We start from the raw sequence: 114732 nt of genomic DNA, 5'->3' as shown, positions 1-114732 counted from the left end.
CGATGTTGGTTCTGCCGATTTAACCATGCCTGTCATTACGATGGATTCAACTTGGTCGATTGCAGCGGCTTTGGGCGTGATGTTCTGGTGTTTTGTTGGAATAGAAGCTTTTGCTCATATGGGCGAAGAGTTTAAGAACCCACAACGGGACTTCCCGATTGCCATCATCGTTGGTTGTTTTGTTGCAGGAATCACTTACTGGGCATGTTCGGTCGTCATTCTAAAATTTGGTGCTTACGGCAATGCCCAATTCGATAGTGCATCGATCCCTTGGCTGAGCGCCCACCTATTTGGTGAAAACGCTAAATGGATAATCAGCGTGGTTGGCTTTTCTGCATGCTTTGCCAGCGTAAACCTTTATACGCAAAGCCTTTCTCGAATGGTATGGGCGCAAGCAAGAGAACACAAGCCAACCAGCGCTATCGCGAGAGTGTCGGTTCGAGGCGTTCCAGCAAATGCCACTCTCGTTGTTGGTGTTATTTTGCTAGTTTCGTGCGTTATTGGGTCACTATCTGGTTTAGATCTGGAGTTTTTCCTCAAACTCGCGAATGGTATTTTTGTTCTGGTCTATCTATTGGCAATGCTTGCTGCTTACAAATTGCTACAAGGTTGGGGAAAGATCCTCGCGGGAATTTCTCTTGTACTGTGTACAGCAGTATTCATTTGTTTGGGTTGGTCTATGCTCTACGCCGTTACTATTTTTGCCGTGCTCTCTTTACCGTGGAGGCAATGGCGAAAAAAGCACACTAGACGGGTAACTGAATAAGACCCTACTCCTTATTCAAACAACTGAGAGAGTTGCTCAACCAACGCATCAATATCTACTAACGCGACATTGCCATAGCCTAGTACAGCGCCTTGCCAATCTCGCGTTCTAAAACCTGAATGCTCATAAAAACTCATCGGACGCAGCACAATACCTTTTGACTGAGCGCGCTGCGTCCATTCATGTTCATCAATTCCCTGCTGCCACTTTAAAGTAATATGGAGACCAGCAGCCTGACTGATCACCGCAACTCTATCGCCAAAGTGCTTTTCAACCCCCAAACACATTTGTTCATGCTTAATTTTGTACAGTCGGCGCATTTTTCGGATATGACGCAATAACCCACCTTCAGTGATAAAATCTGCCAACGCTTCTTGTGCGTGCGTAGGTGAATCACCACTTAACGCATCTTTAACCACCAAACATTGTTCCACTAAACGTTCAGGAACCACAAGGTAGCCAAGCCGCAATCCGTTAAACATCACTTTACTGAAAGAACCCACATACAACACGCGATCATCTCGACCCATTTGAGCCGCTAGCCCTTGTAGGCTGGTATAGGGGCGATGAGCAAACTGGAATTCGCTGTCATAATCGTCCTCGATGATCCAACGTGATTGCTCAACTGCCCAGTTGATGATCTTTCCTCTTTGCTCGGTATTGAGTGTGGTGCCCATCGGATATTGATTACTTGGGGTGATATACAGCGCATCGGCATCACTTGTGGTCACCGCTTCCACATCAAAACCTAGTTTCTCTCGTACGAACAAAGGCTCAAATTGATACTGCTGAAATTGAATCAACTTACGCATTTGTGCGTAGCCCGGTTGCTCCATCAGAACCTTATCACCTTGCTTGAGAACAACCATCGTCGCAATCGACAACGCCTGCTGCGCCCCAGAGGTAATAATGATGCGCTCTGGGGAGCAATTCACAGAGCGGCTTGATGCAAGGTAGTCAGCTAAAGCACAGCGTAATGCCCAACTGCCCTGGATATCTTGATTGCCGAGCAAACAGGAACGGGAGAGATGGCGAGCAAGTAACTTTTGCCATTGCGCCATCGGAAACGCCTCCAAATCAGGCACCCCCGGAGCAAATGCGCGGTTGATGTCAAAGTTGGTTTTCGGTGAAGAGTCCGTCTTGATTGAACTAGGCTCAGGTAAATACTGCTCCGGCAGTTCTACGGCAACATAAAAGCCTGAACCTTTTTGACTATTCAAATACCCTTCCGCCACTAGCTGCTCGTAGGCAGAAATCACGGTATTCCTGCTGAGATGAAGCTCTTGTGATAGTTTTCGTGTAGAGGGTAGCTTGCCATTCTTCGCCCACAATCCTTGAACAATCTTCTCGCGGATAGCAAAAAACAACGCTTGCTGACGCGTTCCATCACTTTCTTTTAAATGCAGGTCACCGATATCAATCAAAGACAAACTGGATCCATCCATTAGTTAAAACTGGCTCTCTTTAAGCTACCAGTTAAACGCTACATTGCAATCAAAGACTGAGGAGCAAATAAGGAGAGAAAATGTTATCCAATACTAATAGAACGGAAATTAAGAAAGGCGTACATAAAGCCGTCTCTGATGTTAGCAAACTGCACGCCATCATAGATGAAAGCCTGATCGCTCATATTGCAATAACAAACGAGTCTGGCCCTGTAGTCATCCCCATGTTGGCATGGCGTGTCGATGATTACCTGTATATCCATGGTGCCAACAACAGTCGATTGTTACGCTCACTCAAACAAGGAGTGCAAACGTGCCTTACCTTTACTTTGTTTGATGGTTGGGTATTGGCTCGAAGTGCGTTTCACCATAGCGCGCATTATCGTAGTGCCGTGGTCTTTGGGCAATTTGAGATGGTGGAGAATAACCTAGAGAAAGACAGGTTACTGAATCACTTTATCGAACAGATCGCTCCGGGGAGAACGGAAGAAGTTCGTTTGAGTAATGAGAAAGAACTCAAAGCCACCATGCTACTGCGTATTCCACTGACCGAAGCATCGGTAAAAATAAGCAATTTTGGCGTCAACGACGATTCAGAAGACATGGATATTCCCGTTTGGGCTGGCGTATTACCGTACCGAACGGTTGTAGGCCCACTTGAACCGTGTAACGATTTATATGAGGGTATTCAATCGCCCGATTACCGCCAAGCCTACCCTAATCGCTGGTCGGAATAAGCACGGTAAATCGCGCGCCACCTAAGTGACTTTCTCCAACAGAAAGATCCCAGTGGAGCAGCCTCGCGGCGCTGGTTGTTATCGCGAGGCCCAACCCGAATCCTTTGATATCAGCGTTACGGCTTTTATCCAATCGAGAAAACGGCAAAAATATTTCCTCTCTTTTCTCTTCTGGTATACCAGGCCCATCATCTTCAATATCAACTATCCAAAAATGCTCAACCTGTCTCAGCGTCACAGTCACATTACCGTCACCATATCGCTTGGCGTTTTGCAGCAAGTTATCAATAACCAAATTTCCTAGCGTCGGTTGCAAACCAATCATAGGGTCTTCTTTTGCTTCTTCAGCCAACAACAGCACTGCCCCTAAATCATGATAGTGCAGTCGATGTTTTAGCCATTGAGGTAAGTGCACCAACTCATACGTTTCGTTCATCAAATGATTATTCGAATTCAATCGAGATAACATCACAATATCGGAGGTGAGATGGTTGACTACGTCGACATACCGTTCAATATCATCATGCAATTCAGCTTGCTGCGCCCCCTCACAACGTCGTGCTAAATCGGTCGCGAGCTGAATACGGCTTAATGGTGTACGCACTTCATGAGGAATAGCTTGAGTGAAAATCACACTCTGTCGAACCTGTCTTTCAATGTCTTCCGCCATGGTATTAAAACCACAAGCCAATTCGCGTATTGGAGCGGAGAAATCCTTAAGCTCAACGCGCTTACTCAGTTCTCCCGCGCCAAACTGTTGTTGAGTCGCAGTTAAATGACGAATCTGATTTTCCAACTTTCGAACCGGAATATAAACCATCACGCCTAAGCTAAGAATCACGGCGATAATCAATGTTACGACGAAGATGATCTCTGAATCCTCGTCCCAATCTATATCGGGACTGAAAAAATCACCTTTCTCTTTAAAGACTAAGCTTTCTGATGTGTTGGGCAGAGGAAAAACGGCGGCGTACAACGTATCATCAACCAAATAAACGGGAATACCTTGTAAGTGATACAACAATTCGCAATGGTGGCACGGTGCTGAGCCATCCCAATCATGAAGCAAAGTCAGGTCGAAGATAAAGAAATCTTGTTTTCCTTTTTCGGTGAGGTTTTTGTAAAGCGAGTCTTCTGTCCCACGTTGCTCTATGTACTGATCAACAAAGTAAGCACCGTCTTCGAGAAATATCCCCACTTCCGTTTTGCGCATGAACTCTTCACCCATAAAAATGAACAAAGTGATCGTCAGAGCTAACCCAGAAATGATACCTACGTATAAACGAGTAAACGTCGAGAACATCGTTATTTACCCGTCAGCATGTAACCTCGGTTACGGACAGTTTTAATGGTAGCAGTATGAATATGGGCTTTGGAAAACTTCTTTCTTAAGGAAGAGATTCGCATATCAATCGAACGATCAGTAATGCAATACTCGATGCCTCTTGCTAATCGACAACAAGATTCCCGCGAGACAGGTTTATCAACGTTAAGCATTAACAGTTCGAGTATTTCAAACTCAGAGTCAGTTAAGTCTATATCTTGTTCCAAATAAAAAGCTTTAGAACGGCGAGTACACAAGTCAATTCCGTAACGGCTTAATTCCACGGTTTCAACCATGTCCACTTGACGACGATACCGACGCAGAGCAGCTTCAATGCGAGCGAGAAGGATATTGCCTTTAATCGGCTTGGTTAAGTAATCGTCAGCACCGAATTTGAGCAGGCTAACTTCACTCATTTCATCATCAGTTGCCGTCAACACAATAATAACGCCCTGATAAAAATCGCGCGCTTCTTGGCAAATCATCGCGCCGTCTTTACCGGGAAGCATAAGATCGAGTAAGACTAAATCAGGTTTAAACGCTTTGATGCTGTCTAACGCATTCAAGCCATCATCAACAATAGTGACAAGATAGCCTTCTGCTTCTAGATACATCTTGGTTAGTCGAGCGATCTCAGAGTCATCCTCTACGAGCAAGATTTTATTGCTAACCATGATTTATTCACTCCATCTATAAAACAGAAGAAGTATATCGTCCGATTTGTAGGGTGCAACCCACTCTATTGACACTTTTTCCTACAAGAAATGCCTTACAAACACTTACAAACCATACATTTATAAAAACACGCACAGCTAATAAAACCAGAAATGGAATTACCAACCACACAATTATGATTAAAAAGATTTTTAAGCTAAAACTTAATGCAAATTTAACACATAAATCCATTATTATTTTAGATTAGTCGAATTAAAAACCTTACAAGAATTCATTCCCAACAGTTATGACTTCATTTGCCCATATAGACAGAAATTCCTGTTACTCATAGATTCTCGGGCGAACCTTCAGTCAGTGAGTAATACAAAAAATGAAATTCGCTCAATTATCCCCTTTGGCAATATTGTGCGCGGTAAGCCTTACGGCTTGCGGTGGTAGTGACTCCAGCTCGAAAACATCGACAACGACTACGCCACCAGCCCCAGTATTGAGCACCGTTATCATCCCTAATGTCGTTTCTACAGCGTTTCCTACTGAGTTGAAGGTAGCTGCTGATGCTGGCTTCACCCACTATGTAAAAATCTCGCTTTCTGAAGCCAACAATGATGATGCATTTCATATTGTTGCGGTTGACAATGGTGTGAACAATGAAAAAATCTTTCGTGCCGCAAAAATTATCCAGCACCTACTCACAACCCAACCGAATTCTAAATACGGTACCGACAAATCTCGCATCGCTAAGACACTAGCAGCACGTGACGCGACATTGATGTTGACTAAAAACGACGATCAAAATGATGAGATGCTGACAAAAATTTTCGTCAGTGAGCTTATTCGTCAAGGCAAGTTGAACCACGCAATTGCTGATTCAGGTCTAACGCACACTTTTGATACCAGTTCTTTAGAAAAGTTTGTGGAAGACATGATGGCACTTAGCGAAGAGGACTTAGATTCACTTGTCGATTCGATTGCAACAACCTTAATGAACAGCGCAGACACACCAAACTGGTTGATGAACAGTCAATCTTTAATGTATCGCGAATTGACCGTTGAAGGCGATTGCCATTACATGAGCAACTTTGCCGATTACTGCGCTAATCTGGGTGAGCATGCTGACCGAGACGCTGCTTTTGAAGAGATTCTACATTTGGTTCAAGCGCAAGGCATTGCGCCTAACGCGTCGACTTCGTCACTGCAAAACGGCATTCAAGCACATGCACTGAGTATCTATTCCGATATGCAAGCTGGCAAGCCCACCGTGTGGCGTCCTACACAAAGAGACTGGGAAGATTGGGAGTCGGACGACTTCGACCCGGAGCGTGTTAAGCAAACCGGCCCTTCTTACTCTCATGAATATTTTGCTGCTGCTTTTGAAGCTTACATGGGTGTAGCAAAAGCAAACGGGCAAGGCCTAGACGGCTACCAAGCTTTAACGCGTGAGGAAATGCAAAGCCAAGACCCGCAAGCGGTTGATTGGATTAGCGGCTTATTCCACGGATATTTGCAATACACCGCGAACATCGACTCTGCTGGCGTCAAACTCTACACGGAGAAGACGAATCCAGGCACAGTGCCTACCTTCCGTATGGCACCAAACAAAGACGGTTTGGTAGAAGCATACACCTACAAATCTCAGTGGCTCACAAAGGTAAAGATCGTTGGCGACCAAGCAATCAATGTCATCGGTAACGATCAAGACAACACCTTCGAAGGCAACAACAAAGATAACAGTATTTACGGTGAAGGAGGCATCAACACCTACATCGTGCCACACAAACTGGCGGAATGTATCGTTATCAAAGCGAAGAATGTAACTGTTGAGTGTCCTAGCACAGGCACTGACGAGCTATACGACATTCAGAACATCCAATTCACCGACCAAACTTTAGACGTAACGAAGCTATAAACGATGAAAAACATGAAGAAACTTACTCTACTTTCTCCCCTAATCCTTGTTGGCTGTGGTGGCCTTGCCGTCATGGATCGTACTGATGCAGTAAAAGCGCAACCAGAAATGTTGGTAAAAACCGACGGCGATTTTTGGGGATTCGGAGCCGATGGTCGATTTGATTTTGCCGGTAAGTACAAAGGTAAATACTCGCGCAGTGCTTCGAACTCAAGCTGGTTCAATCGCATCTCGTTCAAAGAAGGCGCAATGGGTGCAGAAGTGACTCGCGTAGACAGCGGCGAAACCTGGTTACTGAGCTGCACAGGTGGTGGTATGTCAGTGAACTACATGGGTGTTGATTTTGGTGGAAACGACCCTTACACATGCCAAATCACCCAAGACGGTGTCAAAGTCGGTGAGTTTGCAATGAAGCCAAAATCGGCACTGATCGATATCAGTCTAGAAAAGAAAGAGACTGGCAGCGTTCGCGTTGGCAACACGCATTTCAACGTAGAAACCGTGCACACAAGCCCTGGTTCAATGATGGCGGTAGATATTCCATTGGGTTACAGCTTCAAGCAAGGCACACAAGAAATTGCTGCGGTACAAACCAACGGTACAATCGCAGTGCAAATGCTTCCCGAGCTTAGCGATCAACAAAAAGACGTGGTGGCTATTGGTGCCGTTGCGAGCGCACTGAGCTGGCGTCCAGAAGAATAAGCGCTTAACAACATAGAAGAACCAAAGTCCTCAACCTAGAGGGCTTTTTGTTAATACATGACTTGTCACGCTATTTTTCTAGGCGCGCCGCGTACTGCTTTGGCGTCAGCCCACGATGTTTTTTGAACATGCGATTGAAACTCGCCACATTGGTATAACCAAGGCGTACAGAAATATCATCAATACTCACGCGTTTGCTCAATAACCCTGCCGCAACATTGCTCAATACATAGCCTGAGACCGTCGAGTAGTTGAGCCCTAATTTGTGCAAACGGCGTTGAAACTGCTGATCAGATAAACCAAGCAGAGAAGATACTCGCTCTAACGTTGGTAACCCGTAATGACTGCTGTAGTGCACCACTTCATATATCACTTTCAGTTCATCTTCTGGATCGGGCATATTGAGCAAATCATCCAAGTCGGAAAAGCTCATCGCTAAACGGTTGTCTTCACGATGAGTTACCTGCCGAGAAGCAAGACGGTCATCACCGTTAATCCATATTTCTGTCTTAGGTTGGCTCCAATCGATATCGCACCCGAAATACTCTCGATACAAATCATGATTCTTCCTTGAACCAGAAACCAATACGCGAAGCGGTTTATAATCTTTACCTAGAAATTCTCGAAGAATTTTAATCATAAAAATGGCGCTACGAATACTATCGTGAACCTTTATATTGGTATCAATAAAGGGATTGTCGTACGTCCACTTAATGATCTTGCCCGATTGTGCTCCAGCAAAGAACGCCCCAGACTGAAGGTTACTCACGCCATAGTTCACACGTCGAATTGTGCTGGCTAGATCATTACCAGAAAACAACCAACGCCCAACAGGTCCAAGTTTTTGCAAGTCGATATCTCGGCTGACATTCAATATTACGTCTGGATCACCACTCATCCTTTCAATCCGTTGATACCATTCACTGACCGCTTTCAACGGAATCAAGGTCATAGGGTTATGGAAGACTGAAGACGGAATCCCAAGCTCATCAGACGTCAAATTGTATTTAGATAACGCAAGGTTATGCATGTTTAAAATGCCCATCGCGCGAATGAATCGAACTGTTTTCATAACCAATCACATCAAAATTCATCTTGTAGTGATTGAATGTGTCACAAAGACTCATCCATTTCAATTCCTGCTCAAAATAAGCCAACAGTTTGATAGAGGAGTGTTTAATGAGTTTACTGAGTGTCCCATTTGTCGGAACAGGCGCAGATACTGCGTTACATGTTGTCGCTGCCGTCGTTTTAATCGCGAGTGTTGCAGGCGCGTGTTACGGCTTTTGGAAAATCCATGAGTTGCCTATTAATAAGGCGCACAGCAAGGACCATCATCAGATAGGGCTTATCACTGCCCTCACCTGGATAGGATTTGTCTGGCACTGGGTATGGGTGCTAGCCGTGATCTTTGCATTCGTTGATATGGAAAAAGCCATCATCAATCTGCGTGATACATGGAAAAGTAAACCGCAAACAGAAACACAGCCACAAGAGGAGGCATAATGTTAGAAGGTTTAGCGGTATGGGCACTCTTCATCTATCTGCTCCGTTTAGTCGGTATGCCTTGGAACAAAGCGACCAAATCGTTCGCTTACCTTGGCGGTTTGGGTTGGCTGATGTTCGTATGGGTGGGCTTGATTAACTTCACTCCGATGGATTTGTCCGGCGGTTCAGTGGTGCAATCTCCTCATGTTCAATTGCGCCCAGATTCAACTAACGTGAAGGGCAAAGTTGACCACATATACATCAAGCCAAATCAACAAGTTGAGAAAGGTCAGCTCATTTACGAACTCGACCCAACGCAATATGAAATCGCACTGAATCAAGCACGTGTATCGGCGGACTCTGCCAAAGTGGCTCTGGCAACAGCGAAAGGTGACATCGCCATAGAAGAAGCGAACCATGAAGCGCTTGTTCAAGATTTAGAAACATCAAAGAGTCAGTTGGAAGCAGCGAAAGTTGACTACAAATTGCAGAAAAAGATGCTCGATCGTTATGTTGAGCAAAACCGAGTGGTGCAAAACACCATTACGGAAAGCGACATCGACAAACAGTCGAGCACGGTAGACATGGCTCGCCACAATGTGTTGACTCTGGAATCTCAAATCAAGAAGAAACAAGTCGATATTTCACGTGCGAAGCTGGCGATTCATAAAGCGGAGCTAGCGGTTGAAACGAAACAGGCTGAATTGCGTCAAGCGGAAGAGCAAATCGCAAAAGCACAATGGGATTTGAACAGCACCAAAGTGCACGCACCTAGCGATGGCTTTGTGACTAACTTTATCCTGCGTGAGGGTCAGCGTGTATCGGCGATGCCACGTATCAATATGTACACCAACGAGAAGTACGTACTAATGCGAGTAAATCACCAAGCGATTCGTAACGTCAAACCGGGTCAACCTGCGGAATTCTCCTCTTCGGTTTATCCAGGTAAGATCTTCTCAGCAACCGTCGAAGGTATTGTTGAGGCGACAGGTGAATCACAAGGTAACCTGATGGGGTTCGATGACTCTGTTCGCGTGACAACTGGTAAAAACTTGCAGAACAAACACCACTTTGTTCGTCTTAAGATTGATGAGCCAGAAGGCTACGACATCCCTGTTGGCTCTGTTGGCCTTGCATGGGTCAGCGGTGAAAAACCGATAGGCTTCATGGCCTTCTTGGATGTGATTCGCGGGATCATCATCCGAATGAAGTCTCAACTGTACTTCTTCTACTCTATCTAAACTCACAAACCGCCAGTTCCGCTGGCGGTTTTCTTTTCATTTGTATCCAAGCACGTACTTTTCCCGTATAACAATTAGTTAGTAAACAACGGAGAAGATTCATGTCGGCAAAGGAAAGAAGCCTACCTACCCATCGCATCTCAAGATTCAGCAAGTTCGCTTCACTTGCTACCCGTGTCGCAGGCAATGTAATTGCAGAAGGCACGAAGCAGATCGCCAAAGGCAACAAACCAAAAGCGAAAGACCTCTTGTTGACACCGCAGAACATCGCGCGCTTAACCGACCAACTAGCGCACTTACGTGGTGCTGCAATGAAGCTCGGTCAAATGCTGTCAATGGATGCTGGTGATGTTTTAGAACCTGAACTCGCCGATATTCTCTCACGCCTTCGCTCCAACGCAGACCCAATGCCAGCGAAGCAACTGAACGGTGTTATGGAAGGTTCACTTGGTGCTAACTGGAAAGCCGAGTTCCTCTCCTTTAACTTTAAGCCTATTGCCAGCGCCTCAATAGGACAAGTGCATCAGGCTTACAGCGATGCAGGTGATAATCTAGCCGTCAAAGTGCAATATCCAGGCATAAGAAAAAGTATCGATAGCGACGTCGATAATGTCGGCACACTACTCAAAGTCGTTGGGTTGATTCCGGAGTCCGTCGACTACAAAGGACTGCTCGAAGAAGCGAAAAAGCAACTGCATGATGAAGCCGATTACGCACGAGAAGCGCAATTTGCCATTCGTTATCATGACGCTTTGAAAGAGCACCCTCATTTTGTTGTGCCAAAGATCCATACTGAAAGTTGCTCCGATTCCGTTCTCGCGATGGAATTCATTGATGGTAGTCCGATTGAGCAAATCGAACATTATGATCAGAGTACGCGAGATTTTGTCATGCATAGCCTACTCGAATTACTGTTCAGAGAACTGTTCGAATTCAAGATGGTACAAACCGACCCAAACTTTGCTAACTACTTATATATCGAAAACACTCGTCAAATCGGCTTGCTAGACTTTGGGGCGACTCGCGAATACAGCGAACGATTTAGTACTGGCTACCGCCAAGCCTTTGCATCTGTCGTGAATAATGACGAACAAGGCTTGAATGACGCGCTTGAACAGATTGGCTTCTTCAGCCAAACCATCCTGCCAGCACAGCGCCAAGCAATTCTCGACTTAGTTAAAATGGCGTGTGAACCCATGTTGGTTGATGAACCTTACGACTTCAAAGCCAGTGGCCTAGCTCAGAAACTCCGAGAAGCCGGCACCATTCTAAGCATGAAGCAAGAGTACTGGCACACCCCACCAGCGGATGCACTATTCCTGCACAGAAAAATCGGTGGCATGTACTTGCTCGCCGCTCGTATTGGCGCAAAAGTAAACATTCGCCAACTGGTCTCACCTTACCTACAGATTATTGACGAATAGGCTATTGTTTTTCTGCTACTTTCGAGTACCTTGATCCGCTGCCTATAAGAATAATCTGACTGTCGGGGTGCTCGTTGAGTAAGTTTCAAGACCTTTCCACTCTAATTGAACAAATTGTCCAAGCAGAAGAAGCGGAGCAAATCACCGCTCTCAATGATTCTATCGAATGCGGCCTCGAACCCGGTGCGGTTGCGCTGATTCTCGAAGCCTTTCCGATCGATGATCGTGTGAGATTGTGGCGCGCATTACCTATGGAGTTGCACATCGATGTACTAACAGAAATGCGTGCAGAAGTACGTCTTTCGATCATCGAAGCACTTTCTGAAGTTGAGCTAAAGCTTACCTTAGCCAAGCTAGATAACTTATCTCTGATCGAATGGGCAGACTCTCTGCCTGAAGAGTTTATCAATGAAGCGTTAGAGTTGATTGAGAAAGATGAACTCGACCTCTACGATCAAGCCAACGAATACGAAGACGAAGAACTTGGCCGCTGGGCTGAGCGTAAGATCATCACTCTCCCTTTTAATATCACGGTTGGCAAAGCTCGACGCCTAATGGAGCGTTACAGTTACGACACACCGCAGCAGGTGTATCTCATCAACCGTAAGAAACAGTTTCGTGGCGCGGTGAACTACTATGAAATCTTGCGTAGTGAGGAAGACGTTCGCCTTAAAACCTTAGCGATAGAAACCGTCACAGTACTCGACAGTAAAATGGAATTATCTGAGGCCGTAGAAGCGTTGGAGCATAGCCCCCTGCCAGCGTTGCCAGTAACGGATACCGACCAAACCTTAATCGGTGAAGTGGATTGGCAATTCGCATTAAGCACGCAGCGTGAAATATACGAAGCGCGTTTAATGGCTGGTACGGGTATGGATGAAGGCGATGACTTATTTGCTCCGGTATTAAAAAGCTCTCAAAAGCGTGGGGTTTGGCTGGGCATCAACTTGCTAACCGCTATTTTAGCCTCTGTCACTATCGGGTTGTTTGAAGACGTAATTTCACAAGTGGTTGCTCTCGCCGTTCTGATGCCAATCGTTGCCTCTATGGGTGGTATCGCGGGCAGTCAGACACTTACTCTTATGATTCGCGCTATGGCGTTAAACCAGATCACTCCGGGTAACCGTTTTGCACTCTTGAAAAACGAGCTTGGTATTGGTTCTTTGAACGGCTTACTTTGGGCGCTGATCATCGGTGGGCTGACGGGTTTATGGTTCCAATCAACCGTACTGGGCGGCACCATCGCATTAGCTATCATCGTAAATATCATAACAGCAGCCCTATTTGGTGTTTTGATCCCTATTGTTCTGGATAAATTGAAACTCGATCCTGCTTTAGCTGGTTCCGTCATTTTGACTACCGTGACAGATGTGGTCGGCTTCTTCGCTTTTTTAGGAACAGCAAGCCTAGTAATGTTGTAAAAACGATTGCTCTAGTTAATTAATTCATCATTAGCATTATAATTACAAATTGCAAAACGAAATTGCATTTTGCAATAAGCGAGGGATTTTAGGCAACCTATGTCACAGAAACCGCGATTTTTAGGCGGTTATAAAGTTGGCACACTAACTGCATTAGTATGACTGACCCTTCTTAAGCCGAGGGTCACCTAGCCAACTGACGTTGTTAGTGAACTCAATTTGTTCACAAGTATATAAGCCAATCGCACTCTTTGCGGTTGGCTATTTTTTTATCTGTACTTTGTACATTCACCTTCACTTCCGCTCCAGCCTTTCAGAACTCAACTATCTCTCATAGAAAATACTTTCTAGGCGGGCATAAATGCTCATCAACCCAGTTCGTTTCCATTACTTTTTAACTTCTTTTGTATCAGAAAATCGCTATTTCACCATTCCACTATTGACCAACGCGCAGCCAACAAAAAAATACAACCGATTACATGAAAGAAAACACAAACAAAAACCACTTAAAACAATCAACTCAGCAGCATTTAAACACTAAGGCATCATAATTACATTCAGCTTCCATAATTTAAGTTTGATTTATGAACAAAGTAGAACGCCCACCAAAAGAAAACGGTTGCTTTTGATGCCAAAAACCCAACATTTCATACATTCATAAACAAACATATAAAATCAACTTAAATACCACCATGAACCAAATGATACCGATTTCATTACATATTTACCCACCGTAGATTGTAGAAACTGGAATTTTTTTCATTCCACAAATAAATTATAACCTCATGTTTATAAAGGACTTAAAATCATAAAAGCGTAAAGTAAACGTTTAAATGACAAAAAACTCATTGACTATGAGATTTACATCACGATAATACGCGCCGTTTGCCCAGAAATTGGGATCGATAATTAGTTTTAATTTTCTTTGCGGAGGTAAAAATGGCTGCAGACAATAACTACAGTCTAGGACCAGTTCCTAACAGTGCCAGAAAGGGCGTTGCTTCATTAACCATGGTTATGTTGGGACTCACTTTCTTCTCCGCAAGTATGTGGACGGGCGGTTCGCTCGGTACTGGCCTTTCTTTTGACGATTTCTTCCTCGCTGTTCTCATCGGTAACCTCATCCTCGGTATTTACACTTCCTTCCTCGGTTACATCGGCGCTTCTACTGGTCTCTCTACTCACCTCCTTGCTCGTTTCTCTTTTGGCTCTAAAGGCTCTTGGCTTCCTTCCGCACTTCTTGGCGGTACACAAGTTGGTTGGTTTGGTGTTGGCGTAGCGATGTTTGCGATTCCAGTGAACAAGGCAACAGGCATCGATACAAACACGCTTATCATCATTTCTGGTCTACTCATGACCGCAACGGTTTACTTTGGTATCTCTGCACTTATGGTGTTATCGGCAATTGCAGTACCAGCAATTGCCCTACTAGGCGGTTACTCGGTAGTGGAAGCAGTAAATAGCGTTGGTGGCGTAGCAGAACTTCAAAAAGTACAACCTTCGCAGCCAATCGATTTCTCTGTCGCTCTTGCTATGGTCGTAGGCTCATTTGTCAGTGCGGGTACGTTAACCGCAGACTTCGTTCGATTCGGCAAAAAGCCAAAAGGCGCAGTGATGGTCACCATGGTGGCGTTCTTTATCGGTAACTCACTGATGTTCATCTTTGGCGCAGCTGGTGCAGCGGTAACGGGTCAATCAGACATTTCAGAAGTGATGATCGCGCAAGGTCTTCTTATTCCAGCTATCATCGTTCTTGGCTTGAATATTTGGACAACCAACGACAACGCGCTTTACGCCTCAGGCCTGGGCTTCTCCAACATCACTGGTTTGCCAAGTAAATACATCTCAATGGCGAACGGTTTAGTAGGTACATTGTGTGCACTATGGTTGTACAATAACTTTGTAGGCTGGTTAACCTTCCTATCGGTTGCAATTCCACCAATTGGTGGCGTAATCATTGCGGATTTCTTCATGAACCGTAAACGTTACACAAATTTCGCAGCAGCAGAGTTCCAAACGGTAAACTGGGCTGGCATTATCGCTGTGGCGATTGGTGTTGCAGCAGGTCACTTCCTTCCGGGTATCGTGCCTGTGAATGCGGTACTAGGCGGCACAATCAGCTACCTGATTCTAAATCCTATTCTTAATAAAAAGACACTGGCACAGCAGCCAGCGTAAGGAACCATCATGACAACACTATTGATCAAGAACGCAACGCTAAAGGGACAGGAAGGTCTCCAGCAAATTTTGATTGAGGATGGTCAATTCAAGCGTATTGAAGACAATAATGTAGAGCTAAATTACACAGGTGAAGTGCTTGATGCAGAGGGCGGCATGGCTGTCGCTCCATTCTGTGAGCCTCACATTCACCTAGACACAACGCAAACAGCAGGTGAGCCAAGCTGGAACATTTCAGGTACGCTTTTCGAAGGCATTGAGCGTTGGGCTGAGCGCAAAGAGATGTTGTCGATTGAAGATGTGAAATCACGCGCGAAGCAAACGCTTAAGTGGCAAATTGCAAACGGCGTACAGCACGTTCGTACTCACGTTGACGTTTCTGACCCTACCCTAATTGCCCTAAAAGCGATGGTAGAAGTTCGTGAAGAAATGAAAGAGTGGGTAGACATTCAAATCGTTGCGTTTCCGCAAGAAGGTATTTTGTCTTACCCGAACGGCAAAGAACTGTTAGAAGAAGCGGTTCAGTTGGGTGCTGACGTTATTGGTGCGATTCCTCACTTTGAATTCACTCGTGAGTACGGTATTGAATCTCTACACTACGTTTTCGAACTGGCACAGAAATACGACCGTTTGATCGACGTACACTGTGATGAGATCGATGACGAGCAATCACGCTTTGTTGAAACGCTTGCTGCGCTAGCGCACAAGTTCAACATGGGTCACAAGGTAACTGCAAGCCATACAACGGCTATGGGCTCTTACAACGGTGCTTACGCATCTCGCCTGTTCCGTCTGCTACGCATGTCTGGTATCAACTTCGTTGCAAACCCATTGGTGAACATTCACCTTCAAGGCCGCTTCGATGATTACCCGAAACGCCGTGGTGTGACTCGTGTGAAAGAAATGCTGAATGCGAACATCAACGTGTGTTTTGGTCACGATGATGTCTTCGATCCTTGGTACCCACTAGGCACTGCAAACATGCTACAAGTGCTGCATATGGGTCTGCACGTGTGTCAGGTGATGGGTTACGACCAAATCAACAACTCACTGGATCTGATCAGCACGAATTCAGCACGTACACTGAACATTCAAGACAAGCACGGCATTGAAACAGGTAAGCCAGGTAGTTTACTGATTCTTCCTGCAGAAAATGGTTTTGACGCAGTACGTCGTCAAGTGCCAGTTCGTTACTCTGTTCGTCACGGTAAAGTGATTGCAGAAACACAGCCTGCGACAACACACATTCACCTTGGTGAGCAAGAGCAAGTGACTTACAAACGCTAATCACTGAGCTTTTAAACAAAAAAAGGGTCTGATTGAATCAGACCCTTTTTTTATTTCTTCACGCGCTGTGTTAGGTGTCTACGGCAACTAATGACATTCCTTAGCAACGAAGGCGTATTCCCTAAATAAACAACCTTGCCATCTTCATCAACAATGGCAGGTACAACCTTTAAGCCTTTCATATCTGCGCCGTATTCCACCAACTTACGTTCTAGCTCATATAAATCCTGCATATCTCGGACTCAATTTATAATTATCAATTTTCGCGTGAATGCTATCCCTCTAAAGAGATATCAATACTGATCTGGATCATGAAAGATAGATCCTAATTATGGTGGGCTCAAACTTGAGACACTTCATGGTTTGAATGTGTTTTTGAATGTGAAATTTTGTGAATTGCATTCAAATTAAATTTCATAATATAGACAATTTGCGTAATAAATATTTGCACTCCTTCGTAACAAACACTAAAGTTAAGGAGTTAGTTGAGCTTTATACTAAAATGCCGCAAATCGCCCAAACACAGATTTAACACTAACAACGTCAAAATTAGTGCTTATAAAATAAAGAATAAAATAAAACCTAGGGTCAGCAGCAATGTTGACCCTTTTCTTTGCCTCCATCAAATCGAGCCAAACAGAAAAATTTTGAGCCTTATAGCAAACAAAACTTTTGCGTGATAACTGTCGGTTATCAGCGAGATAAGTAGATTCCTAATCAAACAGCGTTCAATAATAGCTTCGAACCAAACATCTCGGAGTGAAATACATGAACATTTTCAACAAAACTACATTGGTCGCGGCGCTATCTCTTCCCCTACTTGCAGGATGCGTGACTCCGGGAGAAGATGATCCAAACGCATTAACAAAACAAGGCGCTGCAGGTGGTGCACTTTTAGGTCTGACGATGGGCGCTTTGACGGGGGATGCTGAGCTTGCCGTGAAAGGCGCAGTTGCGGGTGGTGTCGCCGGTGGTGTCGCAGGTGCGGGCGCGGATATTCACAATAACCGTGACAACATTCGCCACGACAGCCGCAATGACGCGATTAGTGGTATTAACGGTGGTCAGAACACAGCAGCAACCAATGCCCCGCAACAGTGGCAAGAGATCGATAACTTTGTAGGTGATTGGAACGTAAATATCCAGAACCACAATCGCGACTTCAAAGGCTTAGAAGGTTTGTCGGCACACGGCTCGCTAGCAAAAACAACAGAAGCAAATGTTAAGGTGACCAACTCGCAAGGTGTTGACCTTAATGCCGCGTTCACGTTCGATCCACAAGCAGGCTACCAATTGACGCTGACCAATGAAGCAAAAGATGTATCGGTTGCTTTTGCTGGCGAACAACAATCACAAAACCATCGCTACAACTTCTACCCGATGAACATTAACGACGTCATTTACCAAGGTATTCCGACGGGTGATGTGCGTGTCGAGCTAGGTTTTGCAGGTCCAAACGTTTGGACCATCGATAGCTACGCTTACATCGACGGAGCAGAACAAAAAGTACAAACGTTCCGATTCACTCGCACCCTGTAAAACAACAAGGCTTTCTTCGCAACATCTCAATAACAACGCCTCATTTGGCAATTTAATAAAGGCTTAGGCATACTCTGTCTAAGCCTTTATTTTTTAGAAGAAATCCATGTCTCAACTCAACCTAGCAGAGCTCAGCCAATTTGAGCCCCAGTTCCTACAGTTTATGCTGCAAGAGATGCAAACTGATGCCGCTCACGACCTCAGTCACGTACAACGCGTAGTCAAAACCGCTCGTCAGCTAACAGAACAAGAAGGCGCAGATTTAGCCGTTGTATTACCTGCTGCGTATCTGCACGATTGCTTTACTTACCCAAAAGATCACCCGAACCGCAAACAAAGCTCAACGATTGCGGCAACCAAAGCGATTTCGTTTCTAGAAAGCATCGACTACCCTGCTCAGTACCATGACGCTATCGCCCACGCGATCGAATCTCACAGCTTTAGCGCCAACATTACACCAAATACGTTGGAAGCTCAGGTCGTCCAAGACGCAGACCGCTTAGACGCGCTTGGCGCAATTGGTGTGACACGTTGTATTCAAGTGAGCACGTTATTTGATGCCGCCTTATATAACGAACAAGACATGTTTGCAGAGCATCGAGAATTGGAAGATAAACGATTCACCATCGATCACTTCCAAACCAAATTGTTTAAAATTGTTGAGACAATGAACACCAAAGCAGCATATGAAGAAGGTTTGAAGCGTAAAGCGTTTATGCAGTCTTACCTAGAGCAGTTGCGCCAAGAAGTAGAAGGTTAATATGTCGGAAAGTCACGACCTAATTAAAGAGCTCAAACGCCAACTCAAGCAATCTGGCTTGCACTATGTCGATGTCGCGCAGCACTTGGAACTGAGCGAGGGCTCCGTAAAACGCTTATTGGCAGAAGGCAGTCAAATCAGCCTCGACCGCTTGGAGCGTATCTGTCAGCTGATTGGGTTAGAAATGGCAGAGCTATTTAAACTGGCAGCAGCACACAACAAAGGGCTGGAGTCGCTCACGCTAGAACAAGAAAAACAGCTGGTTGATGATAAAGGCTTATTGTTGGTTGCGGTTTGTGTGGTCAATGGTTATCGCTTCGAACAAATCATCGAGCAATACACCTTTGATGAGTTAGAGCTGATACAAAAGCTCGCCCAACTCGACCGCCTCAATATCATCGACTTGCTGCCAGGTAACAAGATTCGTCTGCGTATATCCCCGACTTTCAAGTGGCACACAGGTGGCCCTATTCAGCGTTTCTTCCAGCAACAAGTTCAAGAAGCTTTCTTCCAGAGCTATTTCTCTGCTGAAGATGAAAAGCTAGTGATGGCAACGGGCTTAATGAGCTTGCCAACCAACAAGAAGATGCAGCAAAAGCTACAAAAGGTCATTGATGAGTTTTATCAGATCTGTCAGAGCGACGATTCACTGGATATGAACGAGAAGCACGGTACCTCTCTGGTGATTGCGATGCGTCGTTGGACATTCCCGTTGTTTAACCCTTGGGAACGCAAATAGGTACTACCTGATGCTCGATAAACTCAAAAGCCTATCGGTCAAGACGAGACCTATTCTCCCTTTCTTCATACTCATCGCGTTTAGTGGTTTTGCGGTGTTCATTGCCACACTCTTGCAACTTTCTGATGTTGTTAAGGAGTCTTATCTTATTCCGAGTGGCGTAACTGCGTTGTGGGCGCTTGCCGCTTGGGTGATGATCTCAAGCTTTCAGCATGTTCCTGAACTTACACCAAGCCTCGGTTTTTTCAAACGAATGAAAGCTCGCTTGGTGCGTCTGTTCTTTTATTTGGTGACATTAGGCTTTATTGGACTCTCTGGTTTCATTCTGTTTGTCACATTGAGAATGCTCAGCGTCTGGTTTCGACACTAAGCTCATCTCGTAACGCATGAGAGCACCAATCAGTGCGATATCACAAAATCATGAAACCAAAAGTATCGCAAAGTGTTACTTTTGGTTTCTCATAACGTAACTCTTTTCTTCACACTCGCTTCCTAAAACGCAACCTTTAAAGTGCTCCCATCTCAACGCGATTTTTGCAATTACGGAGCCAGCATGTTTCTCACTAAACGATTCTTCCCCTATTTCGTGACTCAGTGCCTTGGTGCACTGAACGACAATATCTACAAGAATGTTCTCTTGTTGATGGTAACCTACAGCCAAATTGACTCACTACCGATGTCGGTTGACCTTTTTGTTAACCTTGCAGCGGGCTTATTTATTCTTCCCTTTTTTCTATTTTCTGCCCACGCTGGTGCGATTGCCGACAACATGGACAAAGCCAAGTTAATCCGCCGCTTAAAACTTATTGAATTAGTGATCATGAGTTGTGCAGCGACGGCTATCATGACGCAGAGTGCCATTCTAATGCTGGTTCTACTCTTCATGACTGGTACTCAATCGGCTTACTTCGGCCCTGTGAAATACGCTCTACTTCCTCAAGCGCTAAAATCTGATGAGCTAGTGAAAGGCAACGCTTGGGTTGAGATTGGGACTTTCCTTTCTATCCTGATTGGTACATTAAGCGCAGGTCTATTGCTTGCGATTCCAAATGGTATGCTTATCGCCTCTTGCATTGTGATTACGCTGTCACTACTGGGCTTTTTAAGCAGCGCAAACATCCCTTCTCTGCCAAGTAAGAAAAGTGACCAAGTAAAATTCGAACCTGTTACTGGTTTGAAGAAAACACTCAAACTGGCACAAAAACAACGCGGTATTTGGATGTCGATTCTAGCGATTAGTTGGTTCTGGTTTATGGGTGCGACTTACCTGACTCAATTCCCCAATTTTGCTCGTGAACACCTATTTGCAGACAGCACTGTGGTTTCTCTGTTGTTGGCTCTGTTCTCAGTTGGTATCGCGACAGGCTCATGGTTATGTGAAAAGCTGTCTTTCAATCAAGTTGAACTGGGTATTCTGCCATTTGGTATTTTGGGCTTAACGATTTTCAGTGTCGACCTACTATGGGCAGTACCTGCAATCGAATCTTTCCCAAGTCAGTATTACGACGTACAAAGCTTTGTTGCCCAATCTTCACATATTCGAGTAATGATCGACTTGTTCTTGGTTGGTGTGAGCGGAGGCGTATTTATTGTTCCCCTTTATGCGTTTATCCAATCGCGCTCAGAAGAGGGCGAATGTGCTCAATCTATTGCGGCAAACAACATCATGAACGCACTGTTTATGGTCGCTTCCGCTGCTGTTTCTATCTTGGTGTTAAGTGTTTTAGAGTTCTCTATTGTTGAGCTATTTGCCATTTTGGCAGTCGGTAACTTCATCGTGGCTATCTACGTTTACCGTCAAGTACCTGAGTTTACTCAGCGCTTTGTTAGCTACTTGCTAAGCCACTGTCTGTACCGAGTTTCGGTAACCGGTCGCCAGCATATCCCAGAGCAAGGCGCTGCGCTGATTGTGGCAAACCATGTGAGCTATGTAGACGCTTTGATTCTAATGGGCACATCAACCCGTCCTGTTCGATTCGTGATGGACAAATCAATCAGTGAGCTGCCTGTTCTTAAGCACGTTTTTCGTCATGCTGGCGTTATCCCAATCTGCTCTCCACGCAAATGCGCAGAGACTTACAAAAGAGCTTTCGAACAGATTGAGCAAGCTCTTAATAACGACGAGGTAGTTTGTATCTTCCCTGAAGGTCGTTTGACCTCAAATGGTGAACTGGGCGAGTTCCGACCGGGTGTTGAGAAGATTCTAAAACGTACACCGGTTCCAGTGATTCCAATGGCGTTAAAAGGCTTATGGGGCTCTTTCTTCAGCCACAAGAATGGACACGCGTTAACGAAGCGCCCTACTCGCTTTTGGTCTCGTATCGAAGTCAATATTGGTGAGCTATTGCAACCAACCACGTTAGATCGTCATTTGTTACAAAAAGAAGTGCAAGATTTGCTAATTCGCTGACAGTAGTCTCATGGATAATTTAGTAGGATAAAATCAACATCATAAATCTAGGAGGCATTATGAAAATCATCATCTTACATGGTCTTTATATGCATGGGCTGGTCATGCAGCCTCTTAGCCAAAAGCTGAGAAAACTGGGCTACGAGACCCAAGTATTGAGTTACAACACGGTTTCAATTAACGAAGAGTCGCTGTTCGATTCCATCGACAAAGCGCTTAATCCGCTGACTGCTAATGTGTTGGTGGGTCATAGCCTAGGTGGTTTGATGATTAAACGATACCTCGCGAGCAGAAAACCATCGACAAGTCTGGTGTCCCACGTTGTGGCAATTGGCTCGCCACTGAAAGGCGCATCTATCGTCACTCGCATTCAAGATTTGGGATTCGGTGCGATGCTTGGTAATTCACCGTATCACGGCCTTAACAAGCACGAAGATGTTTGGACTTTCCCACAAAAGCTCGGCAGCATCGCAGGCACAATGGGCATTGGCGCTAGGCCGATTCTAATGCATAAAGACAACACTATGTCTGATGGCACAGTGACCGTTGATGAAACACGTTTAGAAGGCATGCAAGATCATATAGAGACGAAACAGACTCACACTAGCCTTATCTACAACACCTATGTACCTGCGCAGATTGATCACTTTATCAAAACTGATCACTTCAGCCGATAGCGCACTTTTCCATCAAGTAGTTGCAATCTACTTTTCAAGCCAAGGCGTTCGCAGTACTATCTCTACTCCGACCACTCATTTGAGTGTCGGAGTTTTTTACTTCTAACCATATTGGTTGGATTCAATGTTCTCAGGGCGGGGCGAAATTCCCCACCGGCGGTATACTCTTTTGAGTGAGCCCGCGAGCGCTCGATTCGTCGAGGTCAGCAGATCTGGTGAGATGCCAGAGCCGACGGTTATAGTCCGGATGAAAGAGAATAAGAAAACATCAGCGGTTTCCTCAACGTTCTGTGTTGATGAACACTGGTGCACTTCTTTTTGGATCGCATTTTTATTGCGCGGGTTGTGCCGTCTTACAGTCGGTGGCTCAGTGCATACATAAAATGTGACGATCCCTCATACCGCCCTGATTCTGGTGATATTTAGGAGTTAACCATGAATCAGTCATCACTACTTGCCGAATTTGGCGACCCAATTACTCGCGTTGAAAACGCACTTATCGCATTAAAAGAAGGCCGTGGCGTGCTTCTTCTTGACGATGAAGATCGTGAAAACGAAGGCGACATCATTTATTCCGTAGAGCACCTGACTAATGAGCAAATGGCTCTGATGATCCGCGAGTGCAGCGGCATTGTGTGCCTATGCCTGACAGACGCTCAAGCAGACAAATTGGAACTGCCACCAATGGTTGTGAACAACAACAGCGCAAACCAAACGGCTTTCACGGTTTCTATTGAAGCGAAGCAAGGCGTAACAACTGGCGTTTCTGCCGCTGACCGTGTAACAACCATCAAAACAGCAGCAAACCCAAATGCAAAACCAGATGACTTAGCTCGTCCTGGTCATGTATTCCCTCTACGTGCTCGTCCTGGTGGCGTAATGACTCGTCGTGGCCACACAGAAGGCACTATCGATCTGATGCAAATGGCCGGTTTGCAGCCTGCAGGCGTGCTATGTGAGGTGACAAACCCAGATGGCACTATGGCAAAAGCACCAGAGATCGTCACGTTTGGTCGTTTACACAACATGCCAGTACTCACTATCGAAGACATGGTTACGTACCGTAATCAATTTGATTTGAAGCTAGCGTAATCAACACGCATTTGCCCTAGTCAAAAGCCGCTGAACTCAGCGGCTTTTTTTGATCGGTTTGATTCCTTTGCGAGTAGCTATACTTAGTAAAAACAAAAGGAATCAACACCATGAAGGGAATCACTCGCAGCGCACTTGCCACAACACTACTCTCCGCTAGCTGTTTGGCTTTTGCATCGAGCTGTCCAGATATCTTGCAAGGAAAGCAAAGGCTTCTCAATTCAACGGAAGAAATAGAGCTTTGTGACGCCTTCAAAGGCAAAACGCTACTGGTCGTGAACACCGCAAGCCAGTGTGGCTTTACCCCTCAATTCGAGCAATTAGAGCAGTTGCATCAAACTTACAAAGACCAAAACTTTGCCGTTGTGGGCTTTCCAAGTAACGACTTTCGTCAAGACCGTGGCAGTGAAGAAAAAACCGCTAAAATTTGCTATCTCGACTACGGTGTTACCTTCCCTATGATGGCGCGAACCTCTGTTCTTGGCGAGGATGCAAACCCAGTATTTGCCGAGATCAGTACTCAAGCGGGCATTACTCCGAAATGGAACTTCTACAAGTTCTTGATCAACAAAGAAGGTAAAGTCGTTGCGACCTTCCCAAGTTCAACCTCTCCAACAAGTACTACGCTTACTAACATGATTGAACAGCAACTGTAAGGAAGGCTGCTATGACGACCACACGTACGACAATGCTGCAATTGGGTTATTTAGGACTGCTGCCCTTTCTGTTCAGCTTGGTTCTCATCGTTACAGAAAGGACTTTGTTTAACTTATCTGGGGAGCAGTTTTTTATTGCTTACAGTGCGGTGATTTTGAGTTTTCTTTCCGGGGTACTTTGGGGCAACGCCATTGATCATTTCTACCATCGATTGAGTCGAAATGCCTTGGTGCTAAGTAACTTATTCGTATTGCTTGCTTGGGGAGCATTGCTGCAAGGTAACAAGCATTATGTCACCGCGACTCTGTTATTGGCAGCTGGCTACATTGCCGTTTGGTACGCGGAAAAGCTGATTCGAAGAGTAGAAAAAGAAGCGGAGCCAAAAGGTTATCAGATGATGCGAGGCAAGCTCACGACAGGTGTGGTACTTATGCATGGGTTGGTTTTAATCGTTTAAACTGGTCTGTCCACCTACCAGATCACAAAATTAACCAAGTTATATAAAACAATGTTCATTTCGTGAAGTGCGCGTAATTTTGAACACCGTTTTGTTTTAATTATGAATGGATGGTCATATAAGTATCTCAAAAGCATTCACAAAGGATATGAATATGTTTTTTCGTAAACTTCTTTTTAGTACCGCAGTTATCAATGCAACAGCAGGTTGTGTGTCTTATCAAGCACAACAGGCTGCGGTCAATACGGTGAATACCACTGGAGTGGTTCTTAACAACGTAGTGAAAACCACCATCGCTCAGCCTTGTAACGTTGCCGTCACTGTTGCCAGCTTGTTTTATCCAAATGCGATCTTTATGACTGATATGCCAACCGCAGCTTGTACGGCTGTTCTCCGCTAACGCAAAATGAACATAAAAAATGGCGACCTCGATGGTCGCCATTTTTATTTTTCTCAAAAACTATAGTGTCAGTAGGTAATTCACTAACTCGTTGTATTCATCATAAGTACGAATCTCATTAGGGATAACGATGTACTTATCGTTGACCAATACACCTGGAACACCCGTTAATGTGCTTTGTTTGAACTGCTTATCAAAGCCCTTCTGCATTGAGTTAACGGCAAAGCTGTTGTAAGCCGCATCAAACTTCTTCGCATCGACGCCGTTATCAACGAAAATCTGCTTGAGTTCAGATTCATCTTTTGGCGCTTGGCGCTTTTGATGAATTTGAGCAAACATCGCCGGTACCATCGTCTTCTCTACGCCCAAAGACACCATTGTTGCGTATGACTTAGCCATTGGAACGGCCATATCGCTGCCCATAAAAGCAACATGAACTTTCTCAAAACTTGCATCTTTCGGTAATGCTGGCTTCATGTTGTCAATCACTGCTTCAAACTTGTAACAATGGGGGCAATAAAAAGAGAAGAATTCCGTCACTGTCGGTTTGCTGGCCTTGTCTACATCTAAGACCTTGTAGTGCTTACCTTCTTCAAATTGTGCTGCGTGGGCAGTAAATGCCAATAAAAGGGTGCTGCATAGCGCGAGTAGCTTTTTCATGTTTGATTCCTTTAGGCACACCTGTGCCATTCTCATTAATAAATAAAACGCCAGTTGGGCTGGTCAATGATTGAGGCTGGAATCAAACAATTGGAGGACGGTAAGGCTTATAAATAACGAGCACCGCTTTCGGTGTGAGCGCTTTGTCGATCAAAGCAAGACGATGAGGGAGTTGTATCTGTTCATCTTGCAAAAGGTTCGTGGGAATTTTAACGAGGCATGAAGAGGTACAACTGGTATGTGGTTGCTGTCCTTTCTCTAAGACATGCACATCTTGATGAGACTCAACACAATCCGTTCGTTCAGTACCTAATGGATGATGAAAGTCATCAGAAGCCGTTTGTAACGTATGATGTTCAATCGGTGCCGTAGCCGCACGTACACTTGACGCAAAACCAGTTAGCAGCATGGCCAACAAGCAAAGCATTGTCATCATTAATGTACGATTAAAACTCAACATACAACTTCTTTAAAATATGGTGAATACTCATCATACAGAATCCACTCTTTCATACAAGTTATCCGATGAGTAACACCCTCATAAACCAGAAGATTCTTACTTTCGTTACCGACTACGATTCCAATAAAACTTGAAATCACTATGAAACCTGAGTAATAGTTAGATCAGTTTTTGTACAAACAAGGAAAGATTAATGCTTAAAAAGAGATTCTTTAAAACAAAAGATGAAGTCGAAGTCACGTTCGAGCTAGACAAAAATCAGTGGGAGTCGATTCAAATTGCAGGCGATTTCAACAACTGGCAACCAGAACCAATGAAGCTCGTGAAGAAAAGTGGCCAATTTAAATTTAAAACGCGCTTGCCGACGGAACAAAATATCCAGTTCCGTTATCTATTTGACGAAGCTGAATGGGAAAACGATCCGCAAGCAGACGCATACGTGCCTAATGGCTTTGGTAGCGACAATAGCGTCGTTTGTACCCAAGAGCAGCCAGCTTAATCACTAAATACACAAACTAAGGTGCACTAGTGCACCTTTTTTATTGCCTAATTTTCATAAAGTTACCACCAATTGTTGTTATATGGAAACAGTGTTTTACCTAAAGCGATATATATCAACAAACACCATTTCCTTAATATATCCACATCGCAGCGAAACAGGTGTTCTTGACTAAAAGCTGCTCTCAAACGAAAGCAATTCTTAAAAAATTAAGGAAACAAAAGATGAAAAAACTGATTGTAATCACAGGTGCAAGTTCTGGTATTGGTGAAGCTATCGCACGCCGTCTAAGCGATGAAGGTCACCCACTTCTTCTTCTTGCTCGTCGTGTAGAGCGCTTAGAAGCACTAAACCTGCCAAACACGCTATGTGAAAAAGTAGACGTTACTGAAAAAGCTTCATTTGAAGCGGCAATTGCTAAAGCAGAAGAGAAATTTGGCCCTGCTGACGCACTAGTAAACAACGCAGGCGTGATGCTACTTGGTCAAATTGACACACAAGATGCATCAGAGTGGAAACGTATGTTCGACGTGAACGTACTTGGTTTGCTAAACGGCATGCAGTCTGTGCTAGCACCAATGAAAGCGCGTAACAGCGGTACTATCATCAACATCAGCTCAATCGCAGGTAAAAAGACGTTCCCAGACCATGCGGCTTACTGTGGTACTAAATTCGCGGTTCACGCAATTTCTGAAAACGTTCGTGAAGAAGTAGCAGCATCAAACGTTCGCGTAACAACAATCGCACCAGGCGCTGTAGAAACTGAACTGCTTTCTCACACTACATCGCAAGAAATCAAAGATGGTTACGGTGCATGGAAAGAAGACATGGGCGGCGTGCTAGCTGCTGATGACATCGCACGTGCGGTTCTGTTTGCTTACCAACAACCACAAAACGTTTGTATCCGTGAGATCGCTCTAGCACCAACTAAGCAACAGCCTTAATCTGTGCAATTTTAAGACGAACAAATTCAAAAAGCGGCTCAATGCCGCTTTTCTTGTTGCTGTAATCAAACGGACCCAAACGGCATTATTTCCTCGGTTTAATCGTTCGATAAGCCACATCAGTTAGGTAGTCATTGAGACGATGTGATGCCGCGACCGCTTCCTCGCCATCAGTATGGCTGACAGCACGTAAAACTGCAGCATGAAGAGAAGATGCTTCAACCAAATCTGAGTCTTGGTTTTTAAATGCAAACCAAAAGCGGCGGGATAAGCCTTGTAGTGGTGCCATTGCTAGCTGCAGATACTCATTACATGCAGCTTTGACGAGCAAGGTATGGATTTCTTTAAGTAAAGACGCGTAAAGCAGATCATCTTTGTTTTCTGCACAAGCTTCTAACTGCTCAGCCAACATTAACATCTGCTGTTTCTCTTCAACACTTGCTCGCGAGGCAGCGTAGTTGACACATAAGGCTTCAATGTCGCGACGGACTTCTAAGATCTTTAGTTGGCTCTCGACAGAGATTGCTGGGATTTGAATTCCACGTCGCGGGTGGATCTCAACCATACATTCATAAGCCAATCTTTGTAACGCTTCTCGAACTGGCGTTCGCCCAAGTTCTAATTCTTCTGCCAACTGTTTTTCACTGACCATACTCCCTGGTTCTAATTCGCGGAAGATGATCATTTTTTCAAGTTTGCTGTATGCAACTTCTGTCTTATTGACTGAATTTACGGTCATTCTCGTTCCTATTCCATTGATCAATCTTTTAGTGAGCAATCTCACGATAAGAAGTTTTGCCATTGTACCAAAAAAAGAAATCCGAATATATTAAAAACATACAACTGATATATCAGATGAACATCAGTAATCTATTAGTGAGGTAAGAATGAAATCTTGGAACATTATCCGTCGTTATGAACACACTCCTGACCTACCTGTTTTGGCTGAAGTAGAAGTGTTAGTTATTGGCGGAGGTCCTGCTGGTGTTGCCGCAGCTGAAACGGCAGGTCGTCTAGGTAAGAACACTTGGCTGATTGAGAAATACGGTTTTTGCGGTGGTGCTGCCGTCGCGGGCTTATCTGGCACTATCTGCGGTATGTACATGGCATCAGATGATGAAAATGCACAACCAGAACAAGTGGTATTCGGTTTTACAGAACGTTTTCGTCAAGCATTAGAAAACAAAGGTGGCGTCACTGCTCCACAGCGTTACGGTAAAACGTACACAGTGACTCACGATCCTTTGATGTGGCGTGAAGTTGCTGATGATTTCCTAGAGCAAGCAAATGTCAAAACTCTATTCCATACGTCAGTCACTGGCGTGATCATGGAAGGCGATGCATTTAAAGGCGTGATCATCGAATCAAACGCAGGTCAAAGTATCATCTTAAGTCAACAGATCATCGACGCTTCTGGTGATGCTGCTGTGGTAGCTCGTGCGGGTATGGATTATTACTTTGGCGACAATGGTCGTATTCAAAACCCAACCATGTTCTTCCGTTTTGGCGGTGTCGATATGGACACTTATCTCGACTACTACGGCAACGACACGATCTGCCCTACAAAAGTCACCGAAAATATTCTTGCAGCCAACCAGAGCGGTGAATACCAGTTGCCACGTCATAAGATTTGGATTTTTCCGACCACACGCGCGAATGAGCTGATGGTTAATGCGACACGCCTTGCAGGTCAAGATGGACGCATGCTGAACGTCATTGATCCTGAAGATTTCACAGAAGCCGAAGTGTTCGGTCGTCGCCAAGTTCGTGAATACGCCCGTTTCTTGAATAATTTTGTTCCTGGTTGTGAACAGGCATTCGTTGTCGACACCGGTGTAGAAGTCGGCATTCGTCAAACGCGTTCTATTGTTGGTATCGAAACGCTAACTAATGAAGACGTTGTTAACTGTCGCAAGCGTGAAGACGGTATTTGCCGTACCCCTTGGCCTATCGAATTGCACTCCGGCGACAAACCAAAACTGCACTGGCTAATTAACGATTACTACGACATCCCATTCCACACGCTAGTGCCAGTGGTTGGTGAAAATATCATTGTTGCTGGTCGATGCTTGAGCGCCGAACACGAAGCCCTTGCTTCTGCTCGCGTCACCGCGCAATGCTTTGAGCTTGGTCATGCAGCGGGCATTGCTGCTGCACAAGCGATTGATACAAATACGGCGATTCGTGACCTAAATGTCGCGGAGATTCGCGCCACCATGATTAAAAATGGCTCACGCCTGTAAGGACAGAAAAATGACCGATCTAAAAATTGAACGTGTAGAACTTTACGCTGTAGCAGACCGCGATGCAGCACCTGTACCATGGGCAGATAACCAAGAACCTTTGTTATACACCAATAACATCATCCGTCTAATTTGTAACGATGGTACAGAGGGGTTAGGCGCAACAATCAGCTATACAGAGAATGATTTTGACCGTTGCATTATCGAATCTCAACGCACCATAGTTCCAGGTTTACTGGGTAAAAATCCATTGGCAACTCAAGAGCTCTACAACTGGTTAATGGCGCGTTGTACTTGGGGTGGTCTGCCAGCTAAAGCGCCAATTGATATCGCAGCATGGGACATCAAAGGCAAAAAAGCGGGCATGCCTCTTTACATGCTTTTAGGTGGCGCTCGAAACAAAATGTTGTCTTATGCATCGACGCCAATGTTCGACACCGTAGATGAGTACTTCCCGTACCTAGACGACTGTATTGCACACGGCTTTAAAGCAATCAAGCTTCACTGCTACTGCGTGTACGAAAAGGACGTTGCCCTTGTTGACGCAGTTCAGGCTCGTTACGGGAAAACTGGCATTCGATTCATGCTTGATACGGCAACCTTCTACACGCCAGAACAAGCAATGGCAATGGCAAAACGTCTAGAAAGCTACCACTGGGAGTGGTTAGAAGCACCGGTTTCTGATTACGACTACAACACTTATAAACGCCTAGTTAAAAATACCGACCTTGAGATTTCTAGCCATGGTAACTGCTTGTTAACACTGCAAGAAGTGACCTATGCCTTATCACAAGAGATGTGGTCTGACATTCGCCAAGACGCGACGGTTTGTGGTGGTATTACGCCTCTAAACAAATGCTTCCACATTGCAGAGGGCTTCTCTAAGAACCTAGAGATCCAATCAATGGGTTACACGCTAACGCAAGCCGCAAACCTGCACGTCGCTCTTGCGCATAACAACTGTAAATTCTTTGAACAATTCTACCCTTACGAAGACTTTGAGCTAGCGTCGAAAACCGTTATCCGCACCGACAAAGAAGGTTATGTCCGTGCTCCTGAAGGCAACGGCTTAGGTGTTGAAATGGATTGGGACAAAGTGAAAGAAATGTCTGTGGCATCGTACGTGTTCGAATAAACCGCAGCTTCAAGACAAAAACAATTAATACAGAGACAGCAAAAGACTGACATCCCTCTAACCCTACACTGTCTGCCTTTCTAATTACTCGTATGGGAACGGGAGAAAGGCAGACGCCCTGAGTGTCAGTGACAATAAACAAGGCCGTCCGAGTATTCTCATTAATAGACAATATTGGAAAGTCACAATGAAATTGAATACTTCAGAAATCGACTGGAAACTTACTTTTGGCAGTTTTGGATTTGTACTGCTTCTAGGTATTCTTGCAGTGGTATACCCAGAAGCCGTAAAAAGCACCATGAGCGGCATGCTAGATTTTACCGTCATTAACTTCGGTTCTGGTTTCCTTTGGTACACACTTTTCGCAACAGGTGCCCTATTGTTCCTCGCCTTTTCTAAATATGGCGATATTCGTATGGGCGACACCAAACCTAAGTTTACGAAATTCCAACTGTTCGCAATGGCATTGTCTGCGGGCATGGGCGCAAGCACCATGTACTGGGGCTTTATTGAAGCGGTATACTACTTCATGGACCCTCAGTTCGGTATTACAGATAAAGCCATGGCAATGGAATACGCTACGGCTTACAACATGTTCCACTGGGGCGCTGCAGGCTGGTTTATCTACCTCATTGTAGCCATCCCATTCGCCGTCGTATTCTACCTAAAGAAAAGCCGACGCATGAGCCTAAGTGGTGTTATCAACTCACTTTTTAATGATCGCCTTCCAGTTTGGGCTCAGAAGTTTATTGACCTACTGTTCATCATCACCACGCTTGCCGCAACCGCATTAACATTAGGTTTGGGCATCCCGATGATTTCCTCTAACCTAGCGAGCTTAACAGGCATTCCAGACAATTTAATGTTGGGTATTGGCGTTATCCTTGGATTGTCAGTGATCTTCTCTCTCAGCTCTTACATCGGCATTGAGAAAGGCATGGCCCGCCTATCTAGTGCAACCATTTATATCTGTGCAGCGTTTGTTGGTATCATCTTCATCATCGGGCCATCAGCTCTGATCATGAACAACTTAACCAATGGCATTGGTATCATGTTGACTGAATACATCCGCATGAGCACCAACACAGATCCATATGGCACAACGTTGTTCCCTCAATACTGGACGGTATTTTTCCTAGCGAACTGGATTTCTTACTCACCGGGTGTAGGTGTCTTCATCACTAAGATCATCCAAGGTCAGAAGCTAAAAGACGTGGTTCTAATCCTAGTGATTGGCGGCACAATGGGCTCTGCGGTTATCTTCGGTGTATGTGGCACCTTCTCAATGGATCTTGTAAACAACGGCGTCGTTGATGGTGTCAAACTGATTGGAGAAGGTCAGCCAACTGAGTTGGTGAAGCAAGTATTTGACTCAACATCTATTCCAATGTTGCTAACTGCTATCTACCTAGTCACGATGATTCTGTTTACAGTAACAACACTAGATGGCACCTCGTATTCACTAGCAGGCATCGCAACTAAACAGCTAGATGAAGAAGCAAACGTAAACCCAATGTTTCGTCTGTTCTGGTGCTTATTGCTAACAGCACTACCAATCATCTTCTTACTGATTAATGCTGACTTGAATATCCTTAAAGCGTTCCCTGTACTGATCATCGTATTGATCGTGCCAGTGTTCTTCATCGCGGCGGTTAAAACACTCCAATACCTTAAGCAAAACTACGAACAAATTATGGAGCATCAACGCAAACAAGATGAAATCCTTGCCAAGGAAGTACAACAAGAACAAACCGAGGTTACCAACCAGCAACCTGCTCCACAGGCTAGTTAGTCACCTTTAGGCAATTAAAAAAGCTCCGAGTAATCTCGGAGCTTTTTTGTTTTGACTGACCCGTCCTGAAATGTGTCTTCACATTGTGTGACGAATTACAACTACTTCACCCAGATCCTTGCAGCTTTATCATTGTAGTGACTTGAAGAATGCCAGATTCGTGTCCATCGGTAACAACCATAGTAATGGTGTTTACCGCGTTTTTTACCCAACTTGATTTTGTAGCCACGAGTTAGACGTGGAGATATTGTCATCGCGGAAAACATGTAGATGTAATTATCACTCAAGTCGTATACCGCTTTCTTTGGTGCAACGCATAAACGCTTACCTGTAAAGTCATCATTTTCGTAAAAACAGGCAAGATTATCATCAGGTTCAATCAATATCATAGATGTCTTATCATTCAGATACTTAACAAACCTTTCATCCTTGTAATAAGTCCTATATTTAGTTTTTCGACCAAATTCATAGTCAGAAACTAAAGTCACACGATACCCATTACGAATAGTGAAAGATGACGTGATGTCGTTAAAGTCAGCAGGAAGTTTCAAAGGTTTGTTTATATCTTTGGTGGAGTAGCAAAGACTTCGCCCTTTATAGTGTGCATGCTCGTAAAGACACAAGGCTGTCTCACCTACCCCATCATCAACTTGATACGAAGGAGAACAATCACTTACAAGAGTCGGATTACCAATTGAAAAACCACCCACAGCACAAGCTTTAATAGAGCTTGTTTCGTTAGTAACAGCTTTGCCTATCAATGTTTGTTCATCGACAAAATAACTAATCGTATTGTCCAGTACGCGTTCATTTTGATCCAAGTGCTCTTGGTAAATGAACGAAAACACTCCCGCCCCATCAATAGACTGAGAGTAGGACTCTGGTTGTACACCCACCATAAGGTTATCACTGTCAACAAAATCGATTTCAATACCGCCTGTATTCTCAATGATCTGTCTAGTACTTACAGGACTGCTCACATACTCAGAACACTGAACCTTCAAGTTGTTATCAATACAAAATCGTACTTTATTGGTTTCAATAGTGTTACTGGTTAAGTAAACTTTGCTACTCAGTTTGACACCATTCTCAGCTTGCCAGTAGATATCTTGAGAGTTCCCTTGTTTATCAAAGTTCGTCGCCAACTCACCATCAACATAGGAAAAAAGTACATACTGCCCAGATGTACCCATGCTTTGTCGCGTTATAGAGAAGCTTTCGGAGACTATTTCTAGATTACCTAAATTGTCTAGCGCTGATGCTGACGTTCCGGATAGTGCTTTCTGGGGTATTGAACCCACTAATATATAAAACAAAATAAATGAAAACTTTTTCATAATACCTTTCCGTTTGTTCGTTACCTTATTTCATTAAGTAATAGGTTTTTAAATCTTCTGATGAGTTATAATTAAGAAGCTCAGTTTCCTATGTTAAATGAAACAGATTAAAATTGGTTAGCAAGAGTTTAAAAAGTAAAAAATCTCGCTAACCAACACTTATTAAATAGAACAAACTATTGCTAGCATTTCTTGTAAAAATAAAGCAATAGTGCTAACAATAAATATTAATCCGTATTTTTCTTACAGATATAATATCCTTTATAGAAAGAGCGAGGTGCTTTTTGAACGGAAAGATCATCACTTAGCATAGTGACTTCTCCCCACCCACCAGTGACAGCGAAACCGGATTCGATGTGATTGCTTGACCAGTACCCTGTTTCTCCAGGCCAAGTCGCATCAATCTCATCCATATCTTCATTGACAAGGGTTTGCATATCGGCCGCAGAAAGTGCACTTATCTTGCCACCTAGTGCTTTACAATATGAATTTAGAAGATGCTCATCTCCTTCAAAAGACGGGGCTGCTGTGTAAGTTTTTTTCGCAGTTTTATCTGCATTCCAAACATCCTCTTCATGTTTGAACGATGTCGAAGGGAAAAGAACATCAAACTGTTGTTTAGTAGGTGGACGGCAGTACGGATCACAATCAGATTCAGCAACAATCCTCGTAGTACACGCATTCCAAGTTGTGTTACCTACATCAAAGTAAACATCCTCACATATCTCTACCACATTTACTGGAGCCAAATTAAGGCTCTTCAATTCGTAATATGCTTGAACGTCTACCTTTTTCCCACTTAGAGCCGGAGTATTGGTGCCCTCACTTACCTGAGTTGCTATAACTTTTTTATCAACTTTATCTTGTATCAGACTCAACCATAAGCCAATACCAACTTTTGAACCTTCTTCGTCATCCCCAGTAGGTCCGATATATGAAAAATCCACGGTAATGCCGATATCGCTATCTGCATTTAGTACAACATTATCTTGAACTGTTTGACTCACAGACCACCAGTCTCGATAATCAATAAAATCATTAGCAGTTCTTAACCGATCAGGAGAGTTCACATAAACGGAAGCAGAACACGATGAGTCTAAACATAGAGAAATGCTTCTCCCAGCATCAACTTGTTTCGGTGTATACAAGATACCATTCATCAATCGTTCGTTACTTGTAGCGTCAATCCAATAGTAATTGTTCCTCTCCCCCGTTGCAGAATAAAGGTTCAATCCCATGCTTCCATTAACGCTTCCCGTAATACTTTGCCCAACGTTAACAACTCCACTTTGATGCAAAGTCGGTATTTCAATTTTTTCAACTGACGCATTACTTTTCAGTGGTAAAAAAGAAGCTAAGAATAAAACTGGGACACTATACTTATGTTTGAATTTTTCTCTAAATAACAAATGCATTTACTAAATCTCATGTAACCAATGGAAATAGGAAATATTCATCATTACTTTATAATTTAAAAGTTCCCACCTCATAATTCTTCTTATACTATTTGATAAGAGAGCTAATTATTTTTAATTTTATGTCATTCATTCACACAATAGCTTGTCATAAATTACATATAAATGGACGAAAATCTCAGTACCATTTTTACTAATTGCATTAAATACTTTCTGATCACAATCCCATGCAGCCTAATAACGTAAATGCGCTTCCCTCTTCAAGTGATCTTACATCAAGCTCAACTTGCCAATTGATCAACGAACTAAGAAGTAAAAGAAATAGAATTAATATGAGCCAAGAAGACTTAGCGTCATTTTGTGATACATCAGCGAGCCATATCAGCAAGATCGAAAACCTTAGAGTTGTTCCTAGACTAGATACGTTTTTAAGAATGTGTTTAGCCTTAAACGTAGAAGTCACCATACTAACAAGGTAAAAAACTTTTAGGATAACAAGTCATCAATGCAAATGCGTTTATTGAAATCCCTGACAAATTTGTTTAAGTTTCAGGGATAATTCCTACAAGATGCATCACTGCTATGAACGTAATAGACACTAAGCAATCCCTTATCATCGTGGAAGATGACCCTAAATTGCAGGCTATGCTGAGCGAATACTTTGCAGAGCAGGGCTTTGACGTCAGTTGTTTCGACAATGGGACCGATGCACCCGAGGCAATTCTTGAAAGCCAGCCAGATCTCGTTCTTTTAGATTTGATGCTGCCGGGGCAAGATGGATTGAGTGTTTGCCGCCAGATCCGCGAATGCTATAAAGGCAAAGTGCTGATGCTTACCGCAAGTGATGATGATTTTGACCATGTTGCTGCGCTTGAAATTGGTGCCGATGATTTCGTAACTAAGCCGATTAAACCGCGTGTTCTGCTTGCTCGTATTCGTATGTTGTTACGCCGCAAGGAAACCACAGCTTCAGACTCCGATACCTGCCTTGAAATCGGTGTGTTATGCCTAAACCGATTACGCAAAGCTTGTAATCTAAATCATGAGCCGATTGCACTCACCGATGGTGAATTCGATTTACTTTGGGTACTCGCTAGCCATCCTGAACAAACCCTTTCTCGCGAGTGGCTTACCAAAACGTTGCGTGGAATCGAATACGATGGCACTGACCGTACGATTGACAACCGAATTGTAACGTTAAGGAAAAAGCTTAGCGATAGCACAACTCCCCCACAAAAAATCATTACTGTCCGTGGTAAAGGCTATCTCTTTATGCCTGATGCTTGGAACGTGTAATGAAACGAATTTATCTGGAAAGTTTTTTAGGTCTGATCATTCTTTTCGTCGCCAGTTTGGTTGGATATGAAGTCATTGTTTATCAACTAAATACGGACTATGACTACTTACTTGAAGAACACGAGGCACAAGCTTTCCATGAATTGATCTACCCTATTTACCAAGATAAAGGGGAAGATTACACCATTCAGCAACTAGAGAAGTTTGCGACATCAAGCCACATGTTGTTGATAGCGCAAGAGATGACGAGCCTCCCTCCTGAAGTTGAGAAAGTTTTTGATGAAGATCCTTTCGTTAATACGGCCTTCGATGATGAGAGAGATTTGTGGTTTCGCTTTGAGCCTGGATCCCCAATTTTTAAACTGAGCGAAAACCCCAACAGCCCTATCATTCAAGCCATTAACTTTGATGACAACATTGTTTGGCTTTTCTTTCTAGCTGGTTTCGCGCTTTACTGTGTCTTATTGATTTGGTTCCTAAGCCGCCGTGTTCGAGCACTTGAGAAGGTCACTGTCGATTTTGCCTCTGGTGATTTTAATGCTCGAGCTGATACGTCTAGTGCCAAATCCGTGGGTACTCTGAACAAAAGCTTTAACCATATGGCAGAGAAAGTGTCTCGCCTGATCACGACCAACAAGATGCTTACCAATGCTGTCGCGCATGAACTACGTACACCGATTTTCCGGCTACAATGGCAAGCGGATCTCTTAGCTGACTCGACACTTAACAAACAACAAGAGAAATACATCAAGAGCATCGTAGAAGACATTGATGAAATGGAAAATATGGTCGAAGAACTGCTCTACTATGCAAAAATGGAGCGACCAAATGCCGAGATTCAAACTTCCTCTGTCGCCTTATCAAGCTTTGCTAAATCGTTTTTACCCAAGTGGCAACGTGACACCCAACTTTCAATCTCGATTGACGACACAAGTTCTCAGCAGACGGTCATTGATGCTGACCCGAAACTGCTTAAACGTGCCTTAGATAACCTACTTCGCAATGCAATGCGTTATGCACAAAACCAAATCGTGCTAGAGATTGTAGAGACGCCTGAGAAGTCTTGTATTCGCATACACGACGACGGCTGTGGTGTCGAAGAGAAAGACTGGCCTCATTTGTTTGACGCGTTTTATAGTGCTGACAAATCACGTAACAAGAGCACCAGTGGCTTCGGTTTGGGGCTTGCCATCGTCAAACAGATCGTTGAATTGCAGAACGGCGAAGTCTATGTCTCACACAGCCCGTACGGCGGTGCGTGTTTTACAATCTGCTTTCCCAAATAAACTCATAAACTTATCAATACTCCCTTAAACGCCATTACAAAAGGCGACACTTCAATACAATTGGCCGACAGAGCACCACAATAAAACAGTGTACATTTAATCCATAAATTCACAGCAATAATGGATCAACGCAATGTATAAACCTCTTCTTCTCGTCACCCTTTCTTCCACACTTGCTGCTTGTGCTTACAACCAAGAACCTGTTGTCGATATGACCAATGTTGACCAAGCCCAATACGAACAAGATTTTACTTACTGCCAAGGTTACGCAGAAAAAGTAGATAAAGGTGAAGCCGCTAAAACGGAAGCACAAAATGGAGCCGTTACTGGAGCATTGGTCGGTGCCGTTGCTGGCGCATTAGAAGATGGCATTGGCGGGGCTGCTGTGGGTGCGGTTGCGGGCACAGCTGTCGGAGCAGGCGCCGGTGCTGTTGGTGGTGCTAGTGATTCAACCAAAACTCAAGCATTGGTTCTTCGTAAATGCCTAGCGAACAAAGGCTACACAGTATACGACCTTGAATCATAAAGTATAAATTCTCATCAATTGCATAAATAATTGAGTTTATAGCTGTGAATTTCACAAATGTTTCACGATCACTATTCTACTCTCCAACCGTAATTAGATGCCTTTTCTTTAAGGGGCTTGATCCCTCATTGCCCTCTCTTTTTTTGGCTTAGTCGTATAAGGCTCTCATTTTGAAACCAGGTAAAACAGGCATTCGCCGAATATTGGACGCAACCGGCTATTCACTTCAAGGATTGAAAGCAGCATGGACTCATGAAGCCGCTTTCAGACAGGAACTAGTACTCACTCTCGTACTTTCTATCTGCGCATTCTTGCTTCCTGTCACCACCTTAGAACGCATCATGATGATCAGCAGCCTTCTGTTGGTCGTGATTGTTGAATTGATTAATTCCGCCATCGAAGCGGTTGTCGATCGTGTCAGCGATGACTGGCATGAACTCAGTGGAAGAGCCAAAGACATTGGCTCCGCAGCAGTTTTTGTTGCGCTTTTTCTCGCCCTTTTTGTTTGGGCGTCGATTTTACTTTAGACCAACCGAAGAATGTCACTTATGAAGACAATTGAATCCCCAGCTAAAGGTATATCCTACATTACCTTTACGCTTTTATTAGCCTTGTATTTCGCTCTAGTCGTCAATATCCCTATCTACAAAGAGTTGGTTCATATCTTTGCGGATCTCGACCAGGTTAAGATCGGTTTCATCATTACGATTCCAATCTTCTTCTTTGCTGCGCTGAACTTCTTATTTAACCTGTTCAGTTGGCCCTGGATCGGCAAGCCATTCTTCATTTTCCTGCTTATCACGTCGGGCATGGTGAGTTACGCAAGCTACAACTACGGCACCTTGTTTGACACAGACATGATCACCAACATCGTTGAGACAGATACCAGTGAAGCCAGCTCTTACCTGAGTACCTATTCGGTCATTTGGACTGTCATCATGGGTGTCATCCCCGCTTTACTTGTTTTCAAACTGAAGTTCAAACCACTCAAAGATCAATGGCTTCGCTTTGCGCTAACCAAAATAGTATCTATGCTGGCATCGCTGGTTGTTATCGCAATCATCGCAGGGCTTTATTATCAAGACTATGCGTCGGTTGGTCGCAACAATAGTTACCTAAAAAAAGTCATCATCCCGACTCAATACGTGTACGCGATCTCTAGCTATGTAAAAGAAAACTACTTAACGACGCCAGAGCCCTATCGTGAGATTGGCACGGATGCGAAACAATCCCACCTTGCACTAGAGCAAGCAAAAGAGAAGCCGACGCTGCTTGTCTTTGTATTAGGTGAAACGGCACGAACTCAGAATTATCAAATCAACGGCTATGAACGACAGACCAACCCATACACCAGTAAGTTGGACGTTATCTCGTTCCAAGACGTTTCTTCCTGTGGTACCGCAACGGCGGTCTCTGTGCCTTGTATGTTCTCTCAATTACCACGCCACGACTTTGATCGCAGTAAAGCTGACAACCAAGATAACGCATTGGACATCATGCAGCGCGCTGGCATTGATTTGATGTGGAAAGACAACGACGGCGGCGACAAGGGTGTTGCTCATAAGATCAATAAGATGGATGTCGCACGCGGCAAACAAAACACGCTTTGCAACGGTAATACCTGCTACGACATGGCGCTGCTAGACAATTTGGACGACCAAATCGCGAGCATGAAAGGTAACCGAGTTGTTGCACTTCACCTGATTGGCAGCCATGGTCCGACTTATTTCCAGCGCTACCCGAAAGACAAAGCGTTTTTCCAACCAGACTGCCCTCGTGCAGATATTGAAAACTGCAGTGTGGAGCAAATTGTTAACTCTTATGACAACACGATCCGCTACACAGACTTCGTGTTGGATCAAACCATTGCGAAACTGAAAACGTTGGAAGATAAATACAACACGGCGATGATCTACGTCTCTGATCACGGCGAGTCTCTAGGCGAAAACGGGTTGTTCTTACATGGTATGCCTTATGGTTTAGCACCGGATTTCCAAAAGCGTGTTCCTATGATGCTTTGGATGTCACCAGGCTTTAAACAAGCCAAACATGTCAACACCGATTGCTTGGAACAAGAAGCGCAGCAAACCGCAACGCACTCACACGATAATGTCTTCCACTCGTTGTTGGGCATTATGGATGTAGAAACCAATGCATACGACGGCGCCTTAGATATCTTTAAGACTTGCAGAACATCTTAGTCGAAAACAAATACCTAAAAGCCTGACACATTAACGTGAGTCAGGCTTTTTTATGGCATTTCACTCCCAAAAATCATTCTTGTTCCAGTTATAATATTGGTCTTGCTAACAAACAAAGTAGAACCAGATGAAAATTGGCATCATTGGCTTGGGCGACATTGCTCAAAAAGCTTACCTTCCTGTTATCACTCAAATTCCCAATGTTGAGTTGGTATTTTGTACCCGCAATGCAAACGTACTCAGCGCGCTCGCTCAACAGTATCGAATCGCAGAAACCTGCCAAGACTATCAACAACTGGTTGGTATGGGCGTAGATGCGGTCATGATTCACGCCGCTACTAGCGTTCACCCTCAAATAGCGTCTTTCTTTTTAGAGCAAGGCATCCCGACATTCGTTGATAAGCCTTTGGCAGACAGCGCTGCTGAAGTAGAAAAGCTATATGAACTGGCAGAACGCGTGAAACAGCCTCTGTATGTTGGTTTCAATCGCCGTCATATCCCGCTCTACAATCAACATATGCCGAGCATCCAGAAAGGCGAACTTTCAGGCTTGAAATCTCTGCGTTGGGAGAAGAACCGTCATCAATTACCGGGGGATATCCGTACCTTCATTTTTGATGATTTTATCCATCCTCTTGATAGCGTGAACATCACGGCCAGAGCAGATCTGAAAGACGCTTACATTACACATCAAATGGATGGTGACCAACTGGCTCGTTTAGATATCCAATGGCAGCATGGTGAGACACAACTTCATGCATCCATGAACCGCCATTTTGGAATCACCACTGAACGTGTCCAAGCGTGCTATTCAAACAAAGCAATGGAGTTTGATTCGTTTGTTGAAGGGAAACTGTGGCAAGACAATCAAGAGCAGAAGTTGAGCTTAAAAGATTGGACGCCAATGCTGACCAGTAAAGGCTTCCACTCTATGCTGTTGGATTGGTTTGAAGTCATCCAGTCAGGCAAAATCGCTTCTGAAATCGTAGCGCGTAATATCGCTAGCCACCAACTTGCCGAAGCGATTTGTCAGAATATTGTACAGTCAGTGCGTCGATAATTAAGCACTAAAACGAGCGCGGAACGCTTTGGGAGCCAATCCCATAGTTTTGATAAACACTTTGCGAAACGCGCTCGCGTCTTGATACCCAACTTGATAAGCGATGACTTCAAAAGCTAAGTTGCTCGACTCTAATAAATCACACGCCTTTTGCACACGAAGATGCTGCAGATACTGATTCAAATTCAAACCTGTCGCTTTTTGGAAACGTCTCTGAAGCGTGCGCTCAGTTAAACAACTGATCTCCGATAGAGCTTGGTTTGAAATCACATGTGAGAAATGATCGGCCATGTAGTGCTGAGCACTAAGAACGGCACTATCACCATGTTGAAAGTTAGGTGTGAATTGCTGATAAAAACGCTGCTCTCTGGCACCTGTATCGACCACCAGCATCTTTCCCAACAGACGCATCACTGCAGATGTACTTAGCTGAGAAACCAGCTCCAACCCCAAATCAAGCCAAGACATCATGCCACCAGCGGTAATGATACTGCCCTCGTTGATAAGGATGGACTCGGGCTTAAGCGTCACGTTAGGAAACCTGTCTCGGAATAACCCTGCCAACCCCCAGTGTGTCGTGCACGCTTTGTTATTCAACAAATCAGCGTGAGCGAGAACAAACGCGCCTGCACATGCAGACGCCACAACCGCACCAGCTTTGTGCTGCTCAAACAACCAAGACGTTAATGCCTCACTTGGCGAAAGGTAATATTGCTCCGCACCGCTTGGCGGCAGTATGACGACCGTGAACTCATCAGCTCGAATAGCCTCTTCTTTCCAATCAATGATGTCCGCATGAAAGCGGCATTTGACATCCAGCTCAATCGAAGCACGGTTTGCCATCTCAAACAGCTCCTGCAAACCATAGACTGATGCTTTTGAAGCCCCCGGATAGTTCACAATAGCAATGTTTATCTTGTTCATTCCAATTGTCGATTTTGGCCTATTTTTTGTCATTTTAGACACTGAGCAAGATAAAAGAAAGCACGCATAATAGCTCACATACCAAAGCAACACATTCACTGAAAACAAAAGGAAAACACCATGAGCCAAGCAGCACTTCTTGTTATCGATCTACAAAACGACTACTTCCCTAACGGTAAATTCCCGCTATGGAATACAGAAGCAACACTAAACAACATCAAGAGCGCAATTGCTAAAGCGAATGAGAAAAATATTCCTGTCATTCATATTCAGCACATCGCCGACCCAGCAATGGGCATAGCGCCGTTCTTTAATGAAGGTTCTGAAGGCGCTGACATTCACCCTGAGATCTTAACGCTAGCGCCAAATGCCGATGTGGTTATCAAACACTTTGCAGACGGCTTTGAACAAACAAACCTTGAAGAAGTACTGCAAAAACATGGGGTAACAGAGCTATTAGTAACTGGCATGATGACGCAAAACTGTGTCACTCATACTGCGATTTCTAAAGCGGCAGAAAAATACGAGGTATCAATTCTTATGGACTGCTGTACAACGGTCGATGAAATGATCCACAACATCGCACTGCACGCTGTATCAACTCGCGTCCCACTAGTAACCGCAGAACAAAAACTGTAAGCCTGCGAGCATCCACTATACTGTCTTAATTAGAACGACCCGATGCGCCACTCGTCGGGTCCTGTTGGTTGGCACTGACTCTCATTAACTCTATAGGGACAGCACAATGAAGTGGATGTCAGTTTTATCAATTATCACCTTATCGAGCGCACTCTCCGGCTGTGGAGGGAGCGATTCCTCAGATCCAGAGATTGCGGTAAGAGCTCTCAACTTTCAGACCGTTAACTTCGTCAACCAAAACCCGAGCGGTGTTTCAGATATCAGTGTTCAAGCCAACTATGGCAGCCTGCAAGAAGATATTTATTCCAATCTGCCACTTTATGGTGCGACAGAAACAGGCTTGCTGTTGATTCAAGAAAACGCCAGTACTTTTGATATCACGTTTGATTTGATTGAAACCAATAGCCAGCAAACCTTAGTCAGTGAGACACGTTCAATTGCTGTCTCTAATCCTCAAGTAATCTTTGCTTTTGGTGACGCTAACACAGGATTTTATGACCTCGTCTTCCAAGACAAGCCCGACACGAGCAGCACAACCAATACTCAAGTCTCTGTATTCGTTATGGATGCTAGCCAACTACAAGGCGGTATCAACAGTGATGTTTGGGTGGATGGGTCCCAACGGATCTTTAATCTGAGCAAAAGAACCTTGTCGAGCCAGATCATCGTAGGTGCGAATACCGCAAATGTTCCGATTGAAATCAGAGAAACAGGCACTACAACGGTGATAGACACGTGCAGTATTTCTACCGAAACCAGAGCCATCATGGTGATATTGGATCCATTGGGCAACTGTCGAGTGCTGTCTGTTTTAGATTCTGTTTTTTAAGCCAATTGTTGGTATTTTGGACACTCAATAAGGTATGCATAAAACGCATACCTTACTTCACTTTTTATCATTTGTGTCATCACAGACTTATCTCTACACTTCGCGCTCTTTTTTCTACTTGAGCGCACAATGCATGCTTTTTTCTCAAACCATTTTCGCTCAGGTGCTGAGAATGTCCGTCATGTTGGGCCTGTCATTAATCATCGTCCATAACTCACCTAAGTTATTGGAAATATTGGCAGAGCAAGCCATCAACAGCGGTTGTCATCAAACCACTGGCGACGGCGAACACCAGGATCACTCTCATCACCACCATCACCATTAATAAGAGCAAATTATGAGTATTTTCCGATTTCCAATTCTTGTTTGGCTTGGAATAGGGATTTTGATTATCTGTCTAGGGATCAGACAATCGTTCGGCATTTTCATGATGCCAATTTCAGACCACTTCCAAACGGGCCGCGAGTTCTTTAGCTTTGCTATTGCCTTGCAAAACCTGTTGTTTGGTGTGTTCCAACCATTCGTTGGTATGGCGTCAGACCGTTGGGGCGCAAAGCGTATAATCATTTTAGGTGCCATTTCTTACGCTTTAGGTCTTTACCTAACTTCCATAGCGATTGAGCCAACCATGATGTATTTGTCGCTGGGTGTGCTAGTTGGCTTCGGCTTAAGCGCGACCAGTTATGTGATCGTGCTAGGCGCAGTGGCGAAAGTTGTCCCTGCCCAACACGCTGCAAAAGCATTTGGTTTAACAACAGCAGCAGGCTCATTCGGCATGTTTGCGATGATCCCCGGTGCACAAGCGTTATTAAGTGACTTTGGTTGGCAAGGTGCGCTTCAGGTGTTTGCCGTGTTGTGTAGCTTTATGGTGATGTTTGCGTTGTTCATGAGAACAGCAAAACCACAAGCCAACAACGCAGCAAATGCTCAAGAAGATACGCAAACTCTGAAAGAAGCGTTGAAAGAAGCTTTCGCACACAAAGGTTACTGGTTGATCCACGCCGGTTTCTTCGTGTGTGGCTTCCATGTCATGTTTATCGCCACTCATTTACCAAGTTACTTGGCAGATAAAGATTTACCGGCTTCGACAGCAGCGATGGCACTGGCGTATGTTGGCATCTTCAACATCTTTGGCTCTTACTTCTGGGGTGTGATGGCTGATCGCTTTAACAAGCGTCACGTTATGTCTGCACTGTACTTGATGCGCACGGTGGTGATTGGTGCTTTTGTGACTTTACCTGTCACCGAACACACTGCAGCCATCTTTGGTGGTGCTATCGGCTTCTGTTGGTTAGGCACGGTGCCACTGACTTCAGGCTTAGTACGCCAGATTTTTGGTGCTCGTTACCTTTCAACCTTGTACGGCTTAGTATTCTTCACTCACCAAGTAGGCAGCTTCTTGGGGGCTTGGGTTGGTGGTCGCATTTACGATTACTACGGCTCTTACGATCCAATCTGGTGGTCAACGGTTGTGTTGGCATTTATCGCGGCTCTTATTCACCTGCCGATCAATGACAAACCGGTACCACGTTTGAACTTGGCAACCGCGTAATCTAAGAAGGCTCTTAACGTTGTCGTTGGGAGCCTTTTCTCTTTTCTCCCTGCAACAAGCTTTCTGTATTCCCTCAATCGAATAGGCATTCTCATCAATGATTGCTTATTTAAGATAAAGTGCGTCCATTCATCCTCTGTTAAGATTCGTGTGACATACTTAACACAACGCTATAAATCAAAAAGGGTTTTAAATGAGAACACTCGGCAACATCATCTGGTTTGTATTCGGTGGCGTATTCATGGGTTTGCTATGGTGGTTCTTCGGACTACTGGCTTTCATCAGCATCATCGGCATTCCATGGGGACGCGCTTGTTTCGTGATGGGTAACTTCTCGTTCTTCCCATTCGGCAAAGAAGCGGTTTCACGAGATGAACTGACCAATGAAATGGACATCGGTACTAGCCCGCTTGGCGTGATTGGTAACGTGATTTGGTTTGTATTTGCAGGTATTTGGTTGGCAATCGGTCATATACTTTCTGCCGTAGCATGCTTCGTAACCATCATTGGTATTCCGTTCGCACTTCAACACCTGAAACTGGCGGTTATCTCTCTGGCTCCGATTGGTAAAACAGTCGTGACAACAGAAGAAGCGGCAATGGCTCGCTACAACATCAACCGTTAATTTTGTCGCCCTCTGAGCATCCTGCTTAGAGGGTTATTCCTGTCAAAAGTAAGCCCATAATCGCCACTGCATACTCAAGAATAATTGATTGAAAGTTCATACTCCCACCTTAGTTAAAAGTTAAAATTAATACCTAGTTCTACGCTGTTCTCTTCACTTATCTTGGTCGAGCCCGGCGAAACTCGATGCTCACCAAATGTGTACTTCACATAAGGCTCTACCCATTTTGGTTTTAAAGTAATACGTACTTCGTGATTGGTTCGATGACCGCCTTCTGTGAGTTTTTTATCGTAGTTATACGAATAACCAAGCCGGATAAAATCAATCGGTGTATAGCTTGCACCAACGGTGTTTTTCCACTCTCTTTCTGTCTTTTCCAATAATGGGAATGACTTACCGATTGAGCTGGTTCTCCACTCATGAGAGCTGTTGGCGAAAACCATCCAATCATCCCCTAATGCGGTTCCGGTAAATACTCCCGCATCATACACATCGAACAGATCTGCACGGCCATAGCTCACAAATGCTTCTGTATAGAACTGTCCGAGCATCACGCCATATCCCGTCCCCAATTCTAAATACCCCGTAGAATCCACTTCAGCAGAAATGTTCCATTCTTCCGTTGCTTGTAAGTACCCTGAAGCAGTCACAATCCATTCATCATCTGTATTGGACACGTCTAAACCAAACTCTGGCATTTTGTAGTCAGCAGAAAAACACGGCACGGCAAAGAGCGCGCAAAGCAGCGTCAGAGATTTATTCATTGGAATACCTATCAGAAAGATTCGAAAAGAAAAAAGGAGCCACTTAAATCAAGCGGCTCCTTGCTACTTACCCTTATGCGATTTGGTTTACGAGCGCTCAACGCGGTCGCGAATCGCTCTTTTTATTTCCTGACGTTGCTCTTGTGATAGGGATTGAACCTTTTGTTTCAATTCTGCGCGCTGTTCTTTGGTTAATTGGTTTGTAGGCAAATTAGTGACATCTTCGATTGGGTGACTAATTTCTGGTTCGATTGGGTTAATTGGCGACGGCAGTTCAATCGGATGCATTGGAACCCCTTCAATTGGGTGGCTAATATCTGGACGGTTCGTAACTCCGGCAAATAAACGACCATCCTCGTTGCGGAATACCACCTCTGTGCCATCTTCTAAGCGCACGATGTAGTTATCCCCTTCTTTTGATGTATGACCTACAATGTCACCGTCTTCATTTCTAATCTCGCTATCATTAACGGTGTAAAAAGCACCTGAATCACCAACAACAATGTTTACAGTGTCTGTTTCATCTTTACTGATGAATACATGATTCCCATTATCACCAACGATTACTGCCGCACCTTCAAGTTCAATGATGTCACCATATGTCGGAACAACACCGCCTCCAAAGTCAGGATCTACATCTTCTTCAATAGGATGTTCAATCTTAGGTTTTACTTCTTCCACCACCAATCGACCATCTTCTACACTCAAGTGCACGAAACCCTTGTCATTCACAAACACCAACTCGTTATTGCGAACTTCGATATTACCAACCACATTACCTGAAGCATCTTTCACGACATCACCGTCGGTGAAGTACAGTTCACCACCGACATTAAATACGGTGTTACCTTCTACACCACGGATTGCGACTGTGTTGTACTCACCATTGTCGCCTTGAATTGCCATTCCATCGAAATGTTCACCTTCGAAGGTTTGTACCGATGCCACACCTGCTGGCTCACTAGGGGAGTCCGAAGAACTTGATGATGAACAACCGGCTAGAAAAGATGCTGCGATAACTGCACTCAGTAATTTAACTTTCATGATTTACTCTCTTAATTTGTCGAAATTCAGGGCTGCCTCTTGCAGGTTCTGTGGACTCCCTGCCCGATGAAGAGAAGTATATTGAACAGTGTTTTTTGGTACTAATTGCTTAAAAGAAACCCGCACTTAACGGCGGGTTATTAATAAACAGAGGTATAAGGCGTGATAACTGAGGGTTATTATTGTTACGACTCTCGCTCTAGGTGTCCGGTAATAATCTCCGTTACAATATTGCGCAACCAGTGCACCATCTCATTATGTCGATTCTTGTGGTGGTAGTAAGCCAGCAGAGACGGTTCGATCACCATACCATCGAGCTCAATATCAAGCCTACGGAGCTTATACAACTTATCGACATTCACGGTTTTAGACGCCGGAAACACCATATCTGAATTTGCGACCACATCAATAATTGCTGACGGGAGTTCCGAGCGAAACGCAATGTTTGGCTCTACCCCTTTGATCTTCATTATTTTTTCTGAAAATGAGATATTAGAGTTCCAGTCAGCGGCAATCACGGTCGCAAACTCAAGATGCTGGCAATCTGACACTCGTAGGCAATCACCTTGCAAGGGGTGGTCTTTTCGAACATAAGCACAAAACGCATCTTTTACGATTTCTTTCGTCAAGAGCTCTTTGGGAGCGTGGTTGATTTCGTAGTTCACACCAAGCAGAACTTCATCCTTAATAATTTCATCCATGGTAGAGCGCGACCAGTTCAGTAAATGAATTTGCACATTGGGTGCCGCCTGTCTGATTGCTTGAAAAATTTCGCTTGCATAGGAACTAAGGATAAAAGGAGCTAACGCAATCTTGACCGTCCCGTTCATCTCTAATGGGTTAAAGTCTTTTGAGCCATTTAACGTCATCGATATCTCATCAAGTAACGGCGCTAAGCTTTCCGCTAAATCATTCGCGTACTCGGTAGCTCGCAAGCCATGATGGGTTTTCACGAACAGCTCATCTTCGAAATGGTCTCTTAAGCGCTGCAGTGCTTTACTTACAGCCGGCTGCGAGACAAATAAACGCTCAGCGGCTCTACGCATATTGCGTTCTTGATGGAGGATAATAAACGTCCTCAACAAATTGAGGTCGAGATTAGAGAAAAGATCTTTGGCCATATTCCACATCGATAATAACTTGAGGTTATTATTCAGCATAAGAACAGATTTGTGCACTTTCCAATCTCAACCTATGAATTATTTGCACTCTCTACGCCTCTATGACGAAAAAATAACAAAGATTGAGATCTAGTTGGCGTTTATAAAATTCGAAATACGCCGTTCCGATGAACACCCTGCTCTCAGTAAACGTTAATCTGCGGCATTCTTCGCTTATCACATTCGTCAAATTTATCATTTTACATGGCTTTGAAATAAGTCGTTTTGCTCATCCCTGTATCAACTCGGATGCAGGTTTCTAGATAACTTCTTTGATGCAGGTGTGAGGATATCAAGTGTTCGCTTTTATGCGTTGATTCTCAAAAAATAGAGTAAAAAACCTAGTACATTAAACGAGATAACCCACACCAAATTTGTAGATTGAGAACTTCTGTTAAGTGCATCCATCTTTCTCTAATAAAGGAGCTGCTCAAGCGTTTATTAAGGAAGATAAAAAGCAGTGAACTTTGAAGATTTTTTATATCTCATTGAAAGTGATTTTAGCTTTTCAATGTTCAATCAGTAATGTAGATAGGTTAAGGTTTATGGGTTACAGTTTGATACAGCAACCAAAAGTCTTTCATTCTTATACCAAAAATGGTTTAGACGCATAGCAAGGATTCCTATGATAAATAAAAAAGTATTGATTCTCTTTGCGCATCCTTCCCAGCATCGCTCAGAGGTGAATACTCCCCTTTTTAAAGCAGCTAATACAATTGAAGGTGTCACTTGTGTCGATCTCTATGCCGAGTACCCGCACTTCAATATCAATATTGACCGAGAACAACAGCGTTTACGCGACCACGATGTGGTGATTTTTCAATTTCCGCTGTACTGGTATTCCACGCCAGCCATTTTAAAAGAGTGGCAGGATCTGGTTTTAGAATACGGCTTTGCTTATGGTTCGGAAGGGACAGAGCTTCATGGCAAAACCATGCTTTGTGTCTTATCCGCAGGTGGTAAAGAAGAGGCCTATAAAGCCGAAGGCTACAACCACTTCACCATCCGTGAGCTATTAGCTCCTATCGAGCAAATGTCGGCTCTGACTGGGATGAACTACATTGCTCCACTTGCATTGTTTGGTTCCCGTACCGCTCAAGAAGAAGACAGAATTCCGAAACATGTAGAGCGTTACCAAACGCTGCTTAACGCATTGGTTAAAGATACGCTTGATATCAAAGCGGCGGCATCGCTCATCAAGTTAAATAGTGCATTACCACAACTGATTAAGGAAGCATCATGACAGGGATATTCTTACAAGCTTTTGTTTACCTTATTGCCGCTGTCGTCGCCGTTCCTTTAGCAAAACGTCTAGGCTTAGGCTCGGTATTAGGTTACTTGATTGCGGGTGTGGTCATTGGTCCTATTATCGGCCTCGTAGGTGAAGAAACCACAACAATTCAACACTTTGCTGAGTTTGGTGTGGTCATGATGTTGTTCCTCGTTGGTTTGGAACTTGAACCTAAAATGCTGTGGGCAATGCGCAATCGCTTAATGGGCTTAGGTGGCCTACAAGTTGGTGGTACTGCCGCATTGATCATGGCAATTGCCCTGTACTTTGGCCAATCGTGGACCATAGCATTAGCGATCGGTTTGATCTTCGCGCTTTCTTCCACCGCGATTGTTCTGCAAACCTTTAGCGAGAAAGGACTGACCAAAACAGAAGGTGGCCAGAACGCGTTCTCGGTGCTGCTTTTCCAAGATATCGCCGTGATTCCAATGCTGGCGTTTATTCCGCTATTGGCACTGCCAGAGTTGGTAGAACAAGCGCAATCGGCAGCGCAAGCAGCTGCAGAACATCATGAAGAACTTAGCTTAGTGGCTGGACTTCCTGGCTGGGCTTACGGTCTCGTGATTACGGCTTCTATTGCTATCGTCGTTGTTGGCGGACATTTCCTAAGTCGTCCACTGTTCCGCTACGTAGCAAGCTCTGGCCTACGTGAAATCTTTACTGCAACAGCATTAATGCTGGTGATCGGCATTGCGGCATTAATGAGCCTAGTGGGTCTGTCTCCGGCTCTGGGTACGTTCTTAGCGGGTGTGGTTCTGGCGAACAGTGAGTTCCGCCATGAGCTGGAATCAAATATTGAGCCGTTTAAAGGCTTGCTGCTTGGCCTGTTCTTTATCACGGTAGGTGCTGGCATCGACTTCTCAGTGCTGTTCAGCGACTTTGGTTTGATCATCGGTCTAACGCTTGGCGTGATGATTCTGAAAGCAGCGATTCTATTCACACTTGCGTTTATCTTCCGTATCAAAGGCAGTAACCGTTGGTTGTTTACTTTGAGCTTGGCGCAAGCGGGTGAATTCGGCTTTGTGCTATTAAGCTTCTCGGTACAAAACCACGTAATCCCATTCGAGCTTTCACAAACACTGGCATTGGTTGTTGCGATCTCTATGTTCCTAACGCCTGGTCTATTCATTCTATTTGATAAAGTGATTCTTCCTCGCTTTGAAAGTGAATCGAATGAGCGCGAAAGTGACACCATTGAAGAACAAGGTACCGTCATCATTGCAGGTATCGGCCGCTTTGGTCAGATCGTAAACCGCTTGTTGGTATCTAATGGCGTGGAAACGGTTGTACTCGACCACCAAGCAAGCCAAGTCGACAACATGCGACAAATAGGTACTCGTGCCTACTTCGGGGACGCTATGCGCCCGGATATGCTACATACCGCTGGCATTGAGCACGCTGCCGCGATTGTCGTAGCCATCGACAATCAAGAAGCGAGTGTTGAACTGGTCAAATACGTCAAGCACACGTATCCGAAGGTGAAAATCATTGCGCGCGCCTTTGACCGTGGACACAGTTACTTACTTCGTCAAGCAGGCGCAGATATTATTGAATCTGAAACCTATCATTCAGCTTTGGAGATGGGCGGTCATGTTATGAAATCACTGGGCATTCACCCGTTCTATGTAGAGCAACAGAAAGCAACCTATAAACGCGTGGAAGACCGAAAGTCTGACATGTTATACGAAGCATGGGCAGACGATTCTGAAGGAGAGCGTTACGATAACAACTTCCGTCAACTGTTTATCCATCTTGAAGAAAAGATGGCTGAAGAGATGCAAAAAGATCGTCACGATAAGCTCTCCCGTTCAGAACGTGGATGGACACCGCCACCAAAAGGGTATGCGGATGACTTCAACGAAGAAAACGTCCAAGAGCTGCATCCACCAAAAGAAGACGCTCAATAAACGCGAAAACCTCCCACTGGGAGGTTTTTTATTGCCGGTGAAAAAGCAGAGCTACATGAGATCACTCATCAATGTCTCATACTCTTCGTTCGCCTCATCCACTAAATGCGACAGTTCTAATGCGTCGGTTTTCGCTAGGTTGAACTGCCACGGAACGGTGTCTTCTTTCCCGCAAATACGCGTTTGAGTGCCACTACTTTCAAAAGAAAGATCATCAAACTCGGTGGTGTGGTGTTCATGAAGCTCGATAATTTCAACTTCCAATTTACCGACGGGATTGACTTCAACATGGGCGTGTAAATCTGGGCTATTCGATAAGCAATACTCTCGATGAACTGCAATCATGGCTGCCTCCTTGGTCTGCCAACTGACAACTCATCAAATAGTGTAGACGAGGCATTTTGAACGTGGGGTGAAATAATAATGAAGATTGATCCTGAATAAAAATTCATCAATTCTAATTCCAAACCAACTCTGAATGTTCGACCCGATAACCGTCAGTTTTTACATAAAATTACCTCTTCAATGCGCGATTCAATCGCCTTTATTGCTAATGTCACTGCCATCGGCACATGAGCTTGGTAGGGATGCAATACATAAATTGGGTTCACCTTTGACGCTTTCGCACCGGGAACTGGTTCAAGAAACGAGTTCGACTCCAACATAAAATCAGGCAAGAGCCCAACGCCTAACCCCATTTCTAAAAGACTGGCCACATCAAAGACGGTATTCGCTCGGTGCTTCACTGGATATTTAATTTGATGTCCCAGCTCCTTGGAGGCAAACACATGGACCACAGGTTCAAGCTGCCAATGTTGAGCAATATAAGGCGCACTTTCAAAATCAGTATGCGCTCCTTTCGCACGACACAAGACGTCACAAAACTGCCCTACTTTGCGCTGCTTAATGTTTGAATCGCCAGAAGCCCCTACTCGTATGGCAAGATCGATATCCTGCTGAACAATATCCACATGCTTATCATCACTGATCAAATTTAACTGCACATCAGAGTGAGCAGCAAAAGCACTCGTTAAAGCAGGCAACACTATCGAGCGCATTAGTGCATGTGGCGCAGTGACGGTAAGCCTTCCCGTTGGCACTTGTTTTAACTCTGTAGCTTCTAACCACGCGGCTTCTGCTTGTTTTGTCATTTGCGCGCACTGCTCGTAAAAGCGTTCGCCCGTCGAGGTCAGAGTTTGCTTTCTGGTCGTACGTTTGAGTAAACAAGTATCCAGCTCTTGCTCTAGTTGCTTCAAAGCAGAGCTCAACACTGACTTAGAAAGCTCTAACTTATCTGCAGCTTTGGAAATTGAACCACACTCGACGATATGAACGAACAGAGACATCAAACGCAGCTTATTCATCGCCCTTCCTTATTGTTCTTTTTTACAGAACATTCAATTCTTATTACTTTGTTTTTCTATCTCAATTCTAACCCTATGATCACTCCATAAACAAACACCAATCACAGGATATTCAGGATGACTCAATCAGTTTTAGAACGCGCTCAAGCAGGCATCTCAGCATGGCAAATCGCTTTCAACAATCAAGACGCTGCGGGCTGTGCAGCACAATACGCAGAAGACTGCATTATGGTAGCTAAGCCATTTGGCACTTTTGAAGGGCGCGAAGCAATCCAAGCATTCTGGCAAAACATCATAGACCAAGGCTTTAACAGCGTGGACTACACCAACACTAAATGGGAAAAAGACAGCGAAAATGGCTACATTCTTACTTCAGATTGGACGATGAACAAGGCGTTTGGTGTCGTACACAAAGAGTTATGGGAAATTCAAGAAGATGGTTTGTCTCGCCTAACTTACGATGAGTTTGAAGTGCTTGGCGAGCGATAAGCTTTAAGTCTTTCAGAATAAAAAAATCCCCAAGCCGAAACTTGGGGATTTTTGTTTTTCAGTTTACTTAATTAAATTAAGCAAAGATGAAGGTGTATAGGTAACCTGCGCCCATTGCCATCGTTAAGATAACGAATAGGAAGGCTGCAATCATTTGGTTCTTAAAGATTGATTTCAACAAAATCACTTCTGTAAGACTTGCGCCTGCGCTACCAATGATAAGTGCCATTACTGAACCCAGTGCCATACCTTTTTGTACTAGTGCCGCACTTAGTGGAATAACTGCCTCTGCACGGATGTACAATGGAATACCAATAATTGCTGCTACTGGAATCGCGTACCACTTCGCTTCACCTGCGTACTCCGCGATAAGATCCGTTGGGATGAAACCGTAGATGAATGAACCAATCGCAATACCCATCATTAGGTAAGGGAATACTTGTTTAAAGTCTTTCCAAGTTGAATGCCAAATACGTACCCAGCGGCTAGGCTCTTTTTCTTCCACGATTGTCGCTGTTGCACTGCCGTCTGATGAGCAGCAAGACACTTCTACTTTAGGCTCTGCTTTTGGCGCGCTATCACCACAACAAGATGTTTTCGCTACCACAGGCGTTGGTTCACTACAGCATGATGTTTTTGCTGCAACTGGTGCAGGTTCGCCACAAGTGCTAGTACCACAGCTTGATGCAGGTTTCGCTTGTTCTTTTTTCTTGCTTGAATCACCGCAAGATGTACCACATGAAGAGGGGCCTACTGCTTCGTACGCTTCTGGTTTTACGTAACGTTCAAAGCCTAGCTTTTCAAGTACATAGCCTGCAACCACAGACACTGTCATCGCGATAGCAAAGTAGAATACCGCTACTTTCCAACCAAAGGTCACTACAAACAAACCAATGATTACGGGGTTAAGCAGTGGACTTGCAAATAGGAACACCATCATAGGTCCAAAACCTGCTCTTGCACGCAATAGACCTTTCAAGAAAGGAATGGTCGAACACGAACAGAAAGGCGTAATCGAACCTAATAGCGCAGCAATGAAGTAACCTTTACCCTTTTTCGAGCTCAGGATAGATTGGATTTTTTCTGGCGTTAGAAAATCTTGCAACACACCCACGATGTAGCTAATCGCTAGGAATAGGATGATAAGTTCGGTTGCTAGAAACGCAAACATATCAAGCGCTTCCTTAGCCATGGTCATGATTTCTGGATTCATATTGATTCTCCTACTGATGTCACATCAGTAACTGTAAATTTCCTAATGAAGCTGAACTCTTCATTTCTACTTTTCTCGAATTATAGAATTAAAAATCGATGCGTCAACCATTATATTTCGATAAATATCGAAATATAATTTAAAGTCTTAATAATCAATTAATTAACTAAGGGATTTTTCTTGTTTGCTATTCACCCACACTTTCACTATCATCGAAATGTATTTATCGTCTGTCATTCCAAGAGGTCAGTATGGAACTCGAAGCTGTAGCAAAAGCGCTCAAAGAGCTAGGACACCCTACCCGTTTATGTATCTATAAAGAGGTGGTCAAAGCAGGCTATGAAGGAATCGCGGTTGGTGGCGTACAAGATAAACTTGGTATTCCAGCCTCTACCCTTTCTCATCACATTTCGAGCCTAGCCTCAGCCGGCTTAATCAGTCAGCGTCGTGAAGGTCGTACTTTATATTGTGTTGCCGAGTATGAATGCTTAGATACGGTTATTGGTTTCTTGCGTGACGAGTGTTGCATCAATGAAAACTGCTAACCTCGAATCAATTTGGAGCGAATACGAACACGCTATTCATGCGTTCTTGCGCTCTAAAGTCAGCAATGAAGATGATGTAGACGACTTAAAACAAGAGATCTTACTTAAGACTTATCAAAACCTTGCGGATATTCGTGATGTATCTAGCGTCAAATCTTGGCTCTTCCAAATCGCTAATAACGCCATCATCGATTTCTACCGTAAACGTGCTCGAAATCAGCGTGATAATGACCTCGTTGCTAACGATCTTTGGTTTGAAGAGCAAGAATCAAACCTGAAACAAGAACTGTCAAAGTGCATTGCGCCGTTTGTGCAAGCATTACCAGATGAGCAATCGCAACTGCTCTCTTCTATTGAGCTTGAAGGCATGAGCCAGAAGAAGTTGGCCGAAGAGCAAGGTATCAGCTACTCAACCCTCAAATCGCGCGTACAGAGAGGACGTGTCGAATTGAAAAAGCTATTTGAAGAATGTTGTAGTTTCTCGTTCGACAAACAAGGTCGTATGACAGATTGCAACCAAAACGGTACTTCTTGCGATAGATGTTAATCCCTCGCTGAATTCCCACCTCACAATGAACACCGATAGCTTGGCGGCTCGTTATTGAGTCGCCTATCCATGAACTCAATCACAGCTTTATCTCTTCATCCGCTCTCTCATTTGCTATCTTGCTGAATAGTAAGCTTTACTTTTTCTGCTTTAAGGAAGAAGGAAACTCATTTTTATGATCTCATTAAGAGAACTCACCAAAGAAAACTATCTAGATTGTATTCGTCTCAATCTTCACCCAGAACAAGAAGAAAACCTTGCCGCCAACGCGATTACGATTGCTCAGTCACGCTTTGAAACCGACTACCGATTGAAAGTGATTTATGAGCAAGAGACGGTGATCGGTTTGCTTGCGTTTTGCCATGAAGACGAGCCGCTTGATTACTCCATTTACTGGCTGTTCCGCTTTATGATCGACAAAGATCACCAGAACAAAGGCTATGGAAAGCAAGTACTTAGTTTGCTCGTTGAAGAAGTGAAACAACTTGGCGGGAAAACCTTACTCACGATGCATAAACCCTCCAATCAGCAGGCAGGCCAGCTATATCGTGCTTTCGGATTTCAAGAGAATGGCGTACTCGATGATGGTGACATCTCACTACGATTAGTGCTTTCTTAATCCAGTACGAATCCAAAATGGAGAATTCTGGCTTTTACACCTGTTTATCAAACCATTCGGTCACCAACGCCACCAGCTTTTGATGTACGGGGCTTAACGTATTGCCTCGCTTTAGTAGCACATAGCCAGCACGACCTTCGTTTGCCATAAAATCGATGTTTAACGGGACAAACTCGCCTTTCTCATCATGAGCTTGCACTAAATGATGAGGAAGCAAGGCAAAGCCATCATTTTTCAATAATCGCATCAACACATCGATGTTACTGATTCGAGAAATGTTTGGTGACATCACCTGTTGATTACCAAGTGCACTGGTGCTGAAATTCTCTGCAATGTATTGATGATGTGACGCAAGATCCTGCAGAGTCACCACGGGTTTCTGCGCTATTGGGCTTTTCTGATGCGCATAGAAGGTAAACCTTGGATAGCCCAAGTTAATAAAAGACATCCCTTCGGTTGGGAACGCTTTGCCGCTGTTAAGTACCACCGCAAAATCCGCTTGTTTCGCCATAAGCATTTCTAACGCTTCATCTCGGCTGCGATGTAACCAATGAATCGCTGTACTCTTGTATTGCTTACGCAAAGACAGATCGATGTCCGCGATGGCATCACACGGTACCGACATGTCGTGACAAATCGTTATCTCCGGAACATCCCCTTGAGAGTAGCTGTCGCAAGAAAGCTCTAAAGACTGCATTTGGTAAAGAATATGCTTGGCTTGGGTAAGTAACGTCGTTCCTACTTCCGTCAAGACTGGTGTTCTTCCTTTACGTTCAAACAAGGTCACATCCCAATCAATTTCGAGATCGCTGACTTGGTGATGCAGCGTCGCTCTGTCTTTCCCGATTACCCTTGCGGCTTGGCTAAATGATCCATGCTCTGCGACAGCGACAAATGCAGTAAGTTGGTCAAAACTGGCTCTGGGCATTGGAAGGTCCTCAAACAATAAACCTGTTTATCTTAGCTCAATCTAAACTGTCTTGTTGCAAAATCTACAACATAACTGAGATTACATGGTGAATATTAAACGTAATAATGACCTCGTATTGAAACGTTACGAGGGCAATTCAATGAAAGGTTTTAGCAAAAAAGTACTTCTAGCAGCATCAGTCGCAATGGCAGTTGGCAGCATCTCTACTGCAGCAAATGCGTGTTCACGTTTGGTTTGGGAGACTCAAGACCACGGTGTATTTGTCTCTCGTACTATGGATTGGATGGAAGCCAATCAACCAACCATTGATGTTCGTCACGCAGGCCAAACATACCGTGGCTACGATAAAGACGATGCGCTTACGTGGACATCGAAATACGCTTCTATCGGTGTAAGTATTTACGGCGTGGGCACTATTGATGGCTTTAACGAGAAAGGCTTTGCGGCGAATGCCCTGTTCTTGGATGAAGAAAACCCAGGCGCACCACAAGCTGGCAAACAACAAATCGAAAACTCGCGCTTTGTCGCCTATTTGATTGATAGCTTTGCATCCGTTGATGAAGCATTGAAGAATCTAGATTCAATCCAAATCCAACAGTTCAGCCACAATGGCATCGAAATGAAGGGGCATTATTCATTAGAAGACGCAAGTGGTGACTCTGCTGTATTGGAATACATCGACGGCGCTTGGCAAGTGCATCATGGCAAACAATATGACGTGATGACTAACAGCCCAGAGTACGCGCAACACTTGAAAAACTGGCAAGAAACGCAACCCAAAGCGAAGAGTGATGTGAATGGTGAGTTCCCGATCCCGGGTAACATTAATTCTGCTCAACGCTTTATCTGGAACAGCTACATGAAGGACCAGCTTAAAGAGCCTAGCAGCTACACCAATGGCATTGCGAAACTCGACAGTGTGACCTACAAAATCCCATTGGATGCGGCAAACCGCCCAGTAAATGGCGAAATGCGTGGCTATGCAACCATCTATGGTTTGGTGTACAACCTAGACCAAAAAGTGATGAACGTGCGTTACCAGTATGACGACAGTTACACGCAGTACTCAGTGGACTTTAACAAGTTGAATGACGGACATAACTACACCATCAAAGCCGATTTACCGGATCTGTTTGGTGACATTTCATCTCGCTTAGAAAAAGGCGATGGCGTCATGGGTCAACACTTAGTGAAATAGCTTAAACAGCAGAACTTGAAAGGTGTTTGGACAAACATCTACCAAAGGCGCCGACTTACTCGGCGCTTTTTTTATACTCACAGCACATAAATAAGATAATAACTCAATTTGGATTACATAAGTTTATGAATATGAGAACAAATGATAATTTTTGAAAGCATTGCCTTAAGGCTAATATACGTGGAACAAAATGAAGATTTCCAACTATTCTAACGTTATTAAGCCATATAACTCGGTGCTTTATGCCCTTAGAGGAAAAGAATGAAAGCGATCACTTACCAAAAAGATCAAGATACCTTTACCTATACCGACATCGACACTCCAGCGCTTGCGAGTGGGTTAGATGTGTTAGTAAAAGTTCATGCCGTTGGGCTCAACCCTGTCGATGCGAAAGTGAATCTTTGGCACGAGATGGTCGATGGCATGGACGATACTTTCGTCGGTGGCCTCGATGTTTCGGGGGAAATCGTTGCCATCGGTGACAAGGTATCGGGTTGGCAGGTAGGTGATCGCGTTCTCTATCATGGCAACATGCGTCGAATGAGCGGTGGTTTTGCCGAATACGCAATTCAAGACTCACGTACGTTAGTTGCGCACCCTGATGTCGCTCCAGAAGTCGCAGCCGCTTCACCTTGTGCGGGCTGGACGGCTTATCGAGCGCTCATTGATAAACTGAACATTTCTACACGTAAGAGCATTTTTATTGCTGGTGGTTCTGGTGGCGTGGGTAGTTTTGCCATTCAGCTCACTCGCTTCTTCGGTGTAGAAACCATCATCACTACAAGCTCTGCGGCAAACCACGAGTTTGTACGTTCGTTAGGTGCAACACACGTCATTGACTACAAACAAGAGGATGTACGTGAACAAATCATGGCTATCACTGAAGGCTTTGGCGTAGAGGTATCATTGGACTGCGTTGGTGGCGACAACGACATTCTGTGTGCTTCTGTGCTTGGTTTTGAAGGTGAAATGGTAGAGCTAGTAAGAACAACGCGTGCAACCGAATACCCAGGAGCCTTTTTGCAAGGGCTCACCTTCCACCAACTGAGCTTAGGCTCTGGTCATGTTCACGGTGAAAAAGGTTTTGCTTCTATCGTTAACGCTGGGGTGGAATTCTCCCACATGCTAGAACGTGGTGAAGTCATGGTGCCTAAATTGGAAGTCGTCGCATTAAAAGACGTCGCTCAAGCTCTAGTGTCTATTCGTCAGCAACGAACGGTCGGAAAGATCGTCGCTAAACTCGTCGACTAAATCCCAAGCGACAAATAAGGAAAAAAGAAGCGCAAACTCCAAAGCTGTTTGCGCTTCTAAGGGGTATTACTTTTCTACAAGCAGCATTGCTGATTTCGCCGCCACTTTAATCTCTTCACCGCTAGGCACTTCTTCTCCGGTCATCATATCAACCAGAACCTTGTTCACTGTCAGTTGCAGTGATTGCGCTCGCGCAGATTTGTTGAGTACCAAGATGCCCTTTTCGCCGCGCTGAAGTACCAACATATCGTCGTTACCTTCTAGTACCGTCATTGGCTCGCCATGAACAAGATTATGGAATGCCACCATCTTTGCCATACGTACGTCTTTCCACGCATTCTGCCATCTTGGTTTGCCATCCACACCCTTGATACCACTGGTATCCAAATCCGTGTAAATCAGCGGAACACCGCCATCGCGTCCCAGAATGTAGGCATACGCTAGCCATTCGTTCTCTTCATCCATGACCAAATCTAAGAACACATCATTGTTTGGAATATCATGAGTAATCGCGAAAGTAATAGCTCGACGGTTAGATAAAGCCTGACCAAAACAGTACGGGTCGATCAAAGACTTAAAACTGCCCTTCTTCGAGAACGCCTTAAAGATGGTTGAGAACAACGGAAAATCGTATGCACCTAACCGTGTTTCTTTCAAATACGGTTCTAGGAACAGCTCATATTCTTCTTCTGTCGCGCCACCATCTGTGATGATTTCACCAAAGATATGAACGTCTTGAGTAATGTCTTCGGTCCAAACCAACTTTAGGTGTTCTAGCGTCATGTGCTTTGCGGCATCAATACGGAAACCTTTCACGCCTAAAGCCTTAAGCGCTTTCAGGTAAATACGTTGCTGCTCAACAACATGCTTGCACACACGTAAAGTCGGCAACCCAGGATCGGTTGGACCGCCCGAGATTCGACCATTTTGAACTTCCCACTTGTCTTTCCAATCTTTAATGCCAAAAGCTTCAACGAAGTCATTCTCATCAAACAGCGGCTCTGACAAGTCACCGAATAGAGTCAGATTTTGATACTTGCTTGCATTTTGCTGGTAATCGTCCATCACGGCTTGGCGCGGATACTGTAAATCCGAGCGTAAATGAGCTTCGTTCGCCATGTGATTAAAGACGACATCGGCGTAAACCAATACACCTACACGGTCGAGTGCTTCAACCATGTATTTAAAATCTGTGGTATTACCGAGCGCATTGTCGATAACACGATAATCTTGAGGTTGGTAACGCTGCCACCAGCGTTCGTCTTGTGCGCTTTTCATCGGTGGAGAAACCAATACCGAGCCATAACCTAGCTCGCTGATCTCCGCCGCGCGTTGGGCAATGTCAGCATACTTCCAATCAAAAGCGTGCAAGATAACATTTGCACCTGTTGATTGTGTTTCCTGTAAGCCACTCATGTTTCTCTCCTCGTCGCGTTCGCTCACCCATTGTTACTCGTATTCTTCGTGAGCGAATCCAATAGCCAAAATTATAAGAACTATTAGCGAACCTCCCTCACCCCTTTTGCGTTTCTGCTAGGTGGAAAAACAAGGCGTAGCTCATCCCCAGTTAAGGTTTAAACGTCCGTTTAAAAGTATTCAAACGCCGAAGCCAAAACAAAGATCGCAAGGATACCGATTTAAACACCTGTTTTATAAGCATTTTGCAGATAAACCATTCTGAACGCGCCTACTCTCACTATTACGCCTTTTCTCAGTAAGAATGTGAATATGGGGCAACAATTCGATATGTAACAAATATTTAAGAAAGCGAAACTGCTGCTCACGTCACAGTTGGTGCGGTTTATAAATTGATAGGAAAGGAGAGGAAGACTCGAAATGATGACGACAGGTGCGCGAATAAAGAACGCTAGATACAAAAATAGCGCGATAAACGCGCTATTTTTTAAGTGCGGTATAACACCTTAACAACGTGCCAACCGAATTTGGTTTTGACTAGGTGTGGAGTAAGAACCTCACCAGAAAAACAAACTTTGTCGAACTGTGGCACCATTTGACCGCGGCGAAACTCACCTAGGTCGCCACCACGTTTACCAGATGGGCAAGTCGAGTATTTCTTTGCCAATGTCTGGAATTTAGCACCTTTTTTAAGCTGCTGGATGATGTCTTCAGCTTGTTCTTTATGCTTTACAAGAATGTGTAAAGCGGCTGCTGTATTTGCCATGTGTCTGTCTCTCACTGTTCGGGTGGCGCAAGTTTACCGAATCGCTTCAATATCGCAATAATTTCTCTAATGCAGTCCTTATCTTCATCTTTTGATATTCGGTTCTATCTAACAATTTGATGAAAACTTGGCCGCTCACCGATTCAATTTCACCTTTAATTTGCGCTATTTCCTAAAAAGCTCACTTTTCCACGCTCTACGGTTGAAGCGGTCGCCTTATAAGATTAGATTAGTTACATAAATCAGTGATATTGATAAGGTTATTTTCATGGCAAAAGTCGCGAGTAAAGCGAACCAATCTCAAGGCATGTTGGTGTTTAAACTCACCCTGCAACAGAACTTCGCAATTGGCACACTTAAAGTCCGTGAAATTGTACCTTACATGCCGACCACCAAAATTCCCTATTCGCACCATCATGTAATTGGCACTGTGACGATTCGTGATTTGACGGTGCCAGTCATTGATATGGCGGCAGCAATTGGATTCCGTCCTATCCAAGAGGAAGAATACAAAAATTGCTATTTGATCGTGACCGATTGTCTACGTACCGTGGTGGCATTTATGGTGCGAAGTATCGAGAAGATCATTGAATGTGATTGGAAATCTATCGAAACACCGCCATCAAGTGCGGGTCATAATATCTTTGTAACGGGTATTACTCGCTATGAAGAGAAGATCGTACAAATGTTGGATGTGGAACTTCTACTATCGAAGATCTACCCGCAATACGAGAATACCAAGATTCCAATGCTTACAGACATCGAGCGCGAGCGTTTGAAAGCCTTGAATATCCTTTTGGTCGACGACTCTTCTATCGCTCGCAAGCAATTGAGCGACGCGCTAGACCGCATCAACATCCCGTATCAAATCCGTAAAAACGGCTCAGACGCACTCGACTTGATGAAGCGAGATGCAGAAGCAAACCGCCCAATTGACCTTTTAGTGAGTGACATTGAAATGCCAGGGCTGGATGGTTATGAACTTGCGTTTGAAGTTCAAAATGATTCTGCGCTTAACAACTCCTACCGTATTCTTCACACGTCTCTATCAAGCGAAATTTGTGTTGACCGAGCTCACCAAGTTGGCGCTCATGAGGCACTAGAGAAATTCAACGCTGGGGAATTGATTGAAGCGATGCTGCGCGGTGCAAAAGAGCTAGAAGCAAAAGCGATGGCTTCTTAATCATATCTAATAAGTTTGCTTGATCTGGTATACATCAATAACTTTTTCGGCAGTGAACAAACTCGTGATACTCGCTACCGAACATGAAAACAGTGCAACAAAGACGAACATTTTGATGTGACTATTGAGCAATAGCCCTCCGCCGAAGAAATACAGTCCTATCGCGATAACCGTTGGCATAATCAATGCGGGGCGACACACCAATTCCATTGCAAGGGAGAAAAAGTAAACCTCCTCCCTTTTCGTAATCGAATACCAGTTGTAGAAAATAATAGAAGCTGTCGCCCCCACCGCTAACGCTATAGCAATCAGAACACTCGAAAAATGCTGCCCTGCAAACAACACAAACCCCGCTCTGATAGACAATACCGCGCAAAACAGCCAGACCAATAAAGGCCCCCCAACAACTAAACCCATCGTTTCTTTCCTCTGAATCAATTTTAATCGTTATTCAAACAAAGGCAGAAAGATGGGTAAAGGTAATCAAAGCACTCGAATGAGAACTCTGCGACGGCTAGCTTAAAGTCATTAAATTCAGACTATTAGGTGATATTTGGCCTATTTACTTGGCATTGTGTAGCTGCGAGACACAAACTCAGTTTCTTCGACTTGATAAATGTGGTTGATATAAGACGCAAGACTGTAGAGCACATTCGCGAGCAGGTTTGAATAGCGAAACAAAATCGGAGCGGGTTGTTTCTTACCTGAATGCTCAACGGCAACCAATGCACGAACCACCTTTTTTGCTTGGCAACGACACAAATGCAGTTGGCTTGACGTTGGGTGGCCGCCAGGAAGCACAAACCCTTTAAAGCCGCCATCGATACGAGCCTTAACTGCATCGTAATCGGCTTTTAGCTCATCGACTTCCGCTTCTGTAATCGCGAGTTTTCCGCGGATAGAGCCATTTACATGATATACGTTGGGCTGCATTCGAGTCAGTATGTCACGGCTAAAGTCATCGAGTTCCATCGATAGAACCAACCCAATTCTGCTACACAACTCATCAGCAGTGATTTCAAAGTCACATACTGGGCTGTCTTCATAGATGAATGGGTAACAAATCTCGCCAAGTTCCTTGCTTACTGGTCTCATGCTCTTTCTCTGTGCTTTGGTTCTAATAAAAAAGGGAGTCAGTATAACCTAACTCCCTTTCGGCATTCACATCCGTTTAGACGATCATAAGTTAGAAAATCGGCTTATGCGTTTTCGATTTTCTTATGACCTTCTTGAAGGTGAACGAAATCAACCAGATCATCGCCTGATACTTGGTAAGCTTGACCAAAGCCTTTTACGAATAGACCTTGTTCTGCTTTTAGGTTGAACAGAACGAAGTCTTCTAGTTGGCTCAGACCATCGATGATCTCACCAAAACGATCTTTCATTTGGCCAACTACTTGTTGCCACATTTCAGTATCACGCTCAACAACGGTTGCAACCGCATCAAACGTTAGACGCTTACGAGCGAACAACTGCTTCGACGAGTCTTCGTCTTCAATCATCATCAAAGATACGTTTGGATTCTCTAGTAGGTTGCGTGCGTGACGAGCAATCTGAGAAATAAGAACGAAGTAACCTTCCTGGTTTTGAACGTATGGTGCGTAACTTACGTTTGGACGGCCTTCCGCATCAACGGTTGCTAATTGAATGGTACGACGCTCCTGACGAAATTCCTTGATTTCTGGTCCTAGACGACCTTGTAAACGCTCTTGTTTAACTTGCTGATCCATTTTGATACCTAACTTTACTTGTTTGTTGTTCCGAGTTTTAACTCGGTTATTCTTTAATAAAATGACACTGCGCTAACGAATTAGTGCAGTGTCATGCTCATTCGAGACTACTTGTTGAACTCTGCTTGCATTGCACGGAATGCTGTTACTTGATCTTCGATTAGCTCACGCTTCTCGTTGCGGCCTAGGTAAATCTTAAAGATGTTGCTGCCACACTCAGAAAAGAAACCAAAGTAATGGCTCTCACGTCCCATAAACGGTTTACTTACTAAGGCAATGTTTTTCACGTTATCCAGTTTTAGGTGGCCATGAAGCTCACCTTCTTTGCCCATAAGGTTGTAGTAACCACGAGCAACTTTACCTTTCGGGAACGGCGCTTTTACTTCAAAGATAGAACCAAAAGAATGAACGATAGTTGTTACTGGGCCAAAACCAACAAGACCTTCTAAAATGCTTTGTGCTTGCTCACCAGGAGCTACTGCAACCATCTCTTGAGGAAGTGCAGCTACCACTTCAAACTCTGATACACCAAGGCGCTCAGCCATTGCTGCTGGAAGTAGTTGCGGTTCTTGTTCTAGTAGGGCTTCGACCTGTTGCTTAATTGATTCCATTGTTTTTTCCATTTCTTTCAGATTAATTGTTAGATACTTTTGGTACGTTTTCGTTCATTTCAGAAGTCAGTACTTGAATACATGCCTGAGCCAGAGACACAGCCCAGAAGCTACCTGCTAACGTCAGAACTAAACTGCGCTCTTGTAACTCGACCAAACCTTTGTCATGCCAAACTTTGAATAGTGGCATCAGGAAACTGAAGGTGTCTTCGCCCATAAATGCTGGCAGCTTACTCGCCTGAACAATGCCTCGATCAAAGCCGGACTTCAGTGCTGCGAATAGCGGCTCAAGTGGGCTTTGCTTCATCATCATTGCGATGGTGCTCTGCCCTTCATTTACAGCTTTAACGTAAGTGTCTAGCGTGCGGTGCTGCATCATGCCGTAACCACCGATGTTACCGCCTGCGCCACAACCGACAGGCAATACTTCTGCATAGGTCTTCGCTAAGCTGTTGTATAAGCTGCGTTCACGGTTATCGATCGCCCAGTGGTTCACGCTAAGCTGCTTCATGTGATGCTCTGCCATAAACTTAGCACCAAGCTCGTACATGCCTGCTTTTTCCGGTGTCGTTGCAGGTGGCGGCATTTTGCCTTTTTCAACCAAATTGAGCATTGGCGCTGTACCGCCAACTACTAGCTGATAAAGGTCCAAGCCATGAGCGCCTGTAGACACGAAGTCCTTAAGATCTTGCTCTAACACTTCTTTTGTTTGGTAAGGCAGGCCGTAAAGTAAATCAATGATGACAGGAACCTTGTCTTCTTTTGCCAACTCACTAACGCGATTCAATACGTCTTCGCGATCATCCAAACGCTTAGCGCTGCGACGAACTTTAGTATTAAAGCTCTGCACACCAAATGAGAAACGGTTGAATCCGCCGTCTAGCGCACCTTGATATAACTCGTCAGAGAATCGGTTGATACGACCTTCAAGTGTAATTTCGCAGTCAGCTGCTAGAGGGAAATAGTCGTGAATGGCCTGACCAAGAATGCGAACTTGTTCTGGTGCCAGATCCGTTGGCGTGCCACCGCCGATGTAAACCGCATGGAAGATGCCACTTTGCGTCCACGGCATCGCCGCTTTCTCTTTTAGCTCTTTCATCAGAGCATCAAAGTATTCATCGACTAACTTACGGCTGGCAGCATTTTGGAAGAAGTTACAGAAAGTACAGCGCACTCGACAGAATGGAACATGAATATATAAGCAGCGCTTATTGTTCTTAGTCGTCGTTTCCGAGGTGATTCTCGATAGGATGTCACCTTGTTGTGGCGGCGGAACTGGCATGCTACTGCCACCCGCATGCGCAGAGTGTTTTTTCACAAAAGCAAAGCGCAACGGATCGGGGCTATCACTCCCAAGGATTGATTCGTCAAATTTATAAATATCGACGGTCATATTTACTCACTTAAAGCCCACCACACAAAGGATTGAGGCTCATTTCAAAAAAACTGCAAAGATCATAATTTGGCCGTAATGATAATGCAATTGATAATTGATCTTATTTCTTTTGTAAGTGATAATCAGTCCAAGTTGATAATGATTAGCAATACCGAGATTTACCCGTGAACGTAAAAAGATATGTCATTGCCGGAGGCGCCTCTTTAGTGGTGCACGCTGCACTGCTTTTTGTCTCTCAAGAGACGAAGGTGTTTGCAATGCCTGCAGGGAATCCTACTAGCTCGGTTAGCCTCAATTTAGTCTCGGCTCCCAAACCAGTCCAAGCTGAACCGACACCACAAGAAGTGGTAGAAGAGAAGCAACCAGAGCCACAAAAAAAGCCTCAACCAAAGCCAGAGCCTAAACCGGTTAAAAAGACGGTAGAAAAGCCAATCGTGAAGAAAGAAGCGATCAAAAAGAAACCTGTCGAGAAAAAACCGAAGCCAGTCAAGAAGCCACAAACATCTAAGCCTGTTGCCAAGAAAGATCCACAGCCAAAAGAAAAAGTGGAAAAGAAAGTGGCAAAAGAGCCAGTACCGCAGCAAAAAGCAACGCCGACGGAACAATCAAAAGGCACAACGTCTCAGCCTGTGATGATTGATCAGCCTGCTTTTGTTTCCCAGCCTGTTCAGCCTCGTTACCCTCGTTCAGCTCGTAAGCGTGGTATCGAAGGCGTGGCACTTTATGAGGTTTGGTTGGACGAAAATGGCAACCAAGTAAAACTAGTACTTATCGAATCTTCCGGTGCAGAAATGCTCGATGTTTCAGCACTGCGTGCCATCAAACAATGGCAATTCTCACCACATATTTCTGGCGGGCAAAAAGTTGCTCACCGAGTTCAAATCCCAGTTCGTTTTAAGTTGGATGGATAATGGAACAGCTACAACATTTACAAACCCAATTTGGTCTTATGACTTGGCCTTTAGTTATTTGCTCTGCACTTACAGTCATGATCATTGTGGAAAGACTCTTTCAAGTATTCATCAGTCTAGGCGTAGGCAAACGCGCAATTCGTCAAAAGCTGAATAACCTTGATCCGACCAACAACAAAGATATCGAAGCGCTAGCGGATGAACTTTCTGGCAAACGCCCTCTTCTTTATCGTGGTGTTGCAATGTTGCTAGCGCATCACTCGTTCTCTAAATCTTTGCGGGAAGATGCGGCGGGGATTTGGCTACAAGAAAAGCGCCATCAATTGCACTCAGGTCTTCGTTTATTGACTCTGATTGGCGTGATCAGCCCGCTTATCGGATTATTAGGTACGGTACTTGGCCTGATCGATATGTTTAAAGGCATTGCTTCCTCTACAGGTAACATCACGCCAAACGACTTGGCTGATGGTCTAGGTCTCGCGATGCGCACGACCGCAGCAGGTTTGATCATTGCATTACCCGCAATTTCTGGCGCGCAACTGATTGGTCTTTGGGCTGACCGCGTTATCGCTAAGCTTGAGCACACACTGAACTATGTAAACCTCTGGCTAGAAGGCATTTCTTTGCAACACGTTTCTCCAGAAAACAACAAAGAAATCGCAACGGTTGCTGATCATGTTGAAGCGAGAAGCTCATGATTAAAGCACCTCAAGACAATAGCAGCCATGGTTTAACACCGGACCTAACCCCGTTACTGGATATTATCTTTATTGTAATGGTGTTCTTGATGTTGACTGCGGCGGTCAAGCTCGACTCTTTGGATGTCAACCTTCCAAGCACTGATTCCCAAGCCGTTGCCGAAGTTGATAAACAATCAATTACGGTCAACATCCTTAAAGACGAACCGCACTGGGCAATCAATGGCAAGTCTTACATCGATTGGGAAAACTTCACGATTGCTCTGCTAGAAGAAAGTAAATCAACAGATAAACCGATTGTGATTGGCGCTGAAAAAACCGCCGATATTCAGTCACTGGTTAAGCTTCTTGGCTTTTTACAAGAAAACGGAATTCAAGCGACTCAATTGCTCACTGAAGAGTCGCAATAAAAGAACATAAGATTGAGAACATCCTAATGAATAAAACACTATCTCCAGTTCGCACCGCCTTAACAGCAGCTGTCACTATGCTGGCAAGTGCGAGTCTTTTTGCCAATGAAGCCCCATCTTCTGAACGTGTTGTTAGCGCGGGTAGCGCTGTCACCGAATTGCTTATCGCGCTTGATGCAAAAGACAGCCTTGTTGCTGTTGATGTCACCAGCCAACTGCCAAAAGAAATGGAATTGCCAAAAGTGGGTTACCACCGTCGTCTGTCTGCTGAAGGTTTGCTAGCACTTAGCCCAACTAAAGTGATTGGTTCTGATGAAATGGGCCCGAGCACAACACTTGAGCAACTAAAGTCTGCTGGTGTAGATGTAGAGATTGTAAACACAGAAGCAAATGTTGAAGGTCTTGTGGATCGCATAGACCAAATTGCCAACATCATGCATCGTGAAACTCAAGCAACAGCGCTAAAAACAAAAGTTGAAACGCAAGTAAAAGCGCTTGAGAGCAACCAACCAGCAAAAGCTGACAAAAAGAAAGTCCTCTTCCTTCTTATTCATGAAGGCCGTCCTGCAAACGTCGCAGGTTCAGAAACCACGCCAGATGCCATCATTCAACTTGCGGGTGGTGAAAACCCAGCGGCAGGTCAGTTATCTTCATACAAACCTCTATCTACAGAGGCCATGGTTGAAATGCAGCCAGATGTGATCCTAGTCAGTGGCCGCAGTTACCAAACAATGGGTGGTGCAGATGCCATTTTGAAAGCAATGCCATTGCTTGCTGCTACGCCGGCTGGGATGAACAAAAACATCGTGACGATTGATGGCCACGCACTCGTAGGTGGTTTGGGACTAAAGAGCCTTTCTGAAGCGAAGCGCTTGAATGAGCTGCTATACCCGTAGAGAGATTCAATGCTATTAAGACGTACCCCTTTACCTACTATTCTGCTTGCTTTATCCGGCATCTTAGCCTTTATCGCAGTCGCTTCAATTACTGTAGGTCCAATGAATATCAGCTTCGCAGACAGCCTGCGAAGCTTAACAGGGGCAAGCTCTGATCTTGCTCCTCACATCCAACTGGTTATCAACGAAATACGACTTCCTCGCACCATTCTTTGCATGTTTATCGGTGCCATTCTAGCAATCTGTGGTGTCGTCATGCAGGGCTTGTTCCGGAACCCGCTCGCTGAGCCTGGCATCATCGGTGTCTCTGCTGGTGCGGCGCTGGGTGGTGCATTTGCTATCGTTGTTTTCGCGGATTTCAGCCAAAACTATCCAACATTAATGAACCTAGCAGCACTGCCTTTCTTTGCTTTCTTAGGCGGTGCAATCACTACTGTTTTAGTTTACTGGTTAGGGACAAGTAAGTTTGGTACATCCGTTACCATCATGCTTCTCGCTGGTGTTGCTATCAGTGCCTTATCAGGGGCTGCAATTGGCTTCATGAACTTCATCGCAGACGATCAAATGCTGCGTGACTTAACACTGTGGTCTATGGGGTCACTAGCAGGTGCGAATTGGTCTGGTATTGGCTTAGCGGCCGTGACATTGTTATTACTGATGTTCTGGTTCCAGAAAAAAGCGATGTCGCTAAACGCTCTCCTACTGGGCGAATCTGAAGCAAGGCATTTGGGCGTTCCCGTTCAAAAGCTAAAACGACAGCTCATTTTGTTATCTGCGGTAGGTGTAGGTATTACCGTGAGTATCTGTGGCGCTATTGGCTTTATCGGCCTTGTTATTCCTCACTTAGGTCGTATGCTCGCAGGTCCTGACCATCGAACTCTGCTTCCTATTTCTGCTTTGATGGGCGCATTACTTCTTACGGCAGCAGATATGTTTGCACGTGTCGCAGTTGCACCAGCAGAATTACCAGTAGGTATCGTTACTGCACTGATTGGTGCTCCATTCTTTATCTACTTACTGTTCCAACAAAAAGGGAAAATCCTGTAATGAATAACACCGTTTTGTCGGGCAGAAATATTTCGATGCGATACGGAAGCCGTGTCGTTCTGGACGACATCAGTATTGAGATTCGAGCTGGAGAAGTCACAGCATTGCTTGGTCCGAACGGCGCCGGTAAGAGTACTTTGTTAAAGCTGTTGTGTGGCGAAATCCCATCTCAAAATGATATCGAATTCTTTGGTACCCAAAAGAATGATTGGGAGCCTGCAGAAAGTGCAAAACACGTCGCTATGCTGCCACAACACAGCACATTGACGTTTCCTTTCTTAGCGAGGGAAGTGGTAGAGCTCGGAGCAATCCCTCTCTCTATCTCCAATAAGGAAACCAGTGAACTCGCGTTGCATTACATGCAACAAACTGATGTTCTGCATTTAGCTGATAGCCTCTACCCTGCCCTATCTGGTGGTGAAAAGCAGCGTTTGCATTTAGCACGTGTTCTCACTCAGCTTCATCAGTCTGGGGATAAGAAAATCTTGATGTTAGATGAGCCAACCTCCGCTTTGGATTTGGCTCACCAGCACAACACCTTAAAAATTGCTCGCGCAGCAGCCAAAGAGAATAATGCTGCCGTCGTGATTGTGTTGCATGATTTGAACTTAGCTTCTCAATATGCAGACCGCTTAGTCCTGCTGCATGATGGTAAGTTAGTATGTGATGACACGCCTTGGAATGCACTGACTCCAGAACGCATTGAGCAAGTCTATGGCTACCGCTCAATCGTGACTAAGCACCCAACCTTGGATTTCCCTCAAGTGCACGCAGCGGCTTAATCAGCGCGTTTTAAGCCCTTGTTTGTCCATTCCAAATGATAGGCATACAAAAAAGCCCCGCAACGTTGCGGGGCTTTTTGTTTTGGGGTTATTTGCTCATTTGAATCAACGAACGACCAATCAACCACTCTAGCTCTTTGTCGCTACCTGCACCAAATTGGCTTTCTGCCATCTTGTACAAACGGTCGATGCCATTTGCAGCAAACTCATGTGCGCTTTCTGAAGTAACAATATGGTGGAACAATAGACGCAAGATCGCTAAGAATTCAGTATCTTCTAGAGCCTTAATCCAGCTCTTAGAGAACGCATCCAGACCTTTATCAAATTCTAGATGTTCTACGAACATTTTGAAGATACGACCGTCTAACGCGGCGGTAAAGTCCGTTTTCTTAGGGAAATGGTGGCTAATACCTGTACGCGATACACCTGTTTGTTGACTTAACGTGGTGTAAGACATTTTGTCATAACCAAGTCTTAGAAGCTGATCAACAACGGCATCCATGATTTTCTGGATAGTGATTTCGGTATCTTCTTTACTACGCTTTGGCATATTTTAAGCTCTTCTCTTTGTAAATCCATCTAACTCACAATTAAATGAGGCCAGAATGAAAATCATCCTCAGCATTATGTACTGTATGCCTCTAACAACAAATCAGAGGACCAATCATAACTAAAGTGCACTGCGTAACGTGCAATTTACAGTGATATTTCTGTCAATACATGTGACTCAAAATATGGCGAAAAGTCCACTCCATCAAAACCTTGCACCAAATCATTCATCGAAACTATTCTCAGGCTAAGAATGATAATTATGTAAAAATAATTAATCCGGAAATAGTCTTATAAATTGAACCCCAGTTCAACTAACCTGACAAAAATCTCACGAATATCTAGGTTAATTGATTTTAAATATTGATACATATCACATTAATTTCCTTAAGGAAGTTCTAATAAAATTAATTAACTCACTGTTAACAACATAACATACCGTGCCTTTTTTATCCAAAATCATTCATTTTTGTAGATAGAGATCAAATACCTGATAGAATACCCACAGTATTTACAAGAGGATTCGTTATGAGTGTCGAATTAGAAGAAAACCAAGTATGTGAAGCTTGCGGTTGCGCTGGTGAAATGGGTTTTATCATCAAAGAAGGTGACGATGTTGCCGACGTAACGATTTTCGCAGAGACTAAAGCAGCACTAGAAGCTGAGTTGGCGAAATACATCGAACTAGCAACACAAGTTTGTGCTGACGTTGAATACAACGTTTCAGAATTGACAGAAGAATCTAAAGAGCTAACGGCTCGATTCAAGTTTGAAGTAAGTGCTGAAAAACTTATCTTTGAACTAAAGACTCGCTCTCTAGCGCGTTAATCGTCGATATATAATCGACATATAGATAAAAGCGAGCTCTTAGCTCGCTTTTTTAATGCTTGATTGGCTTGTTACTGGTTATCTTTTTGAAACACAACCCACTTCAGTGAACCGTTGGTTTCAAAGTCATTCTCATCGGTACACACGAGCAATACGCCATCTATGTTAAGCACTGCCCCAGTGGTGTATGCCTTATCGTCGTAGTAACAAACCCGCTGTCCTAGCTTACCGTCTGCCACTACTAGAGCCTTAGTATCTGGTGTACTGTAAGATTTTGCTAACACAACGCCTGAGAAGGCCATAGCAGTACTCGCGACCAGCATAGAAATCGTTCTTAAGTTCATGAATATCCCCTCAATGAAGACCACATAAGTTAACAAAGAAACGTTTCATGTTCTTGGCAGCATCTCATATTCTTGAGACATTGAGCTGTAGCGACCTACCAAGCTTTACGTTATCCTTTTCCACTTATCCTTAATACTGTATCGGTTATGCGCGCTTTACTTCTCTTACTCGCTCTAACGGCTTTTTCCAGCTCATCCATTGCTTATGAGCTCGATTACTATGCCAAATTTGGCCATACCGATAACTATGGCAACATTGACCTTCGTAATAAGCCCTATACCACGATACCTGATGGGTTGGTTGTTAAAGGCAACCTAAACATTTCACAAACACCAATCACCAAATTACCGAGAGGGTTGGATGTTCAAGGAAGCCTAGAAGCCACCAACAGCGCATTAAAAACGATAAGACCAGGGGTGAAAATTAAGGGTTACGCGAACTTACTCGGTAGTAAAATTGAGCGTTGGCCACGCGGTGTCAAATTAGGCGGCTATTTAAACTTAACCGATAACCCGTTAACCAGTTTGCCCGCAAGATTAAGAGTGAAAGGCGATCTAAGCGTCATTCGCACACCACTTACCGAACTGCCAGAAGGTTTAATCGTGGATGGTAACCTGTACATAGGTGGTTCCAAACTGACAGTATTTCCAGACACCATGACAGTGAAAGGCAATATCTTTTTGGGAGGAAATCGGGTTACGAAATGGCCAACGAATTTGACCCTAGGTGGCGCAGTTGCACCATAGAAAGGCTTAGATGAGAGCTCCTTCCTAAAACTAAGTACTCAGTGCTTTATTGCAAAGCACTGAGCTAAGTTTAAATCATTCTTGGTTGTTTACTGGGTTAGCGTAACTTGCCACCAAGTAACTGTGAGCACCGTTAGGCAGTTGCTCCAACTTCTCTTGTAACTGAGATTTCACCGACTCCGTAATCGATTCATCTTCACGACCCGCAGCAAGCAGGTTGATTGGGAACACACGGTAGTTATTGTGAATCTGACGATCGATTTCATTCGCGAGCTCATCCGGAGTCTCAAACTCTTGGTCAATCACATCACCAAATGCAACGTGCACTTTACCTTTGTAACCAACGATACCTTGGATGATGCTTTCGATATCTTCGAATTCGCCTTTCTCGTAACTACCATTCTCTGCTTTCTCATACAGCTCTTTGGCTTTTGCGATGTCACAAGGGTCATTCTGGTAAGAGATCGAAACAGGTACAATCTTCAATGAACGCGTATATTCACCAAAGCTTACTTTTTGCTTACGCCCTTCAACATGAAACATCTTTAAGATGGCAGGATCAGTAAAGTCATTACCGTCTTTGGCACGACCTTCTTTTTGCGCAATCCAAATCGAGTTGCCGGTATCAAGAGAGTGCTTGATGTAGCTTGATAGCAAGCCTAACGCTTTCATCATTTCACGCGGCGCTTTCGCCGAGCGTTTAACAATAAAGCTTTTGTTCAGTCTCATCAGCTCAGTCGCACAAGGCTTCTTAAGCAGGTTATCACCAATTGCAATGCGCACAGTGCGATGATCGGTCTGATGCAAACCGTAATTAACAAGCGCAGGATCCATAGCGATATCGCGGTGGTTAGACACAAATAAATAAGAAGTTTCTTTATCTAGCTTGTCCAAGCCGGAAAAGGTCACACCATCCGTCGTCGTATTCAACGTATCTTGAAGGTACTTCTTAACTTCAAGTTGAATCGCTTCTACGGAGTCCAGCTTGCTCCACTTCGCTTTTAAGTAGACGCGGATAATCGGGCTCATGAGTGTTTTGAACCAGTTCGCTTTATTTGCGAAACGGTGCTCTAAAATCGCGCTGATAAACTCATCGTCTTGGATAAGGCGGTCCAGCGCAGCTGGAATCTCTTCGTCATTATATGGACGAATTTCAATATAAGGATCGGTATTGGCTGTCATTATTCAATTCATTTCAAAAAAAGCTGGCACATTTTACGCATTGTTTTGCCAAGTAGCAGCATTTCAATCCATACTTTTAACATGGTCATACCAGTCGTATTACAATTTCTATTCGCAAAAAATTCTGTTATTCGGTTGGCATTCTAAGGGTTTAACGTTAACCTTAGCGCCCCAAGAACTCTGGTATTCACAATGAACTACGCAATTGAATTTCACGACGCAAATTACCCTTTTCTCAATGTTGCTGCGCGTAAGAAAGCGCTAAAACACACGCTACTGTTAGTAGTCGAGGGTTTGGCGATCATTAAATTGGGTAAACATGAGTATGCCATTGAACCGGGTCAGTATTTCTGGATTCCTCAGGGATGTTTGAGCTCCCTCACCTTTTTGCCTAACACGCGAGTAACTCGCTGTGACTTTTCTGTGCGCTTAACTGACGCATTTGCTCAACAAGCAGGTTACGTGAAGCCATCTGCTCTATTGTCAGCGTTGATTGAAAAGTTAGTGACAACAAAAACACGTAGCGAACACCAAATGGATTTACTGGCAGTTGTTAGACATGAAGTTCTGACACTAAAGCCGATGTTGACCAGCTCTCCACTGACAGACTCGATTAATAAGTGGAAACCGGGGTGTGATTCTTCGATTTCAATAGAGCTTTGTCTTGTCTTAACCTTAAGAGAAGCGCGTAAGATGAAGTTGTCAGGCAAAAAACAAGCGGACATCGTCGCGAAATTGTTCAACAACAACGACGAAGAATACGAACAGTTGTGTTTTTTAGTGTTTGGGGAAGCACTATAAAAACTAACGAGGCAAGAATGAAAAAAGGACGTACTCAGTACGTCCTTTTTGTTTTGAATTCGGTTAAAACGGCACTTCTATCTGCATCATCCAATCGGCGTCGTAGTATTCGTGCCAGCGGTAATCAAAACGCATTCTTGGTTCATCACCGCTCTTATCACCAAAACCAACGCTGAACATCAAGCCATGGCTTTTTAGCCACTCTTCTGTGCTCATTTTCGCCTCTTCATCCCTTAGTTCTTCTGGCATCCAAAGCCCAAGACCAAAGTAGTTACTTTCTAGATTCTGAGTAAGAATTGGCGTGTCTTCCGATTTGATTGCCCACTGATCCCAATAGCTCTCTGTAGGTCCCTCAATCGACTTTTCAGCAATGTACCAGTTGATCGTGTCCATACTTAACACACCAACGCTATCAAAAATATCTTCACAGATAGGCATGGTGTTATCAGCAAACACGACGGAACGATCAGATAAATAGTTACAAGCAGAGCTAGCCTGTGTTGCCACAAGCAGCGCGCATGCACTAAGTACCACAACTCTGACCATGAAAATCTGACCTCTTCGTTTTCAGATTACGATTGTTTGTATAAGCCTTCGCTTAGTAATAGTTCATTGACCGTTGGTGTCGTGAATGCACTGATGTCTTCACCCTCTAACAGTGCATTACGAATGTCCGTGCTTCTGATTTTGACTTTTTCAGGACACGCCATCACAGTCCAACGTTCGGTTATTTCTTCTGCTCTGTAAAATTTAGCAAATTTGAAAAAATTATCAGGACCTATGACAAAAGTTATATCGGCTTGCGTGTGGATTTCTTGAATTTTTTCTAATAACGCAAAAGTCGTCACACTTTGTCCAGGCTGGTACAAAGCTTGCTCAAGGTCAGAGCGTTGAACATTAGAAAGCCCCATGTCCTTAATGAAGGCATCAACCAGTTTGCACCGAATTGGGTAATCCAACATATTTTTGCCCCAAGCGTGTGCAATGCTTGGCTCAAGTAGCACGAGATCAAAGTGGCTCAGTGACTCGATCACGCTCTTGTGACCTAAGCTTGGCGGGTTAAATGCGCTGCCAAAAACGGCGATTTTTTTCATATCCGGTGATTACCTGGTTGAAGAGAGTTTTCTAATCCGATGATTTCGGTATGATACTACTAATCTTTAGAGCTTTTTGACACTAAAGCGACGTTTATGAACATCAACTGCATGGTTTCTCACCATTTGTGAACTATAAACGCCTGCCGCAGTATGAATTTATTCAAACTCATTTGGTGTCGTACATATTTGCAGGAAAAGGAACCCTAAATGGAACAATCCATCCGCGATGAAATGCGAGTACTCCCTTCTATCGATCCGCATTTCGAAATTGAACGCCGTGTCGCTTTTATCAAGCGTAAATTGCAAGAAGCAGGCTGTAAGTCTCTTGTTCTTGGCATCAGCGGTGGCGTTGACTCAACGACATGTGGTCGTTTGGCTCAACTGGCTGTGGACCAACTGAACGAAGAAGCTGGCGACAATAGCTACCAGTTTATCGCCGTTCGTTTACCTTACGGTGAGCAAAAGGATGAAGACGAAGCACAACTTGCTCTTGCCTTTATCCAACCAACTCATTCTGTATCTGTAAACATAAAAGCGGGCGTAGATGGTCTTCACTCTGCATCTCATGTTGCATTGGAAGGTACTGGCCTTCTGCCAACTGACGCTGCAAAAGTCGACTTTGTAAAAGGTAACGTAAAAGCACGTGCCCGCATGGCTGCTCAATATGAAATCGCAGGTTACGTAGGCGGCCTAGTTTTAGGCACTGACCACTCGGCTGAGAACATTACCGGTTTTTACACTAAGTTTGGTGATGGCGCTTGTGATATGGCACCACTATTCGGCTTGAGCAAACGTCAAGTACGCGAAGTCGCGGCAACGCTGAGTGCACCGGAACAACTAGTAAAGAAAGTACCGACTGCAGATTTAGAAGAACTTGATCCTCAAAAAGCAGATGAAGACGCACTGAATCTCTCTTACGAACAGATTGACGACTTCTTAGAAGGCAAACCTGTTTCGGAACAAGTGAGTGACCGTCTGGTGTCAATTTACAAGGCCACGCAGCACAAACGTCAGCCGATCCCAACGATCTACGACTAAATTGCAATTTTATTTCTGAGCGACTCGTTTCTGAAACCGCTCTGAGATAGATAAAAACGCCGCTACGTTAGCGGCGTTTTTTTACTGGTTGCGATCCGTCTTTATGGCAATTAGTCTGTGATTGTCACGTCCGTCTGCGGAATAGCGCAACATGCGAGCACTTTACCCATCGCACGCTCCTCAGCACTTATCGCAGGGACATCCGGATGATCGACCTGCCCTGATTCCATTTGAACCTTACAAGCACCACACAAGCCCGCTCGACAGCTGTTGCTAATGCTTTTGCCTGCATTTTCAACTTGTTCAAGCAATGTCTGCTGGTTGTTTCCCATCAACTTAAAGCCGTTGAATTCAATCTCAACACTTTTCTCTGGCTTGGCTGTGATAGCCGCAACGCCGAATGCTTCTTGATGATAGTTATCTTCCGGTAGCCCTTTCTTGAATAGGAGGTTTTTCGCCTTTTGCATAAAACCATCAGGACCACAAACAAACACCTGTCGCTTCTCAACGTCTTTGATCTGCTTGATATGAGACAGGCTAATGCGTCCTTTCAGGCCAAACCAATCCACTGCTGGCTGAGTTAAGCAAATCTTCACATCCAACCCCGGATGCTGACGTTTTAGTTCATCGAGCTCCTCTTTGCATGGAATATCAATCTCACTGCTGCACTGATGGTAGAACACCACATCATCGAGTTGGTTGTGATCAGCCAAGTAACGAACCATCGACAGCATAGGTGTTACGCCGCTACCAGCAGACAACAAGAGTAGAGGTTGAACTGAATGCTCTTTTAGGTGGAATTGGCCATCTGGCGTTTCCGCTTCCAGCACATCTCCAACTTGCAGATTATCAAGCAGTGAATTAGACACACGCCCACCAGAAACGCGCTTAACCGAAATCGCGTAGCGACCCGGGCGAGATGGGCTAGATGACAAGGTGTAGCGACGCCCTACTTTCTTACCTTCTATATCCACTTCAATAGGTAAATGCTGACCCGGTAAGTACGTTGGTAACTGACCTTTGCTTGGCTCAAGCCATAAGGTGACGAAGTCGCGCGCAATCTCTTCTCGTTCGACACAAGTTAGCGTCATTCGATTAGGAGAATTGTCTGGATAAAACTCTGGCTCTTTGTATTCCAGTACTTCAACTTTGTCACCAGAACGAATAATGCCTTCATTCAGAGCAACAAGGTTTTGACCAAAGAACACTCCACCACGCTCGTTCGCACGGAACTCTTGCAGTGTTTTAAGTGGTTCTTTGCTTTCTCGGAATGTACCGCGCTGAGTGTTAACGGTGGTTAAAATGCAACGCTCACAAGGTTTTACTGATTCAAATTCCACTTCGCCAATACGAATACGCTTCCATGAGTCTTCTTCAAATGGCTTGGTATCAGATACCACTAGGTTGGTTCGGAATTGATCCATTGAGTGCTGTTCAGAGCTTCTGCGATTTAACTCTTCCAGTGACGCTTCACTGATAACAAGCACCGGATAACCATCGGCAAAGCTAACGTTGTGCCCCAACTTCTCTCTTACACGATTGGATTGCTCACCAGTAAAAAGTAACTCAACGCGAAGGCCTAACACTTTGCTAAACCAATCATCCGCTTCGTCAGTGGTGGTATATGCCGTAAAACTGTCTTTCCAAACCGTTGCGGGCGCTTCCTGCATTTTGAAATCTTGATAACGGATCTTTAGTGGCTCTTCGCCAAGACTGGTAAACACCACTCCGTCTGGCAGCAGCGCGGACTTGATGGTCACCATTTGAGGGAATTTTCGAGCGGTCACCATTGAGCCATCTGACGTCGCAATCATAAATCGACGATCAAAACTCAATCCTTGTTTTTCTACCCAAGCGGAAGATAAGGCAACACCTCCGACGGATTTGACTGGAAAAACATTAATTTGGGACAAAACTGATTGCGACATAGCCTTCTTCCTACAGGTACTTTCTCATTATTGGACTATCATATCCTCATAAGAGTAATGACCCAAGTGCCTATAAAAACTCAATTTTTATAAGGTATCTTCCCAAGGCGGTTGGCGCTGTCCCTCTTTAGCGTTCTTTTTTGTCTCACTTTATGAACAGAGTTCCATAAATTTGCACAGTATTGACGAAATAAGGATTGCCAAAACGTGACATCGCACACATAATTCGCCAACTTTTTGACACTATACATAACCTATCCGGAGCATAGACCATGGATACTAATAAACTGATTCTAATTCTACTTTGTATCTTCCTTCCACCAGTGGCGGTTTACATGGAAAAAGGTCTAGAGAAAGACTTCTTCATCAACCTGATCCTAACGTTCTTCTTCTTCCTACCAGGCACAATTCACGCGCTTTGGTTGACGATGAAGTAACCAACTGAGCTCCTGCCGAAAAGAAATGTGAAAAATGGGATGAAATGAAAGTGCAATTCCACTATCATCCTGTCGCCTAAGCGCAAGCGTTTGCTCTTGAGGTAAATGCAGCGTTTAGGCTCCAAACATAACTTTTAAATGGTGGGAGCAATTAATGACAACACTGACTATTACTCGTCCTGACGATTGGCACGTTCATTTACGCGATGGTGAAGTTCTAAAAGATACCGTTCGCGATATTAGCCGTTATAACGGCCGCGCACTGATCATGCCAAACACCGTCCCACCAGTGACTAATACTGAAATGGCGCTAGCCTACCGTGATCGCATCCTTGCTGAACAACACGGTGAGCAATTCGAACCTCTTATGGCGCTGTACCTAACAGACAACACCACGCCAGACGAAATCCGCAAAGCGAAAGCGACAGGCAAAATCGTTGCAGCAAAGCTTTACCCAGCAGGCGCAACTACCAACTCTGATTCTGGCGTAACCAACGCAAAGAACATCTACCACGTTTTTGAAGCGATGGAAGAAGTTGGCATGCTGCTTTTGGTTCATGGTGAAGTCACTCACAACCACGTTGATATTTTTGACCGTGAGAAGGAATTCCTAGACACGGTTCTTGCTCCTATCGTCAACGACTTCCCTAACCTAAAAATCGTTCTTGAGCACATCACGACTGCGGATGCGGCTAATTTCGTCAACAACGCTTCTGATAACGTTGCAGCAACTATCACCGCTCACCACCTGCTGTTCAACCGTAACCACATGCTAGTCGGCGGCATTAAGCCACACTTCTACTGCCTACCAATTCTTAAGCGTAATACCCACCAACAAGCGCTTATCGAAGCAGCAACAAGCGGCAGCAAGAAATTCTTCCTAGGTACGGATTCAGCGCCACACGCAAAAGGCGCAAAAGAGTCGGCTTGTGGTTGTGCTGGGTCTTACACTGCACACGCAGCGCTAGAGCTTTACGCTGAAGTGTTTGAGAACGAAGGCAAGCTAGAAAACCTAGAAGCATTCGCAAGCTTGAATGGCCCTGATTTTTACGGCATAGCTCGTAACACAGATACCGTCACGCTAGAAAAAGCAGCGTGGGATGTACCAGAAACGATGCCATTTGGCAGCGACATCGTTGTGCCAATCCGTGCAAATGAAAAAATTGAGTGGGAAGTGAAGTAATCACCCTCAAGAAATGAAAAAGGGTCATGCCACCATATTCGATATGGAAAGGCATGACCCTTTTCTTTTGGCTTTAATACAGCCTCAACAAACTGAACTCGCGCTTATTTACCGCGAACCTTTTCAACCACAGTCCAAGCAGCAACCACAATCAAGCCAGCAATGACACCAATCACGCCGTTAAGCAGTGTCGGTACGATCGCAGTAGCAATGGTGTGACCACGGAAATCCATAATGATAGGTTCAATCAGGTGATGAATCGCAGGGACGTTATGAACAACAATACCGCCGCCAACCAAGAACATTGCTGCAGTACCAACAATCGCAAGCATCTTCATCAATTTCGGTGCGAACGCCACTAACGCACCACCAAGTTTGGCTTTCAGACCTTCGCCATTGGATTTACGCTCTAGATAGAAGCCCAAATCATCGAGCTTAACAATGCCAGCCACTAAACCGTAGACACCAATGGTCATCAAGATCGCAATCAGGCTTACTACCAAAATCTGCGTCACGATACTTGTTCCTGTGACGGTGCCTAAAGCAATCACGATGATCTCAGCAGACAAAATAAAGTCAGTACGGATCGCGCCCGCCACTTTTCTCTTTTCGTACTCTTCCACGGATTCACCCGTATCAGAGGACTCTTCCGCGTTATCTTCATGCTGATGAGCGTGAGGGAATAGTTTCTCTAAGATCTTCTCTGCGCCTTCAAAACAGAGAAACAAACCACCAATCAAGAGTAATGGCATGATCAACCAAGGAATAAACGCACTAATGAGCAACGCCGTAGGCACCAGTATCAACTTGTTTTTAAATGAACCTTTCGCGACCGCCCATACCACTGGAATTTCTCGTTCGGCAGCAACACCCGATACTTGTTGCGCATTTAGCGCCAAATCGTCGCCCAATACACCAGCGGTCTTTTTCGCCGCTACCTTTGACATCAATGCGACATCATCCAATACAGCTGCAATGTCATCCAACAGTGTCAGTAAACTTGCTCCAGCCATTTATTTATCTCTTTTATGGAATTGAATAAGTAACAAAATGTAACATCATTAAATCACTCAGCAAAGTTATGATTCTGCAAAGAATAAGGTCACAAATTGTGTTTTGTGTTGATGTGGCTTTGAGACAGGACTAGTCTTGTCTTACCTTTCAAGCACACAAAAGAAAAGTATAGATGAAAAGCGGATACACTTACCCAATCGGTACCCCAGGTCAGCCATGGGGCGAAGCAGAACGCAAAGCTTGGTGTGAGCAACGTGACGTAAAACGTAGCTACCAAGAAGAAGTCGTGACCAAAATTGACGCCCTTCGCAAGCGTTTTGATGTTGAGCAATATGGCGCACTTTCTTACGACGAGGCACGTTTCCCTCTATTTTGTATCAAGACTCATAACTGGGACACAACAAAGCCTGTTGTTTTGGTCACTGGCGGCGTACACGGCTACGAAACAAGTGGTGTGCACGGCGCACTGAAGTTTGTTGATACGCAAGCAGAACGCTACGCAGAACACTTCAACATTGTCGTTGCGCCATGTGTTAGCCCTTGGGGTTACGAAGTGATTAACCGCTGGAACCCAAATGCGATCGATCCAAACCGCTCTTTCTATGCAGATAGCCCTGCGGAAGAATCAGCAAACTTGATGAAGCTGGTTGCGACCTTGGGTGATGTTCTAATGCACATCGACCTGCACGAAACCACCGATTCTGATGAAACTGAATTCCGCCCTGCACTTGCGGCGCGTGATGGCCTTGAATACATCGAAGGCATGATCCCAGACGGTTTCTACACGGTCGGTGATACAGAAAACCCGCAACCTGAGTTCCAAAAAGCGGTCATCAAGTCAGTAGCGAAAGTAACGCACATTGCACCTGCTGACGATAAAGGCGAAATCATTGGCTCGCCAGTGGTGCAGTTTGGTGTGATTAATTACCCAATGGTGAAACTGGGTCTGTGTGGCGGCGTGACCAACTGCACTTACGGCACCACTACAGAAGTTTACCCAGACAGCCCGAAAGTAACTGATGAAGAGTGTAACGACGCTCAAGTTGCAGCAGTTGTAGGCGGTTTAAACTACGTGCTCGCTCAGCTATAACAAGCGGTTCTTATATTGCTCCGGTGTAATGCCGGAGTATTTCTTGAACATGGCAATAAATGGACTGGCTTGGTTATAGCCTAACGTCAACGCCACCTCTTTCACGGTTTGTCCTTTTCTTAATAGCTCCATTGAGTGCAGATAACGAACTCGCAATCGCCATTCAGTAAAACTCATCCCTAACTCACTTTGGCAATGACGAGCTAACGTTCGTTCAGTGGTATGCACCTTTTCCGCCCACTCCCCCAAACTAATTTCATCCGTTGGCGCTTCTTCAACGGCTTTAAGAATGGGTTCCAGATATTTGTTATCTGTGGTTGGCAAGAAATGATGCTCAACCTCTTGCTTCGCTAACTGATCAAGCAGTACCTGTACGATGCGTTTGTCTTCTTCACTTTTTGCCACGTTAATGTCGCGCTGACGAAAGTCTTCCACAATTGCAGACACTATTGGCGTTACCTTGATCAGACTGGTTTTAGACGGGAAGTGCTGCGTCAGCTCTGGTGCGATATTTAAAGAGCAGTATTCCAATGGTTTACGGTTATAGCTGGTATGACGAATTCCGGCCGGCACCCAAATAGCCAAATGTGGTGGTGCTAAAAAGCGTGTGTCTTCTGCATCCATTTCTAGAATGCCACCACTTATCAACTGTACTTGTCCCCAAGGGTGACTATGAATCCGAGTTTCAGTGTTCGACAGAAAGGCTTCAAAATTCATAAACACATCTGATGGTGCTTGCTCAATTGATAATGAAGGATGAAGATTCCTCGTGCTCTTTTTCAAAATTGTCTTCCTATCGCTTACGATGTCTTTCCAGAGATACTTTTCATTATAAAGACCTGTCAGACTAGCGCCATTAATTATTGTGCGATGAGGTTCTCATGGTTTATTTTCTTCCGTTTTTTACTGTCATGATTTGGGGTGGGAATTCCATCGTAAATAAAATGGCAGCTAGTGCCATCGAACCGAGTGCAATGAGTTTCTATCGATGGTTTGTCGCTATGGTGCTTCTGACGCCATTTTGCTTACCTGCCGTAATCCGCCAACGTCATGTCATTCGCCCTTACCTGCCAAAACTCGCTTGCCTTGCGCTGCTTGGTATGGTGCTAAACCAATCGTTGGGTTACTACGCAGGCTTGACTACCACGGCTTCCAATATGGCGCTAATCACATCTTTGGTGCCACTTATAAGCGTATTTTTGAGCGTACCTTTACTTGGTAAGTCAATTTCTATGTTGAGCGTGGCGGGCGGCGTGATTTCGCTTGGCGGTTTGGCGTTTATGCTTGGTCATGGCGATATTACCTACTTCCTACATCAAGATATGACACAAGGTGACAGCTTGATGCTTCTTGCTGCCCTTTGTTACGCGATTTACTGCGTGTTACTTAAGCGTTGGAAAATGCCATTCAACAGTATGACTCTGGTTTACATGCAGGGCTTTTTCACGCTGATAATGCTTACCCCACTTTGGCTTAGCAGCGACCAGTTACTTCCAAGCCAAAGTGCACTACCTCTCATTGCTTACGCGGGTATTGCGGCGTCTATCTTTGCCCCATTGATGTGGGTGAAAGCCATCGATTTGATTGGCGCGGATTCTAGTGCAATGTTCATGAACCTGATGCCTGTGGTCTCGGTAGCTTTGGCTTCGACTATGCTCGGTGAAGAAATCCATGTGTACCATATCATTGGTGGCATGCTGGTTATCTCTGGCGTTATCTTGTCGCAGGTTAAGATTCGAAAGAAGGTGCAATCGCCAAGCCCAGATTTACCGCCTGCGACATCGTAATTCGATCCCTCAAGCCACGGTATCTTCCGTGGCTTTTTTGTGCTCCGCACCTTTTACTGCTCAGGCTGACAGAAAAGTTAATATTTTGTTGCGTCTCCTATTCCAGAATGAATTCCTTGCTGATACATTGAGTCTAATAACAACGACAACAATAAAGGAATGACAGATGAGCAGTGGTCAAAGAGATATTACCCTTCGTTTTCTTGCTGAACCCGGAGACGTAAACTTCGGTGGTAAAGTGCACGGTGGCGCCGTAATGAAATGGATCGACTTGGCCGCTTACGCGTGCAGCGCGGCTTGGAGTGGCAAGTACTGCATCACAGCGTATGCGGGTGGTATTCGATTTGTCGCGCCGATTCATGTCGGTAACTTAGTCGAAGTCAGTGCCAAAGTTATCTACACAGGACGCAGTTCAATGCACATTGCTATCGATGTACAAGCCTGCGATCCCAAAGAGTTAAAAAACCGCCTTACGACACATTGTATCGTTATCATGGTTGCAGTTGATGAAGACGGAAAACCAACCGATGTACCAAAGTGGATTCCTGAGTCGGATGAAGACAAAGCACTAGAACAATCGGCTATTCGCTTGATGAATATGCGTAAGCAAATTGGCGAAGAGATGGAAGCGCACGTTAAGTATCTCAAATAACTCACGTCGCTCAACAAAAGTAAGCGTTTGCCCCCTTGCTGTGTGAAGCAATGTCATGGTTGTGTCATTCGCTTCACACAAGCGTCAAATTGTCATAAATCTTTCACTTTGATTTGCTTAAATCCAAGCACAATTTTGCTATTGGATAGAGTTTGGATCTTGAGATTGAAAGAGACCACATTAAGCGAAGACACACTCACTAATTTGAAAGCCGTTGAATACCAGTGGGTAAGAACGATGTATGTCGAAGGATATAACGAAACAGAGATTAATCATTACATTCAAGCTTGCTTTGGTGGTGATTCTACTTTTGCTGATTTATTTCGTCGCGTTGCGCTGCAACAAGAGAGCTTATATACCTTGCTTCAGTACGTAGGTTGCGCTCCTTCAAGCCGAGAGCTTTAATCTCTCCCAACTCCCTGATCGCCCTTTCGAAAATACCCACAGATTATTTATGTGAAGTGATACGCATGGCATTCCGGCTCAACTGTGTAATCCATTGCAAAGCCGCTAATCTCTACCTGCATTAAGAAAATAAACCTCGTGAACGACAGGCATAAAAAAACCTGAGTCAAGACTCAGGTTATGGTTACAAGAAACTGTTAGTGATTAAAGCGTAAGGAACTAAGCTAACAGCCAGCTATGCGTAACGCCAATTAAAGCGGGATATTACTGATCGGCGGCCAAACCAAAAGTGTAATATCGATTGCTAAATATAAGGGCGACCTAATGGTCGCCCTTTTCTAGTTATTCTTTTGTATCTTAGTGACCAACCAAGATTAACCTTTCACACCACCAGCCGTTAGACCACCAACAAGCCAGCGTTGCGCCAGTAAGAATACCGCTGTGATTGGTACAGCTGAAAGCACTGCTGCTGCTGCAAAGTCACCCCATAAGTAGTTCTGAGGGTACAAGTACTGCTGCATACCAACCGCAAGAGTGTACGAGTTTACATCAGATAGCAGTAGTGATGCTACCGGAACTTCGCCTATCACCATGATAAATGACAAGATAAACACTACCGCAAGAATTGGCACTGACAGTGGAAGTAGTACCAGACGGAATGCCTGCCAAGGCGTTGCACCATCGAGCGCTGCTGCTTCTTCTAATGAAGAATCGATGCTTTCAAAGTAGCCTTTGATTGTCCATACGTGAAGAGCGATACCGCCTAAGTAAGCGAAGATCAAACCACCATGCGTGTTCAAGCCTAGGAACGGGATGTACTGACCTAGTTTGTCAAACAATGCGTATAGTGCAACCAATGCCAATACTGCTGGGAACATTTGGAAGATCATCATCGCTTTCAGGATAGTGTTCTTACCTTTGAACTTCATACGAGCAAACGCGTACGCTGAAGTGGTCGACAGAGCCACAATCAAGATAGCTGAAATACCACCAACTTTTACTGAGTTCCACAGCCAAGTCATGACTGGGAATGGCGGCGGTGTAACCGACCCATCTGCGTTTGTGACTGATATGCCTAGCGCTAATTTCCAGTGGTCTAGCGTCGGGTTGTCTGGGATAAGGCTACCTGTTGCAAAGTTACCTTCACGGAATGAGATCGCGATGATCATCAGTAGAGGGAAGATAATCAGCGCTAAGAACGCCCACATTGCGATATGCGTAGCCCAAACACGATATTTTAATGACTTGCCTTGTACCATTGCCATTGTTCTGTCTCCTTAATCCTGAGCTACTTTAGTAACACGTAGGTTCAATAGTGCTAGCGCGCCAACCAATAGGAAGATAAGCGTTGCAACCGCACTTGCTAGACCGAAGTCTTGACCGCCAGCGCCTTCAAATGCAATGCGGTACGTGTAGCTTACAAGTAAGTCCGTGTAACCTGCCGGCTCCGATGTGCCAATCATGTTAGGACCACCACCCGTTAATAGCTGGATAAGTACAAAGTTGTTGAAGTTAAACGCGAAGCTAGCGATCAGCAATGGCGTTAGTGGCTTAAGCATCATCGGTAGCGTGATGCGAGTAAAGTTGGTGATGAAGTTTGCGCCATCAATAGCTGATGCTTCATAGAGGTCTTCAGGAATGGCTTTTAGTAGACCCATGCAAAGAATCATCATGTAAGGGAAACCTAACCATGTGTTGACCACTAGGATCATGGTTTTCGCCATGAATGGGTCAGAGAACCACGCAGGGCTAATACCAAACAACCCTTCTAACAACATGTTGATCTCACCAAAGCTCTGGTTGAAGAGACCTTTAAAGATCAAGATAGAGATAAACGCTGGTACCGCATACGGAAGAATAAGCAGTAATCGGTATGCAGAGCGGCCTTTCAAAGCTTCCCACTGAACGACACTTGCAAGTACTAGACCGATAACCAGTGTACAAACAACAGTCAACGCAGAGAAAACAATCGTCCAGATAAAGATGCTGATGAACGGCTCTTTAATACCATCATCTTTCCAAACGCGTTCAAAGTTGTGCGTACCGATGTTTACCACGAAACCTGGAGAAACCGTATTACCAACAAACTGACCATTTTCATCTACTGGTTGGTAGTAACCCACATCCATATTTGGACGTAGTGTCTCTTGAGTACGATTGTTGTATAGCGTCTCACCATCGTCTTGCAGCGTGTAAAGCGGAACAACAGCCGCAAACTTACGAAGACCGCTCATACGGATGTCATCGCCGTTTGGCAGGTGTAAATCAACCCCACTCAAAGCACTGCGGTTTTTAACGATCGTTTTAATCGGTTCTTTATCGCCCGTCGCTTCTGTGATTGGCGCTAAATCTAAGTCTGTCGCAGAGAAGCCTTTCAATTCAAAGGTTGGTGTTGCTAAAAGCGCCTCACCTTTCTTCACTACAATTTGATGACCCTGCTCAGTTTTGTACAGAGTGAACGGGTAGCTATCACCACTTTGGTACGTTCTGTCCATTAAAACGGTCTGCGCACGGTCAAAAGAGAGTTGGTTTTTTGCGCTGTAGTTAGTGAATGCGAGACCTATGGTATAAGCCAAAGGGAAAAGGATGAATAAGATCATCCCCGCAATACCTGGGTAGATATAACGATGAGCGTAGGTCTTTTTACTACCAAAAATAAATAGCGCTAAACCGGTAAGAATGAGCGTAAGGAGTGCAAACGCAATCTCACCACGAGAATACATAAGGATTGTTGCGTAGCCATTGATAATGCCGACTGTGCCTAATAGTGCCCACTTGATAAACACTTTTTTGCTGCTCGGAAGGCTGGCTTCTGGTGCTGTCATAGCATTTGTACCTTGAACTGACTGCATAGGGAACCTGCTAGCGAATATAGGATAAAAGTAGAAAAGTAAGGAGAGGTTGCCCCCTCCTTAAAAAGGGTATTACTGAATTATTTAGTCATTTGTTTTTCTGCATCTGCTAGAGCAGCATCTACAGTTTGACGACCGTCAACAACGTTGATGATAGCGTTCTTAGCAGCACCCCAGAATGCGTTCATTTGTGGGATGTTTGGCATGATTTCGCCGTTCATCGCATTGTCCATTGTTGCAGCGATACGAGTATCTGAATCTAGCTCTTTTTGGAATGAGTTTAGAGCAACCGCGCCAAGTGGCTTATCGTTGTTAACCATACGTAGACCGTCGTTAGTTAGTAGGTAGTTCTCGATGAACTCTACTGCTAGGTCTTTGTTAGGTGATGCAGTGCTGATACCAGCAGTTAAAACACCAACGAATGGCTTAGAAGATTGACCTTGGAATTTAGGTAGTGTTGTTACGCCGTAGTTCACACCAGACTTCTCGATGTTGCCCCATGACCATGGGCCATTGATAGTCATTGCCGCAGTGCCTTGGTTGAACGCAGACTCAGATACTGAGTAATCCATATCCGCAGAGATAACGCCTTTGTCTACAAGACCTTTCACGAAGTTCATTGCGTCTTTCACGCCTTCGTTCGCAATACCAGCATCTTTAACATCGTAGCCAGTTGAAGTGTACTTGAATGCGTAACCGCCATCAGCCGCCATTAGTGGCCATGTGAAGTACGGTTCTTTTAGGTTCCACATGATTGCAGACTTGCCGTCTTTCTTAAGTTTCGCATCTAATGCTGCAACCTCTTCCCATGTTTTAGGTGGGTTTGGAACAAGATCTTTGTTGTAGATAAGAGATAGAGACTCAACCGCTACAGGGTAGCCGATCAGTTTGCCGTCGTAACGAACTGCATCCCATGCGAAATCAACGATGCCTTCTTGAACCTCTTGAGAAGGTTTGATTTCAGCAAGTAGACCAGCTTCTGCATAACCACCGAAACGGTCGTGAGCCCAGAATACGATATCAGGACCATCACCTGTCGCTGCAGTTTGAGGAAACTTGTCTTGTAGGCCGTCTGGGTGAGCCACTGTTACTTTGATACCAGTGTCTTCTTCAAACTTCTTACCAACCTCTGCAAGGCCGTTGTAGCCTTTATCACCGTTGATCCAGATAGTAAGTTGTCCTTCTTCGATGGCAGCGTTTGCACCGAAAGAGCCCAGAGCAACAAGAGTACCTAGTGCTGCAGCGCTTAATTTTTTCATGTTCGTATCCTTTTTATATTTTTGATGTAGGGCTAGTCCATTGAGGTTCAGCCGTATTTCGACATATATCATCTGAAATAATCCTATATGTCTCATCCTCCTAATCCCTACGCCCTTGCAATTATGACGTATTTTCGTGATCTGAATCGCCAAGGGTTAGAGACTCAAATCACAAAATGAATACTTCCTGTGATCGGTTTCAACTTTAGGTCACGCAATAATGTGATTTCCGCCCAACTCTCCCTCTACTCCTCCTTTTTGCCTCCTCCCCGCCTACTCCCCCTACAATTATTTCCACTAGGAGGATGTAGCAATGAGCACAATCTTAGAAACTGCAGTCATCCAAGAGTGGATGGTAAGAACCCTTTCCCAGCAGTACCTACCCTATAGGTTAAAAGATTTGCTGGTTTTGCATTGCCATACGAGCGGAATTGTCATTATTGGTGTTGTTTGTGGTAATTATTTCACGGGGGAGACAACACGAATAATGTGGGGGAGAGAAACTCGTATTTGGCTATGGTGGGTAACGCTCCTGTTCAGGACATTTTGGAGCGTTACCCTGTTTTTCTTACCAACCCCAATAACTTACCGATTCCTACTGTTACTGCTCGCTAGAAAATTCATATAATGATGAGCGGTGAAAAATAAAAATTGATCGAGGACGAGCTACATGGCGAGTGTCACGTTAAAAAATGTTTGTAAAGCGTATGGCGACGTACTGATTTCTAAAAACGTAGATCTAGAAATCCACGAAGGCGAATTCGTGGTTTTCGTTGGTCCATCAGGTTGTGGTAAATCTACCCTTCTACGTTGTATTGCCGGTCTTGAAGACATTACATCAGGTGATTTGTATATTGGTGACGAGCGCATGAACGACGTAGAACCATCCAAACGTGGTGTTGGTATGGTATTCCAGTCTTACGCTCTTTACCCACACCTAAATCTATACGACAACATGTCGTTTGGTCTTAAGCTGGCAAAAGCGGACAAAGCGGAAATCGATAAGCGTGTTGAGCACGCAGCGGAAATCCTTCAGCTGGGTCACTTGTTGGAGCGTCAACCAAAAGCACTATCTGGTGGTCAACGTCAACGTGTCGCCATCGGCCGTACGCTTGTTTCTCAGCCAAACGTATTCCTTCTTGATGAGCCACTATCAAACCTAGACGCCGCGCTTCGTGTAAACATGCGTGCGCAAATCACTAAGCTACAACGCCAACTAGGCTGTACCATGATCTACGTAACACACGATCAGGTAGAAGCAATGACAATGGCAGATAAAATCGTGGTTCTTGATGGCGGTTACGTTTCTCAGGTTGGTAAACCTCTGGAGCTTTACCACTACCCACAAAACCGCTTTGTCGCTGGCTTCATCGGCTCACCAAAAATGAACTTCATGAGCGTATTCATTGAAGAAGCCGAAGCAGAGCGCGTAAAAGTACAACTTTCTAACGGTGTGTCGTTCTGGATTCCAGTCGATGGCACAACAGTTAACCGTGGTGACCGTATGTCACTAGGTATTCGTCCAGAGCACCTCATTGAAGCAACAGAAGCTGACGCAGCAATTCACGGCGAAGTGATGATTGTTGAAAAACTTGGTAATGAGACTCAAGTTTACTTGAACCTTGAAGGTGCTGACGCAGATGTTATCTACCGCCAGCCAGACACGTTACCAGTTGATACGGGTGACAAGCTTGAAATCGGTATCCCAGCGCATCGATGCCACTTGTTCCACAGTGATGGTCGTGCGTGTCGTCGCCTACATAAAGAAAATGGCGTAGACGTAGAATAAAATCTCTTTCACCTTTGCTTGCTAACAATCCCTCTCATTCGAGAGGGATTGTTTTATTTCAAAACTATCGTATTAATTTCTCACCTTAAAAATTAATCCAATAGACAATGTTCATCGTCAAACATTAGTTACCTTATCTTACTCCCTGATTAGTACTTTTACCCACCAACCCCCAGTAAGTATTACGTTTTTCCTAACCTGTAAATATTAGCCTAAGGTCTAAATTTCATTCTTATTTCCACTTACCCAAACAGTGCAAATTTTTAAACTTGTTTCGGATATATAAGGGCTCTAGCCCAATCTATTACACAAGCCTTAACAATATAAAGCGTTAATGACACGGATATTGAGAACGACACTCAATGGCGGTAGCGTGTCTAAAGGGAAACTTAAGTTATGAAACACAAAGGACTTATTCGTTCGCATGAGGTGGAGTTTGCTTTTCTATACCGCCTGATTGATCTCGTTGTCATTGTGTCATTTATGCTGCTACTCGTAATGAATGACGTTAACACCTCTATTGAGAAAGACTACGTAATCTTATCATTCGTCGGTAGCATCTCATTTCTGATCATGGCTGAAAGCGGCAAGTTATATCGCTCATGGCGTACAAGCTCGTTCAAAGAGCAAATCTCTATCACGTGCATATCTTGGCTCGTTACCTGTACCTTCCTCTTTATGGTTTTGTACTTCTCTCAAGTTCATCAACTATTTGATAAAAACCTATTAGTCGTTTGGTTCCTGCTTACACCCATCCTCCTTTTATCTTGGCGAAGCGTGTTTCGCGTCGCTTTAGCCTACATGCGTAAACTAGGCTACAACACCAGAACAGCAATCATCATTGGACAAACCCAACATGGTTTAACTTTGGCGAATGAACTAGAAAACCACTCTGAACATGGTGTGCTGTTCGATGGTTTCTACGACGAACGCTCAAAGGACCGCTTACCTACGTCAGACTACCCAATCAAAGGCAACGTAAGTTTAGCGCTGGAACGAGCGAAACGTGGTGAGGTCGATTACGTCTATATCGCAATGCCAATGCATGCAAACGAGCGTATCGCGCTATTCCTCAATCAGTTTTCTGATACGACGGCTAATACTTATCTCATCCCTGATTTCTTCACTTATAACCTGTTGCACTCACGTTGGGATCAAATCGGCCAAGTACAAACTCTAAGCGTTTTTGATACCCCCTTCGCAGGGATTTCATCTTGGATTAAACGCCTAGAAGATATTGTTCTCTCTAGCATTATAGTGCTTCTAATTTCTCCAGTACTGCTCGCCATTTCAGTCGGGATTAAGCTGACTTCAAAAGGCCCAATCATCTTTAAACAGTTCCGTTACGGGTTGGATGGTCGAAAGATTGCAGTTTGGAAGTTCCGTTCAATGACAACGATGGAACAAGGCAACGATGTAAAACAAGCCACTAAAAACGACCCTCGTATTACGCCTTTCGGTGGATTCCTTCGTCGAACTTCTCTCGACGAACTTCCTCAATTTATCAATGTTCTTCAAGGTACGATGTCAATTGTCGGACCTCGTCCACACGCGGTGTCACACAACGAAGAGTATCGCCAGATTGTCGATCGCTACATGCTGAGACATAAGGTAAAGCCTGGTATTACCGGCTGGGCTCAAATTAATGGTTATCGAGGTGAAACAGACACTCTAGATAAAATGGAAAAGCGCGTTGAATTCGATTTGGATTACATCCACCACTGGTCAGTATGGATGGACCTCAAAATCATTTTCTTAACCATTTTCAAAGGGTTTACAGGTTCCAATGCGTATTAAATTCATCCCAATAAAGAAAGCTCCTGTCATCGCAGCTGTTACCCTCATTTCGGCAGCTGCATCGGCTGAACCGATGGCCTACAAAACAGACTCCGGCATTGAGCTTATTCCTACCGTTGGTTTGTTTTACGAAGGTAATGACAACATCAACAAAGCCGATAGTGGTGAGAACATAGAATCAGTCAACATATGGGGCGTAGAACCTGCTTTGCTGGCCAAAATAGAACGTAATCAATACCGAGCAAACCTACTCTATAAGCTGAGTGCTGGGTTTTCTTCTGATGATCAGAATGACTACGATGACCACACCTTTCAGTTTACTAATTTCTTTGAATTCAATCGTCGCAATCATCTTGTTATCGATTATCAATTTCGAGCTCAACATGAAGAAAAAGGTGAGGACTTCACTGAGGGTCAAGGCTCCTTACTGATTGATCCTGTTGAATTTCATCGCAATGACCTGAGAACAAACTATGTATTTGGTTCTGAGGGTTCAAAAGGAAGGTTCGAAGCTGGCATTGGATATCGAGACAAAACTTACCAAAACTACCGTGAAGGCTTACCCGGAAAGCGAAGCTCAAAGACGAAGTACAACGACTTTCGTTCACCAAATGCCCATTTAGAATTTTATCTACGTGCAACACCGCGAACTTATTGGCTAGTAGGCACTCAACAAGCGAACACAGACTACCTGTCAGACAACCCTTCCTCACCTTCAAAAGACAACTATTCCGGCTTCTACTACACCGGAGCTCAGTGGGAAGTAACAGGTAAAACTAAGGGCATAGCCCGCTTGGGCTATCAGGTTAAGAGCTTCGACAGCGATGAGCGAGAAACCTTTGACGGATTGAGTTGGGACATTGGTTTGGAGTGGCTCCCACAAGAGCAAACCCTGTTTACGGTCAAAACCAACCAAGCGGCAGTTAGCCCTGACCAAGACGGCGATTACAACCTTCAAACACGCTACATATTAGATATAAAACACGATTGGAACAGTTACCTAACAACACGATTAGGGGCTTTGTACCAACAAGATGACTATACCGGTATCACACGAAATGAAGATCGCTACGCCCTCTCTGCGGGACTCGATTACCACATAAAGCGGTGGGTTTTACTTCAAGCTGACTGGCGATATCAGGACAAGAATTCCAATTGGCAGAATTATAGCTTTGATCAAAACATTTGGGCTCTTAGCGCTCGATTTTCTTTATAACAAGGAACGTTAATGAAACTTTTAACCACTTTGTTGAGTTTCGTACTCACCTTGTTCAGTGCTCCGACGTTTTCGGCTGCTAACGAACAGGATTACCAATTAGATACTGGCGACACGATTTCAGTCCAAGTGTATGGCGAAGAAGACCTCACCATTAAAAATATCCTTATCACGTCAGATGGCTACTTTGATTACCCATACCTTGGGCGTATTAAAGCAATCAACAAAACACCCAAACAACTGAAGTATGAAATCGAGACTGGGTTAAAGGGAGATTACCTCATTAATCCAAAGGTGATGGTCACCATCAACAGTTTCCGATTGTTTTATGTCAACGGTGAAGTGAGAAAACCTGGGGGCTTTGAATATCAACCAGGATTGACCATCGAAAAAGCGATAGCACTCGCAGGTGGGTTAACGGATAGAGCTTCCCGTAAAGGCATCAACCTTACTCAACACAATACGGGTAAAACCGTGGAAAGTGTCAGCATGCAACGTTCTGTTGAACCTGGTGACATTGTATTTATCGATCAGAGCTTCTTCTAAATGACAGGCAATTCAATGAACGGAACTCAAGCAAATCATATCCCTTCGAATCACGTTGAGCTAATTCGGTTCGGGCACCACTTCAGAACCCTGAAAAAGAACTGGTTAAGTATTCTTGCTTTTACCATTATCTTTTCTCTCACCTGCACTTGGTATATCTATTCAAAGAAGTCGGTATACCAAGCAACGGCAACCCTACTCATCCAAGAAGAGCAAAAAAGCGCCCTCTCGATCGAAGAAGTGTATGGGGTTGATACCACAAAGAAAGAGTACTTCCAAACTCAAATCGCGATACTGAAATCCAACCACATCGCCGATAAAGTCATCACTCAACTCAACCTAACTAAGCACCCAGAATTCACCAGTGCTAGCGGTATCAAACAGAAAATTGATGAAATAAAAGCGATTCCTTTTGTACAGGATTTACTGCACGTCGCACCAAACCCCAAGGAAACATCCCAACACAGCAAACCGTACTATCAAGCGCTACAAACTTTTAAAAGAAAGCTTGAGATTGAGCCCGTTCGCAATACCCAATTGGTGAAGATTCGTTTTCGCTCCACCGACTCTCAACTTGCAACCACCGTTGCAAACGCTGTCGGTCAGGCTTACATCGATGCAAATTTCGAAGCTAAACTGGTTGTCACGCAAAATGCGGCAACATGGTTAACCAATAACTCGCAGAAGTTAGAAGAACGCCTTAGAACCTCAGAGCAGGCTCTGCAAGAATTCTTGATGCAAGAAGGGCTAATCGACATTAATGGCATCGATGACATCTATGCTAACGAACTGGAAGAACTCAACCGAAAACTCAACACTGCTGTCAACAACCGAATAGAAGCACAAACATTAATTGAGCTCCTTAAGCGAAAGTCCTCACAGGATTTGGATAGCTTGTTATCTATTGATGAGTTTGCCAACCAAGCGCAAATACGCGATTTAAAACTATCTGAAGCACAAGCGGCGAAAAGTGTATCGGAATTGTCACAACGCTACGGCCCGAAACATGATCGTATGATTCAAGCTCAGGCGCAGCTGACATCTATCCAAGCAAGAACGCAGCGACTGATACGTGAAATTTCTTTTAGTAAGCAGCAAGACTTACTCGCAGCAAAGTCACAAGAAGATCTTTTACGAGCTGAATTGGATCGTAAAAAGTCAGACTTCCAAATGCTTGGATCTCAAAAAGCACGTTACGAGCAACTCAAGCGAGAAGTGGAATCCAACAAAGATCTTTACGAAGCGTTTTTGAATCGTGAAAAAGAAACGAACGCGACAAGCGATTACAAAAATGTCACTGCGCGATTTACTGACCCAGCGATTGTGCCACTCTTCCCTATCGCCCCACAGCGCATGAAGTTGGTTCTAATCGCTACTTTCTTCGGGTTTGCAATTGCTTGCGCGCTTGTGATTCTTTTAGAAACACTTCGCGAAGTCATTCGAACTTCATCTGATGTTCAAGATAAACTTGGCGTCACGTGCCTTGGTACCATTCCAAAGGTCAAAAAACGTAACCTCAGACAAGGAGGCGTTACCTACTCGGCTTATTTAGACCAAGATGAAAAACTGTTTAGTGAAGCTTGCCGCTCGGTAAGAACATCCTTGTTGTTAAGGCTTACGAATACCAATCAGAAAGTACTGCCTTTCACCTCTGCAATACCAGAAGAGGGTAAGACATCCACCAGCATCAATATGGCCGTATCCTTTTCAACGATGGAGAGAGTACTGCTTATTGATTGTGACTTGCGCAGACCATCACTAGCAAAACGATTCAATATTCCAGAGTCAAATCCTGGCCTCACAAACATCCTGACTATGGACGCCCCTTTGAGAGATTGCATTGTACGGAATGAAGAAGCGAATTTAGATGTACTGCCGGCAGGGATCATTCCACCTAACCCACAGGAGTTACTGGCATCAGACCGCTTCGATAAATTGTTGAGCCATCTAAAGGACAAATACGATCGCATCATTATTGATACGCCACCATTGCTGTCTGTTAGTGACGCCTTAATCCTAGGTCAACAAGCTAACGGTCTGATCACAGTTATCCGTTCAGAATCCACTAAAGCATCACTGGTTAATATAGCGTTATCCAAGCAAATTCAACACTCGATACCATCTCTTGGTGTTCTTATCACTCAGGCGAAATCTAAGGAAGGAGAAGCGCTTTATGTCCAAAAATACGCCTACTAATCATTCTATGCAGTGGTATCAGATTCTTAAAAGCCAAGAAAAACCGATCCTTATTTATCAGATGGGCAAAGTAGGTTCGAGCGCACTAGAAAAATCCATTCCAAACTCGCTTCATTTGCATGATTTGATGTCAATTGAAGCAGGAAAGCAGATTTCACCCGTGCGGGCACAACTCCATAAGCCCGTCACTAACCTTGTTAAACGCACATTAAAACGAGCTGTCATGTGCAATATGCTCAAACGTAAGGAACAAGTCCGTATTATTTCCTTAGTTCGTGAACCTGTTGGACGAAACGTCTCGATGTTTTTTCAGTCGTTACCGTTTTGGATGGCAGACAAGTACCTCAAAGATGACAGCGCGGTACGCTCTGAGCGTCCTCAGTTACTTCATGAAGCATTCGAAGAGCATGTTAATCACCAATATCCTCTTGAGTGGTTCGATAATGAAATCAAAGCACTGACAGGCATTGATGTTTTTGTTCAACCATTTGATCACCAACTTGGTTACCAGACTTATCAAAATCGTAATTTTTCACTCATGGTGGTTCGCATCGACAAGCTGGATCAATCGCAACAAGCGATCAGCGAGTTTTTGCAACAAGACGTAGAAGTTGTGCATGAAAATCAGGCCGACAATAAATGGTATTCACCGTTAATTAAAGAGTTTAAAAGCTCATACCAACCCAAACCTGAATTCGTCGAAGAAATGCTGTCCTCCAAGTTAACACAACATTTCTTTACCGCACCAGAAATCGAAACGTTGAAGAAAAAATACTTAACGGCTTAACCATGACAACAAAAATACTACACATTATCAATGACCTATCCAAGAACGGTGGTGCACAAAAGTTTCTCGTCGATCTCGTCATGGAACACGGGCCAGAGTATGAGATCAAAGTCCTAGTATTATGCGATGACAACGACTATTTGGATCAACTTTCCGCACAAGGAGTCGTTTGCTTCAACTGGCAAGCACTCTCCCTTAAAGAAAGGTGGTCGGTATTGCGTTGGCCAGATTTAGTGCACGGCCATCTTTACCCCTCAATCTACCTTGCTTTATTGGCGTTTGGAAAAAAACGTATTCAAACCGAACACTGCTCTTACAATCGTCGTCGCGACTACCCACTATTTAAATTCTTAGAATACATCCTTTATAGAGGCCATGACCTGACTGTCAGCATCAGTGAAAAAGTGCAAGAAGAGTTGGTTAAGTTTATGCCTCATTATCAACACAAATATCGTGTGGTTCACAACGGAGTAGACCTTGAACGCTTCCCGATGAAGGTGAAAACTGAGAGCCAACTTGCTCAGAAAAGCGTGATTAACATCGGTATGGTTGGCCGACTGCATGAACATAAGGATCATGAAACGCTTATCCGTTCTGTTGCACTATTGCCTCACAATTATGAGCTACACCTTGCTGGCGATGGAGCAAAGCGACATGAATTAGAGTCGTTGTGCCAACAACTCAATATTGTAGAGCGTGTTCATTTTCATGGCGTAGTTTCTGATATCCCCGCCTTTCTTTCTAATATGGACGTTTATGTCCAGTCATCACATGTTGAAGGCTTTGGTCTTGCTGCGGTCGAAGCGATGGCGGCAGGTTTGCCTGTACTTTCTTCTGATGTACCCGGGCTGGATGAGGTCATGGGTAACAAGGAATATTTGTTCACTGTCGGTGCGTCAGAGCAGTTAGCAGAAAAGATCGCTCAACTATGCAACACGACCGGACTCTACGACCACGCCAGTGAATATTCCGTGAATCGTGCCAAGCTATACACAATCGATAAATTCCGAGATGGTTACTATGGTCTTTACCAGCAACTCTGCACCAGCAAGTAACCGTGTGTCGCTGCTTGCTGCGATTACCCTAGCTCTATTCTTCGTGCCGATAAAGGTTGGATTAGGAGGGGTTACTTTAGCACCATCAGATATTGCGAGCTTGCTGTCGCTGGGATTTGCTGCACTGGTTGTCCTTGAAGGAAAAGCGCATAAGTTGTTCCACCCTGGAATTGGATTCTTGCTGTTGTTTACCGGCTACGTGTTTGTTAATGGCATGCTGAATCGCGTACCTATCTTCCCCTTAATCACAGAGACCGTTCAATGGGTTGCAATACTCAGTTTATTGGGGGTGTTATACGCCTATGGTGTATTTAGCGATGAACGAGTGATGGTGTACTTCACCTATTGCTTGCTGATCATTTGCGCTCTCGTCGCAGCGTGGCACTTTGCGCAAGGTTACCACAGCGGTTTTAAACTTCTTGGCGTCAGTAAATACGCTTTTGGGGTTCTTTGCTCCCTTCTCTATTTATATCGAGCACGAATCAAAGCTTTCCCTGTTTTAATGCTGCTTGCGTTTGCTCTACTGCTCATATCGCAAGAAAGGAAAGCACTGCTAGGTTTCTGTTTGTTAGTCTTCCTCGACCAGCTTTTTATTAAACGATTAATCCGTCAAACCCTCAACGAAACGTATGCATGGACGGTGTTACTCGTTAGCACTTTGATTATCTTAGCGACGATATCCGCCGCACTCTATTTTGGGTTTGAACAATTGGCGGATAAGCTTGAAATAACCCAAGAGGACATTCTGTTCGCCAACCAAAGTGAGGCTCGCTGGGTTTCCAATTTACACCGTAAATTACTGTTGGCAAACGGCCTCGACATCTTACTTGAGCATCCTATTTTGGGCGTCGGAGCAAAGATGCTGCCTCATTATATGATTCATTATTTCAACTACGACGAGTTGGCTATTTATACCCACAATTTCATTCTCGACACTTCAATAGAGTATGGCTTACTCGGCATTGTCTTACTATTTGGTGGTTACTTCCACTTTATGAGGCAATGCTTCAAGACATTGAAAGTAAACAGAAAAAGCTTATTGCTTTCTATTTACGCTCTGGTGATGGTTTTTTTCGTCGCGGTGAATACCACCATCATTTTAATACTTTTACTACCCGTCATGATCAGCAAAAAACGGCATTATAGTCGTCAGATAGAACCTCTTAAACAACCTGATCATAACGATCAAACTGAATTACCGATTCCGCCTATAACCAACAACTAATCACACCGCGGAACAACGAATTTAAAGTTATCAAGGATAGGATAAATGAAATATTCAATCTCTCGACAATTTGAAAAAAACCGAGAACTTCAAGCAGACAATTTTGTGTTGGTTTATCAAATGGGCAAAGTAGGTTCGTCCTCAATTGAACACACGTTAGGTGAACGAAAAATCCCGAGTTACCATATTCATACTTTTGATGATCATGAAGAATTCCACATGTATCACAACAAAAAGGACGTAAGTAAGTTCTTTGATTTTAAGAACCGCACCATGTACCGCCTAGTACTCAACAAGCGTAAGCGCATTCTACAAAAGCGTGAACATATTAAGATCGTTACGCTAGTTCGAGATCCTATCGCGACAGTATTTTCTCGTTTTTTCCAAGACTTACACCTCCAATTTATTGAAGGGAAGAAAAATGATGCCATCCATCGAGATATGGATGTTACGTATAAGCACATCGAACATTGTTTCGATAACTACATCAATCTTAACTACTTTGCTAACTGGTTTGATAACGAACTGAAGCGCAATTTCAATATTGATGTTTTACGTCAAGATATTGATAACACGAAACCGTTCTATACATTCGACAATGAGAAAGCGAGTGTCATTCTGATCAAATGTGAGCAACTTAGCTCTCTAGACCAAGAAATCGGTGAGTTTCTTCAGCTTGACAAATTCGTGCTTAAAAACAGCAACGAAGCAAAAAACAAATGGTACTCCAATATCCACCAATACTTTAAAGAACGTTACGATTTCTCAAAGCTTTTCTATATGTATGACCTCCCTTTATACCGCCACGTTTACTCTGAGCAAGAGCGCGAAGCATTCAAAAATAAATGGAAGCAAACACCAGGGACAAAGTCATAATGAAAAAAGTACTACATATTACCGAAGCGTTCGGTGGTGGTGTTCAAACAGCGCTATACAGTTATGTACATTCCTCCCGCGCCGAGCCTTACGAACACTCCTTACTTGCTCGTGCACGCTCAAACGACATGACTAATGAATCCAGTAATCACGTATTCAAGCAAACAAAGTGGGTTGAAGGTGGCTTATGGCAGTTTATGAAAGACGCCAATGCGCTTATTGCTGAATTAAAGCCAGACATTGTTCATTTGCATTCAAGCAAAGCCGGCTTCCTCGGGCGATTCTTGAAACTTGGTCGTTCTCGTCTAGTCTACACGCCACATTGCTATGCATTTGAACGTGAAGATATTTCAAATTTTTCCCGCAACCTCTACAAAACGTTAGAAAAAATATCACTCAATAAGATCGATGTTGTAGCAGGTTGCAGTCAAAGAGAATGCGACCTCGCAGTAAGTATCGGAGCTAAACGTGCGGAACTACTGAATAACTACGTCACTTATAACAGTGAAACACGCGCTAGAAGCCCACAAAAAGACAAGCTAAAACTTGTTGTGCTCGGTCGTGTTGCACCTCAAAAAGACCCTCAGTTTTTGATTGAAACTCTCGCCTCCCTAGAACCAAACCACCTAAACCGAGAGTTCGACATCACTTGGATTGGTGGTGGTGATATTGAGCTCGAAGATCAACTACGTGAGATAGGGATAACGGTCACTGGAATGATTCCACGAAATGAAGTGGTCAACTTGCTAAAAAGTTCAGATATGTATCTGCATACCGCTGCTTGGGAAGGCATGCCTTTGACCATTTTGGAAGCGGCAAAATTACACCTACCTATGGTCATTCGATCAATCGGTGCTACTAAAGATCTTAATTATCCATTCTTAGCACAAACCCCTCAAGACATGGCGAAGCAGCTGACACACTGCATTAATCATTACCATGACATTGACTTCAACCAGTACACGGTCGGTTTAAATGAAGCGTTCAGTGAAGAGAAGCAACGCTTAGCGCTAAACAGTATCTACAGCTAAGGTTTTTTATGCTTCAATCGATTAATCAAAAACTTCAAAACTTGCCAAGTGACAAAAAGCAATTTTTCTCACTTGGTGCTGCAACGGCGATAGTGAAAGCCCTCGCCGCTTTCTTCGCTTTCTTGTTGACCCTCGTGGTTTCAAGATATTCAAACACGACCACATCGGGTCAGTTTTTTTATCTGTTTAACCTTGTCTCATTAGTCGCAATCATTGCTCAGCTCGGTTTTAATATTTCGTTAGTAAAATTCAACGCAATCGCATTTAAAAATCAAAACCGTCACGAGCAGAGTAACAATTACCGAATCGCACTTGCCCGCAGCTTGCTCTTTTGTGTCGCCGTTTGTTCTTTGCTATATCTAGCCTTTACAACATTTCCTGAACAACTCAATACGACTCAAGCCTCGAATTTCTCTTTAGCGCTTGCCATTATTGCGATTCCTCTTCTCGTTATTGGCCAAACCAACAGTCGCGTCCTACAAGCATCAAGAAAAGTCATTACTTCTCTGATTGCATTGCAGCTTGGCGTAAGCTTTCTAATGGTGGCTTTGATTATCTTTGCCAAAGACGTTTATCCAATCAGTACCGACGTGCTAATGGTGTTGTTTTTAGTCGCTACCACCGTAGTCGCTATCCATTCAACATTAAAATGGCTTCGCTCAGGTGAATACCAACACGGAAGTACCAAACATAATCAGGAACTTACCTATTCAGCAAATCAGGTTTGGGTTGGCAGTATTTTCACTAACCTCGTTCAGTGGGGAAGCCTCGTCATTGCGGGCTTTTTTATTTCGACGTCAGATCTCGGTTTACTTGCAGCAGCACAAAGAACCTCATTGTTGATTGGCTTTGTTCTTGTAACCATCAACTTTGTTGTTGCGCCTATGTTTGCCTCACTCTACAAAGAGGGCAAAATGGACCGACTACGCAATCTAAGCCGCCTTGCATGTCGAGCAAACATTGGGGTTGCGATTCTCCCCGTCATCATTTGTGTGTTATTCCCTGAATTCATCATGCAACTGTTTGGTAAAGAGTTTATTGCTGCTGCACCTCTATTATTGGCCTTATCTCTGGGGCAATTGATTAATGTCGCGACGGGTTCCGTTGGTTTCTTACTGTTAATGAGCGGCCATGAAAAGACCATGAAATACATCACCATTGTCTCTGGTGTTATTTCCATTGCGCTACTGATTTTACTTTCAAACGGTTACGGCGTTCTGGGGGCTGCATGGGCTATGGCGATAGGGTTAGCCATTCAAAACTTGGCGGCTCTTTATTTTGTTAAACGTCATCTAGGCTTCTTTCCTGTGGGGTAAATATGACCAATACAATTGCTCGACTAAGCTTCGCTGCGGTACTGTTGTTGACGGTGTCTTTATCACTTTGGAAAAGCTCAGATATAGACCACAGCGTTTATCAAGAACTGGAGAGCTATGTGGGCGGCTCCAGTACATTACACTTTACGTTCAGTCTTTTAATCGGATTTCTCGCCGTATTTAATTTCCCTAAATGGGTAAGCGCAACAAAAGCGGACATGTTTGGCATCCGCCTTCTTATATTATTGCTTTGCATTGTATCGTTAGAAGAGCTCAGCCAGTTGTTTATCGCCACTCGTTCATTCGGTTTTGAAGATCTTAGTACTAACTGGATAGGTATTATCTTGGGCTATTTCTGTGCCAAGTTTATAAAGCTCTTTGCTAATCATTAGCTTTTAGGCCTATTCATCACTCTAAAATGACAAACGACACGCCTGTCCTCCACAGGCGTTATACTCTCTCTATCCTTTCTCCATTCTGTACAGCGCCTTGATTTTAAAAAGAACACTTTCTCGAATTGCATTCAAATCCGCTATTGCCTTAGTTGCTGCGCTCTTGTGCCTAACACAAGTACAAGCACAGGAAGACAAACTCACCGTCATCAACAGTTATATCGACGATCTCTTCACATACAACAAAGCCATGGGCAGCTTCACTATTTTGGATAAAGGTAACGTGGTGTTGGACAAACAAACTGGTTACTCAAACCGTAAAGTTGGTTTATTAGCCAGCAGTGGTTATGTTTCTGCAGACAGCTCAAGCCCATACAAAGTGGCATCTATCTCCAAAACCATGACGGCTACCATGGTGATGCAGTTAATTGAAGCAAATAAGCTTAGTTTGAACACCAAACTGAACGACTTCTTTACTGAGATTAGCAACGCTGAGAACATCAGCATCAGAGATTTGCTCCAACACCGCTCAGGGTTGGTGAACTTTATTGATGAACCCGACTTTCTGAGTTACTACGCAAAGCCTCAAACGCAAGCACAAATGATTGCGAGATTGGCAGCGCTACCCTCTAACTTTCCACCAGGCAGTCAATATGAATACTCAAACGCAAATTACCTTTTGCTAGGCTATATCATTGAAAAAGTGACGGGAAAGAGCTTTGACGAGGTACTCCGCGCTCAAATCACGCAACCATTGAACTTAACGCACACTCAGTATTGCCTTGATCTCAAGGCGTGCGATATTCACATTACGTCTTTCTATTACTGGAACAACGCATGGGTGGCAGTCACACCGCACTGGTCGCCAACCGTAGCAGGTGCAGCGGCGAGCATTACGTCAACAACACTCGATGTTTCTCGGTTTATTCGGGCACTGTTCCAAGGTGAGTTGCTCCCGAAAGAGGCAGTGCAAATGATGTTGAAGGAGTATTTTGGTATTTACAGCCCTGAATACTCGCAACTTGAACACTATGGGCACAATGGCCTCTTGGAAGGTTATCGCTCGTCAATGTTGTACTTCCCCAAACAAGATGTTGCGATAGTCATCTCAATCAATGGACTTCATGAAACTTATGACGACATTGTGAGAAATATTGTCGGTTTGTACTTTGATGAGAAGGTTGAATTGCCAGATTATGACCGCCCAAACATGACAATGAATGAAGGGCAACTTAAGGCCTTCACTGGAACATACAAAGCCTTGGATGGCAAAAAGGTAGTAGAGGTGTTCATTGATGATGGGGCATTAAAAGCTCAGACGGTAGGTCAACCTTCATTTACTTTCATTCCAATGACGGAAAACGAGTTCGAGAACAAAGCTTTCGGCATCATTTTAACCTTCAGCCCTGTCAAAAATGAACAGGGAAAGACCAATAACGTTAAAGCGAAAAGTGGCAATCATACCGAGACCTACTACCGACTACGCTCCTCGAAATAGCAACTCAGCGCAGGTTTCCCCGGTTAGCACTTTTTTGGATATTTTTCTTAAAGGGCGAGATATACTCTCGCCCTATTACATTAATATGAGCATCGGTTATGTCTTCACATCCAACTAAAATCACTTTCTTTGAATTCCTAACTCCACTTATCACTGCGGGTAAAAAGACGATCACGATTCGTGATGAATCAGAAAGCCACTACGTGCCAAACACTGAAGTGGAAGTGTTCACCCTAGAAACAGACCGCAAGGTGTGTGACATCAAAATCCTATCAGTGGCACCACTGAAGTTTGATGACATCAACGAGTTCCACGCAGAACAAGAAGCGATTGAACTGCCAAAACTGAAAGAGCTTATTCGCGAGATCTATCCGAATATCGATGAACTGTATGTGATTGAATACGAACTGATCAAGTAAGATTTACAAATTACTAGACGACTGGTCTAATCGCTTTTATAGTATTGCTCATGAACGCAAAAACGAACGATACACGCCAACACATTCTCGATGTCGGCTACCAATTGGTAGTGACCAAAGGTTTTACGAGCGTTGGGCTCTCAGAACTTTTAAAGGTAGCGGATGTGCCGAAAGGCTCTTTCTACCATTACTTTAAGTCGAAAGAGCAATTTGGTGAGGCATTGATTGAAGATTACTTCTCTCGCTACCTTAAGATGATCACAGCCCACTTTACTGAAAGTGAAGGCTCTGGTTGCGACCGCCTTTTGAGCTATTTCGAACGCTGGATGGCGATTGAAAATGGCCAATGTAACGCCAACAAATGCTTGGTCGTGAAGTTGAGTGCTGAAGTCTCTGATCTTTCAGAAGCAATGCGCGTAAAATTGGCTTCGGGTGCCACTCAAGTGGTGAAAGCCATCGAAGATTGTGTCCAAGCGGGCATTGAAGAGGGCTCAATCCAAGTTGAGTCAGCAGAACAAACCGCCCACTTGATTTACCATCAATGGATTGGCGCAAGCTTACTCAACAAACTGTATCAGGATCGTTCCGGTTTAATGCGTAGCTTTGAGAGCACTCAAAGTATGCTAAAAGGCAAATAACGAACCACACTTAATCCGCCTTATCTTTACCCAAAAAGTACGGCGGATTTTTTAGGAATCAAAACTAGACGACTGGTCTAATAATTAATATAGGAACTTACCATGACCCAAACGCTCAACCGTCAAATCGTATTGGCTAACCGTCCAAAAGGTTCGCCAGTCCCAGAGAACTTCCGTTTAGAACAGGCTGCCATCCCTACCCCGAGTGAAGGTGAAGTGCTTTTACGTAGCGTGTACCTGTCTCTTGACCCATATATGCGCGGCCGTATGAATGAAGGCAAATCCTACGCTGATCCTGTAGAGCTAAACGATGTGATGGTTGGCGGAACCGTTTGTCAGGTGGTGGAATCGAAGAACTCCGACTTCCAAACTGGCGAATGGGTGGTAGCTTACACAGGCTGGCAAGATTACGCGCTATCTAACGGCGAAGGTCTGTTTAAATTAGGCAGCGAGCCGACGCATCCGTCTTATGCCCTCGGTGTGCTTGGTATGCCTGGTTTTACCGCTTATGTGGGGTTATTGGAAATTGGTCAGCCCAAAGCTGGCGATACCCTAGTTGTCGCAGCTGCAACCGGTGCGGTTGGTTCTATGGTTGGTCAAATCGGTAAGCTAAAAGGTTGTCGTGTAATCGGTGTCGCAGGCGGCGCAGAGAAGTGTCAGTACGCAAAAGAGACCCTAGGTTTTGATGATTGTCTTGATCACACCGCAGATGACTTTGCAGAGCAGCTAGCAGCAACATGCGACAAAGGTATCGATGTCTACTTTGAAAACGTAGGCGGTAAAGTCTTTGACGCGGTATTACCTCTGCTTAATGTCGGCGCTCGCGTACCACTTTGTGGTTTGATTTCTCAATACAACGCGACAGCGTTACCTGAAGGTCCAGATCGTATGTCGATGCTGATGGGTAACATTCTGGTTAAACGCATCAAGATGCAAGGCTTCATCATTTTTGACCACTACGAGCAAAGCTACACAAACTTCGTCAAAGATGTAAGCCAATGGCTAGCAGAAGGCAAAATCCACTATCGCGAACATCTAGTAGAAGGTTTAGAAAACGCGCCAGAGGCATTCATCGGTCTACTGGAAGGTAAAAACTTCGGCAAGCTTGTTATTCAAACTAATCAACCTGTATAAGAAAGGATTCTTCCATGATTAAACTGCATCATTTAAACCAGTCTCGCTCAAAACGCATCATTTGGTTGTTAGAAGAATTGGGGGTGGATTATGAGATCGTGCCCTACCTTCGTGACAGCGTCACCTTCCTTGCACCACCTGAGCTCAAGAGCATTCACCCACTCGGCAAGTCACCTGTATTGGAAGATGGCGACGAGATCGTTACAGAGTCTGGTGCTATCACTGAATACTTAATTGAAAAGTATGCAGATGGACGTTTTGCACCAGAGCGTGGCAGCAAAGCTTACACACAGTACATTCAATGGCTGCATTTTGCAGAGAGCTCAGCCATGGTTCCCCTGCTGCTCAAGATGTTTGTAGCTAAAGATGGCGCACAGACCAATTTCCTTGCGGACTACGCCGATGCGGAAACCATGAAAGTCATGAGCTACGTTGATCAAAGCCTAGAAGGGAAAACCTACTTTGTAGAAGAGCGGCTAACAGGCGCGGATTTCATGATGTCTTTTGTCGTCGATGTCCTAAACAAGTTTGGCGTCATTGAGCGCTTCCCAAACATCCAACGTTATGGCGCACAGCTCGCGACTCACCCTGCGTTTACTAAAGCAGAAGAACTTGAAGTGAAATTCGGTTAATCGAGTTGAGGCCTTCTCAAACCGTTGAGAATTTCTGTCTATTTCAAGGATCTTTGAAATAGACAGAAATCATTCACACTAAACATGCCTGAATACCATTTATAATCCACGCGACAAATAATGTTAATTGACACAAAGCCATTAATTAACAACCACTTAAAGCATAGGTGACACCTATCACACTGATTGCTAATAACAGTTTTTTTCTTCTCAATTACAGCGTTATTCTCCTCGCATAACTTTCGGATTCATCCAAAAGACAAGATTTATTATCACTATTGCAAGGAAATTCAAATGAGCAAGAAATTGACTACAGCAGCAGGTTGCCCTGTCGCACATAACCAAAACGTTATGACTGCAGGTCCTCGTGGCCCTCAACTATTACAAGACGTTTGGTTCCTTGAAAAATTGGCACACTTTGACCGCGAAGTGATCCCTGAGCGTCGTATGCACGCAAAAGGTTCTGGTGCTTACGGTACGTTCACAGTAACGCACGACATCACAAAATACACTCGCGCTAAAATCTTCTCTGACATCGGCAAAAAAACAGAACTATTCGCTCGCTTCACTACTGTAGCCGGTGAGCGCGGTGCAGCAGACGCAGAACGCGACATCCGTGGTTTCGCACTAAAATTCTACACTGAAGAAGGTAACTGGGACTTGGTTGGTAACAACACACCAGTATTCTTCCTACGTGACCCACTAAAATTCCCAGACCTAAACCACGCAGTAAAACGCGACCCTCGCACTAACATGCGTAGCTCTACCAACAACTGGGATTTCTGGACATCACTACCAGAAGCATTCCACCAAGTGACTATCGTCATGAGTGACCGTGGTATCCCAGCTTCTTACCGTCATATGCATGGTTTTGGTAGCCACACGTTCAGCTTCATCAACGCAGAAAACGAGCGTTACTGGGTGAAATTCCACTTCAAAACTCAGCAAGGCATCAAAAACCTAACTGACCAAGAAGCAGAAGCAATCGTAGGTAAAGACCGCGAAAGCCATCACCGTGACCTTTACGAAGCGATTGAGCGTCAAGACTTCCCTAAATGGAAGATGTACGTACAGATCATGCCTGAGCTAGAAGCGGATGAAGTCAACTTCAACCCATTCGACCTTACACGTGTATGGTCTCAAAAAGATTACCCACTGATCCCAGTTGGTGAGTTCGAACTGAACCGTAACCCAGAAAACTTCTACGCAGAAGTTGAGCAATCAGCGTTCAACCCAGCTGCAGTAGTACCTGGTATCGGCTTCTCTCCAGATAAGATGCTACAAGGTCGTTTGTTCGCTTACGGCGATGCTCAGCGTTACCGTCTAGGTGTGAACCACCATCAAATCCCAGTGAACGCACCTCGTTGCCCTGTTCACAGCTACCACCGCGATGGCGCAATGCGCGTTGATGGCAACTTTGGTTCAACACTAGGTTACGAGCCAAACTACAAACAAGAATGGGCAGAGCAACCAGATTACTCTGAGCCACCTCTACGCATCAACGGCAACGCTGATCACTACGATCACCGTGTAGACGAAGACTACTTCAGCCAAGCGGGTGACCTATTCCGTCTGATGAGTGAAGAGCAACGTCAAACTCTGTTCGACAACACAGCTCGCGCAATGGACGGTGTGCCAGAGTTCATCCAACAGCGCCACGTTCAACATGCATACCAAGCAGACGAAGCGTACGGCAAAGGTCTTGAGATTGCGCTAGGCTTAAACAAGTAAGCAAACGCGGTAATCATCACACTGTGTGATTAAAAGACATAAAAAAGGAGGTGCCCAACAGCACCTCCTGATTTCAAATCACTAATCCTTAATCACTAGCCACAACCAATGCTCAAGGAGATTCATTATGATTAACTTAGATTTCTTTAAGCTCTTTGATACCAAAGAACTGTTTATCTATTACTGATTCATCAACTACTGATTTTTAGCTACCGCTTTGATCAGTACTGATGTATCCATGCGACCTAAACCATCACGTTGAAGGTCTGCATACTGCTCATCCACTTTCTTAGTCAGTGGAAGTTCTAGACCCACTCGCTCTGCTTCTTGCAGACAGAAACCCAAGTCTTTGCGCATCCAATCAATAGCGAAGCCAAAATCGAACTTGTCTTCCGCCATGGTATTTGCGCGGTTTTCCATCTGCCAAGAACCTGCAGCGCCATGCTTCAACGTTTCTACAACTTGAGCGATGTCCAAGCCTGATTTTTGTGCCAGCAGCAAAGCTTCACTCAGACCTTGTAAGATACCACCAATACAGATTTGGTTTACCATCTTACAACGTTGACCCTGACCGTTTTCACCCAGTAGCGTCATCTGCTTCGCGTACACATCCATCGCTGGAGACACACGATCAAAAATGTTTTGTTCACCACCACACATGATGGTTAGAACACCATTTTCTGCGCCCGCTTGACCACCAGAAACTGGCGCATCAATGAAGTGATTGCCGTATTTAACACACGCTTCAGCCAGCTCAACCGCTAGGTCTGCAGAAGTCGTCGTGTGGTCCACTAACACTGCATCCGCTTTCAAGCCAACCAGAATGCCTTCTTCACCGTAAACAACGCTACGAACATCATCATCATTACCCACACAGGTAAAAACGATGTCACAGCCTTCTGCCGCTTCTCGTGGTGTTTCACAAGCCACACCTTGGTATTCTTCAGCCCACTTGTCGGCTTTCGCTTTTGTGCGGTTGTATACTTTGGTTTCATAGCCCGCTTTACTTAGGTAACCAGCCATTGGGTATCCCATCACACCCAGACCAATAAATGCTACTCTTAGTTTTTCCATTGCAAGCCTCCTTGAATTCGAAATACGTTATGTTTTGAAACTATTACTATTTGAAACAGTTAATATTTGAAACATGTTACTAAAGATTTCAGAACATTACTTGCAATAATTTCGTCTTAAATAAGCGCAACAAACTCAATCAAAGGCGAAGCCACCAAAAGTGATAATAAAAGCGTCACAATGGACGGAATCGCATCTTTGCAAGTATCAAAACGAAAATGGAAAAACATCGCACTAACTGAGGTGAAAACAATAAAACTTGCACCTATCGCACTTAACAAGTTGTTCGTCGATAACAAGCCAATTAACATCAAAATTGCACCCGTTACTTCAACCAGTCCAACCAAAAACATAGCGGCACGGTTCAACCCATATTTATGAAAGAAAGCGAGCTGTGGCTCAAAAATCGGTTTCACCCAACCAATGATTTTGATAGAACTGGCAAACAAGAAAAACGCGATTAATACCCCTTGAATAAACACTATGACTTTAACTCCCCAACAGATGATGGAAGTATTAAAGCATTCCACTTAAAACTTAAGGAGAGTAGTATTTAGCTACTTACCATTCCAAATAGGAATGCATCATGGATAAATTTGATTGTTTGAAAGTCTTTTCTCGTGTCGCTCAGTTAGGTTCATTTACTGCCGCGGCTAACGAACTCAATACCACTCAGAGTGCGGTGAGCAAGAAGATCGCCTGGCTTGAGAGTGAAGTCGGTATCACCTTGTTTCATCGTCATGCTCGCGCTATCAGCTTAACTTCTGGTGGAAAACAATATCTCGAGCTGGCGCAGACACTCACAGAACAAATGGATTCCTTCGAGTCGCAGCTTAGACAAGAGCAAGCGTCGGTCTCTGGCGAGCTCAAGCTTTCAGTGCCGAGTGCGTTTAGCGTTCGCTTGTTATCTGCGCCACTGAATGAGTTTCTCAACCAACATCCAGAGCTTAGCGTTGATGTGTCAGTTTCGGACAAGTTTGTCGATTTAGTTGAAGGCAATGTTGATATCGCGATTCGTGCCGCCTACCTGAAAGACTCGGGGTTAAAAGCGCGTTGGTTGATGGATAACGAACTGGTTTACTTCGCCTCTCCAAGCTACCTCGACAAGCGCGACCCTATTCTTAGTGCAAACGATTTGTGTAAGCACTGCTGCTTAACCTACTCACTCTCCAATCCGTCTAACCTGTGGCGTTTTAGCGATGGAAATGAAACCATTAAAGTCAAAGTGGAAGAACAGGTTCGAAGTGATAGTCCTGAGATGTTGGTGCAA

The 114732-nt window shown here is 44.4% G+C and carries 118 protein-coding genes and 1 riboswitch (2 of these 119 running past the window's edge); of the genes, 80 read left to right on the top strand and 38 right to left on the bottom strand.

From position 1 onward, the window contains the following. A protein-coding gene (gene yjeH / locus ITG12_RS17860) for an L-methionine/branched-chain amino acid transporter (RefSeq protein WP_038877647.1) crosses the window boundary here: on the top strand, positions 1–766 show its 3' portion. It extends 497 nt beyond the left edge of the window; the window shows 766 of its 1263 coding nt (coding positions 498–1263); its start codon lies beyond the left edge, outside the window; the stop codon is at positions 764–766. A gap of 11 nt (positions 767–777) precedes the next feature. Here yjeH and ITG12_RS17855 read toward each other — a convergent pair whose 3' ends face one another. Beyond that, a complete protein-coding gene (locus ITG12_RS17855) occupies positions 778–2211 on the bottom strand; it encodes a PLP-dependent aminotransferase family protein (protein ID WP_038877649.1) in 1434 nt (477 codons plus the stop codon). An 80-nt stretch (positions 2212–2291) separates the two neighbouring features. Between ITG12_RS17855 and ITG12_RS17850 the strand changes: the two genes are divergently transcribed. Further along, entirely contained in the window at positions 2292–2948 is a 657-nt protein-coding gene (locus tag ITG12_RS17850; protein ID WP_038877652.1) for a pyridoxamine 5'-phosphate oxidase family protein, read from the top strand. On the opposite strand, the gene ITG12_RS17845 is transcribed toward ITG12_RS17850, so the two are convergent. Continuing rightward, entirely contained in the window at positions 2929–4251 is a 1323-nt protein-coding gene (locus ITG12_RS17845; protein WP_038877655.1) for an ATP-binding protein, read from the bottom strand. The genes ITG12_RS17850 and ITG12_RS17845 overlap by 20 nt on opposite strands. 2 nt (positions 4252–4253) lie before the next feature. Beyond that, positions 4254–4946 (bottom strand): response regulator transcription factor, encoded by a 693-nt coding sequence (locus ITG12_RS17840; protein ID WP_038867340.1) that lies wholly within the window; start codon positions 4944–4946, stop codon positions 4254–4256. 371 nt (positions 4947–5317) lie between these two features. On the opposite strand from ITG12_RS17840, the gene ITG12_RS17835 reads away from it, so the two are divergent. Together ITG12_RS17835 and ITG12_RS17830 are read left to right on the top strand one after the other, a co-directional pair. After that, positions 5318–6853, top strand: coding sequence for a hypothetical protein (locus ITG12_RS17835; protein ID WP_038877657.1), 1536 nt, complete (start codon positions 5318–5320; stop codon positions 6851–6853). Between the two features lie 12 nt (positions 6854–6865). Further along, positions 6866–7555, top strand: a complete 690-nt coding sequence (locus tag ITG12_RS17830; protein WP_248874640.1) for a hypothetical protein — start codon at positions 6866–6868, stop codon at positions 7553–7555. A 70-nt stretch (positions 7556–7625) separates the two neighbouring features. Here the strand turns inward: ITG12_RS17830 and ITG12_RS17825 are convergent, their stop codons facing one another. Next, complete coding sequence (locus ITG12_RS17825; protein ID WP_038877660.1) at positions 7626–8627, bottom strand: AraC family transcriptional regulator; 1002 nt, start codon at positions 8625–8627, stop codon at positions 7626–7628. 107 nt (positions 8628–8734) lie between these two features. On the opposite strand from ITG12_RS17825, the gene ITG12_RS17820 reads away from it, so the two are divergent. The 6 genes from ITG12_RS17820 to ITG12_RS17795 all read left to right on the top strand — a co-directional run bounded on the left by ITG12_RS17820 (position 8735) and on the right by ITG12_RS17795 (position 16594). Further along, positions 8735–9061, top strand: coding sequence for an MFS transporter (locus ITG12_RS17820; RefSeq protein WP_005433326.1), 327 nt, complete (start codon positions 8735–8737; stop codon positions 9059–9061). Next, positions 9061–10284, top strand: a complete 1224-nt coding sequence (locus ITG12_RS17815; RefSeq protein ID WP_038877661.1) for a biotin/lipoyl-binding protein — start codon at positions 9061–9063, stop codon at positions 10282–10284. The genes ITG12_RS17820 and ITG12_RS17815 overlap by 1 nt, the downstream gene beginning before the upstream one ends. A 101-nt stretch (positions 10285–10385) precedes the next feature. Next, positions 10386–11708, top strand: a complete 1323-nt coding sequence (locus ITG12_RS17810; RefSeq protein ID WP_038877663.1) for an AarF/ABC1/UbiB kinase family protein — start codon at positions 10386–10388, stop codon at positions 11706–11708. A gap of 74 nt (positions 11709–11782) precedes the next feature. Then, complete coding sequence (locus ITG12_RS17805) at positions 11783–13129, top strand: magnesium transporter (protein WP_038877664.1); 1347 nt, start codon at positions 11783–11785, stop codon at positions 13127–13129. A gap of 939 nt (positions 13130–14068) precedes the next feature. Further along, positions 14069–15307, top strand: a complete 1239-nt coding sequence (gene codB / locus ITG12_RS17800; protein ID WP_038867329.1) for a cytosine permease — start codon at positions 14069–14071, stop codon at positions 15305–15307. Positions 15308–15316: 9 nt separating this feature from the next. Then, the gene (locus tag ITG12_RS17795) at positions 15317–16594 is read left to right on the top strand and encodes a cytosine deaminase (protein WP_038877668.1); all 1278 of its coding nucleotides are present in this window, start codon (positions 15317–15319) and stop codon (positions 16592–16594) included. Between the two features lie 50 nt (positions 16595–16644). Here the strand turns inward: ITG12_RS17795 and ITG12_RS17790 are convergent, their stop codons facing one another. Next, entirely contained in the window at positions 16645–16827 is a 183-nt protein-coding gene (locus ITG12_RS17790; protein ID WP_009704791.1) for a hypothetical protein, read from the bottom strand. Between the two features lie 535 nt (positions 16828–17362). Between ITG12_RS17790 and ITG12_RS17785 the strand changes: the two genes are divergently transcribed. From ITG12_RS17785 to ITG12_RS17740, 10 genes are all read left to right on the top strand, one after another. After that, positions 17363–18133 carry a hypothetical protein gene (locus tag ITG12_RS17785; protein ID WP_038877670.1) on the top strand — a complete coding sequence of 257 codons (771 nt, stop codon included), beginning with the start codon at positions 17363–17365 and terminating at the stop codon, positions 18131–18133. A 106-nt stretch (positions 18134–18239) separates the two neighbouring features. Continuing rightward, positions 18240–18893: an HD domain-containing protein gene (locus ITG12_RS17780; RefSeq protein WP_038877672.1), complete on the top strand. Its 654-nt coding sequence runs from the start codon at positions 18240–18242 to the stop codon at positions 18891–18893. Position 18894: 1 nt separating this feature from the next. After that, positions 18895–19632, top strand: coding sequence for a helix-turn-helix transcriptional regulator (locus tag ITG12_RS17775; protein WP_009704793.1), 738 nt, complete (start codon positions 18895–18897; stop codon positions 19630–19632). A 10-nt stretch (positions 19633–19642) separates the two neighbouring features. Continuing rightward, positions 19643–20002, top strand: a complete 360-nt coding sequence (locus tag ITG12_RS17770; RefSeq protein WP_038877674.1) for a hypothetical protein — start codon at positions 19643–19645, stop codon at positions 20000–20002. Positions 20003–20185: 183 nt separating this feature from the next. Further along, on the top strand, positions 20186–22042 hold the full coding sequence (locus ITG12_RS17765) for an MFS transporter (protein ID WP_038877676.1): 1857 nt from the start codon (positions 20186–20188) through the stop codon (positions 22040–22042). A gap of 59 nt (positions 22043–22101) precedes the next feature. Continuing rightward, the gene (locus ITG12_RS17760; RefSeq protein WP_005442468.1) at positions 22102–22719 is read left to right on the top strand and encodes a cob(I)alamin adenolsyltransferase/cobinamide ATP-dependent adenolsyltransferase; all 618 of its coding nucleotides are present in this window, start codon (positions 22102–22104) and stop codon (positions 22717–22719) included. A gap of 122 nt (positions 22720–22841) precedes the next feature. Continuing rightward, a riboswitch (FMN riboswitch) is annotated at positions 22842–22982 on the top strand. A gap of 172 nt (positions 22983–23154) precedes the next feature. Then, on the top strand, positions 23155–23811 hold the full coding sequence (gene ribB, locus ITG12_RS17755) for a 3,4-dihydroxy-2-butanone-4-phosphate synthase (RefSeq protein WP_038877678.1): 657 nt from the start codon (positions 23155–23157) through the stop codon (positions 23809–23811). A 110-nt stretch (positions 23812–23921) separates the two neighbouring features. After that, entirely contained in the window at positions 23922–24467 is a 546-nt protein-coding gene (locus ITG12_RS17750; RefSeq protein ID WP_038877679.1) for a glutathione peroxidase, read from the top strand. An 11-nt stretch (positions 24468–24478) separates the two neighbouring features. Continuing rightward, positions 24479–24925, top strand: coding sequence for a DUF3429 domain-containing protein (locus ITG12_RS17745; protein ID WP_038877680.1), 447 nt, complete (start codon positions 24479–24481; stop codon positions 24923–24925). Positions 24926–25079: 154 nt separating this feature from the next. Continuing rightward, on the top strand, positions 25080–25325 hold the full coding sequence (locus ITG12_RS17740; RefSeq protein WP_005433479.1) for a hypothetical protein: 246 nt from the start codon (positions 25080–25082) through the stop codon (positions 25323–25325). Between the two features lie 60 nt (positions 25326–25385). Here ITG12_RS17740 and ITG12_RS17735 read toward each other — a convergent pair whose 3' ends face one another. Both ITG12_RS17735 and ITG12_RS17730 read right to left on the bottom strand, forming a co-directional pair. After that, positions 25386–25985 carry a thiol:disulfide interchange protein DsbA/DsbL gene (locus ITG12_RS17735; RefSeq protein ID WP_038877682.1) on the bottom strand — a complete coding sequence of 200 codons (600 nt, stop codon included), beginning with the start codon at positions 25983–25985 and terminating at the stop codon, positions 25386–25388. 82 nt (positions 25986–26067) lie between these two features. Then, a complete protein-coding gene (locus ITG12_RS17730) occupies positions 26068–26445 on the bottom strand; it encodes a hypothetical protein (protein WP_038867315.1) in 378 nt (125 codons plus the stop codon). A gap of 193 nt (positions 26446–26638) precedes the next feature. On the opposite strand from ITG12_RS17730, the gene ITG12_RS17725 reads away from it, so the two are divergent. Beyond that, entirely contained in the window at positions 26639–26944 is a 306-nt protein-coding gene (locus ITG12_RS17725) for an isoamylase early set domain-containing protein (protein WP_038877683.1), read from the top strand. A 224-nt stretch (positions 26945–27168) separates the two neighbouring features. Continuing rightward, entirely contained in the window at positions 27169–27888 is a 720-nt protein-coding gene (locus ITG12_RS17720) for an SDR family oxidoreductase (protein ID WP_038877685.1), read from the top strand. Positions 27889–27973: 85 nt separating this feature from the next. Here ITG12_RS17720 and ITG12_RS17715 read toward each other — a convergent pair whose 3' ends face one another. After that, complete coding sequence (locus tag ITG12_RS17715; protein ID WP_038877687.1) at positions 27974–28627, bottom strand: GntR family transcriptional regulator; 654 nt, start codon at positions 28625–28627, stop codon at positions 27974–27976. Positions 28628–28775: 148 nt separating this feature from the next. Here ITG12_RS17715 and ITG12_RS17710 point away from each other — a divergent pair, with 148 nt between their 5' ends. From ITG12_RS17710 to ITG12_RS17700, 3 genes are all read left to right on the top strand, one after another. Beyond that, entirely contained in the window at positions 28776–30131 is a 1356-nt protein-coding gene (locus ITG12_RS17710) for an FAD-dependent oxidoreductase (protein ID WP_038877689.1), read from the top strand. A 10-nt stretch (positions 30132–30141) separates the two neighbouring features. After that, the gene (locus tag ITG12_RS17705; RefSeq protein WP_038877690.1) at positions 30142–31266 is read left to right on the top strand and encodes a mandelate racemase/muconate lactonizing enzyme family protein; all 1125 of its coding nucleotides are present in this window, start codon (positions 30142–30144) and stop codon (positions 31264–31266) included. Between the two features lie 187 nt (positions 31267–31453). Continuing rightward, entirely contained in the window at positions 31454–33058 is a 1605-nt protein-coding gene (locus ITG12_RS17700; RefSeq protein ID WP_038877692.1) for a BCCT family transporter, read from the top strand. A gap of 101 nt (positions 33059–33159) precedes the next feature. Here the strand turns inward: ITG12_RS17700 and ITG12_RS17695 are convergent, their stop codons facing one another. Beyond that, positions 33160–34395 carry a hypothetical protein gene (locus ITG12_RS17695; protein ID WP_152436641.1) on the bottom strand — a complete coding sequence of 412 codons (1236 nt, stop codon included), beginning with the start codon at positions 34393–34395 and terminating at the stop codon, positions 33160–33162. A 227-nt stretch (positions 34396–34622) separates the two neighbouring features. Next, positions 34623–35810 carry a hypothetical protein gene (locus ITG12_RS17690; RefSeq protein ID WP_038877696.1) on the bottom strand — a complete coding sequence of 396 codons (1188 nt, stop codon included), beginning with the start codon at positions 35808–35810 and terminating at the stop codon, positions 34623–34625. A 582-nt stretch (positions 35811–36392) separates the two neighbouring features. Between ITG12_RS17690 and ITG12_RS17685 the strand changes: the two genes are divergently transcribed. The 6 genes from ITG12_RS17685 to ITG12_RS17660 all read left to right on the top strand — a co-directional run bounded on the left by ITG12_RS17685 (position 36393) and on the right by ITG12_RS17660 (position 42179). Beyond that, positions 36393–37106, top strand: a complete 714-nt coding sequence (locus ITG12_RS17685) for a response regulator (RefSeq protein ID WP_038877697.1) — start codon at positions 36393–36395, stop codon at positions 37104–37106. Next, positions 37106–38392, top strand: a complete 1287-nt coding sequence (locus ITG12_RS17680; protein ID WP_038877698.1) for an ATP-binding protein — start codon at positions 37106–37108, stop codon at positions 38390–38392. Before ITG12_RS17685 ends, ITG12_RS17680 begins: the two co-directional genes overlap by 1 nt. Positions 38393–38525: 133 nt before the next feature. Continuing rightward, on the top strand, positions 38526–38918 hold the full coding sequence (locus tag ITG12_RS17675) for a glycine zipper family protein (protein ID WP_038877700.1): 393 nt from the start codon (positions 38526–38528) through the stop codon (positions 38916–38918). A 170-nt stretch (positions 38919–39088) separates the two neighbouring features. After that, positions 39089–39445, top strand: coding sequence for a diacylglycerol kinase (locus ITG12_RS17670; RefSeq protein ID WP_038867306.1), 357 nt, complete (start codon positions 39089–39091; stop codon positions 39443–39445). Between the two features lie 21 nt (positions 39446–39466). Continuing rightward, positions 39467–41119, top strand: coding sequence for a phosphoethanolamine--lipid A transferase (locus ITG12_RS17665; RefSeq protein WP_038877701.1), 1653 nt, complete (start codon positions 39467–39469; stop codon positions 41117–41119). 127 nt (positions 41120–41246) lie between these two features. Further along, the gene (locus ITG12_RS17660; RefSeq protein WP_038877703.1) at positions 41247–42179 is read left to right on the top strand and encodes a Gfo/Idh/MocA family oxidoreductase; all 933 of its coding nucleotides are present in this window, start codon (positions 41247–41249) and stop codon (positions 42177–42179) included. Here ITG12_RS17660 and ITG12_RS17655 read toward each other — a convergent pair whose 3' ends face one another. After that, entirely contained in the window at positions 42180–43103 is a 924-nt protein-coding gene (locus ITG12_RS17655; protein WP_038877705.1) for a helix-turn-helix domain-containing protein, read from the bottom strand. Positions 43104–43223: 120 nt separating this feature from the next. Between ITG12_RS17655 and ITG12_RS17650 the strand changes: the two genes are divergently transcribed. The 5 genes from ITG12_RS17650 (at position 43224) to ITG12_RS17630 (ending at position 46748) form a co-directional block, all read left to right on the top strand. Then, positions 43224–43742 carry a cysteine hydrolase family protein gene (locus ITG12_RS17650; RefSeq protein WP_038877708.1) on the top strand — a complete coding sequence of 173 codons (519 nt, stop codon included), beginning with the start codon at positions 43224–43226 and terminating at the stop codon, positions 43740–43742. A 106-nt stretch (positions 43743–43848) separates the two neighbouring features. After that, on the top strand, positions 43849–44571 hold the full coding sequence (locus tag ITG12_RS17645; protein ID WP_038877710.1) for a hypothetical protein: 723 nt from the start codon (positions 43849–43851) through the stop codon (positions 44569–44571). Between the two features lie 172 nt (positions 44572–44743). After that, the gene (locus ITG12_RS17640; protein WP_005535284.1) at positions 44744–44896 is read left to right on the top strand and encodes a hypothetical protein; all 153 of its coding nucleotides are present in this window, start codon (positions 44744–44746) and stop codon (positions 44894–44896) included. Between the two features lie 12 nt (positions 44897–44908). Beyond that, positions 44909–46123, top strand: a complete 1215-nt coding sequence (locus tag ITG12_RS17635) for an MFS transporter (protein ID WP_042600167.1) — start codon at positions 44909–44911, stop codon at positions 46121–46123. A 193-nt stretch (positions 46124–46316) separates the two neighbouring features. Continuing rightward, on the top strand, positions 46317–46748 hold the full coding sequence (locus ITG12_RS17630) for a YccF domain-containing protein (protein ID WP_009704819.1): 432 nt from the start codon (positions 46317–46319) through the stop codon (positions 46746–46748). 113 nt (positions 46749–46861) lie between these two features. On the opposite strand, the gene ITG12_RS17625 is transcribed toward ITG12_RS17630, so the two are convergent. The 3 genes from ITG12_RS17625 to ITG12_RS17615 form a co-directional block, all read right to left on the bottom strand. Beyond that, positions 46862–47512, bottom strand: coding sequence for a hypothetical protein (locus ITG12_RS17625; RefSeq protein WP_061034497.1), 651 nt, complete (start codon positions 47510–47512; stop codon positions 46862–46864). A gap of 87 nt (positions 47513–47599) precedes the next feature. After that, positions 47600–48556 (bottom strand): hypothetical protein, encoded by a 957-nt coding sequence (locus tag ITG12_RS17620; RefSeq protein WP_038877717.1) that lies wholly within the window; start codon positions 48554–48556, stop codon positions 47600–47602. Positions 48557–48741: 185 nt separating this feature from the next. Continuing rightward, a complete protein-coding gene (locus ITG12_RS17615) occupies positions 48742–49677 on the bottom strand; it encodes a LysR family transcriptional regulator (RefSeq protein ID WP_054755402.1) in 936 nt (311 codons plus the stop codon). Between the two features lie 664 nt (positions 49678–50341). Between ITG12_RS17615 and ITG12_RS17610 the strand changes: the two genes are divergently transcribed. Next, complete coding sequence (locus ITG12_RS17610; protein WP_042604930.1) at positions 50342–50959, top strand: NAD(P)H-dependent oxidoreductase; 618 nt, start codon at positions 50342–50344, stop codon at positions 50957–50959. Further along, entirely contained in the window at positions 50956–52914 is a 1959-nt protein-coding gene (locus ITG12_RS17605) for a monovalent cation:proton antiporter-2 (CPA2) family protein (RefSeq protein ID WP_248874638.1), read from the top strand. The genes ITG12_RS17610 and ITG12_RS17605 overlap by 4 nt, the downstream gene beginning before the upstream one ends. A 51-nt stretch (positions 52915–52965) precedes the next feature. Here the strand turns inward: ITG12_RS17605 and ITG12_RS17600 are convergent, their stop codons facing one another. Both ITG12_RS17600 and ITG12_RS17595 read right to left on the bottom strand, forming a co-directional pair. Next, positions 52966–53259, bottom strand: a complete 294-nt coding sequence (locus ITG12_RS17600) for a hypothetical protein (protein WP_042600164.1) — start codon at positions 53257–53259, stop codon at positions 52966–52968. Between the two features lie 152 nt (positions 53260–53411). Continuing rightward, on the bottom strand, positions 53412–54278 hold the full coding sequence (locus ITG12_RS17595; RefSeq protein ID WP_248874636.1) for a LysR family transcriptional regulator: 867 nt from the start codon (positions 54276–54278) through the stop codon (positions 53412–53414). Positions 54279–54395: 117 nt separating this feature from the next. Between ITG12_RS17595 and ITG12_RS17590 the strand changes: the two genes are divergently transcribed. After that, a complete protein-coding gene (locus ITG12_RS17590; RefSeq protein ID WP_248874634.1) occupies positions 54396–54767 on the top strand; it encodes a nuclear transport factor 2 family protein in 372 nt (123 codons plus the stop codon). 76 nt (positions 54768–54843) lie between these two features. On the opposite strand, the gene ITG12_RS17585 is transcribed toward ITG12_RS17590, so the two are convergent. After that, positions 54844–55980 carry a permease gene (locus ITG12_RS17585; protein WP_248874632.1) on the bottom strand — a complete coding sequence of 379 codons (1137 nt, stop codon included), beginning with the start codon at positions 55978–55980 and terminating at the stop codon, positions 54844–54846. Between the two features lie 251 nt (positions 55981–56231). Here ITG12_RS17585 and ITG12_RS17580 point away from each other — a divergent pair, with 251 nt between their 5' ends. The 3 genes from ITG12_RS17580 (at position 56232) to ITG12_RS17570 (ending at position 57691) form a co-directional block, all read left to right on the top strand. After that, positions 56232–56525 carry a metalloregulator ArsR/SmtB family transcription factor gene (locus ITG12_RS17580; RefSeq protein ID WP_005433559.1) on the top strand — a complete coding sequence of 98 codons (294 nt, stop codon included), beginning with the start codon at positions 56232–56234 and terminating at the stop codon, positions 56523–56525. Next, a complete protein-coding gene (sigZ, locus tag ITG12_RS17575) occupies positions 56512–57072 on the top strand; it encodes an RNA polymerase sigma factor SigZ (protein ID WP_038877727.1) in 561 nt (186 codons plus the stop codon). Before ITG12_RS17580 ends, sigZ begins: the two co-directional genes overlap by 14 nt. A 175-nt stretch (positions 57073–57247) precedes the next feature. Next, entirely contained in the window at positions 57248–57691 is a 444-nt protein-coding gene (locus ITG12_RS17570) for a GNAT family N-acetyltransferase (protein WP_038877730.1), read from the top strand. Positions 57692–57725: 34 nt separating this feature from the next. Here ITG12_RS17570 and ITG12_RS17565 read toward each other — a convergent pair whose 3' ends face one another. Further along, on the bottom strand, positions 57726–58619 hold the full coding sequence (locus ITG12_RS17565; protein ID WP_038877731.1) for a LysR family transcriptional regulator: 894 nt from the start codon (positions 58617–58619) through the stop codon (positions 57726–57728). Between the two features lie 85 nt (positions 58620–58704). On the opposite strand from ITG12_RS17565, the gene ITG12_RS17560 reads away from it, so the two are divergent. Together ITG12_RS17560 and ITG12_RS17555 are read left to right on the top strand one after the other, a co-directional pair. Further along, on the top strand, positions 58705–59820 hold the full coding sequence (locus tag ITG12_RS17560; protein ID WP_038877733.1) for a linear amide C-N hydrolase: 1116 nt from the start codon (positions 58705–58707) through the stop codon (positions 59818–59820). Positions 59821–60081: 261 nt separating this feature from the next. Beyond that, positions 60082–61071 carry a zinc-binding dehydrogenase gene (locus ITG12_RS17555; protein WP_038877736.1) on the top strand — a complete coding sequence of 330 codons (990 nt, stop codon included), beginning with the start codon at positions 60082–60084 and terminating at the stop codon, positions 61069–61071. A 66-nt stretch (positions 61072–61137) separates the two neighbouring features. Here ITG12_RS17555 and ITG12_RS17550 read toward each other — a convergent pair whose 3' ends face one another. Together ITG12_RS17550 and ppiC are read right to left on the bottom strand one after the other, a co-directional pair. Further along, positions 61138–62487: an alpha-amylase family protein gene (locus ITG12_RS17550; RefSeq protein ID WP_038877737.1), complete on the bottom strand. Its 1350-nt coding sequence runs from the start codon at positions 62485–62487 to the stop codon at positions 61138–61140. 487 nt (positions 62488–62974) lie between these two features. Next, positions 62975–63268, bottom strand: coding sequence for a peptidylprolyl isomerase PpiC (gene ppiC, locus ITG12_RS17545; RefSeq protein ID WP_223976268.1), 294 nt, complete (start codon positions 63266–63268; stop codon positions 62975–62977). 253 nt (positions 63269–63521) lie between these two features. Here ppiC and ITG12_RS17540 point away from each other — a divergent pair, with 253 nt between their 5' ends. Continuing rightward, positions 63522–64436, top strand: coding sequence for a chemotaxis protein (locus tag ITG12_RS17540; protein ID WP_038877739.1), 915 nt, complete (start codon positions 63522–63524; stop codon positions 64434–64436). A gap of 6 nt (positions 64437–64442) precedes the next feature. Here ITG12_RS17540 and ITG12_RS17535 read toward each other — a convergent pair whose 3' ends face one another. From ITG12_RS17535 to hutW, 5 genes are all read right to left on the bottom strand, one after another. After that, the gene (locus ITG12_RS17535) at positions 64443–64853 is read right to left on the bottom strand and encodes a hypothetical protein (RefSeq protein ID WP_038877741.1); all 411 of its coding nucleotides are present in this window, start codon (positions 64851–64853) and stop codon (positions 64443–64445) included. A 141-nt stretch (positions 64854–64994) separates the two neighbouring features. Beyond that, positions 64995–65531 carry an ATP:cob(I)alamin adenosyltransferase gene (locus ITG12_RS17530; RefSeq protein WP_054823712.1) on the bottom strand — a complete coding sequence of 179 codons (537 nt, stop codon included), beginning with the start codon at positions 65529–65531 and terminating at the stop codon, positions 64995–64997. A gap of 104 nt (positions 65532–65635) precedes the next feature. Continuing rightward, complete coding sequence (hutZ, locus tag ITG12_RS17525) at positions 65636–66166, bottom strand: heme utilization protein HutZ (protein WP_005441121.1); 531 nt, start codon at positions 66164–66166, stop codon at positions 65636–65638. Between the two features lie 107 nt (positions 66167–66273). Beyond that, positions 66274–66777: a heme utilization cystosolic carrier protein HutX gene (gene hutX, locus ITG12_RS17520; protein ID WP_020194073.1), complete on the bottom strand. Its 504-nt coding sequence runs from the start codon at positions 66775–66777 to the stop codon at positions 66274–66276. Between the two features lie 22 nt (positions 66778–66799). Next, a complete protein-coding gene (gene hutW / locus ITG12_RS17515; RefSeq protein ID WP_038877746.1) occupies positions 66800–68170 on the bottom strand; it encodes a heme anaerobic degradation radical SAM methyltransferase ChuW/HutW in 1371 nt (456 codons plus the stop codon). A 167-nt stretch (positions 68171–68337) separates the two neighbouring features. On the opposite strand from hutW, the gene ITG12_RS17510 reads away from it, so the two are divergent. Genes ITG12_RS17510 through ITG12_RS17485 form a run of 6 tightly spaced genes read left to right on the top strand, consistent with a single transcriptional unit; the run spans position 68338 to position 72917 of the window. Continuing rightward, positions 68338–69084 (top strand): energy transducer TonB, encoded by a 747-nt coding sequence (locus ITG12_RS17510; protein WP_038877748.1) that lies wholly within the window; start codon positions 68338–68340, stop codon positions 69082–69084. After that, a complete protein-coding gene (locus tag ITG12_RS17505) occupies positions 69084–69782 on the top strand; it encodes a MotA/TolQ/ExbB proton channel family protein (protein ID WP_038877750.1) in 699 nt (232 codons plus the stop codon). Before ITG12_RS17510 ends, ITG12_RS17505 begins: the two co-directional genes overlap by 1 nt. Then, the gene (locus ITG12_RS17500; RefSeq protein ID WP_005441127.1) at positions 69779–70192 is read left to right on the top strand and encodes a biopolymer transporter ExbD; all 414 of its coding nucleotides are present in this window, start codon (positions 69779–69781) and stop codon (positions 70190–70192) included. The genes ITG12_RS17505 and ITG12_RS17500 overlap by 4 nt, the downstream gene beginning before the upstream one ends. Before the next feature lie 26 nt (positions 70193–70218). After that, positions 70219–71088 carry a hemin ABC transporter substrate-binding protein gene (locus ITG12_RS17495; protein WP_038877752.1) on the top strand — a complete coding sequence of 290 codons (870 nt, stop codon included), beginning with the start codon at positions 70219–70221 and terminating at the stop codon, positions 71086–71088. Between the two features lie 9 nt (positions 71089–71097). Then, positions 71098–72135 carry an iron ABC transporter permease gene (locus ITG12_RS17490; RefSeq protein ID WP_038877753.1) on the top strand — a complete coding sequence of 346 codons (1038 nt, stop codon included), beginning with the start codon at positions 71098–71100 and terminating at the stop codon, positions 72133–72135. Beyond that, complete coding sequence (locus ITG12_RS17485; protein WP_038877755.1) at positions 72135–72917, top strand: heme ABC transporter ATP-binding protein; 783 nt, start codon at positions 72135–72137, stop codon at positions 72915–72917. Before ITG12_RS17490 ends, ITG12_RS17485 begins: the two co-directional genes overlap by 1 nt. Before the next feature lie 88 nt (positions 72918–73005). Here the strand turns inward: ITG12_RS17485 and ITG12_RS17480 are convergent, their stop codons facing one another. Further along, positions 73006–73467, bottom strand: coding sequence for a TetR/AcrR family transcriptional regulator (locus ITG12_RS17480; protein ID WP_005441131.1), 462 nt, complete (start codon positions 73465–73467; stop codon positions 73006–73008). A 527-nt stretch (positions 73468–73994) separates the two neighbouring features. On the opposite strand from ITG12_RS17480, the gene ITG12_RS17475 reads away from it, so the two are divergent. Then, the gene (locus ITG12_RS17475) at positions 73995–74294 is read left to right on the top strand and encodes a YfcZ/YiiS family protein (protein ID WP_005441132.1); all 300 of its coding nucleotides are present in this window, start codon (positions 73995–73997) and stop codon (positions 74292–74294) included. Between the two features lie 71 nt (positions 74295–74365). Here the strand turns inward: ITG12_RS17475 and ITG12_RS17470 are convergent, their stop codons facing one another. Further along, positions 74366–74638 (bottom strand): YnjH family protein, encoded by a 273-nt coding sequence (locus ITG12_RS17470; RefSeq protein WP_032802124.1) that lies wholly within the window; start codon positions 74636–74638, stop codon positions 74366–74368. Between the two features lie 147 nt (positions 74639–74785). Here ITG12_RS17470 and ITG12_RS17465 point away from each other — a divergent pair, with 147 nt between their 5' ends. Continuing rightward, positions 74786–75385, top strand: a complete 600-nt coding sequence (locus tag ITG12_RS17465; RefSeq protein WP_038877758.1) for a hypothetical protein — start codon at positions 74786–74788, stop codon at positions 75383–75385. Between the two features lie 75 nt (positions 75386–75460). Here the strand turns inward: ITG12_RS17465 and ITG12_RS17460 are convergent, their stop codons facing one another. Then, on the bottom strand, positions 75461–76567 hold the full coding sequence (locus tag ITG12_RS17460; protein WP_038877759.1) for a 1-acyl-sn-glycerol-3-phosphate acyltransferase: 1107 nt from the start codon (positions 76565–76567) through the stop codon (positions 75461–75463). 192 nt (positions 76568–76759) lie between these two features. Between ITG12_RS17460 and ITG12_RS17455 the strand changes: the two genes are divergently transcribed. Then, positions 76760–77368, top strand: coding sequence for an AraC family ligand binding domain-containing protein (locus tag ITG12_RS17455; protein ID WP_038877761.1), 609 nt, complete (start codon positions 76760–76762; stop codon positions 77366–77368). 63 nt (positions 77369–77431) lie between these two features. Here ITG12_RS17455 and ITG12_RS17450 read toward each other — a convergent pair whose 3' ends face one another. Both ITG12_RS17450 and ITG12_RS17445 read right to left on the bottom strand, forming a co-directional pair. Then, positions 77432–77914 carry a hypothetical protein gene (locus tag ITG12_RS17450; RefSeq protein WP_005441137.1) on the bottom strand — a complete coding sequence of 161 codons (483 nt, stop codon included), beginning with the start codon at positions 77912–77914 and terminating at the stop codon, positions 77432–77434. A 26-nt stretch (positions 77915–77940) separates the two neighbouring features. Then, positions 77941–78462 carry a nicotinate-nicotinamide nucleotide adenylyltransferase gene (locus tag ITG12_RS17445; protein WP_038877764.1) on the bottom strand — a complete coding sequence of 174 codons (522 nt, stop codon included), beginning with the start codon at positions 78460–78462 and terminating at the stop codon, positions 77941–77943. A 210-nt stretch (positions 78463–78672) separates the two neighbouring features. On the opposite strand from ITG12_RS17445, the gene nadE reads away from it, so the two are divergent. Beyond that, on the top strand, positions 78673–79503 hold the full coding sequence (nadE, locus tag ITG12_RS17440; protein WP_038867235.1) for an ammonia-dependent NAD(+) synthetase: 831 nt from the start codon (positions 78673–78675) through the stop codon (positions 79501–79503). A gap of 110 nt (positions 79504–79613) precedes the next feature. Here nadE and ITG12_RS17435 read toward each other — a convergent pair whose 3' ends face one another. Continuing rightward, on the bottom strand, positions 79614–81431 hold the full coding sequence (locus tag ITG12_RS17435) for a hybrid-cluster NAD(P)-dependent oxidoreductase (RefSeq protein ID WP_038877766.1): 1818 nt from the start codon (positions 81429–81431) through the stop codon (positions 79614–79616). Positions 81432–81703: 272 nt separating this feature from the next. Between ITG12_RS17435 and ITG12_RS17430 the strand changes: the two genes are divergently transcribed. Then, the gene (locus ITG12_RS17430) at positions 81704–81868 is read left to right on the top strand and encodes a YqaE/Pmp3 family membrane protein (protein ID WP_005453437.1); all 165 of its coding nucleotides are present in this window, start codon (positions 81704–81706) and stop codon (positions 81866–81868) included. A 154-nt stretch (positions 81869–82022) separates the two neighbouring features. Continuing rightward, positions 82023–83051, top strand: coding sequence for a dihydroorotase (gene pyrC / locus ITG12_RS17425; RefSeq protein WP_038877768.1), 1029 nt, complete (start codon positions 82023–82025; stop codon positions 83049–83051). Between the two features lie 104 nt (positions 83052–83155). Here pyrC and ITG12_RS17420 read toward each other — a convergent pair whose 3' ends face one another. Beyond that, entirely contained in the window at positions 83156–84064 is a 909-nt protein-coding gene (locus ITG12_RS17420) for a DUF808 domain-containing protein (RefSeq protein WP_038877770.1), read from the bottom strand. A 173-nt stretch (positions 84065–84237) separates the two neighbouring features. On the opposite strand from ITG12_RS17420, the gene ITG12_RS17415 reads away from it, so the two are divergent. Next, on the top strand, positions 84238–85155 hold the full coding sequence (locus ITG12_RS17415) for a M14 family metallocarboxypeptidase (RefSeq protein WP_038877772.1): 918 nt from the start codon (positions 84238–84240) through the stop codon (positions 85153–85155). Here the strand turns inward: ITG12_RS17415 and ITG12_RS17410 are convergent. Further along, a complete protein-coding gene (locus ITG12_RS17410) occupies positions 85150–85938 on the bottom strand; it encodes a helix-turn-helix transcriptional regulator (RefSeq protein ID WP_038893499.1) in 789 nt (262 codons plus the stop codon). The two genes, ITG12_RS17415 and ITG12_RS17410, sit on opposite strands and share 6 nt — an antisense overlap. Before the next feature lie 98 nt (positions 85939–86036). Here ITG12_RS17410 and ITG12_RS17405 point away from each other — a divergent pair, with 98 nt between their 5' ends. From ITG12_RS17405 to ITG12_RS17395, 3 genes are all read left to right on the top strand, one after another. Continuing rightward, positions 86037–86942, top strand: a complete 906-nt coding sequence (locus tag ITG12_RS17405) for a DMT family transporter (protein WP_248874629.1) — start codon at positions 86037–86039, stop codon at positions 86940–86942. A gap of 166 nt (positions 86943–87108) precedes the next feature. Beyond that, entirely contained in the window at positions 87109–87594 is a 486-nt protein-coding gene (locus ITG12_RS17400; RefSeq protein WP_038867221.1) for an acyl-CoA thioesterase, read from the top strand. A 159-nt stretch (positions 87595–87753) separates the two neighbouring features. Continuing rightward, positions 87754–87999 (top strand): hypothetical protein, encoded by a 246-nt coding sequence (locus tag ITG12_RS17395; RefSeq protein WP_038867219.1) that lies wholly within the window; start codon positions 87754–87756, stop codon positions 87997–87999. A gap of 374 nt (positions 88000–88373) precedes the next feature. On the opposite strand, the gene malG is transcribed toward ITG12_RS17395, so the two are convergent. From malG to malE, 3 genes are all read right to left on the bottom strand, one after another. Next, entirely contained in the window at positions 88374–89264 is an 891-nt protein-coding gene (malG, locus tag ITG12_RS17390) for a maltose ABC transporter permease MalG (RefSeq protein ID WP_020194055.1), read from the bottom strand. Between the two features lie 12 nt (positions 89265–89276). Then, a complete protein-coding gene (gene malF / locus ITG12_RS17385) occupies positions 89277–90851 on the bottom strand; it encodes a maltose ABC transporter permease MalF (protein WP_039975037.1) in 1575 nt (524 codons plus the stop codon). An 80-nt stretch (positions 90852–90931) separates the two neighbouring features. Then, entirely contained in the window at positions 90932–92110 is a 1179-nt protein-coding gene (malE, locus tag ITG12_RS17380) for a maltose/maltodextrin ABC transporter substrate-binding protein MalE (RefSeq protein ID WP_038877780.1), read from the bottom strand. 670 nt (positions 92111–92780) lie between these two features. Between malE and malK the strand changes: the two genes are divergently transcribed. The 18 genes from malK to ITG12_RS17290 all read left to right on the top strand — a co-directional run bounded on the left by malK (position 92781) and on the right by ITG12_RS17290 (position 112388). Further along, on the top strand, positions 92781–93899 hold the full coding sequence (gene malK, locus ITG12_RS17375) for a maltose/maltodextrin ABC transporter ATP-binding protein MalK (RefSeq protein WP_038867207.1): 1119 nt from the start codon (positions 92781–92783) through the stop codon (positions 93897–93899). A 396-nt stretch (positions 93900–94295) separates the two neighbouring features. Next, on the top strand, positions 94296–95696 hold the full coding sequence (locus ITG12_RS17370; protein WP_248874627.1) for an undecaprenyl-phosphate glucose phosphotransferase: 1401 nt from the start codon (positions 94296–94298) through the stop codon (positions 95694–95696). Next, on the top strand, positions 95686–96912 hold the full coding sequence (locus ITG12_RS17365; RefSeq protein ID WP_054755178.1) for an outer membrane beta-barrel protein: 1227 nt from the start codon (positions 95686–95688) through the stop codon (positions 96910–96912). Before ITG12_RS17370 ends, ITG12_RS17365 begins: the two co-directional genes overlap by 11 nt. A gap of 12 nt (positions 96913–96924) precedes the next feature. After that, entirely contained in the window at positions 96925–97458 is a 534-nt protein-coding gene (locus tag ITG12_RS17360) for a polysaccharide biosynthesis/export family protein (RefSeq protein WP_038867203.1), read from the top strand. Continuing rightward, a complete protein-coding gene (locus ITG12_RS17355; protein ID WP_248874625.1) occupies positions 97459–99654 on the top strand; it encodes a polysaccharide biosynthesis tyrosine autokinase in 2196 nt (731 codons plus the stop codon). Next, on the top strand, positions 99632–100441 hold the full coding sequence (locus tag ITG12_RS17350) for a putative capsular polysaccharide synthesis family protein (RefSeq protein ID WP_038867200.1): 810 nt from the start codon (positions 99632–99634) through the stop codon (positions 100439–100441). Before ITG12_RS17355 ends, ITG12_RS17350 begins: the two co-directional genes overlap by 23 nt. Positions 100442–100443: 2 nt before the next feature. Beyond that, entirely contained in the window at positions 100444–101496 is a 1053-nt protein-coding gene (locus tag ITG12_RS17345; protein ID WP_038877788.1) for a glycosyltransferase, read from the top strand. After that, the gene (locus tag ITG12_RS17340) at positions 101462–102721 is read left to right on the top strand and encodes an O-antigen ligase family protein (RefSeq protein WP_248874623.1); all 1260 of its coding nucleotides are present in this window, start codon (positions 101462–101464) and stop codon (positions 102719–102721) included. Before ITG12_RS17345 ends, ITG12_RS17340 begins: the two co-directional genes overlap by 35 nt. A 45-nt stretch (positions 102722–102766) precedes the next feature. After that, positions 102767–103597 carry a putative capsular polysaccharide synthesis family protein gene (locus ITG12_RS17335; protein ID WP_038867197.1) on the top strand — a complete coding sequence of 277 codons (831 nt, stop codon included), beginning with the start codon at positions 102767–102769 and terminating at the stop codon, positions 103595–103597. Continuing rightward, a complete protein-coding gene (locus ITG12_RS17330; RefSeq protein WP_038867196.1) occupies positions 103597–104628 on the top strand; it encodes a glycosyltransferase in 1032 nt (343 codons plus the stop codon). Before ITG12_RS17335 ends, ITG12_RS17330 begins: the two co-directional genes overlap by 1 nt. A gap of 8 nt (positions 104629–104636) precedes the next feature. Continuing rightward, a complete protein-coding gene (locus ITG12_RS17325; protein ID WP_248874621.1) occupies positions 104637–105944 on the top strand; it encodes an oligosaccharide flippase family protein in 1308 nt (435 codons plus the stop codon). Positions 105945–105946: 2 nt separating this feature from the next. Further along, positions 105947–106336: a VanZ family protein gene (locus ITG12_RS17320; protein WP_038867193.1), complete on the top strand. Its 390-nt coding sequence runs from the start codon at positions 105947–105949 to the stop codon at positions 106334–106336. 97 nt (positions 106337–106433) lie between these two features. Continuing rightward, on the top strand, positions 106434–107834 hold the full coding sequence (locus ITG12_RS17315; RefSeq protein ID WP_248874619.1) for a serine hydrolase domain-containing protein: 1401 nt from the start codon (positions 106434–106436) through the stop codon (positions 107832–107834). A gap of 98 nt (positions 107835–107932) precedes the next feature. Further along, complete coding sequence (gene yqfB, locus ITG12_RS17310; protein WP_005432046.1) at positions 107933–108253, top strand: N(4)-acetylcytidine aminohydrolase; 321 nt, start codon at positions 107933–107935, stop codon at positions 108251–108253. A 50-nt stretch (positions 108254–108303) separates the two neighbouring features. Continuing rightward, positions 108304–108891, top strand: coding sequence for a TetR/AcrR family transcriptional regulator (locus ITG12_RS17305; RefSeq protein ID WP_248874617.1), 588 nt, complete (start codon positions 108304–108306; stop codon positions 108889–108891). Positions 108892–108993: 102 nt separating this feature from the next. Continuing rightward, positions 108994–110025, top strand: coding sequence for an NADP-dependent oxidoreductase (locus ITG12_RS17300; protein WP_248874616.1), 1032 nt, complete (start codon positions 108994–108996; stop codon positions 110023–110025). Between the two features lie 14 nt (positions 110026–110039). Further along, positions 110040–110657: a glutathione S-transferase family protein gene (locus ITG12_RS17295; RefSeq protein ID WP_248874614.1), complete on the top strand. Its 618-nt coding sequence runs from the start codon at positions 110040–110042 to the stop codon at positions 110655–110657. Positions 110658–110951: 294 nt separating this feature from the next. Beyond that, positions 110952–112388: a catalase gene (locus ITG12_RS17290; protein ID WP_009704876.1), complete on the top strand. Its 1437-nt coding sequence runs from the start codon at positions 110952–110954 to the stop codon at positions 112386–112388. Between the two features lie 195 nt (positions 112389–112583). Here the strand turns inward: ITG12_RS17290 and ITG12_RS17285 are convergent, their stop codons facing one another. Then, positions 112584–113462: an NAD(P)-dependent oxidoreductase gene (locus ITG12_RS17285; RefSeq protein WP_248874612.1), complete on the bottom strand. Its 879-nt coding sequence runs from the start codon at positions 113460–113462 to the stop codon at positions 112584–112586. A 116-nt stretch (positions 113463–113578) separates the two neighbouring features. Then, positions 113579–113947, bottom strand: coding sequence for a DoxX family protein (locus ITG12_RS17280; RefSeq protein ID WP_038881789.1), 369 nt, complete (start codon positions 113945–113947; stop codon positions 113579–113581). 101 nt (positions 113948–114048) lie between these two features. On the opposite strand from ITG12_RS17280, the gene ITG12_RS17275 reads away from it, so the two are divergent. Then, positions 114049–114732 carry the 5' portion of a LysR family transcriptional regulator gene (locus tag ITG12_RS17275; protein ID WP_038881787.1) on the top strand. It continues 204 nt past the right edge of the window, so only the first 684 of its 888 coding nucleotides appear in the window; its start codon is at positions 114049–114051; the stop codon falls past the right edge of the window.

The sequence above is a fragment of the Vibrio sp. ED002 genome (assembly GCF_023277445.1).
Lineage (GTDB): Bacteria > Pseudomonadota > Gammaproteobacteria > Enterobacterales > Vibrionaceae > Vibrio > Vibrio jasicida.
This window is presented reverse-complemented; position numbering and strand designations above follow the sequence as displayed.

Bases quoted from the DNA above. Each gene is read 5' to 3' on its own strand.
- ITG12_RS17855 (WP_038877649.1), bottom strand. From the start codon at position 2,211: ATGGATGGATCCAGTTTGTCTTTGATTGATATCGGTGACCTGCATTTA.
- ITG12_RS17850 (WP_038877652.1), top strand. From the start codon at position 2,292: ATGTTATCCAATACTAATAGAACGGAAATTAAGAAAGGCGTACATAAA.
- ITG12_RS17845 (WP_038877655.1), bottom strand. From the start codon at position 4,251: ATGTTCTCGACGTTTACTCGTTTATACGTAGGTATCATTTCTGGGTTA.
- ITG12_RS17840 (WP_038867340.1), bottom strand. From the start codon at position 4,946: ATGGTTAGCAATAAAATCTTGCTCGTAGAGGATGACTCTGAGATCGCT.
- ITG12_RS17835 (WP_038877657.1), top strand. From the start codon at position 5,318: ATGAAATTCGCTCAATTATCCCCTTTGGCAATATTGTGCGCGGTAAGC.
- ITG12_RS17830 (WP_248874640.1), top strand. From the start codon at position 6,866: ATGAAGAAACTTACTCTACTTTCTCCCCTAATCCTTGTTGGCTGTGGT.
- ITG12_RS17825 (WP_038877660.1), bottom strand. From the start codon at position 8,627: ATGAAAACAGTTCGATTCATTCGCGCGATGGGCATTTTAAACATGCAT.
- ITG12_RS17820 (WP_005433326.1), top strand. From the start codon at position 8,735: ATGAGTTTACTGAGTGTCCCATTTGTCGGAACAGGCGCAGATACTGCG.
- ITG12_RS17815 (WP_038877661.1), top strand. From the start codon at position 9,061: ATGTTAGAAGGTTTAGCGGTATGGGCACTCTTCATCTATCTGCTCCGT.
- ITG12_RS17810 (WP_038877663.1), top strand. From the start codon at position 10,386: ATGTCGGCAAAGGAAAGAAGCCTACCTACCCATCGCATCTCAAGATTC.
- codB (WP_038867329.1), top strand. From the start codon at position 14,069: ATGGCTGCAGACAATAACTACAGTCTAGGACCAGTTCCTAACAGTGCC.
- ITG12_RS17795 (WP_038877668.1), top strand. From the start codon at position 15,317: ATGACAACACTATTGATCAAGAACGCAACGCTAAAGGGACAGGAAGGT.
- ITG12_RS17790 (WP_009704791.1), bottom strand. From the start codon at position 16,827: ATGCAGGATTTATATGAGCTAGAACGTAAGTTGGTGGAATACGGCGCA.
- ITG12_RS17785 (WP_038877670.1), top strand. From the start codon at position 17,363: ATGAACATTTTCAACAAAACTACATTGGTCGCGGCGCTATCTCTTCCC.
- ITG12_RS17780 (WP_038877672.1), top strand. From the start codon at position 18,240: ATGTCTCAACTCAACCTAGCAGAGCTCAGCCAATTTGAGCCCCAGTTC.
- ITG12_RS17775 (WP_009704793.1), top strand. From the start codon at position 18,895: ATGTCGGAAAGTCACGACCTAATTAAAGAGCTCAAACGCCAACTCAAG.
- ITG12_RS17770 (WP_038877674.1), top strand. From the start codon at position 19,643: ATGCTCGATAAACTCAAAAGCCTATCGGTCAAGACGAGACCTATTCTC.
- ITG12_RS17765 (WP_038877676.1), top strand. From the start codon at position 20,186: ATGTTTCTCACTAAACGATTCTTCCCCTATTTCGTGACTCAGTGCCTT.
- ITG12_RS17760 (WP_005442468.1), top strand. From the start codon at position 22,102: ATGAAAATCATCATCTTACATGGTCTTTATATGCATGGGCTGGTCATG.
- ribB (WP_038877678.1), top strand. From the start codon at position 23,155: ATGAATCAGTCATCACTACTTGCCGAATTTGGCGACCCAATTACTCGC.
- ITG12_RS17750 (WP_038877679.1), top strand. From the start codon at position 23,922: ATGAAGGGAATCACTCGCAGCGCACTTGCCACAACACTACTCTCCGCT.
- ITG12_RS17745 (WP_038877680.1), top strand. From the start codon at position 24,479: ATGACGACCACACGTACGACAATGCTGCAATTGGGTTATTTAGGACTG.
- ITG12_RS17740 (WP_005433479.1), top strand. From the start codon at position 25,080: ATGTTTTTTCGTAAACTTCTTTTTAGTACCGCAGTTATCAATGCAACA.
- ITG12_RS17735 (WP_038877682.1), bottom strand. From the start codon at position 25,985: ATGAAAAAGCTACTCGCGCTATGCAGCACCCTTTTATTGGCATTTACT.
- ITG12_RS17730 (WP_038867315.1), bottom strand. From the start codon at position 26,445: ATGTTGAGTTTTAATCGTACATTAATGATGACAATGCTTTGCTTGTTG.
- ITG12_RS17725 (WP_038877683.1), top strand. From the start codon at position 26,639: ATGCTTAAAAAGAGATTCTTTAAAACAAAAGATGAAGTCGAAGTCACG.
- ITG12_RS17720 (WP_038877685.1), top strand. From the start codon at position 27,169: ATGAAAAAACTGATTGTAATCACAGGTGCAAGTTCTGGTATTGGTGAA.
- ITG12_RS17715 (WP_038877687.1), bottom strand. From the start codon at position 28,627: ATGACCGTAAATTCAGTCAATAAGACAGAAGTTGCATACAGCAAACTT.
- ITG12_RS17710 (WP_038877689.1), top strand. From the start codon at position 28,776: ATGAAATCTTGGAACATTATCCGTCGTTATGAACACACTCCTGACCTA.
- ITG12_RS17705 (WP_038877690.1), top strand. From the start codon at position 30,142: ATGACCGATCTAAAAATTGAACGTGTAGAACTTTACGCTGTAGCAGAC.
- ITG12_RS17700 (WP_038877692.1), top strand. From the start codon at position 31,454: ATGAAATTGAATACTTCAGAAATCGACTGGAAACTTACTTTTGGCAGT.
- ITG12_RS17695 (WP_152436641.1), bottom strand. From the start codon at position 34,395: ATGAAAAAGTTTTCATTTATTTTGTTTTATATATTAGTGGGTTCAATA.
- ITG12_RS17690 (WP_038877696.1), bottom strand. From the start codon at position 35,810: ATGCATTTGTTATTTAGAGAAAAATTCAAACATAAGTATAGTGTCCCA.
- ITG12_RS17685 (WP_038877697.1), top strand. From the start codon at position 36,393: ATGAACGTAATAGACACTAAGCAATCCCTTATCATCGTGGAAGATGAC.
- ITG12_RS17680 (WP_038877698.1), top strand. From the start codon at position 37,106: ATGAAACGAATTTATCTGGAAAGTTTTTTAGGTCTGATCATTCTTTTC.
- ITG12_RS17675 (WP_038877700.1), top strand. From the start codon at position 38,526: ATGTATAAACCTCTTCTTCTCGTCACCCTTTCTTCCACACTTGCTGCT.
- ITG12_RS17665 (WP_038877701.1), top strand. From the start codon at position 39,467: ATGAAGACAATTGAATCCCCAGCTAAAGGTATATCCTACATTACCTTT.
- ITG12_RS17660 (WP_038877703.1), top strand. From the start codon at position 41,247: ATGAAAATTGGCATCATTGGCTTGGGCGACATTGCTCAAAAAGCTTAC.
- ITG12_RS17655 (WP_038877705.1), bottom strand. From the start codon at position 43,103: ATGAACAAGATAAACATTGCTATTGTGAACTATCCGGGGGCTTCAAAA.
- ITG12_RS17650 (WP_038877708.1), top strand. From the start codon at position 43,224: ATGAGCCAAGCAGCACTTCTTGTTATCGATCTACAAAACGACTACTTC.
- ITG12_RS17645 (WP_038877710.1), top strand. From the start codon at position 43,849: ATGAAGTGGATGTCAGTTTTATCAATTATCACCTTATCGAGCGCACTC.
- ITG12_RS17640 (WP_005535284.1), top strand. From the start codon at position 44,744: ATGTCCGTCATGTTGGGCCTGTCATTAATCATCGTCCATAACTCACCT.
- ITG12_RS17635 (WP_042600167.1), top strand. From the start codon at position 44,909: ATGAGTATTTTCCGATTTCCAATTCTTGTTTGGCTTGGAATAGGGATT.
- ITG12_RS17630 (WP_009704819.1), top strand. From the start codon at position 46,317: ATGAGAACACTCGGCAACATCATCTGGTTTGTATTCGGTGGCGTATTC.
- ITG12_RS17625 (WP_061034497.1), bottom strand. From the start codon at position 47,512: ATGAATAAATCTCTGACGCTGCTTTGCGCGCTCTTTGCCGTGCCGTGT.
- ITG12_RS17620 (WP_038877717.1), bottom strand. From the start codon at position 48,556: ATGAAAGTTAAATTACTGAGTGCAGTTATCGCAGCATCTTTTCTAGCC.
- ITG12_RS17615 (WP_054755402.1), bottom strand. From the start codon at position 49,677: ATGGCCAAAGATCTTTTCTCTAATCTCGACCTCAATTTGTTGAGGACG.
- ITG12_RS17610 (WP_042604930.1), top strand. From the start codon at position 50,342: ATGATAAATAAAAAAGTATTGATTCTCTTTGCGCATCCTTCCCAGCAT.
- ITG12_RS17605 (WP_248874638.1), top strand. From the start codon at position 50,956: ATGACAGGGATATTCTTACAAGCTTTTGTTTACCTTATTGCCGCTGTC.
- ITG12_RS17600 (WP_042600164.1), bottom strand. From the start codon at position 53,259: ATGATTGCAGTTCATCGAGAGTATTGCTTATCGAATAGCCCAGATTTA.
- ITG12_RS17595 (WP_248874636.1), bottom strand. From the start codon at position 54,278: ATGAATAAGCTGCGTTTGATGTCTCTGTTCGTTCATATCGTCGAGTGT.
- ITG12_RS17590 (WP_248874634.1), top strand. From the start codon at position 54,396: ATGACTCAATCAGTTTTAGAACGCGCTCAAGCAGGCATCTCAGCATGG.
- ITG12_RS17585 (WP_248874632.1), bottom strand. From the start codon at position 55,980: ATGAATCCAGAAATCATGACCATGGCTAAGGAAGCGCTTGATATGTTT.
- ITG12_RS17580 (WP_005433559.1), top strand. From the start codon at position 56,232: ATGGAACTCGAAGCTGTAGCAAAAGCGCTCAAAGAGCTAGGACACCCT.
- sigZ (WP_038877727.1), top strand. From the start codon at position 56,512: ATGAAAACTGCTAACCTCGAATCAATTTGGAGCGAATACGAACACGCT.
- ITG12_RS17570 (WP_038877730.1), top strand. From the start codon at position 57,248: ATGATCTCATTAAGAGAACTCACCAAAGAAAACTATCTAGATTGTATT.
- ITG12_RS17565 (WP_038877731.1), bottom strand. From the start codon at position 58,619: ATGCCCAGAGCCAGTTTTGACCAACTTACTGCATTTGTCGCTGTCGCA.
- ITG12_RS17560 (WP_038877733.1), top strand. From the start codon at position 58,705: ATGGTGAATATTAAACGTAATAATGACCTCGTATTGAAACGTTACGAG.
- ITG12_RS17555 (WP_038877736.1), top strand. From the start codon at position 60,082: ATGAAAGCGATCACTTACCAAAAAGATCAAGATACCTTTACCTATACC.
- ITG12_RS17550 (WP_038877737.1), bottom strand. From the start codon at position 62,487: ATGAGTGGCTTACAGGAAACACAATCAACAGGTGCAAATGTTATCTTG.
- ITG12_RS17540 (WP_038877739.1), top strand. From the start codon at position 63,522: ATGGCAAAAGTCGCGAGTAAAGCGAACCAATCTCAAGGCATGTTGGTG.
- ITG12_RS17535 (WP_038877741.1), bottom strand. From the start codon at position 64,853: ATGGGTTTAGTTGTTGGGGGGCCTTTATTGGTCTGGCTGTTTTGCGCG.
- ITG12_RS17530 (WP_054823712.1), bottom strand. From the start codon at position 65,531: ATGAGACCAGTAAGCAAGGAACTTGGCGAGATTTGTTACCCATTCATC.
- hutZ (WP_005441121.1), bottom strand. From the start codon at position 66,166: ATGGATCAGCAAGTTAAACAAGAGCGTTTACAAGGTCGTCTAGGACCA.
- hutX (WP_020194073.1), bottom strand. From the start codon at position 66,777: ATGGAATCAATTAAGCAACAGGTCGAAGCCCTACTAGAACAAGAACCG.
- hutW (WP_038877746.1), bottom strand. From the start codon at position 68,170: ATGACCGTCGATATTTATAAATTTGACGAATCAATCCTTGGGAGTGAT.
- ITG12_RS17505 (WP_038877750.1), top strand. From the start codon at position 69,084: ATGGAACAGCTACAACATTTACAAACCCAATTTGGTCTTATGACTTGG.
- ITG12_RS17500 (WP_005441127.1), top strand. From the start codon at position 69,779: ATGATTAAAGCACCTCAAGACAATAGCAGCCATGGTTTAACACCGGAC.
- ITG12_RS17495 (WP_038877752.1), top strand. From the start codon at position 70,219: ATGAATAAAACACTATCTCCAGTTCGCACCGCCTTAACAGCAGCTGTC.
- ITG12_RS17490 (WP_038877753.1), top strand. From the start codon at position 71,098: ATGCTATTAAGACGTACCCCTTTACCTACTATTCTGCTTGCTTTATCC.
- ITG12_RS17485 (WP_038877755.1), top strand. From the start codon at position 72,135: ATGAATAACACCGTTTTGTCGGGCAGAAATATTTCGATGCGATACGGA.
- ITG12_RS17480 (WP_005441131.1), bottom strand. From the start codon at position 73,467: ATGCCAAAGCGTAGTAAAGAAGATACCGAAATCACTATCCAGAAAATC.
- ITG12_RS17475 (WP_005441132.1), top strand. From the start codon at position 73,995: ATGAGTGTCGAATTAGAAGAAAACCAAGTATGTGAAGCTTGCGGTTGC.
- ITG12_RS17470 (WP_032802124.1), bottom strand. From the start codon at position 74,638: ATGAACTTAAGAACGATTTCTATGCTGGTCGCGAGTACTGCTATGGCC.
- ITG12_RS17465 (WP_038877758.1), top strand. From the start codon at position 74,786: ATGCGCGCTTTACTTCTCTTACTCGCTCTAACGGCTTTTTCCAGCTCA.
- ITG12_RS17460 (WP_038877759.1), bottom strand. From the start codon at position 76,567: ATGACAGCCAATACCGATCCTTATATTGAAATTCGTCCATATAATGAC.
- ITG12_RS17455 (WP_038877761.1), top strand. From the start codon at position 76,760: ATGAACTACGCAATTGAATTTCACGACGCAAATTACCCTTTTCTCAAT.
- ITG12_RS17450 (WP_005441137.1), bottom strand. From the start codon at position 77,914: ATGGTCAGAGTTGTGGTACTTAGTGCATGCGCGCTGCTTGTGGCAACA.
- ITG12_RS17445 (WP_038877764.1), bottom strand. From the start codon at position 78,462: ATGAAAAAAATCGCCGTTTTTGGCAGCGCATTTAACCCGCCAAGCTTA.
- nadE (WP_038867235.1), top strand. From the start codon at position 78,673: ATGGAACAATCCATCCGCGATGAAATGCGAGTACTCCCTTCTATCGAT.
- ITG12_RS17435 (WP_038877766.1), bottom strand. From the start codon at position 81,431: ATGTCGCAATCAGTTTTGTCCCAAATTAATGTTTTTCCAGTCAAATCC.
- ITG12_RS17430 (WP_005453437.1), top strand. From the start codon at position 81,704: ATGGATACTAATAAACTGATTCTAATTCTACTTTGTATCTTCCTTCCA.
- pyrC (WP_038877768.1), top strand. From the start codon at position 82,023: ATGACAACACTGACTATTACTCGTCCTGACGATTGGCACGTTCATTTA.
- ITG12_RS17420 (WP_038877770.1), bottom strand. From the start codon at position 84,064: ATGGCTGGAGCAAGTTTACTGACACTGTTGGATGACATTGCAGCTGTA.
- ITG12_RS17415 (WP_038877772.1), top strand. From the start codon at position 84,238: ATGAAAAGCGGATACACTTACCCAATCGGTACCCCAGGTCAGCCATGG.
- ITG12_RS17405 (WP_248874629.1), top strand. From the start codon at position 86,037: ATGGTTTATTTTCTTCCGTTTTTTACTGTCATGATTTGGGGTGGGAAT.
- ITG12_RS17400 (WP_038867221.1), top strand. From the start codon at position 87,109: ATGAGCAGTGGTCAAAGAGATATTACCCTTCGTTTTCTTGCTGAACCC.
- malG (WP_020194055.1), bottom strand. From the start codon at position 89,264: ATGGCAATGGTACAAGGCAAGTCATTAAAATATCGTGTTTGGGCTACG.
- malF (WP_039975037.1), bottom strand. From the start codon at position 90,851: ATGCAGTCAGTTCAAGGTACAAATGCTATGACAGCACCAGAAGCCAGC.
- malE (WP_038877780.1), bottom strand. From the start codon at position 92,110: ATGAAAAAATTAAGCGCTGCAGCACTAGGTACTCTTGTTGCTCTGGGC.
- malK (WP_038867207.1), top strand. From the start codon at position 92,781: ATGGCGAGTGTCACGTTAAAAAATGTTTGTAAAGCGTATGGCGACGTA.
- ITG12_RS17370 (WP_248874627.1), top strand. From the start codon at position 94,296: ATGAAACACAAAGGACTTATTCGTTCGCATGAGGTGGAGTTTGCTTTT.
- ITG12_RS17365 (WP_054755178.1), top strand. From the start codon at position 95,686: ATGCGTATTAAATTCATCCCAATAAAGAAAGCTCCTGTCATCGCAGCT.
- ITG12_RS17360 (WP_038867203.1), top strand. From the start codon at position 96,925: ATGAAACTTTTAACCACTTTGTTGAGTTTCGTACTCACCTTGTTCAGT.
- ITG12_RS17355 (WP_248874625.1), top strand. From the start codon at position 97,459: ATGACAGGCAATTCAATGAACGGAACTCAAGCAAATCATATCCCTTCG.
- ITG12_RS17350 (WP_038867200.1), top strand. From the start codon at position 99,632: ATGTCCAAAAATACGCCTACTAATCATTCTATGCAGTGGTATCAGATT.
- ITG12_RS17345 (WP_038877788.1), top strand. From the start codon at position 100,444: ATGACAACAAAAATACTACACATTATCAATGACCTATCCAAGAACGGT.
- ITG12_RS17340 (WP_248874623.1), top strand. From the start codon at position 101,462: ATGGTCTTTACCAGCAACTCTGCACCAGCAAGTAACCGTGTGTCGCTG.
- ITG12_RS17335 (WP_038867197.1), top strand. From the start codon at position 102,767: ATGAAATATTCAATCTCTCGACAATTTGAAAAAAACCGAGAACTTCAA.
- ITG12_RS17330 (WP_038867196.1), top strand. From the start codon at position 103,597: ATGAAAAAAGTACTACATATTACCGAAGCGTTCGGTGGTGGTGTTCAA.
- ITG12_RS17325 (WP_248874621.1), top strand. From the start codon at position 104,637: ATGCTTCAATCGATTAATCAAAAACTTCAAAACTTGCCAAGTGACAAA.
- ITG12_RS17320 (WP_038867193.1), top strand. From the start codon at position 105,947: ATGACCAATACAATTGCTCGACTAAGCTTCGCTGCGGTACTGTTGTTG.
- yqfB (WP_005432046.1), top strand. From the start codon at position 107,933: ATGTCTTCACATCCAACTAAAATCACTTTCTTTGAATTCCTAACTCCA.
- ITG12_RS17305 (WP_248874617.1), top strand. From the start codon at position 108,304: ATGAACGCAAAAACGAACGATACACGCCAACACATTCTCGATGTCGGC.
- ITG12_RS17300 (WP_248874616.1), top strand. From the start codon at position 108,994: ATGACCCAAACGCTCAACCGTCAAATCGTATTGGCTAACCGTCCAAAA.
- ITG12_RS17295 (WP_248874614.1), top strand. From the start codon at position 110,040: ATGATTAAACTGCATCATTTAAACCAGTCTCGCTCAAAACGCATCATT.
- ITG12_RS17290 (WP_009704876.1), top strand. From the start codon at position 110,952: ATGAGCAAGAAATTGACTACAGCAGCAGGTTGCCCTGTCGCACATAAC.
- ITG12_RS17285 (WP_248874612.1), bottom strand. From the start codon at position 113,462: ATGGAAAAACTAAGAGTAGCATTTATTGGTCTGGGTGTGATGGGATAC.